The organism is Desulfovibrio sp. An276 (genome assembly GCF_002159665.1).
GTDB classification, from domain to species: Bacteria; Desulfobacterota; Desulfovibrionia; order Desulfovibrionales; family Desulfovibrionaceae; genus Desulfovibrio; species Desulfovibrio faecigallinarum.
This window is the reverse complement of sequence record NZ_NFJC01000010.1, coordinates 1-80,838: the sequence shown is the minus strand read 5'-3', so window position 1 is coordinate 80,838 and position 80,838 is coordinate 1. Positions and strand designations below refer to the sequence as shown.

Annotated in this window: 47 protein-coding genes and 3 pseudogenes; 31 read left to right on the top strand and 19 right to left on the bottom strand. The window is 57.2% G+C overall.

The window, feature by feature from the left end:
• Positions 1 to 136: 136 nt before the first annotated feature.
• Both B5F76_RS06175 and B5F76_RS06170 read left to right on the top strand, forming a co-directional pair.
• Positions 137 to 1,261 (top strand): annotated as a pseudogene (locus B5F76_RS06175) (diaminopimelate decarboxylase family protein); the annotation flags it as partial.
• A 26-nt stretch (positions 1,262 to 1,287) separates the two neighbouring features.
• Positions 1,288 to 1,575, top strand: a complete 288-nt coding sequence (locus B5F76_RS06170) for a type II toxin-antitoxin system HicB family antitoxin (protein WP_144268404.1) — start codon at positions 1,288 to 1,290, stop codon at positions 1,573 to 1,575.
• A gap of 76 nt (positions 1,576 to 1,651) precedes the next feature.
• Here the strand turns inward: B5F76_RS06170 and nrdD are convergent, their stop codons facing one another.
• From nrdD to B5F76_RS06140, 6 genes are all read right to left on the bottom strand, one after another.
• The gene (nrdD, locus tag B5F76_RS06165; protein WP_087352381.1) at positions 1,652 to 1,819 is read right to left on the bottom strand and encodes an anaerobic ribonucleoside-triphosphate reductase; all 168 of its coding nucleotides are present in this window, start codon (positions 1,817 to 1,819) and stop codon (positions 1,652 to 1,654) included.
• A gap of 124 nt (positions 1,820 to 1,943) precedes the next feature.
• On the bottom strand, positions 1,944 to 3,365 hold the full coding sequence (locus tag B5F76_RS06160; protein WP_087352379.1) for a hypothetical protein: 1,422 nt from the start codon (positions 3,363 to 3,365) through the stop codon (positions 1,944 to 1,946).
• Between the two features lie 106 nt (positions 3,366 to 3,471).
• Complete coding sequence (locus B5F76_RS06155; RefSeq protein WP_087352377.1) at positions 3,472 to 4,134, bottom strand: hypothetical protein; 663 nt, start codon at positions 4,132 to 4,134, stop codon at positions 3,472 to 3,474.
• A gap of 474 nt (positions 4,135 to 4,608) precedes the next feature.
• Positions 4,609 to 5,277 (bottom strand): S24 family peptidase, encoded by a 669-nt coding sequence (locus B5F76_RS06150; protein ID WP_087352375.1) that lies wholly within the window; start codon positions 5,275 to 5,277, stop codon positions 4,609 to 4,611.
• Positions 5,278 to 5,539: 262 nt separating this feature from the next.
• A complete protein-coding gene (locus B5F76_RS06145) occupies positions 5,540 to 7,264 on the bottom strand; it encodes a hypothetical protein (protein WP_087352373.1) in 1,725 nt (574 codons plus the stop codon).
• 31 nt (positions 7,265 to 7,295) lie between these two features.
• Positions 7,296 to 7,826, bottom strand: a complete 531-nt coding sequence (locus B5F76_RS06140) for a hypothetical protein (protein WP_144268403.1) — start codon at positions 7,824 to 7,826, stop codon at positions 7,296 to 7,298.
• Positions 7,827 to 8,386: 560 nt separating this feature from the next.
• On the opposite strand from B5F76_RS06140, the gene B5F76_RS06135 reads away from it, so the two are divergent.
• Together B5F76_RS06135 and B5F76_RS06130 are read left to right on the top strand one after the other, a co-directional pair.
• Positions 8,387 to 9,025, top strand: coding sequence for a topoisomerase DNA-binding C4 zinc finger domain-containing protein (locus B5F76_RS06135; protein WP_087352369.1), 639 nt, complete (start codon positions 8,387 to 8,389; stop codon positions 9,023 to 9,025).
• A 12-nt stretch (positions 9,026 to 9,037) separates the two neighbouring features.
• Positions 9,038 to 9,541 (top strand): hypothetical protein, encoded by a 504-nt coding sequence (locus tag B5F76_RS06130; RefSeq protein ID WP_087352367.1) that lies wholly within the window; start codon positions 9,038 to 9,040, stop codon positions 9,539 to 9,541.
• 81 nt (positions 9,542 to 9,622) lie between these two features.
• Here B5F76_RS06130 and B5F76_RS15465 read toward each other — a convergent pair whose 3' ends face one another.
• Positions 9,623 to 10,342, bottom strand: a complete 720-nt coding sequence (locus B5F76_RS15465) for a FadR/GntR family transcriptional regulator (protein WP_162608720.1) — start codon at positions 10,340 to 10,342, stop codon at positions 9,623 to 9,625.
• Positions 10,343 to 10,512: 170 nt separating this feature from the next.
• Between B5F76_RS15465 and B5F76_RS06120 the strand changes: the two genes are divergently transcribed.
• Positions 10,513 to 12,771, top strand: a complete 2,259-nt coding sequence (locus B5F76_RS06120) for a DotA/TraY family protein (protein WP_162608719.1) — start codon at positions 10,513 to 10,515, stop codon at positions 12,769 to 12,771.
• A gap of 124 nt (positions 12,772 to 12,895) precedes the next feature.
• Here B5F76_RS06120 and B5F76_RS06115 read toward each other — a convergent pair whose 3' ends face one another.
• Positions 12,896 to 13,279, bottom strand: a complete 384-nt coding sequence (locus tag B5F76_RS06115) for a hypothetical protein (RefSeq protein WP_087352361.1) — start codon at positions 13,277 to 13,279, stop codon at positions 12,896 to 12,898.
• A 221-nt stretch (positions 13,280 to 13,500) separates the two neighbouring features.
• Here B5F76_RS06115 and B5F76_RS06110 point away from each other — a divergent pair, with 221 nt between their 5' ends.
• From B5F76_RS06110 to B5F76_RS06095, 4 genes and pseudogenes are all read left to right on the top strand, one after another.
• A complete protein-coding gene (locus B5F76_RS06110; protein ID WP_204218340.1) occupies positions 13,501 to 14,061 on the top strand; it encodes a GNAT family N-acetyltransferase in 561 nt (186 codons plus the stop codon).
• Positions 14,062 to 14,095: 34 nt separating this feature from the next.
• Complete coding sequence (locus B5F76_RS06105; protein ID WP_087352359.1) at positions 14,096 to 14,767, top strand: MmcQ/YjbR family DNA-binding protein; 672 nt, start codon at positions 14,096 to 14,098, stop codon at positions 14,765 to 14,767.
• Positions 14,725 to 15,426, top strand: a complete 702-nt coding sequence (locus B5F76_RS06100; RefSeq protein ID WP_162608718.1) for a hypothetical protein — start codon at positions 14,725 to 14,727, stop codon at positions 15,424 to 15,426. The genes B5F76_RS06105 and B5F76_RS06100 overlap by 43 nt, the downstream gene beginning before the upstream one ends.
• Before the next feature lie 15 nt (positions 15,427 to 15,441).
• Positions 15,442 to 16,212 (top strand): annotated as a pseudogene (locus tag B5F76_RS06095) (autotransporter outer membrane beta-barrel domain-containing protein); the annotation flags it as partial.
• 66 nt (positions 16,213 to 16,278) lie between these two features.
• Here the strand turns inward: B5F76_RS06095 and B5F76_RS06090 are convergent.
• The 8 genes and pseudogenes from B5F76_RS06090 to B5F76_RS06050 form a co-directional block, all read right to left on the bottom strand.
• Positions 16,279 to 16,821, bottom strand: coding sequence for an AAA family ATPase (locus tag B5F76_RS06090; protein WP_162608717.1), 543 nt, complete (start codon positions 16,819 to 16,821; stop codon positions 16,279 to 16,281).
• A gap of 408 nt (positions 16,822 to 17,229) precedes the next feature.
• Entirely contained in the window at positions 17,230 to 17,361 is a 132-nt protein-coding gene (locus B5F76_RS15315) for a hypothetical protein (protein ID WP_239406971.1), read from the bottom strand.
• Between the two features lie 197 nt (positions 17,362 to 17,558).
• Positions 17,559 to 17,876: pseudogene (locus B5F76_RS15570) on the bottom strand (Fic/DOC family N-terminal domain-containing protein); the annotation flags it as partial.
• Positions 17,877 to 17,929: 53 nt separating this feature from the next.
• Positions 17,930 to 19,252, bottom strand: coding sequence for a GGDEF domain-containing protein (locus B5F76_RS06080; protein ID WP_087352349.1), 1,323 nt, complete (start codon positions 19,250 to 19,252; stop codon positions 17,930 to 17,932).
• Positions 19,253 to 19,487: 235 nt separating this feature from the next.
• Positions 19,488 to 20,771, bottom strand: a complete 1,284-nt coding sequence (locus tag B5F76_RS06075) for a GGDEF domain-containing protein (protein WP_087352347.1) — start codon at positions 20,769 to 20,771, stop codon at positions 19,488 to 19,490.
• Between the two features lie 220 nt (positions 20,772 to 20,991).
• Positions 20,992 to 23,523, bottom strand: a complete 2,532-nt coding sequence (locus B5F76_RS14455) for a CheR family methyltransferase (protein WP_162608715.1) — start codon at positions 23,521 to 23,523, stop codon at positions 20,992 to 20,994.
• A 10-nt stretch (positions 23,524 to 23,533) separates the two neighbouring features.
• Positions 23,534 to 27,622, bottom strand: a complete 4,089-nt coding sequence (locus B5F76_RS06055) for a bifunctional diguanylate cyclase/phosphodiesterase (RefSeq protein ID WP_162608714.1) — start codon at positions 27,620 to 27,622, stop codon at positions 23,534 to 23,536.
• Positions 27,623 to 27,828: 206 nt separating this feature from the next.
• Positions 27,829 to 28,050 carry a hypothetical protein gene (locus tag B5F76_RS06050; RefSeq protein ID WP_087352343.1) on the bottom strand — a complete coding sequence of 74 codons (222 nt, stop codon included), beginning with the start codon at positions 28,048 to 28,050 and terminating at the stop codon, positions 27,829 to 27,831.
• 458 nt (positions 28,051 to 28,508) lie between these two features.
• Here B5F76_RS06050 and B5F76_RS06045 point away from each other — a divergent pair, with 458 nt between their 5' ends.
• The 3 genes from B5F76_RS06045 (at position 28,509) to B5F76_RS06040 (ending at position 31,964) form a co-directional block, all read left to right on the top strand.
• The gene (locus B5F76_RS06045) at positions 28,509 to 29,876 is read left to right on the top strand and encodes a dihydrolipoyl dehydrogenase family protein (protein ID WP_087352341.1); all 1,368 of its coding nucleotides are present in this window, start codon (positions 28,509 to 28,511) and stop codon (positions 29,874 to 29,876) included.
• 126 nt (positions 29,877 to 30,002) lie between these two features.
• Entirely contained in the window at positions 30,003 to 30,179 is a 177-nt protein-coding gene (locus tag B5F76_RS14795; RefSeq protein ID WP_162608713.1) for a PD-(D/E)XK nuclease family transposase, read from the top strand.
• A gap of 726 nt (positions 30,180 to 30,905) precedes the next feature.
• Entirely contained in the window at positions 30,906 to 31,964 is a 1,059-nt protein-coding gene (locus B5F76_RS06040; protein WP_087352339.1) for a Fic family protein, read from the top strand.
• Between the two features lie 844 nt (positions 31,965 to 32,808).
• Here B5F76_RS06040 and B5F76_RS06035 read toward each other — a convergent pair.
• The 3 genes from B5F76_RS06035 to B5F76_RS06025 all read right to left on the bottom strand — a co-directional run bounded on the left by B5F76_RS06035 (position 32,809) and on the right by B5F76_RS06025 (position 38,542).
• Positions 32,809 to 34,536 (bottom strand): ABC transporter ATP-binding protein, encoded by a 1,728-nt coding sequence (locus B5F76_RS06035; RefSeq protein WP_087352337.1) that lies wholly within the window; start codon positions 34,534 to 34,536, stop codon positions 32,809 to 32,811.
• Positions 34,530 to 36,290: an ABC transporter ATP-binding protein gene (locus B5F76_RS06030; protein WP_087352335.1), complete on the bottom strand. Its 1,761-nt coding sequence runs from the start codon at positions 36,288 to 36,290 to the stop codon at positions 34,530 to 34,532. Before B5F76_RS06030 ends, B5F76_RS06035 begins: the two co-directional genes overlap by 7 nt.
• Positions 36,291 to 36,382: 92 nt before the next feature.
• Positions 36,383 to 38,542, bottom strand: a complete 2,160-nt coding sequence (locus B5F76_RS06025; RefSeq protein WP_162608712.1) for a TonB-dependent receptor — start codon at positions 38,540 to 38,542, stop codon at positions 36,383 to 36,385.
• 828 nt (positions 38,543 to 39,370) lie between these two features.
• On the opposite strand from B5F76_RS06025, the gene B5F76_RS06020 reads away from it, so the two are divergent.
• From B5F76_RS06020 to B5F76_RS05930, 19 genes are all read left to right on the top strand, one after another.
• Positions 39,371 to 39,799: an aspartate 1-decarboxylase gene (locus B5F76_RS06020; RefSeq protein ID WP_087352330.1), complete on the top strand. Its 429-nt coding sequence runs from the start codon at positions 39,371 to 39,373 to the stop codon at positions 39,797 to 39,799.
• Positions 39,799 to 40,665: a 4'-phosphopantetheinyl transferase family protein gene (locus tag B5F76_RS06015; RefSeq protein ID WP_087352329.1), complete on the top strand. Its 867-nt coding sequence runs from the start codon at positions 39,799 to 39,801 to the stop codon at positions 40,663 to 40,665. Before B5F76_RS06020 ends, B5F76_RS06015 begins: the two co-directional genes overlap by 1 nt.
• Positions 40,620 to 42,416: a non-ribosomal peptide synthetase gene (locus B5F76_RS06010; RefSeq protein WP_087352327.1), complete on the top strand. Its 1,797-nt coding sequence runs from the start codon at positions 40,620 to 40,622 to the stop codon at positions 42,414 to 42,416. Before B5F76_RS06015 ends, B5F76_RS06010 begins: the two co-directional genes overlap by 46 nt.
• Positions 42,416 to 49,090, top strand: a complete 6,675-nt coding sequence (locus B5F76_RS06005) for a non-ribosomal peptide synthetase (RefSeq protein ID WP_087352325.1) — start codon at positions 42,416 to 42,418, stop codon at positions 49,088 to 49,090. The genes B5F76_RS06010 and B5F76_RS06005 overlap by 1 nt, the downstream gene beginning before the upstream one ends.
• Before the next feature lie 5 nt (positions 49,091 to 49,095).
• Positions 49,096 to 52,782: a condensation domain-containing protein gene (locus B5F76_RS06000; RefSeq protein WP_162608711.1), complete on the top strand. Its 3,687-nt coding sequence runs from the start codon at positions 49,096 to 49,098 to the stop codon at positions 52,780 to 52,782.
• Positions 52,763 to 55,267 carry a type I polyketide synthase gene (locus tag B5F76_RS05995; RefSeq protein ID WP_087352321.1) on the top strand — a complete coding sequence of 835 codons (2,505 nt, stop codon included), beginning with the start codon at positions 52,763 to 52,765 and terminating at the stop codon, positions 55,265 to 55,267. Before B5F76_RS06000 ends, B5F76_RS05995 begins: the two co-directional genes overlap by 20 nt.
• A gap of 91 nt (positions 55,268 to 55,358) precedes the next feature.
• Positions 55,359 to 58,766, top strand: a complete 3,408-nt coding sequence (locus B5F76_RS05990) for a non-ribosomal peptide synthetase (protein ID WP_087352319.1) — start codon at positions 55,359 to 55,361, stop codon at positions 58,764 to 58,766.
• The gene (locus B5F76_RS05985; RefSeq protein ID WP_087352317.1) at positions 58,763 to 63,580 is read left to right on the top strand and encodes a class I SAM-dependent methyltransferase; all 4,818 of its coding nucleotides are present in this window, start codon (positions 58,763 to 58,765) and stop codon (positions 63,578 to 63,580) included. The genes B5F76_RS05990 and B5F76_RS05985 overlap by 4 nt, the downstream gene beginning before the upstream one ends.
• Before the next feature lie 12 nt (positions 63,581 to 63,592).
• Positions 63,593 to 67,906, top strand: a complete 4,314-nt coding sequence (locus B5F76_RS05980) for a type I polyketide synthase (RefSeq protein WP_087352315.1) — start codon at positions 63,593 to 63,595, stop codon at positions 67,904 to 67,906.
• Positions 67,903 to 69,264, top strand: coding sequence for a condensation domain-containing protein (locus B5F76_RS05975; protein ID WP_087352313.1), 1,362 nt, complete (start codon positions 67,903 to 67,905; stop codon positions 69,262 to 69,264). Before B5F76_RS05980 ends, B5F76_RS05975 begins: the two co-directional genes overlap by 4 nt.
• Positions 69,265 to 69,391: 127 nt before the next feature.
• Complete coding sequence (locus B5F76_RS05970) at positions 69,392 to 70,189, top strand: thioesterase II family protein (protein ID WP_087352311.1); 798 nt, start codon at positions 69,392 to 69,394, stop codon at positions 70,187 to 70,189.
• 28 nt (positions 70,190 to 70,217) lie between these two features.
• Positions 70,218 to 70,955: a thioesterase II family protein gene (locus B5F76_RS05965; protein WP_162608710.1), complete on the top strand. Its 738-nt coding sequence runs from the start codon at positions 70,218 to 70,220 to the stop codon at positions 70,953 to 70,955.
• Positions 70,956 to 71,502: 547 nt separating this feature from the next.
• On the top strand, positions 71,503 to 72,456 hold the full coding sequence (locus tag B5F76_RS05960) for a helix-turn-helix transcriptional regulator (protein ID WP_162608709.1): 954 nt from the start codon (positions 71,503 to 71,505) through the stop codon (positions 72,454 to 72,456).
• Complete coding sequence (locus tag B5F76_RS05955; RefSeq protein WP_275074542.1) at positions 72,453 to 75,344, top strand: MATE family efflux transporter; 2,892 nt, start codon at positions 72,453 to 72,455, stop codon at positions 75,342 to 75,344. Before B5F76_RS05960 ends, B5F76_RS05955 begins: the two co-directional genes overlap by 4 nt.
• Positions 75,341 to 76,027 (top strand): ABC transporter ATP-binding protein, encoded by a 687-nt coding sequence (locus tag B5F76_RS05950; protein ID WP_204218338.1) that lies wholly within the window; start codon positions 75,341 to 75,343, stop codon positions 76,025 to 76,027. Before B5F76_RS05955 ends, B5F76_RS05950 begins: the two co-directional genes overlap by 4 nt.
• 77 nt (positions 76,028 to 76,104) lie before the next feature.
• Positions 76,105 to 77,340, top strand: a complete 1,236-nt coding sequence (locus B5F76_RS05945; RefSeq protein WP_087352302.1) for an ABC transporter permease — start codon at positions 76,105 to 76,107, stop codon at positions 77,338 to 77,340.
• Positions 77,341 to 78,735 (top strand): ABC transporter permease, encoded by a 1,395-nt coding sequence (locus tag B5F76_RS05940; RefSeq protein ID WP_087352300.1) that lies wholly within the window; start codon positions 77,341 to 77,343, stop codon positions 78,733 to 78,735.
• 131 nt (positions 78,736 to 78,866) lie between these two features.
• Positions 78,867 to 80,129 (top strand): hydroxymethylglutaryl-CoA reductase, encoded by a 1,263-nt coding sequence (locus B5F76_RS05935; RefSeq protein ID WP_087352299.1) that lies wholly within the window; start codon positions 78,867 to 78,869, stop codon positions 80,127 to 80,129.
• A 204-nt stretch (positions 80,130 to 80,333) separates the two neighbouring features.
• Positions 80,334 to 80,838, top strand: a 505-nt coding sequence (locus tag B5F76_RS05930; RefSeq protein WP_144268400.1) for an IS5 family transposase, incomplete at its 3' end; no start/stop codon positions are given.

The following is an 80,838-nucleotide window of genomic DNA, read 5'->3' as shown; positions in this document are numbered from 1 at the left end:
AGCCTGTGGAGAGGCTCCTTGCCTCGTTGAAGCGGAACCCGCCCAGGGATCAAGCTAGCTTGTTTCCGCTGGGAATCCTCCGCCTTTAGGCGGGGGAGGATGTCAACTCTACGATCTTCGTTTTCTTGAAGAGCGGGCCCTTGCCCTGCGCAAGGCCCTTGGCGGCATCACCCTGCTCTATTCGATCAAGTGCAATCCCCATCCAGTCATCCTGACCCGTCTGGCAGGCCTTGGTCTTGGCATGGACGCAGCCTCGCAAGGTGAAGTCCTGCTTGCCCACAAGCTGGGACTGGCACAAGAGAAGATTCTCTACTCTGCGCCAGGCAAGAGCGAGGAAGACCTTGCTGCCACACTTGATGTGTGCACCATCGTCGCGGACTCCTACGGGGAGCTCGAGCGCCTCGATGCTTTATGCAGGCGCTTTGGAAAAAAGGTGTGCGTTGGTCTCAGGGTGAGCCCCAGTTTAAGCTTTGGTCCTGGGCCTTTTCCGGAGGTTTTGGAAGGTGCTCCGGACAAGTTTGGGGTGCCGGAAGAAAGCCTTGCTTGTCACATCGATTTTTTGCGCAGCCTGACCCATGCGCAGGTGTGCGGCATACACGCCCATGTGCGCAGCCAGGTGCTCTCGGCTCGTGCCCTCACCGCCGCCTTTGCTCGCGTGGCAGGGATTGCGCGCTATTTGCAAAACGCTGGGATAGAGCTTTCCTTTGTGAACCTTGGCGGTGGCCTTGGCATCCCCCAGGGAGAGGAAGAGAGCGAGCTGGACCTTGCGGATTTGAGCGCTGGCCTTTCCGGACTCGTGAACAGTCTGTCCGGGAATGTTCGCCTCTACCTTGAGAGCGGGCGCTATCTTGTGGGTGAGGCGGGCTTTTTCGTAACCCCCATCTTGGACATCAAGGAGTCCAGGGGGAAGACCTTTGTGTATGCCCCGGGGCTTCTGAACCACTATTTTCGGGCAAGTTTTGCGGCCTTCATGGACTCCCTGCCCCTTGAGGGCTTTCGGGGACCAGCGGAGCCCCTGTGGAGCGGTCCCGGAATCTGCAGGCCCATGGTTTTCGGAAAACCAGCAACTGGCCGCACTGTCACCATCTGCGGCACATTGTGCACGGCAAACGACGTGGCAGCGCGCGACGTGTATCTTGAGAATGTCGCCATCGGCAACCTGCTTGTCTTTCCTGGGGCCGGCGCCTACGCAAGCGCCTTGAGTTTCCACGGATTTGCAAGCCACACACCCTGCAGGGAGGTCTTTTTTCCTGAAGAATGAGGGGCTTCGGTTCCCTTTGGAGGTATATGAAACACTGTCTGATTGCCTTTGTCTCGGACGACGGGGGCTTTTCCCTGTTCAGCCCGGATTTTCCAGAGTTCAGTTCTCAGGGCGATTGTCTCGAAGAAGCAGTCGATATGGCTACCGACTGCTTGCGCCTGCTTGTTGATGTCTACGGGAAAGAGGGAAGACCTTTGCCCGAGCCCTGCGATCTGGCAAGAGCAAAGGCACACACGAAGCGTTGCTGGCAGAGCTGGCAAAAATGGGTTTTGTACCTGACTGCGCGGTCTCGTACCACAGTGTTCCGGCTATAGGGTCCTGAGCGGCAACCCGGGGAGCAAGTGAGGCTCCCTCTTCATCAGGAGCTCTTCCCAAAAGAGGGAGAACAAGTCAGGCTTTGCCTGTGCCCCCGTGCTTGACGCGTTCCCGTACCTCCGCTGCCTTGGCGTTGTTGAACCTGTCCAGAGAGCCGACAAGATAGCCTGTAATCCTGCGGATACGCTCGAACTTGATGCCCTCGCCAATCTTGCCGTCTCTTGCGATCACCTTGGTAGTCATTGCTCGTCCCTGTAGCTTGTCATTGTTGCTTGTCATTGGGTTGCTTGTTTTCGAACGGGGCTCCCCCAAAAGGTATGGGGGAACCCCTGGACCTTCCCTCCTTCTGGCAGGCCAGGTTGAAGGTTTAGTTGAGCGGGATGGGCGTTGTGCCGGGCTCAAGGGCAGGCAGTACTCTGCCGGGCCTTGTGCTCGCCTCTACCGCCAGGGGCTTCTTCTCGCCTTCAATGCGGCTTAAGCGGGCAGTGATTTCCTGAACGCTCTTCTCCAGATACTTCATGCTGGCAACAAGGCTCTCAAGCTGCCTCTGCAAAATGTCAGGCTCGTTGCAGGTATCCTGGGCTGGTCTTTGCGCAGGTCCCTGTGTTGCTCGCTGGACTGTTCCCTGCGGACCACGCGCAGTGTATCCGGCATGCCCCGCGTTGTACGCGCCAGTCTGCCTTGCGTATCTTCCAGACTGTCCACTTGCCTGCCCTCCAGCGTATGCTCCGGCCTGCCCTCTGGTCTGGCCTTGAGGTCTCTGCGCACCCTGCCACTGTCCCCTGTTCTGGACACCTGCCTGACGATAGCCCGCGTTGCCCTGCGCGAACCCTGCGTCCTGCCTTGCGCGGGCCTGTCCATCGGGTTGCAGGGGAAGAGAGCCTGTCTGCTTTTGGCCCTGGTTTTGGGCCTGGTTGCGATTTGGGGCAGAGGTCCAGGCAGCACTGCCGCCCACATGGGCCCCGTTGGCAAGGGCGTTGCCAAGGTACACCGTGCGCTGCCAGCATCTGGCGTTCATGGAGCGCCAGTAGCCTGCAAGCTCAAGCAAAAAGTCCGGGGCAGCTTCCTCCGGTACGTAGAACTGCGGCACCCTGTTTACTCCGGGAACGATCCATTCGCGTGTGTCGTACCTTCTTGATGCACCCTGGGCCATGAAGTGGCGGATTCCTCCATAGGGCAGGCGGTACCAGCGGCAGAGGTAGGCAAGCGGGAGCCAGCGTTCGGTGTCGTGCACAAGCAGGGGGTACATGAGCCTGTCGCGGCAGATGGCCCGCAGGGGCAGCGAAGGAATGTGGCGCTCGTTCGGATCGTAGGGCGAACCTTCAGGGATGATGAAGAGCGTTCCCTCTGGCGTGCTGTCCACAAAGGCAGCGCTGACCTCTTCGACTCTTTCCCTGGCCTCGGGTGTGAGCGGGCAGTCTGCAAGAGCCGAGAGGAAGGAGCGCGCACCTGCAAGGGTCATCGTCTCCTTTAGAAAGTTCCCCTGGGCAAAGCGCATGCCCTCGCGCCAGACCTCCCAGCCGGGCAGGATGCGCAGGCAGAGGTTGCGGTAGAGCTGGGTGTTCTCGCTCATGGTTGCCCTTGCCAGATGCTCGAAGACCAGGTGAAAGTCCCGGTTGTAGGCGCGGCCGAGATAGCGCAGGTCGGGAACCTTGCGGGAAACGACCAGTATGGGATCGCTGTAGGGCGTTCTCTCGCCCCAGATGTCATTGGGGTCTGCGCCTGTCCTGGCTCCCTGCCTTGCTTGTGTTCCCTGGCCCTGCTGTCCGTTTCGTGTTGTGTATGCCATTGTCTTCTCCCTTGTCTCTCTTCCGGGCCCAGTGGCACGCGTGTGCCACTGGATCCAGGGTATGCATGTTTCGTGATATTTGTATTGGGCCTTGAACCCTTTTGTGCTACTGCCACAGCGTCTGGCACTGCCTGTTTTGCAGGCACTGGCCTCCAATACTCCCTCGAATGCGCCGTACGAGGGCCTGCCGCTCGAAGGCGCAGATCCAGCCGTCCCGCTCAAGGTTTTCCATGATCCCCCTGGCTGCGCGCTCGGCGTCGTGGTTGCTGATGGTGAGGGCCGAGCGGATCATGGCGTCCGAGACGTTTGCTTCAAGCGTTGCCACCTCGCGGCAGTCCTCGGAGCCGGGAACAAGGGAGCGCAGAAGGCACGAAAGTTCCCCGAGGAGGGGAATGGCCTCCTCGAAAAGCTCATCGGAGAGATCCCTGCTGTTGTCCTCGTCGAAGAGCAGATCCGCAAGGCCAGCGAGCTTGTGCACGCAGGCACCGCAGGGACTGTCCCCATAGACCCAGCGAAGGCCGGACTTTGTGATGGAGGCTGGCAGGACAACGTAGAGCCTGCAGCTGCCGTCCTCCTCGTCCCTGATGTCGCAGGTATACGGCTGCCAAAAGCCTTCCCCGTCCCAATCGGTCAAAACTTCCACACAGCCCGGACGTATCCTGGTTACTACCGGGATGCCGCAGGGATAGCGGTCGCTTGTGGCAAAGAACGGGCAAAAGCCGCGGGATTGGCTGACTAGAATGTTGATGTCTGTCCAGAGCTTTCCCATCGAAAACTCCTCTTGCGTGCGCAAGCGATGTACGGTTTTAAAATAAATGAACTGCCAGTATTTTGAATGCAGGGCAAGACGGGTAGAACCAGGCCCTGCTCGGGCTCGAAAGCTCGAGCAGGGAAGATTTTGCCTGCAAAATCGGACTTGAACATATGCCTTGGAAAAACAAACTGCGTTGCCTGTTGCGCGCCCTCCCAAAAAGGGTGCAGAAGAAGACCCTGGCAAAGTTGAGGCCTGCCTTCATGGGTGTGACACATGACAGGACATCAGCCGATCCGACGCCCGGTTCGTGCCTGCTTTCCCTGCAAGCCCCGGGCGGGCTTTTGTCTCATCCGCCCCTGGGGCCTTGCGGGTACTCGCGAAGAAGGAAAAAATCTGTTGGGTTTACGGGTTTATGAGGTTAGGGGTTGCAGGTCTTGGGTGCAATTGTATTTTTGATTGCACTCAAGGGGGTATTGGCTAGGTGTTGAATTAGGCGTTGACGGAATACCAGCGAACGCGGCCTATCACCTCGAACTGCGAGGGATCTTCAATGGTAATGGGCGCGTGCAGGGGATTTTCCGAACACAGGGTAATGGATTCGGTTGTCAGTGCAATGCGCTTGACGAGAATGCCGTCCATGTAGCGCACGACATAGATCTTGCCGTCCACCAGGTAGAGCTTGGCGTCCTGGGACATGTCTACCATGATGGTGCTGCCGTTGCTGAACAGGGGTTCCATGGAATCCCCCATGACATCAAGGAAGCAGCAGTCTGCGGGATTGATATGCATGCGCCTGAAGTAGCTGCGGTCAAAGGCACGTACCTTGTCGAATTCCCCGTCTTCCGGAGAGGAGGGAAGGTACACGCCAGCACCTGCGCGGCAGTTCATGACAGGCAGGTATTCCACGCCATCGCACTCGCCTTCGGGATAGATGACTGTGATGCCGAGCTTTTCCAGCCAGTCGAGAACAACGCCTGCCCTGGGGTCGGCGCCCTTCAGAAACTTGTAGAGTATGGTTGCCCGGGTTGGTCCGAGATTCAGGGTCTCGGCCATTTCCCTGGCAGTGTTGAAGGTCTTCCCGCGCCCAATACGACTGCGCAAAAAGTCCCGCAGGCGATCCAGGTTGGTATTGATGTTGGCCAGGTCATCGGTGTGCATGAAAAACCTCCGGGAGGGCTTGGGCCAGCCTTGGGAGCCGGTCCTGGGATAGAGTTAGTCAATTCGCAATTCCTTGGTACGAGCATTTGTTGCTCCTGTCAAGAGTTGCACAAAATAAATTTTGCGCTTTCGCTATAAACAACACGCAATACAACGATATTATTGCAGAAAATATTTCGCAAAGGCCCAGCTTGTCCCCCTTGCAAGACCATGTCGATGGGCCTTTTTTCAAGCGCGTTCTTGCGAAAAAGCCTTTTCCGCCCTAGGGCCTGGGCAAGACCGAAGGCTGGTTTTCCGCCATGCAGGGCGCAGCATACCCCCTTTCGGAAGCCGTATCCTGCGTATCGAAGCGTACCTCTTCCACCCTGGGGCTTGTGGCCGATATTGCGGCCGTCCTTGCGGCGTTTTGGGAAGGCCAGGCAGTCCCTGACGAGGGTCGGGCTGCCCTGTTTTCAGACTGCCGGGCCGACTGCCATTGCTCCTGTCTTTCCCCTGCAGCTTCCCTTTCCCCTGCGCCTGGCCGCAGATTTGGCACAAGGGATATGCTTGCAAGGCATTCCTGTTCGCGCTCAATCTCGTCCGCGTAGGGTGCAGAGGGCCTGAGGCTTCCCATATCCTGTGCAAGCAGGCAGGCGTTTTTGTAGGATGCGCCATCGCGCAGACTGTACCAGCCAAGGGCGTAGTCGCCTGCGCTCCTGGGCATGAAGGCCTGGGCGCAGCCTATGTTCTGTCTTCTTTCGGGAAGGGGGCTAAAGGTGTGAATGAGGGCAAGGTAGACCATGTTCTTCAGCTGGCAGAGTGCAGCCTGCGAGGTCACGCCGCGCGCAGGCTGCGATTTCGGGCAGACAAGGTGCGAGTCTGCGCGAAAGTTTCTGCCAGGCAGGATGTCCACGAACTCGACGCCGTTTGCGCGCACAAAGCCTGGGTCAAGGCCGCGCACCATCTCCTCGAGGATAAAGTCTGCCCTGCCTTCGGGCGTATCCCCATAGCCCCCGTCCTTGCGCCTGCCAAGGGCCGGAAGGGTCGAAAGCTCGTAGGCAGTGACGCGGTATACCCCGCACACCTCGCTGTCCCTGTTCATGAAGCGCAGCACGCACTCCGGGGAGACAGGACTTGGGGCACCGCTTGCGCCCAAGCTTCCCGCAAGGACTCTCGGCGCAAAGTCCGGGTGCGAGAGAAAGTCCGCCAGAGCCTGCCTGCCCTGGCCGCCAGTGTCCGCAAGGTCAAGGCGAAAGCTCTCCTCGGGATGCCAGGTGGTGAAGGAAAGGGCTCCTACCCTGGCCTCCTGATTGCCCTGGGATCGCTCCTGCGCCCAGGCCTGCACGATTTCCCAGGCAGCATCCGAGGCGGCCCTGGCAAAGCTTCCCATGCCAAGCCTGGCAGCCTTTGCAAGGCTTGCGGTGAAGATGCGGTAGTAGTCCGTGCCTGTGCGCCCCCTGGAAAGAGCAAGGTTTACAGTGGAGAGCCTTTGCGCCTCCATATGCTCCTGGGGAAAGACCCTGTTGCCAAGGCGCGTTTCGTAGGAGACGTAGGGGACCATCCAGCTTGTGCGCATGCGGGTGTAGAGGACAGTGTCCTCGCCCTGGGCGTAACGTATGCTGGCAGTGGGCCTGCCCTCCTGGTCGGTGATAAGGCGAGCCCTGTCGCAGCGAAGTACGGGGCGCCTTTCCTCTGGCATCTGCGAAGCGTTTGCCAGTTCCGGGTACATGTCCACAAGGGTTTTGGCGCTCCTGCGCGAGGCGGGAATCGGGCGGTTGTTTTCCGCAAGCTCCTCTTCCTCGCTTGTGAGGCGCACGAAGATGGGCTCGCCAGAGCACATGCTTGTGCACCAAAAGCCCGTGATCTCCTGCCTTCCGTCCCTGTCCGTGCTTGCCAGAACGTCGTCTACGCGCACGCACAGGGTGCCGGAAATGTCGAAGGCCTCTCTTTTCTCGCGCGCGGAAGCGTGCCCGGGGCTTCGGCCGGCGAAGTTGTAGCGTATGGCCATTGTATTGTATCTCCATGAATTTGTTTGTTGTCTATTCCAGATCGCGCAGCGAGGGCAGGTCCGAGTAGGTCGGCAGTCCCTGTCGCAACCTTGTTCTGTGAGTGGCTATGACGTCCGCAAGATCGGGGTTTGCGACATTCACCCTCGCGCCGGCAAGGCTTGAGGCAGTGTCATTTGCCGAGGCGCGTGCAAGGCCAATCTGCGAGCGTGCCCAGTTGGTGGTATTGGCAGCCACATAGCGGCAGGCCTCCTCGATGGTCTCCTGCGCTGCCTCCTCTAAAGAGTCGCGCACGGCATCAAGGACCTCGTCCATGCCTGGTACGGCCACATTGTCGAGACGTATGGAGGAGATGCGGTTGACAAGTTCCGCACACTCCTTCGCAGCCTCCATGGAGCCGGTGGAAAAATCGAAGGCACCGTCCGCAGCCTTGGCAGCCATGCGCGCGGCGTAGACGTCTGCCGGGCTTGTCTCGGCTGTTCCTGTTGCGGCGCAGCTCGCCGCCCTGGCTTTTCCCTGGACGGCGACCAGGGAAAGAACAAGCAAAAAGACAAAAATCAGCATGCCGCAGAAAATGTTTCCGCAGCAGTGCCTTTCTGTGGGGTGAGTATTTGTGGAGGTACGCAAGAATATTCCTCTGTTTCACGTTGCCTGTTGCAGTTTTTTGGGCCAGAACTTCCGGGCAAATGCGTACATGCATATGAACGAGACTGCGAGTGAGACGCCAGGAGAGCCGCTTTTGCGGCCATGCTGGCGCATGCTGTGTGTCCCGGAAGACCACGGGGAAAAATCCGGCTCCCTTGTTCCGGACACCCTGCCCGCGGCAACATATAGTATGGATGAAGCAAGGGTGAGCCATGCCGGAATTTTTCCTGGCACAGGATCTAGCCACTTTTTCAAAAACTGTCAAGCATAAAATTTTTTCGGCATGTCAAAAGATGTTGACAGAATCTGCCAAAGGATCTATTTCTCTTCCTGCCCGGTGGCACTCCCCTTTCGGGATCGGGGAAGACATAGGGCAAATGGCAGATAAAGGCCCGGTTTGGACCAGCCCCTTATAGTGTATGGTGGGGCTCTTGCCGGGAGCGTACGAAAACAGGCAACAGCAAAGAGGACAACCTCCCATGTCAGATGTCATGGACAACGCGGCACGTTCTGCAGCCGCACAGACTCTCCCTGCGGATCCCGGAAAAAACATATCCGACACCAGGACGACAACGGCTGCAACCACACTATCCGCTACGGCCACAACGGCCCGGGATACAGGCTCCCCGGACGATCGTCCGGGCGATCCCATCGTCTGCCCGCGCTGCGGAGCACCCATGCATGTTGTGATGCGCAACGACGAATTCCTCTTCTACGGCTGCACGAATTTTGCACAGACTGGCTGCAGGGGCAGGAGATTTTTCGAGCGCAATGCAGAGGGCAAAAAACTCGGGCTTGTGCGGGAAATCTGCCCGGAGTGCCATCAGGGGCTGCGCAAGGGCATAGGCAAGAACGGCCGCCCCTACTGCGCCTGCTTTGAAAAGACGGACCACAAGAGCGGGGAAGCCATCTTCTTCAACCTCGATGGCACAATCAGAACTCGCCCCATCCCGAAGGAGAAATTCTTCTGCCCTGAATGCAACAGCCCCCTTGCCTACTTCGAGGTGCAAAACGGCAGATTCAGGGGCAGGAAGACCTTTGCCTGCCTTGAGGCTGAGCGGCACAATCCAAAGAAAGCCCATTACTGGGAAGACGATGACGGCCGTCCCGCGTGGTAGAGGAGAACGATTTTGGCAAGAAACAGAAGTTTTTGCGAGCGCGCAACCGCGGCAACTGGCCTTACGTGCGGGCTCGATTTTGCGAAGGGCTTAGGCTGTGCAAATCCCGCTGGTCCCCTGACGCGGGCCAGGGTGAGGCTTGCAAGCAACCTTGGCCTTGAGGACGAGGTGCAAAAGGGCGGCTTTGCAAGGCTGCTTGCTGCCTGGGGAATTGGCGAGGAAGGACTTCGCGACTATGTCCGGGCAAGGGTGCGCGAGGCCATCTTCTTTGCCCTGCTCTGTCTTGTGGGCCTTGTGGCCTGCTACGCGAACCTGCTCTTTCCCGCGCGCGTGCCCCTGGTGCGCTTTTTGGCAGGGCTTGCCTGCACAAGCTTTGTGGCAGCCTCCCTTGTCATGTGCCTGGCCTCTGCCTGGCGGGCGCGCGTGTGCATGAAAAGGCACTTTGTGCCCTTTACTGCGTGGCTTAAGGGCCTTGTTCTTCCCCTGCGCGCCAAGAGTCCTGTCCAACGTGAATAGAAGGCAGGAAAGACATGGGGCTTTTGCCCCGGAATGAGGGATTGGGCCTGCAGTCAGCTCCCGTAGCTCAAGCTTTGCAGCTCAAGCCCTGTAGTCCCCGCATTCCTCGTGTGCGCGCTTGACGTGCTGCACAATGCGCCTCGACACCTCGTTTTTGTCGCGGGCATGGAGCGCCTGGAGCAGGCCCAGGTGCTCCGTGTGCAGCACCTCCTGGCTCTCGGGCACATAGCCGTAGCGCGTCCAGGCCATGATCCAGGTCTGGTGCAACTGGCTTTGCACGCAGTAGAGCAAATCGTTTCCCACAAACTCGCCCACCTTCTCCTCGAAGCTCATGTCGAGACCCATGAGCTCGCTGCCGGGAAGGTCTTCACGCATGTTCTCTTCAAGGAGGCGTACAAGCTCGTCAATCTGGCCTTCCGTGCAGCGCGCGCAGAACTCGAGGAAGATTTTCTCCTCCACGAGCGAGCGCAGATCCACGAGCTTTTCCAGGTAGGCCATATCCACAGTGTTCGGCACTGTGCAGGAGAGCAGGCAGGGGTTGGTCCTGCGTGTCATGTCCGCCACGTAGGTGCCACTGCCCATGCGGCTCACCACCTTGCCCGCTGCCTCAAGCAGCTTCAGGGCCTGGCGTACCAGCGTTCTGCTCACGCCAAGTCGCCCCGCGAGCTCGCGCTCGGGAGGCAGGCGATCGCCAGGCCTGTAGACAGGATCGGTCACAAGCTCGTCCAGGCTTGCCAGCACCTTCTGGAAGACATCCTGGCGTTCGATGGGATGGAGGGTGGAAATCTTGCTGTTGCTCATGTGAACAGTACTTAGACCACTTGGGAAACTGTGACAAGCCCCAAAATCCAGACAAACGACTTTTCTGCAATCCCTCTCCGAGGTCTTTGCCATGCTCAATGGCAGGAAAAGCCCTGGGGGCACATACAATTGGCAACTGCGCAATGCATAGGCACAAAACGGAGCAACGCATGGCAGACACGTTTTCCCTTCCCGGAAACCTCGATCCTGCGGACCTGAGTGTCCAGGTCCTCTCTGCCCTCTTTGGCGAGGGCTGGCACAACCTGGCGTCGCTTGCGGCAAACGGTACGGGAGCCGTACTCGGCGATCTGCTCTTCACCCTCTTCAACGTCCTGAACTGCTGCTGCGCCATAGTCGTGGCCTGGCTCTTCATCCTGACCACCCTTTCCGCCACCCTGGGCGCTGCCCAGGACGGCCGCGGCATTGGCGGAGTGCGCTACTCCAATGCCTGGATTCCCATCCGCTACTCGTTTGCCATGGGCGCCATCACACCGGTCTTCTCGGGGCTATCTGCCATGCAGGCCATAGTCCTTGCCTGCGTCTCCCTCTCTGTGCAGTTCGCAGACACCATGTGGCAGGCAGGACTCGAGCACATAGGCAAGACCGGCTCCATTGCCGCACGCGCAGAACCCGCTGTGGCAGGATCTGCTTCCCAGGTACTACCAGTGCTTATCGAGCACCACGTCCTTCGCAACTACTTCGCAAGCTCCGAAAAGTGCGCCATGGCGCAGGACGGCAGGAAGGAAAGCTCGGACTGGTCCCTCAACCGCTATGTCATCAGCTTCGAGCTCCCCTACCTCATGAACTGCCCGAACCTGCGCGGCGACGACGGCTTCGGCATGACCCTGAACCCGGCACTCGACTTCGGGGACTTCGGCAAGATCACGGTTGCAACGCCCGTGCGGGAGGCCTCGGAAGAGCTTGCGAAAGTCCTTTCCCCCAATGGGCAGCTCTATCGGGACGTTGGAAGTGCCGTGGCAAGGGCCCTTGCCACGGCAAGCGACACGGACAGGTACAAGGCCGCAAACCTGGGCGCCCTTGCCAGGTCCTATCAAAAGGCCGTAGGTCAGGCTCTGAAACAGGCATCCGCCCGCATGGAGGAGCAGCAGAGTGCCATGCTCGCGGATTTTCGGGAGCGGGCTGCAAAGGGAGGCTGGTGGCTTGCGGGCTCCTACTATTGGGTGCTCGCCAAGATGGCAGCGGACAGCGTGGAGGTCATGCAGGACAGGACCACGGCCACGCCCGTGAACCTTGCGGCACTTGCAGAATTCATGAACCCGGAGTTCGAGCGCCACCTGCAGCTTGGGAGAGAGCTTGCGGCACAAGCGCTTGTGTTCGCAACCGAAGGGAGCGGGACAAGCAACCCCATCACTGGCTCGCCCCTTGTGCGTTCGCAGGAACAAAAGGACGAAGGAGCTACGGATTTTGCCAACACCTCGGTGGTTGCCGGACTTGCCGGCTTCTTTTCCGGTGCCTCTCACGCCATTTCCGAGTTTGCCCTGGACGATGCGGCCATAGGCAGCGGCATGGTGAGTATCCTGCAGGGGCACGACCTTGTGTTCAACGTGGTCAAGGCAGCCCGCACCCTCATGAACGTGTGCGAGAATGCGGTTGTCACCTACATGTCCCTGAAGCTTTTCGGGCACAGCTTCTCGCTCTTTGCCAAGAATCCTGTGACCGGCGTGGTTGCCAAGGCGGCAGAGGACACGCTGGACCTTGTGGGCAAGATTGCGCTCGCCATTGCGGCTCCCCTGTGGCTCGTTGCCTGGTTTTATGCGTACATGCTCCCCATGCTACCGTTCATTGCCTGGTTTTCCGCCATCATAGGGTGGCTTGTGCTCTGTCTCGAGGCCATAGCCGCAAGTCCCCTGTGGCTCATCGCCCACTGCATGCCCGACGGGGACGGTTTTGCGGGCGCAAGTGCCAGGGCCGGCTACGCTCTCATCCTGAGCGTTCTTTTGCGGCCGCTGCTTCTTGTGCTCTCCTTTTTCATCTGCATGGCAGTCATGTCCGTTTCCGGAAGCTTCATGGGTGCCTTGCTTGTCCCCTTCTTCGACGCCCAGGGAGGGGCCTTCGATGTGGGCGGCTTTGGCACCAGCGGCTGGGGTGTTACGGCAAGCATCACCACAGTCCTTCTGGTGGGCCTTGTGACTGGAATTGCGACCTGGAAGCTCTTTACGCTCGTCACCATGGTCCCTGACCGCATCATACGCTGGGCAGGGCAGCTGATGGCAAGCCTCGGGGACTTCCACGCTGAGGCTGTCATGCAGCAGGGAAAGGCCAGCATGGACGCGACTGCAGGCCGGGTCCTGCCCTCCATAGCTGCAGGCTCGGCCATAGGAGCCGTGGCAGGCATTGGAGCAGGCAGGGCACGGAGGAAGAACGAGGCCCTCATACGGGAACTCTCCCAGGGAAGTCGCAAGGTATAAGACGTATGCTCCCTTATGCTTTGTCTGAAGCAAACCGAAAAGGCCCCAGAGTCATAGCCCTTGCGCGAAAAATGCAAGGGCTATGACCTGGGGTACAAACGAGTCCGAAGGTTAAAGCTTGCGGCTATTCGGCGGCCAGATCTTCCTTGTCCGACAGCGTGAAAAGGGAGTCAGGGGCGATCTTTCCCTTGGCCTTCAGCGCGGCACAGGCCTCGTCGAGCACTTCCTGGAGAGTGGGAGCGTCTGCATCCTTCGTCCCCTCGGGGAGAGTCAGCTCGCCAAGAGCCATTCTGATCTTGTCTTCGATGAGTTCGCAGACCAGTGCCAGTCCTTCGCATGCCTTTGGGTCCGAGCCGCTTTTGTCGTCCGCCATGTACAGGGCAATAAGCCATGTGAGGCGGTTGAGCTTTATCGCGTCGTCCAAATGCTCACGGGAAGGCGCGTTGCGCAGGCTTCTGGGAAGAGAGTCGAGATTCAGTTTGAGAGTATGGTCGAGTTGATTTGACATGGGCACCCTCTCGATGAACTTTTGCGTTCCTTCAAAACGAAGAAACTTTTGTCCTCATGTATACCATTTTGCACTTTGTGAAAATACTCTATCAGGTGGGTGCGGGCCTAATCCGGGCATTTTTTTTTTGAGCCTGGGCTGTTGGGCCCCTTGCCAGGACAATGCCTGCCGGGCATATTTGGGCAAGGCTTTGGGGCACAACCCCCTTGGGCAGCTCAGGAATGCTGGAGGAAATGGTGGTGGATGAGACAAGAGAAAACGCTGGGCATATCTGCTTTCGAAAATGCACGATAGAGGATCTGGCCGAACTGCGGGCCCTCTCGAGCAGGACCTTTTTCGAGACCTTTGCCGCGCAAAACAAGCCAGAGGACATGGAGGCCTACCTGAAAGACGCCTTCTCAGAGGAGAAGATGCGCGCAGAGCTCCTTGAGTCCGGCTCAACCTTCTATTTTCTCCTGGTCGACTCCGAGCTTGCCGGCTACCTCAAACTGAACGAGTGCGGAGCCCAGACGGACATACACAGCCCGGACTCCCTGGAGATCGAGCGTATCTACCTGGACAAGCGCTTCCAGGGCAAGGGACTTGGCAACTGCCTCATGGACATGGCTGTGGAAGTTGCCAGGCAAAAGGGTATGCGCTCCCTCTGGCTTGGCGTGTGGGAGAAGAACACAAGGGCCCTCGCCTTCTACCAAAAGAACAACTTTCGCAAGACAAGCGAACACTCCTTTGTCATAGGCAGCGACAGGCAGACCGACTACATCATGCGCAGGGAGTTGGAATAGCGTATTCATTTGCACTAAATGGAGACAGAAAAAAATGGACATGGTGCACGATATGTTTGCGCACAGGCGCGTTCTGTGGGAGAGACTCCCGCACCTGGGCTTTGCGCGCAGTGAAAGCGGTTTTTTCCGTACGAGCATTTTGCCTGGCACAGGGCTTGTCCTTGAGGTTGTGGTATCTGCCGAGGGCAAGGTTTCCACCACCGTGACAGACCCTGCCTTCGGGGAACCCTATACCCTGCACCTGACAGACGAGGCCGTGGGGGCCTTTGTGGGCAGGGTACGGGAGGAATACGTGCTTGCCCTGCAAGAGATAGCAGACAAGGCGACAGTCCTCGATGTCTTCAGGACAACCCAGGCGCAGAGCCTCATCGACTACGCCCTGCACTCCTTTGACGAGGCCCTTGAGCATCTGTGGCCGAAGACACCCGAATACGCCATATTGCGACGGGCGGATACGGACAAGTGGTATGCTGTCTTCATGCGCATTCCGGGCACAAAAATCGGCCTTGCAAGCCCAGAACTCATCGAGATCATCGACCTTCGGGTTGGGGACGAGGATCTGGCAGGCCTTGTGAACAGGAGAATATTCTTTCCTGGCTGGCATATGAACAAGAAAACCTGGTACACCATCCTCTTTGACAGTGGCTTGGCCTTTGAGGAACTTTGCGCGAGACTTGCCCGCAGCCGCAGGCTTGCTCTGCGCTGACGGTCTTCTGGAGCAACTGGAACTTTGTGAATGCTTCCGACGCCACGCTGGAAGCAGGCTTTGTCGCAGATGAAACTGTCACGGCTATCCAGGCAAGGTATGCCAAGCTTTCCGGCACCCTGGCTCTGCGGCCCATGGCGGATTTCTACGCGAGCGACCAGAAGATACATCTCAAGAACCCGCTGAGGATAACAGAGTCGGACAGTGGTTTTAGGACTGTTTCCCTGACAAGTGTCTCCTCCCCCACCCTAGCCTTCGACCTTGTGAATGAAGACATCGACTCTCTTCAGGTGAATGTCAGCCGTCTTGAGACAGCCTACAGCCAGTACGCCCAAAATTCGGGCTCATCCGGGCTTGGGCGCTCCCTTGCGAACATAGGCAAAATGGCTAGTGGTGACATGCGTACCCTCTTCACAGCCCTGGACTGGTCCGCTCCCGACGGCCACGAGGTAAGCCGTGCCCTCGACACTCTGGGACCCGAGGCCTACGACGCATCAGCCAGAGCCTCCCTTGCCCAGCAAAGCGAGTTCAACCTCCTGATTTTGAGGCGCATGCTTGGCAACGAGAGCGCACGCCGCTTCCTTTCTGCGACAAGCGAGAAGCAGGCTGAGGCAGACAACTGGCAGTTCTGGGCAAGCCCCTACGGTTCCGGTTCCTAGCAGGGCTCCCATGGCGGCACATCCTCTTGGTCGAGCAACGGCATAGGGCTTCTTGTGGGTGCTGACAGGTACTTTGAAGGTGGTCTTTCCCTGGGCGCCCACGTGGCAGTTGCTGCCAAGCGCACCCATGTGAAGGGCAACCATGACGCACAAACAGATACAAAGTCCGCCTTTGTGGGCCTGCAGGCCCTGCTTGCGCCTGAGTCCTGGGACGGCTTTGGGCTCACTGCCCAGGGGAGGTTGGGCATCGAGAGCGGCGAAATGGACCGCGAAGTTTCCTTCAACGGCTACAATCGTTTGAGCGAGAGCCTCTGGACTGGCTTTGGGAAGCTTCCGACACAAGCGCGCTTTGCGGCAGGCCCCCTTGCCTTTTTCGAGTACAGCTTCTTGCAGCGCCCAGGGATAGACGAGCGCAATGGTCAGGCCAGCCGCCTGAGCGTGGACGATACGGTCTATGAGTCCCTGCTCATGAACCTCGGAGCCCACGCGGGCTGGACAACAAGTCTTGAGAATGGCGCATCCATTGGCCTGGATCTTCTGGCAGTCTGGCGTCACGAGCTTCTGGATGCGACCTTCCGCACCGGCGCTTCCTTCAGGGACTACGGAGAGTACGATTTTAAGTCTGCGACCAATCTGCCTGGCAGGGATTCACTGCTTCTTTGGGGCTCCTTAAGGTTCAGGCACCCCACCTCTCCCTTCTTTGCCCAGATAGATTTTGGCGGAGAATTTTTCCGCGAGGACTACAGCGCCATACGGGCTAGCCTGCAGATTGGCTGGGAATTCTAGCCAGTTCCCAAACCCTGCCCCTTCACTGGTTGCGGGGACATTTTTGCTGTCGAACCCAAAGTGGCCTCAGTCGTGGAGATGATTTACATGCCACATCGGGTCATCCCAATCCTCCGAAACAACCTTCGGCAGCCCCTGAAAGGTTCCCTGCAGGTACTGCTTTCTGAAATTGAGGACATTGCGCATGTCCCTGTAGTCGGAAATCCTGTGTACGATAGTCCCGCCATCCTGGCTCTTGTCGACTATGCCCACTTCCGAGACACGCAGGGTATCAGCGTCGAGGAGATCGGTATTGTGCGCTGTGAAGACAAGCTGGGCATTGTGCCTATTGTATTCCCTGTCCTTGAACAGACGGACCAGTTCCCTGAAGACAAGGGAGTGTATGGATTTGTCCAACCCGTCCACAACGAGCACGCCACCGGTTTTCAGGACAAGGAGAGACATGCCGACAAGCCCTGCGACAACCTTCGTACCCTCGGATTCATCCCTCTCCAGATCAAGGGCTATTTCCCTGCCGTGTCCGTCGCCATGAAAGACATAGACCCTGTCTTGCAAGGGATTGTCCGTATTGCCAGAGTCCTGAGCATGACGCGTGCGATCCAGCTGCATGTGCACAAAGTCGAAACCGAATTTCTGCAGGAACGATAGACAAGGTAATTCCCGCATTCCTGCAAAATGCCCAGTTTGCGAAGGTTTTCCACGCAAGTCCCGATGGCTTCCTGACTTGAGCCAAGTTCCCTGCAGACGGCATCTTGGGTGATGACGGGATGGGTGTGCAACAAATGGAAGAGCCTCAGGGTCTGGTCTTGCATGTTCGCGCATGTAGCGGCAGCTTCCCTGTTTTTTGCGTACAGCTCCTGCAGGCCGCGCAGTGTGGCACAGGACGCGGCAGCTGCGTCGCTTACACAGCCTCAAGGAAAACTCTACCCATTGCTCGTAAAGGATGCGTAGTGCTCATCCTGCCTTGTCAGCAGGGCCTTCGATATGCACTGGACAGGCTCCGAGAGAAGCCCCCATTCAAGAAGGCACAATATGATGAGCAGCCTTTATGGTCTCGAACTGGTAGTGGACAAGGGCTGCCCTGATGAGCGGATCACTGCCATCCCTGTAGTTGATATAGTTTTCGAGATTGGCAAGGCCCTCAAGCATGTCCTGTACGTTCGGGGGGGGGGGACATGGCTTGCCGTGGCAAGGGTGCACCCTGCAGGACCAATCCAGTTTTGCGTCTTGCTAAACTCCCCGGGATTCTTGCCAGTCTCGCACACAGTTCCGAAGAGGACACGATGCGCCTCCCGGACAAGCCTGTTGCACAAGAGGAGCTCCTTTCGCCTTGAAAGAGCGTACTCTGCAGCCTCCCGCAGGCCCTGCACCAGGCAAACCTCCCTTCCCCGCATCTTGCCGGCTTCGGCCTTGAGAACCTCGTCCATACTGCACTCAATATCCTCAATCCTGGACGACAGGATGGCCTCGCGAAGCTGAATCATGGGAATGAAATACTGTGTCTCTGGGCTATCGCGGACAAATGCGACGAGTTCGGCCAGCCTTTTTTGGGCAAAGTCCAGTTTCCGCGCCTGATTCCCGTTCAGCGCAATCCCCGGCACAGGTGGAAACAATGCTGGCCTCAGGGAAAAAGAGGTCTCCTTTCCGAACAGATTGGGCACCATTGTCCCTGCCCTGTTCATCTCGCCTCACTTCTTTTTTGTACAAACGTTGCTCTTCACAACGTTTCTCTATGCCTCTCTTCAGATGTCTCACTACAGGAGGACGCATACCCGTTCTTGCCGGATGCCTTCACAGAGTAGGTGCGGCTGTCGGCCTTTTCCACAAGATCTGCATAGGCAGTCGCCTCGTCGGGATAGAATGCTATGCCTATGCTGCAGGAGACGGAAGAGCAAATCCTGCTGCCCTGGGCAGCAAAATCTTCACAGATGGCCCGTGCCAGCTGGCATGCCTCCTCGCGGTTGTCGAGCTTGCTCAAGAAGACTCCGAACTCGTCACCGCCTATGCGACCGGCAATGGCCTGTCTGTCTGCAGTCTCCTTCCTGAGAATGGACGCGAGAGCAAGGATGACCCTGTCGCCCGTGTTGTGCCCCAATTGATCGTTGACACTCTTGAAGTTGTCGAGATCCACGAAGAGAAAGGCTGCAAGGGACTTGTTCGTCTGCAGTGCATCACCGACCCTTTCCTCGAAGGCCTGCTTGTTGAGAAGACCTGTCATGGAATCCGTCTGAGCCCGTATGAGCGCTTCGCGCAGCTTGGTGTTGCGCTCCATTTCTTCGTGGTAGAACTGCGAGATGTCCGTGCGCCAGAGCAGAATCTTCTTTCGTTCCCTGTTGTAGTACTGGTATTCCAGCTTCTTGCGTGTGTAGCCGCGCACAGGATCAATAACGCCTGTGTACAGGCTGTGGCTGCCCTTGCTCTCAAGCATCTCTATCACGCGCTCCAGCCTCATTTCGCGGATGACCATTTCCCTGTCCTCGGGTGGCACGTAGAGATTTGCGTACTTCACTGTTTCCGTGTTGTAGTCATTGCAGATCTGCGGCGGTAGAGGAGTTCCGTTGCTGCTGCCACTGAACATGACGTAGCTGTTCGTGCCGGCATCAAGATAAATAAAGTAGTCGCAGCGATCGTAGACATAGAGATTCACTATGTCCTTTAGCACCAGGTCATATTCCCTGCACTTTCTGAACAAGAGATAGATATTTTTCGACCTGGGCTCGCAGACGAAGCTTACGGAAACCCATTTTTCCCTGTTGAAGGTTGCGTAGGCAAAGTTGAGTGTGAAATCCGGGGTAAACGCTCTTTTTTTCAGGTTTGCGACACTGAGCGCATACAGGACACTGCTGCGGTACTTGGAATAGACAAACTTGCCCGAAGCCTGCAACAGACGGCTGTAGGCAAAACGCCTGTAGCTGTGTTCCCTGGCAACGCCTTTCAGAAACCAGCAGCTGTCCCTCTCTGGATCCACGCGCACAATGGCGTAGAAGGCTCCCTCGAGAAGAGAAAGCAGTTCATTGTGTTTTCCGGATTCTGTGAACATAACAATACCTTGGGGGATGCCGACAATTCAGCTGCAGGCTGATTCCAGCCTTGCCACGGCACAGACAGCCATTGGGGAAGAAGCGTCTGACTGCCTAGCCGATTGGAATGAAAAACGCAAGCTTCGTCTACTATTGGTTTATGCTCCGTGCCCTCGCCCAGACCGTCGATAGCATGATGACAAGGCCGCGTATGCTGTTCCGAAGTGCAATAGGGGCGTGTAGAAGCACGCCGCTTTACTCGGAGGCAAATCCGTTCTTGCCCGATGCCTTGACTGCATAGGTTCTGCTGTCGGCCTTTTCCGCGAGCTCTGCGTAACTTGTCGCCTCTTCGGGACAGAAGGCAATGCCTATGCTGCAGGAGACGGAGGAGCAGATTATGCTGCCCTGGGCAGCAAAGTCTTCACAGATGGCCCGCGCCAGCTGGCATGCCTCCTCGCGGCTGTCGAGCTCGCTCAAAAAGACTCCGAACTCGTCACCGCCCAAGCGACCGGTAATGGCCTGTCTGTCCGCAGCCTCCTTCCTGAGAATGGCTGCGAGAGCAAGAATGACCTTGTCGCCCGTGTTGTGACCCAATTGATCGTTGACACTCTTGAAGTTGTCAAGGTCGACAAAGAGGAAGGCGGCAAGAGACTCGTTTGTCTGCAGGCAGGCACAGACCTCTTCCTCAAAGGTTTGCTTGTTGAGAAGACCTGTCATGGAATCCGTCTGAGCCCGTATGAGCGCCTCGCGCAGCTTGGCATTACGCTCCATCTCCTCGTGGTAGAGCTGCGATATGTCCGTGCGCCAGAGCAGAATCTTCTTCCTCTCCCTGTTGTAGTATTGGAATTCCACCTTTTTGCGCGTGTATCCCCGTACAGGATCCACAACGCCGGCATAGAAGCTGTGAATATTGTTGTGTTCAAGCTTTGCAATTACGTTGTCCAGGAGCATTTCGCTGATGGCTATGTCCCTGTCTTCGGGTGTAACATACAGATCTGCGTACCTGACAACTTCAGAATTGTAATCATCCCCTGACTGCGGTGGCAGCGGCGTGCCGTTCTTGCTGCCGCTGAACATGACATAGCTGTTGTTTTGCGCGTCAATATAGACAAAATAGTCACAGCGGTCATAGACATACATATTGACGATGTCCTTGAGCACAACGTCATATTCCTTGCATTGCCTGAACAACAGATAAATATTGTCCGAGTTCGGATCGCAGATGAAGCTGACAGAGACCCATTTCTCCTCATTGAAGGTTGCGTAGGCAAAGTTGAGTGTGAAATCCGGAGTAAACGCCCTTTTCTTCAGATTTGCAGCACTGAGCGTATACAGGACGCTGCTGCGGTACTTGGAGTAGACAAACTTGCTCGAAGCCTGCAACAGACGAGTGTAGGCAAAACGCCTGTAGCTGTGTTCCCTGGCAACGCCTTTCAGAAACCAGCAGCTGTCCTTCGCGGGATCCACACGTACAATGGCGTAGAAGGTGTTTTCAAGAAGGGAGAGCAGCTCGTCGTTTTTCTGGGATTCTGTGAACATAAGGACCTGTCCGAGGATTCACTCTCTTTCTCTTCTGTACCGGCTCAAGTTCTGCGTCAGGCGCAGACAAGAAAGTTCAGCAGAGGTCGAGTTGTTTGTGGTCTGAACCCAATCATGCCTCGGGGCGTGAGGACAATCGAAAAATACATTGCGCAGGCAGTCAGGGGAGGAGCCCCTGGCTGCCTGTACGACTGGAATGAAAAACGCAGGCTTCGTTCTGCTACTGGGCGTTTTCCGTGTGTTCGCTCCCTTCGCCAAGGCTGTCAATGACCGTGATGACAAGGCCGCGTATGCTGTTTTCCGTTGTACGGTAGGGAGCTATGCGCATGGTGTAGAAGCGCCCATTCATGCCAATGACTTCCCTGTCCACAGGAACGAGATTTTTCAGCACGTTCTGGGCATCCGAGACAATGTCCTCCTCCGGGAAACTGTGGGCAAAAATCTGTATGGGACGGCCTACGTCCTGGTTGACGAGCTGGAACTCCCTGCCCACGTACTCCGTAAACTTGCGGATATTGAGTTGGCTGTCCACAAAGAGGATGCCAATCATGGTGGAGGACAGGAAGTTCGAGAGGTCGTTGGTCATGGTAGTCAGCTCGTCGAGCTTCTGCTGAAACTCGGAGTTGACGGTGTACAGCTCCTCGTTCACGGACTGCAGCTCCTCGTTGGAGCTTTGCAGCTCCTCGTTGGCAGTGAGCAGTTCCTCGTTGGCAGCCTGCAGCTCCTCGTTTACTGTCTCCAGTTCCTCGATGGTGGTACGCAAGTCGTTTTGCGAGACCTGCAGCTCATGCTCGAGATCCGTAATGCGCTGCGCAGCGGTCTGGTTGATGTCGTACTTTTCCCTGATGCCTGTCTGTTCGGTCTGCTCGCTGTGCTCCTTGAAGAGGATGGCTATGAGCGTTCCCTTGCCGGTGCCGGACACAGGATACACGGACATGTCGATGTTCTTGCTCCCGGAGGGGCAGTCTACGGAAATCTCCGTGTAGGTAACCGGAGTGTTCTCGGAACGACAGCGGTTGATAGCCGTGGAAGAAACAAGGCTCAGGTCCTTGTTGATCAGGGAGAAGAAGTTGAAGGTCGCCTTGCCGGGCGCGATATTCAGGTAGTCCGAATAGTTGCCGAAGAAGTGGATGACATTGTTTTGTTCGTCGACAATCACCGAGGCAGGCAGAAACTGTTCCAGGAACTGTGTGTAGATGCTCTCTATGGCCGGATTTGACTCTTCCCTGTGGGCAAGGCCCGGCAGGCTCGGCACGGTAGTCTGAATGTTGGGGATCTTGAAGGCAGGCGGCACAAGGTCGTCTGTTTTGCCGTCGCTCTTGTGCAGATAGATCTTTTCCGCAATGGAGAGCGGTGTGAACACGCTCGAATACTCGCTTGCGGTCTCGCTCTTGCCGAGAAAGAGGAAGCCGCCGTTTTTGAGTGCCGAGTGGAAGATGGCAAAGAGTCCCTTTTGCAGTACGGGCTGGAAGTAGATGAGCACGTTGCGGCAACAAATGAGGTCCAGCTTGCCAAAGGGCGGATCCGAGAGCATGTTGTGCGGCGCAAAGATGATCATCTTCCTGATTTCCTTGGAAATCTGATAGGTGTCGTTGCGCTTGACAAAATATCTGGTCAGGCGTTCTGTCGAGACGTCGTCCACTATGCTTTCTGGAAAGATGCCTTTGCTGGCTGTTTCTATGGCGCTGGCGTCTACGTCCGTTGCAAAAATCTTGATGTCGCGCTTGAGTCCGGTTTCTTCCAGCACCTCATTGAAGAGGATGGCCAGGGAATAGGCTTCTTCGCCAGTGGAGCAGCCTGCACTCCAGATGCGTATGGGGTCGGATTCACTGCTGCGTTCCACAATGGTGTAGATGGCTGAGCGCTTCAGGGCCTCGAAATAGTCGGCGTCGCGGAAGAATTTGGTAACACCTATAAGAATGTCCTTGACCAGCAGATTTGCCTCCCCCGGGGATTCCTCCAGCATTTTGGAAAACTGGAGCGGAGTTGCACAGTGGGTCACCAGCATGCGGCGTTCAATGCGGCGCAAAACCGTGTTGCGCTTGTAATGGGTGAAATCTATGCCGCTCACCTGCTTCAGTATCATGTATATGTGGGCAAGGGCGTCTTCGTCGGGAAAGCCCTGCAGGTGCTCCTGGCGCATGGCCATGGCGGGATAGTTCGCGTAGGTGAGGATTTCCTCTGCCAGCTGTCCGGGGGGCAGAATGACATCTGCAAGACCCGTATTGATGGCGTTGCGGGGCATGCCGTCGAACTTGGCGCTGGCTGGCTCCTGCACAAGCACAAAGCCGCCGTGCTCCTTGATGGCCTTGATGCCGTTTGTACCGTCCGAGCCTGTGCCGGAGAGGATCACTGCAAGGGAGCGCTCCTTCCTCTCTTCTGCCAGGGAATTGAGGAAAATGTCTATGGGGTGGTTGATGGAGCCATGTACATAGTCTGTCAGAAGAAGCCTGCCATCCCTGATGGTCATGTTCTTTTTCGGAGGGATAAGATAGACCGTGTCCGGCTCGATTTCCATGTCGCTTTCCGCCTGCAGCACCATCATGCTGGTGTGCTTGCCGAGAATCTCGGCCATGAGGCTTTTGTAGTCTGGAGAAAGATGCTGGATGATAATGAAAATGAGGCCAGTATTGCTCGGAATGCAGGAAAAGAACTGCTGCAGGGCCTCAAGGCCTCCTGCAGAGGCGCCTATGCCCACGACCATGGGGCGAAGTTCCTGTTGTCCGTTGTTCACGTTGATTGCTGTAGTCATTGCCTGCCCCCTACACAGATTGTATCTGATATTTTTGCCAGAATTCCTGCATTGGTATTGGTCTGTTATAGAAAAATCCCTGAGCCAGGCTGCAGCCCTCCTCCAGCAGAACATCGACCTGCGCCTGGGTTTCCACTCCCTCGGCAACGCATTGCATGCCCTGATTGGAGCAGATGCGGACTATGTTGCCAACAAGGGAACGACAGACAGGATTGTAGGACATTTCCCTGGTCAGACTCCTGTCGAGCTTGACGGTATCGAACCTGATGTTGGCGAACATGGAGAAGTTTGCGTAGCGCGAACCGAAATCGTCCAGGGCAAAGTGCAGGCCAAGCTGGCGGAAATGGTCCATGGTGCGCTCGAGTGTGCTGCTCTCCACGTCTCCGGCGGTTTCGGTAATTTCAATTTCTATGAGGCCCGGGTCCACATCCGGGTAGCGGCTCAGGATTGCCAGCACGGCTCCAGGCGTCGAAGGATTGAAAAACGTTATCCTCGAGAAGTTCACGGACATAGGCAGGGGCTTGACCTTTTTTTGCCTGCAGGAATCCAGATACTCCAGAACCTCCTTGAGCACAAAGAGATCCAGTTCCCTGATGGATCCCATCTTTTCCATGGCCTCGATGAACTGAAGGGGAGAAATCATCTTGCCATCGCTGTCCAGACCGCGCACAAGAGCCTCGGCGCTGAAGACCCTGCCACTTTGCATGTCAACCTTGGGCTGCAGGTACACAACAAAGTTTTTTTGCCAGTCCTGGGGATTGCCTGCATCCTGCCCGCCAAGCCTGAGGGAAGGCATTTCCTCGGCAGACAGCATGATGGCACGGGCCTCCCGCACAAGCCTTTCGCCAAAGAAAAAACCTTCCGCCCAAGTGTAGCCTATGCGCAGTGTCTTCTGGTAGCGGCGCTGCAGCACGGACTGGGCACGCAATACCCTGCCCAGGAAGACATCCTGGGTCGTATTGGGACAGAACATGATGAACTCGGACATTTTGGTGCGGAAAATATACTTCCTGTCGAAAATGGTCATGAGGATGCCCGAGATGTGCACAAGAGCCTGGGCACTGGTTTTGCAGTGCGTGCCGTCGCTCGTGTCCAGATTTGGTACGTCCAGCGCCAGCACGCCCATGGAGCTGAACTTGTCCGAGGTCAGCTTGTGAACCCTACTCTTGTAGGCATTGATATTGAGTATGCCGGTCAGAGCGTCCAGGGAGGCGTTTTGGCTGTCCATGAAGAGGGTGTATTTCTGGCTGATGCGTACAAGGTAGGGCAAAAGACGCTTCAAATCGCTCACGTCCTTTTCCCCCCGATTCATGTTTTCGAGACAGAGGAAGCCATGGGCAGGCTCCTTGCCCTGCATGTGCAGGGGAAAGATGGCGTAGTTCCACACATGTTCCCCTGTCTCGCTGCTGATGAACCTTTCCGTTGTGCCCTGGGGATCCTGCATGTTGCTCCTGTTGACAAAGAGCGCCTTGTCCTTTTCGAGGCACGTTTTGACCAGGGGAAGGCTGTCAATGCGCATGCCGGAGACAAAGCTCCTGATGCTGCCCTTGTGCTCGCTGCACCACTCGCTGGTGACGACAACATGGCGGCTGTCCACGGGCATGGTCATAAGATAGACCCTGTCCGCGCAAAAGTGGTTGCCTATGCGCGCCAGGATGTCCTCAGTGGCCTTCTCTGGCGAATCCGCCATGATGATGGCGTCCAGGCAGTCATAAATAAAGCTGTCAATGCGCTCCTTGTGTTCCAGTTCGTTTCTGCCCGCAGGGACAGGCACGCGCACAGGGGAAGTCGTCTGGTCCAGATCCGGATCCAGCATCTGATGGCCGGACTCGGCCTGGGCTCTTGTGTAGTAGATGATCTCGTCGTCCGGGGAATCGTGCCAGGCAGAGCAGATTTTCTCGCCATGGGCAAGAAGCGTAGCGTAGTCCGCGCCAATCAGGCTGTCGCAAAGAACAGCGCACACAAAGCGAATCGGATGCTGGGTGTGGGTACGTGCCAGCGTCTTGCGCACAAAGTCAATGACCTTGTCCAGTTGCTGGCGCAGCTGGACGCGGGAAAGAACTCTGGGCAGGAAAAAGGAAAGTCTGCTCTCGCCCAGATCACCCACAATGCACTCTGCCCCGGCAAAGAGCGTACCCACTATGGCGACAAGCCCCTTGTCTCCGCCGCTCAGGGTGTCACAGCAGTCCTCGCAGGCATCAAACTGCAGCACGACAAGAGCCTGGAGATCATAGAAGGCCTGCGAGGCAGAGGAAGAAGTACTCTCCATGGCAATGGCGGCCAGGGCGCCAGCGGTTTTCCTGTCGTAGAGGCCCGCTTCCGGGGATGTGCAACCGCCTGGCAGGGCACGTTCCCATTCGTGGCGCACGTCCGTATTCTGGATGAAGAGAAAGGCGTGCACGTCCTCGGTTTCCGGCAGGGGCGAGAGCAGGATCGTATAGGAGCACCAGCGGATATTGCCGCCGCTGTCCACGCGCCTGAGCTCTCTCGTGATCCAGAATCGGCCGGAGGAGAAAGCCTCAAGCAAAAACTCGCGGCAGAATTCCTGCGCAAAGATACGCGCTTCCTCCGGAAAGAAGAGTAACGACTTGCTGCGTTCTATAAGCTGGCTATAGGAGATGGTGGTATTGCAGAAGTTCTTGCCTTCGCGCCACAGGGAGTTGATATGGTTTGTGGAGAGATTGGCGTGCAGGTAGAGAATGAGCGAGGGGCGCAGATCCTCCCACAGTGTCTCGGTGACTAGAAGTCCTTCCTGACTGTACATGCAGGCCAGAGGCTCGAGAACGCCTATCACGCGAGGGGGCCTGTCCAGTGTTTCCGGAAGCAGGTGGTAGAAGAGCGAAAACCAGCGGTAGCTCTTGCTCATCTTGTTGCGCAGGGCAAGTGCACAGCCACCCGTGGCGTTGCCCTGCAAAAGCTCGCTTGCAAACTTGCGGTACTTGGCAACCGAAGACGGGTGCACCCAGCCTCTTTCCACCAGGCAATCGGGGAAGTTCTTCATGCTGATACCGGAGGTGTGGAAGCGGTGCCTTGTATTGAAAAGTCTGAAGGTGCGCGTGTACAGATCCACTGTCCAGATGAAGCGATCACGCTGACTCAGGACAAGACGCAAGATTTCCTGGCCGTCCGCAACAGAGGCAAGGATATTCTTGGAGGCGGATATGTCTGTCACAAAGAGCAGCATGCTGCTCTTGTCTCGCACCATCTTGATCCTGCACCAGCGCCAGTCGTGACTCCCCTTCGGGGTGACGCGCAACTCGCATTCGAGCACCTTGTCGCCATGCAGGCCTTCATGCAGAAGATGCTCGAAATCCATTTCGTTGTCCGGGTGCACCTGCATGATCGATTGGAGAGGACAGGGAAAGGCGCATGTGCCATCCAGATTGAGGAAACGGGAAAGAGCCGGGCTTGCGTAGAAAACGCGCATCGAATCCGTCATGTCCACCAGGGCAACGCCTTCGTTCATGTTCGAAAGCAGCGTATGGATGGACACGGGCAGATCCGGGACTGCAGCCGCACCCGGTTCGAGTTGCTCGAGTATTGTGCTGTCGTCGCTTATGAAGTAGCGGTTGCGCCCGCCCTTCTTTGCCTCGAAGAGACTTGCGTCCGCCCTGGCGTAGAGTTTTTTGAAACTGATGCCTGCCTTGGCTATGGATACGCCAACACTTGGGGTGATGCGCAGCTCGTTGCTGCTGTCAATGGGAAACTGCAGGCTTTCGCAAATGCTTTTGGCCCGCATCTCCACCATGTCTCTGGTCACATGTCCCGCGAGCAGGGCAAAAAATTCGTCGCCGCCGAGCCTGCCCACGATATCGGTAACACGGAAGCAGCGGGAAAGCAGAGACGCAGCCTGCTGTATGACCCTGTCTCCAGCCTGGTATCCAAGGGAGTCGTTGACCTGCTTGAAGTTGTCGAGATCAATGATGAACAGGGCGCAGGATTCGTCCCGGGGCATGGTTTTCAGGCAGTTTTCGATATACTGCGTGGCAGTGCCCCGGTTCAAGAGCCCGGACAAAAAGTCCCTGGTCGTTCGTTCGCTGAGTATTCTCAGTCTTTGCCAGTACTTCTTGTTCGCTGTGGACGATTCTTCAATATTCATCGTATACAAAAGCATGGGCCGGAAGTGTTCCGACAGCTGCCGCGCCTTTTAGGAAATGTCGAATTGACGGAGACAATCGGGGCTTCTGTTCCGGGAAACTGCGGACAGGTTTGCCACGCGATTGCGGGTAGGCCTGAATGCGAAGGGCGGATCTCAGAATATGGGGAGCAGCTGCTGGTGCATCTGGCACAGCCTTGTAAAAAGCCTTATTCCGAAAAGCGGACTTTGCCGAGCTGACCAAACACCACAGGCAACATGGAAGGATAACCCATTGTTTTTATTGGGGGGGGGAGGTAGCTTGCAACCTGCTTGCGAAAAGACGCATTTTGTTGCTCCTGGCCGGGTGCCTGTAGGTTGGAAAAAAGCCCCTGCTCTGCATGAAGTCGTACGATGCGCCTTGTGCTGGTACAGTGCAGATCATGGGCCATCAAAAAAATCCTGCCCGAACGGCGGATATGGTCGAGATATGGATACTATCAGTGAAGCGTGGAAAGACGTCCCGCATCACTGAAAAAACTTGTTCGAGGATACTTCATCCAGAAACGCTTGTCCAGACAAAATCAAAATTTTTCGACAGGATAACAAACTCTTCTCCACTGGCCGCGGATGTGGCGACAAGGGGCTCCATTGCGGGGAAGCATGGTGAAGCCTCCCCGCGCTTATGCGCGGGGCTTCCTCCCTTGGGACTCGGGAAGACTACCCTGCTTTCGATATGGGATGCGTCAGCACTGATCCGAAGACCAGACGCTCAAGGTGCTCTTTAGGAGCCCAGGGCCGCCCGCAACCTGCATGGGAGATTTTGCACGAGTTGCAATTTCCATGCGTGTGTGAGAAGGGAAAAAGGTGTTTTTGTGCTCTTGTTTCGTGTATTTTCCGGAGGAGAACCATGCGCTACGATGTCGCCATACTTGGAGCCGGCCCGGCCGGCATTGCCGCAGCCTTCAGCCTTGCAAGGGGTGGAAAGAAGGTTGCCGTTGTCGAGAACAGGCAGGCAGGCGGAACCTGCCTCAACCGCGGCTGCATCCCTACCAAGATGCTCCTTGGCGGCATAGCCCCTCTGGAACTGGTCCTGGCACTCAAAAAGCAGAAAGTCCTGAGCGGCGAGGTTGGCGTGGATTTCAAGGCCCTGCGCACCCGCATGGACCGCTTTGTGAAGGGCAGCTCCCAGATGGTGGAAAAGAACCTCGTTGCTTTGGGCGTGGATTTCATCAGGGGCACAGCCTCCCTGGAGAGCCCGGGTGTCGTCGCAGTGTCTTGCGAGGACGGCGCAAAAAGCCTTGAGGCAGAGGACATCATCCTTGCCTGTGGCTCCCGCAATGCGGCCTTTCCCGGCATGGAGCCGGACGGAGACTGCGTCCTCAATTCGACCAGCCTGCTTGCCATCGAGACCATACCCTCAAGCCTGCTGGTCATTGGTGCCGGCGCCATTGGGCTTGAGATGGGACACTTTTTCGCTGCCATGGGCAGCAAGGTGACCATTGTGGAGGGCGCAGCCCACATCGCACCCCTAGAGGATGCGGACATAGCGGACGAGCTGCGCAAGACCCTGAAAAAGCGCGGCATAGCCTGCGTGGAAGGCGTTTTTGCCAAATCCCTTGTTACAAAGGACGGCCAGGCCGAGCTCACCATGGCAGACGGTACTGTCTTCACGGCCTCAAAGGCCCTGGTGGCTGTGGGCAGGAAACCCAACACCGAAAACCTTGGCTGCGAGAAGGCAGGCATCTCTCTTGATCGCCGGGGCTATGTAGAGGTGGACGATCACTTGCGGGCTGCCCCACACATCTACGCTGTGGGCGATGTCAACGGTCAGGTCCTGCTTGCTCATGCGGCAGAGCATCAGGCCCGCTACGTGAGCGGCCTCATTCTGGGTACCATGGACACCCCCTACTCTTCTGGTCCCGTACCCTCCTGCTACTATGGCCTTGAAATCATGCGCGTAGGGAGTACGGCAGCCCAGCTTCTGGCCCAGGGCAGGGACAAGGTGTCAGTATCCAAGGCTCCTCTTACCCTGAACGCCATTGCACAGTCCCACTCCCTGGCACAGGGCTTTGTGAAGGCCGTATGGGATGGCGAAGAACTGGCCGGCATGGCCGCCATAGGCCATGACGTCTCCCACCTTGTCACCCAGGCGCAGATGCTTGTGCGCGAGAAGCGCAACGCCCACAACGTGCACGAAATCATGTTTGCCCACCCAACCTTGGACGAAATATTGGTCAACGCCCTGGTTGCCGAACGCGTGAAGGTGCAGGCATAGTCCCATATCATTGCTGCAATACGGAAGGAGCGCCCTGCTCCTTCCGTATCCATGGACGCATTGTGAGCACTTGGTAGCCTGTATTTTTCCGGAAAGCCTGCAATCCCCATTTCAGGTGAATACATCGTGGGAGGACATAGGATAGAGCGTACCAGTGAGCTCCTCTTCAAGCATATCTTTGGCAAACCGGAGCACAAGCCCTTGCTCATCGATCTTGTCAATTCCATTTTGAGCCCGGATCCGGACAGGGACGTCATCTGCGATCTGATGCTTGCAGACAGGGAAATCTCTCCGGAAATATAGAAGACAAGGAATATCGTCTTGACATACTTGGTGAGACACCGGAATGTATAAAGATCAATATTGAAGGTCAAAATGTAAGCAAGGTAAATATAGACAAGAGAAGGCCCTGTTACTGGACAACAGTATACGGGGGGGGGGCAGCTTAAATCTGGAACGCGCTATCGAGCTCTAAAGCAAACATACATTATCAACATACTCAATTCTTTAGAATAGGATCTATGAAGAGATTGAGGAGTATGCAATGTGCGACTGAATAAGGACTTAATACTGCATTTTGTAGAGATTCCCAAGTAGAGATCATTAACAATATTCACAATCCTCTGGAGGCTGAAGCACTGTTTCTTTCTGAAAAAGCATTGTGTATGCCTGTGAACAACGGGAAAAGGCTCAAAGGGACTGGAAGTCGAAGAGTTTTGTTGCTAGAGATGAAGATATGGTAAAAGGAGAACTCAAGGGAAGAGTTGAAGAAAAAAAATCGAAATAGCAGGCAACCGGCTCAATATGAACATGCCCCTGAAAGATATCCCAAAAGATACAGGTCTTTTCTTGAGCGAAATACAGTCTCTGACATAGCTCTTGCTCCTTGTTCAAGTTTGCACTGCTTTCCGGCGGACACTTGGTGGAGCGTGGTGAAGCGCCGCAACGTATCCAAATCAATTCAATCATTTTTGTTATCAATTATATCATTTTGGTAAAAATGATATAATTGACCTCAGGAAAGGCACTATGCGCTCATTCAATTTTTTTCAAAATTACAAAAAGTTACTCGAGCCAGATGTCGTATTGCTCCTGACGCATATCCATGAGAGCAAAGGAGAGCAAGCCCTGTTCATCGAAAGCTGTGCGGATACCCTGTCACGGCTAGTAGAAATTGCCAGAATCCAGAGTACCGAGGCTTCCAACGCTATCGAGGGCATACACACATCGAATGAGCGCCTCAAGAGGTTGGTGCTGGACAAAACAAAGCCCCATACCCGCAACGAACAGGAGATAGCCGGATACAGGGATGTTCTCACCACCATCCACGAAAGTTTCGACTATATCCAGCCCAAGCCATCTGTAATACTCCAGCTGCATCGGGATCTCTACAAATTTAGTGGCAGCTCCTGCGGCGGACATTACAAAAATTGCGATAACGTCATCGCAGAAACGGACGAGGCAGGAAACAAAATTGTCCGTTTCCAACCCGTTCAGGCTTGGGAGACTCCAGAGTATGTTGAGCAACTTTGTTCGTCATTCGCAGAAGCTCTTGCCTCGAATGACATGGATCCCCTGTTGCTGATCCCAATGTTTATTCTGGATTTTCTCTGCATTCATCCTTTCAATGACGGTAACGGACGCATGAGCCGTCTGCTTACCCTGCTGCTTCTCTACAGGGCTGGCTACATTGTTGGCAAGTATATCAGCATTGAAAAGCTTATCGAAGAAAGCAAGGTGACGTACTATGAGGCACTGCAGCTAAGTTCATGCGGATGGCACGAAGGAACCAATGATTATACTCCTTTTGTGCGCTACACATTGGGAATTGTGTCCGCAGCCTATCGCGAGTTTTCTGGAAGGGTGCAGATACTGGCTACAGAATCTTTGAGCAAGCCTGAGCGTATACGTGAACTTATCAAAAGGACTCCTGGTCAGATCACCAAGAAGGAGATTCTGGAGCACTGCCCGGATATCAGCCTTGTAACAGTACAACGCACATTAACCGAATTGCAAAAAAGTGGTTCCATTCTAAAATTGGGAGGTGGCCGCTATACATCATACATATGGAACAGTCAAAAAAACTGATGGTAGAATATATTGTATGCCAAATCGACAGGGATACTGCTTCCTTTGCGGCATCAGACACTTCCACACTGTCTGTGAGTAACACGGCAGCACGAATCAGTCTTGTACCTCAGTTCGCGAGAACAAGAGAGAACTTGGAAAACTATCTTCAGATATGCAATCGTCGTGTTGCGAAAAAACATAAATGCCTTTCCTTGTACGCCTATACCGAAAGCCGGACTTCCTAAGAAAGGGTAGCTCAATTTCATCATCCAGAAGCTCAATTATATCATTTTTAACAAAATGATATAATTGAATGCTTTTGTGCTTCTCGACTATTTTGTCGCTTATTGCGATTTCGCGGCGTGTGTGGAAAGGGAAATCAGCCCTTCTGCACTCTTGGTTCGTGTCTTTTCGAAGCCCCCATGCGCTATGTCACCGTGGCTACATCGAGGTGGACGATCACCTGCTGCTCCCCATATCTACGCTGTGGGCGACTCAACGGTCAGGTACTTCAGGTCCACGCGGCAGAGCATCAGGCCCGTTATGTGCTCGTCCTGGGCGCCATGGACACCCCCTATTCCTCTGGCCCATGGTTTTGTGAAGGCCGTGTGGGACAACAAGGAATTGGTCGGCCTCCATTGGTCACAAGGTCTCCCATCTTGTCACCCAGGCGCAGAGATGCTTGTGCGCGAGCTCTTGTTCGCCCACCCACCCCTGGACGAAATCCTCGTCAACGCCCTGATTGCCAAGCGCGTAAAGGTACAGGCATAGACCACACATCACGGTTGCAATGCAAAGAGCGCCTGTCTCTTCCGTTTTCATGGAAGAGACAGGACGCATTCTATTATGATGGAGTTTGCCCTTAGCCCAGCTGCCAGGACTTGATGGTGTTTTGCAAAGTCCACAGCCTTGTATACAGGCCCTCCCCTGCAAGCAGGCTTTCATGGGTACCGATTTCTGCTATGCGGCCTTCCTGTAGAACCAGGATGTTGTCTGCGTCGCGTATGGTTTCCAGCCTGTGGGCGATGACAAGCAATGTCTTGCCAGCAAGGAGAGAGTTGAGGCCTTCCTGAATGCTGAGCTCGTTTTCCGGATCCAGGGAGGCCGTAGCTTCATCGAGGATAATGACTGGCGCGTCCTTCAGGATGGCCCTTGCGATGGACAGGCGCTGTTTTTCTCCTCCGGACAGCCTGGCACCGCCCTCGCCCACGCGCGTTTCGTACCCGTGCTCCAGAGAACTTATGAAGTCGTCGCAGCGGGCAAGGCGCGCTGCCCTGTACACTTCCTCTGGGCTGGCATCTGGCCTTGCCATGCGGATATTGTTGAAGACTGTGTCATCAAAAAGATAGACGTCCTGAAAGACCACGCTGAAGTTTCTGTACAGCTCTTCCTGCGCAAGGGAACGGATGTCCGCGCCGCCAAGGGTGATTTTGCCCTTCCCTGCGTCCCAGAAACGCAGCAAAAGGTGGGCAATGGTACTTTTGCCGGAGCCGGAAGGCCCGACCAGGGCCGTGACGCTTCCTTCGGGCATGACAAAGGAGACATTGCGCAGGACATTCTTCCCCTGTTCATAGGCAAAGGACACATTGTCAAAGCGTATTTCGTGCCCGAAACGTTTTTCCTCCGGGAGAACCTGCGGTTCAGGCACTGCCAGGATATCGGAAATCTTTTGTGCGGCAGTCAGGCATCTGCGTACTTCGGGCAAAACCATGCCGAATTCCCGCATGGGCTCCACAAAGCGGCTGCCGACTATGAGAAAGAACATGAGGCTTGCGATGCCAACAGTGAGATTTTCCACCAGGGAAAGGCCAAGCAAGAGCGTTGCAAGAAACCCCATGTCGAGAACGCAGGAATAGGCCAGTGCCAGAAGACCGTACTGCCCTTCCATCCGGATGCTCAGACGTCCGTATTTCTTCCAGCTGGAAACAAGGGGCGTGTAGTCAAGGCCTGTGAGGTTTGCCGCCTTTAGCTCGCGTATGCCCCCCACATAGTCCATGAGCGAGGAATACGAGGCGTCCCTGGCCTCCAGATAGGCTGGCCCCAGGCGTTGCGTGATGCGGCAGGCCCAGAGAATCAATGGAAAGGCCAGGGCCGCCGACAAGACCAGAACGCCGGTAATCTGCCAGCTGAAAAAGAACATGAGCACGCACAAGAGGCAGGGAAAGACAAGGCAGGTCACCAGATCAAAGACATACATGCCGAAAAAGGCTTCCATGCCCTTGATGTCGTCTATGAGGGCCCCGGAGACTACCCCTGAGTCTGTTTTTCTGAAGAAGGCAAGGGAGAGTCTGCGCAAGTGATCGCAAAGACGCAGGCGCAGGCTGGCGCTTATGGCGTAGCTTCCCGTATAGGCGGACACAAGCGAGCGCAGATTGAAAAAGCCATGGGCCAGTGCCAGAACTGCAAGAAGAACGACCCAGGCAATCCAGTCGGACTGCCCTCCTTCCCTGGAGAGATACAATGTCTGAAGCAGAAAGAACGCAGCCACATAGGAAGCCTGCTGTACGCCCATGACGCACAGGTTGAGAAGTATTGCCCTGCGCAGGGAAGCAGAGGCCTTTCCTGCAAGGGCCAGTAGTGTTTTCAGCATGGGCAGGCCTCCCTCTTTGTGCGTATGCTCCAGGCTCTGGCCCTGTGGTGGGCTTCCCACAGGACGGCATAGACGCCCTGTCTGGCGAGAAGGCTTTCATGGGTTCCCCGCTCGACAATCTCGCCCTCCTTCAGGACAAGGATTTGCTGCGCTTTTGCAATGGTATGCAGTCTGTGGGCCACAACAATGACCGTACGCCCCCTGAGAAGACCCGAAAGTGCTTGCTGGATTTCTGCCTCGCTCTGGGCGTCGGCGTAGGATGTGGCTTCGTCAAGAACAACAACGGGAGTTCTCCGATAGGCCATCCTCGCAAGGGCAATGCGCTGTTTCTGGCCTCCGCTCAAGTGAGCTTCACCGCCTTCGCCAATTTTTGTCGCGTATTTGTTGGGAAAGGATTCTATAAACTGCGCGCAGCGGGCAAGATTTGCTGCTGCGACAATGTCCTCCTCGCGCGGATTTTGCACGCCAAGGGCGATGTTCTCGGCTATTGTGCCTGCAAAGATATGCGGCGCCTGGAAGACCGGCGTGACAAGGCTTGCAAGCTCCTTTGGCGGAAAGGCGGACAGAGGGTATCCGTCAATGCTTATTGTTCCGGAATCAATACGCTCAAGGCCGGCAATGGCAGCTGCGAGGGTGCTCTTTCCGGAGCCCGAGGCACCCACGATTGCCGTTGTTGTGCCTGGTTCGGCCACAAAATTGATGTTTTTCAAGACTGTCTTCTCGCCAAAGCGCACATACAGATTGTGCACATGAACCCTAGGCTTGCGAACCATGGACGCGGGAAAGGAGCCTGTCTCCTCTGCAGGAGAAGACAGGATGTCCGAAAGCCTGGCCAGGCTCTGCGTCATTTCGGAGACAATGGCGGCAAGGCGCACAAGCTTTGTGAGAGGGCTCAGGCACACGCAGCCCAGCATGAGAAAAAGCGTCACTTCGGAGAGCGTTGCCAAACCCGCAAGATACAGGGGCGCTCCGGCTACGGCAGCCAACGTGAAGGGCATGACCGTGAGGGTGGAAAAGAGCGCCCAGCGCGGAGCAAAGGTGACATAGCCCTGGGTCTGTATGTCCCTGAACTCGTCCACACAGCTGCGCATCTTCGAGAAGGAGGAGAGCTCCCTGTTGAAGAGTTTTATGACGGGCATGCCGTGGACAAATTCCACCACTGCGGAATTGAGGCCCTCCAGGGCCCTGTTGTAGCGCCCAAGTATGCTGCCTTTGCTCATTTTGGCAAGACTTGTGGTCTGCACGACGATGCAGGCCACAAACAAAAGCACAAGCAGCAGCCCAAGGATCCAGTTGACCCACAAAAGGCATATGAGGGAGAGAATGGGCAGAAGCAGGGCAGAGACAGTGTCCGGGATGTGGTGGGCGAGAAAGCTCTCCACCTGGCCGATGTCGCTGGTAAAAACCTTTTTGAGCCCCCCCCTGGTCTGACAAGCGTGCCAGTGCATGGGAAGCCTGCCGAGATGCTCGAGAAGCCTTGTGCGCAAATCCGTTGTGACCTGCATGGCCGAGAGGTGCGAGAGGGTTGTGGAGAGAAGGCTTGCAAGCCAGCGCGCGCCAATGGCTGCAAAGACCCAGAAAAAAATCTGGTCCATGGGCCAGATCGTGTTTCCTGCCAGATGCTCGAGAATGAGCCAGGCCGCGAGGTAGGGAACAGGAATGAGCACTGTGTCAATAGCTCCGAAGACAAGGGAGCCTGCCAGCATCAGTTTTGCCAGGGGAGAAATCTGGATGACTTTCGCCTTTTGTTCCATAGATACTGCCTGAAAGGAAAAAAGTCCCCACTGCTCTCCCGATTTTTCCGCTCAAGGGGAAAAACCGGGCACAGTGAGGACAGGGACGTTTATCAGAATGTGTACTTGAGCTGTACGCCTATTTCGCGCGGACGGGCCATCATGCCGTAATTGGACGTGGCAGTGTAGTAGTTGAGGTACTTTGCGTCTGTCAGGTTGTTGCCGTAGACATAGACTGCAAAGGGCTCGAACTCGTAGCCTACGCGGGCATTGAGCAGGGTAACGGGATCCCTCTTGTAGTCATTGGCCTCGCTCCAGTAGAGCTGGCCGTAATGCAGCACCTCACCCCTGGCAAAGAAGCCCTTTTCATGGCGATACTGCAGGGCAAAGCTTGCCGTATAGTCCGGGGTGTAGGGAATCTTGTTGCCGGAATAGTCATTGCCCATATGCGTGTAGTCATCGAATCGTGTCCACAGGTAGCCAAAGCTGAATTCTGCGTCGAGGCCGGGCAAAAGTCTAGCCATGGCATCGACTTCCACGCCGTAGATGCGGGCAGACCCTGCGTTGTCACTCAGATAGGACATGGAGCCAATATCATATTTCATGAGCTGCAGATCATTCACCGCGGAATGGAAGAGCGCAAGATTCAGGAGGAAACGCTTGTCGAACCATTCGGTTTTGGCGCCAATTTCGTAGTTCCAGGCTGTCTGGGCGTCATAGGTCATGTCAATGCCGGTTCTGGTAGCATTGTTGAAGCCACCGGGAATGAAACTGCGGTTTACACCGCCATAGAACATGATATCGTCTGTCAGCTGGTAACTGATGTTGAATTTGGGCAAAAGCTCAAACCATGAATCGGATTTTGTACCATGCATGTCTCCTGCAACGCCCAACAGAGGCACGTCCATGCCAGCATATGTCTCACCACCCATATAGTTTACATCGATTTTCTTGTGAGTTTGCTGGGCACGCAACCCCAGGGTGATGTTCAGCTTGTCAAAGAGAGGGATAGTGATCTCGCCAAAGGCTGCGTAGTCCTGCGTATATTCTCTACTCGGCTGGTTCGTCCACATGCGAAAAGGAAAAGTCATCCCTGCCCATGCCTGATCCAAAAGATCTCCCGGCAATGTCCCGGGCATGTCGGAATAGGACTCACGGATATTCATGTCCGTATAGCCACCAAAGACACCGAGAAGCCACTTGATACCGTCCTTCTTGTCGTCCGGAGAGCGCAGGCGAAATTCCTGAGTAAACTCCTTGCGGGTATTGTTGCGACCAGTGTTTGCACAATCGAGATTTAAACCATAGGGAGAATACGCTGCACCATATGTTGCCAGCATATCAATGCCATAATCCAGATTTTCCGTGCGGTAGGTAGTGATGGACTCAAAAGTGACAGGGTCAAAGTCGAAGGACATTTGCAGGGCCATGTTCCAGATGTCGGAATGCAGGTAGTCGTCCTTGTTGGCAATGGAGTCCAGTGTGGGCTCGTCTCCCCAGATAAGGTTGGAATAGCCATCCCTGCGGGCCGTGTAGTTGAGGTGGAAGCTGATGTCTATGTCTTCCGTGGGCGTAAAGCGCAGCATGCCCTTGAAGCGTTCCGTACGTTCCTGGTTTCCGTACCATGTATCGTCATGGTTCATGTAGCCGTCTGTGGAATAATGAGAGCCCGATAGCGCGAGATAGAGCTTGTCCTCGATGAGGGGTCCGCTGATGGCCGCTGCGTAGCGCTGGGTGTTGAAGGAGCCGTAGTCCGCCTGCAATGTGCCATGCCACTCGTTGGTCGGCTTGCGCGAGATGACGTTGATGACGCCGCCCATGGCGTTTTTGCCGTAGATGGCGCTCTGGGGGCCGCGCAAGACTTCAATGCGCTCGATGTCCATGAGGGGAGCGTCGAGATTGAAGAAGGTGTCCACAGGCACGCCGTCAAGATACATGACAAGGGGGCTTGTCGATGTGCCAGCCGACGTAGTGATGCCGCGCATGGACATGAAGTTTGCTCCGCCAGTGAACTGGCTGAAATTCATGTTGGGGATGCGCTGCAGCACCTTTTCGATGGTATCGATATTGGCATCCTCAAGCTTAGTGCGGGACATGACAGTGATGGATGAGGGCGTTTTCTGCACGTCAGTCGCCCTCTTGTCCGCGGTCACTGTCACCGTGGGCAACTGATAGACGTCATCGGAAGCAGCGGGATCTTCTGCGGCAAGAGACGGAGAGGCAAGCAGAAGGGAAAGAAAAAGGGAAAGCGTTCCCTTTCTGAGCAGAGACATTCTCCTTCTTTTGGCTCTACGTACCCTTTTCGATTTGCGAGGCAGCATTGTTTCTCCTTCATGTTTGAACAGGTAAATCGCAGGGAAATCCTGCATGCTCCAAAAAGCAGCCCCTGGTGTCCTTTCAAAGATACTGTTGTACGCTGTGGAACAATTGACATTTCAGTATTGCTTTTCATCAATAGACAATGATGCCTGTTCCACAAGGAATTGTATCAGTGTATGCTCGACCTACTCCCTGATACAGTTTTTTGAACCTGTTTTATCCTCAGAAAAGGATTTTTTATGCTCAATATTGAAATCAGATTTCAATTTCATTTTTTATTAAAATCAATATTTTAAAGTACTTAAATTATTATTTCGTCCTGCTTCCCAAGCAGAACCGTTGCTTCTCCAAAAATGAAGTGTCAGAATACCATATTGCTTCCGCTGTCTGGGGATGGACTCCAGAGCCTGATCAGACCTGAAACCATCTGTCTTTCGGGCGAGGACCAGTCTTGGCGTCGCCGTTCCATTCGCAGCAATGACAATTATCGGCTGTTTGGCAATGACAAGGAGTTATAGCCAAAAAATAAAAATATAATTTTTTCAAGAAATTATCAGGGGCATTTGTAGCCGCAAATTGAAAATGAATTTCAATTTGCGGTATTAAAACTTCCAGTCAGGGCAGAGAATTCAAATAGAAGGGAATAGGTAGGTTATGTAAAAAAATTTTTCTGCCGTGGCTCAGACACAACCAGAGAATCTGGCGCCATCTCGTGCCGTGCAACAGAAATAGTGACAAGTACCGCTAAGGCACCTCAACCATACAAGGAGCTGAACAAGAAAATGATGGAAGTTGTCCGTTCCAAACTCCATGGTATTCATGTGACAGACTGTGAGCTGGAGTACCATGGCTCCATCACGCTTGATCCGATCATCTGCCGTCAGGCTCACATTTATCCTCTTGAATTTGTGTACATCTGGAACAAAAACAACGGCCAGCGCATAGCAACCTATGTCATCTACGGCGAGCCGGGCTCAAAATGCTGCGTCCTCAATGGAGCTGCGGCCCGCTGCTGCCAGCGTGGCGATCCGGTCATCGTCTGCGCTTCGGAATACCTTTCCGACAAAAGCCAGCTTCTCTCCCTCAGGCCCCAGATCCTGACCTTTGACAGGGAGAACAATATTGTCGAACACCTGCAGTATGATGTCTTCTCCTCCCAAGACTTCCCCTATGATTTCAGGATAACCTCCCTTTCGGACAAGCCTTCCTGATGGACACAAAAGCATACATACTGCACGCAAATCTCGAAACTGACCTTGCCACCCGAGCTTCGGCAAATTCCGGTCTTCAGGAGCCGGTGGCCAGCCATTTCTGCGGCTCCAAAAATCATGCGCCAACAGGGTTTGTAAGCCTCCATACACGCTGTTGTGCCCTACTCGACGCAAGCGAGCTTGCTCAGGCAGGGAAATTTCGCTTTGCCAGGGACAGCATCCTCTACGCTGCAGCCCATGCCCTTTTGAGACTCGCACTCAGTCAACACTGCCCGGAGATCAAGCCTTGTGCCTGGCGCTTCACCCGGGGCAAATACGGGAAACCGGGTCTTCTTCTCCCAAAGCCCTCTCCGCAGGGCCTGCGTAGCCTGCGTTTCAGTCTCTCGCATTCCTGGCCCCATATAGCCATCCTTGTGACTTGCTGCGGACACTGTGGCATAGACATCGAGCCTGCCAGAACGCCTGCGGGCTTTGAGGGCATAGCACAGTCGGTCTTTCGGAAGGAAGAATACGTCGAAATGCTTTCCTCTCCTTCGCCCGAAACGCATTTTCTGCGCCTGTGGACCATAAGGGAAGCCCTGTGCAAGGCTCTTGGCTGCGGTTTTCCCCGCGGCTTTCCCCATCTGTACATTCAAAACGGCTTCACTTCCTTTTCCCTGCACAGGCATCCTCTCTCTGCTCAATCACTTGCCCTCTGCAATTCGGACTTTGTCCTGAGTGCCTGTATTCTGACAAAACAGAAGGAGGTTGAGACAACCATACAGGAGTTTGATTTTTCTGTTTTCGATGTTTCCCGCAAATTTTCGGAGGACGATATACAATGCCCAGCAAAGCAACAGCAGATTCACCTCTGCTCAGGCGTCTGAACGCAATCCTTGCAGAACAGGCCAGGGAATACGCAGTGATTGACAGGAATATTTCCCTGACCTACGCCCAGCTTGATGCAATATCCGATGCATTGGCTGGAGGGCTGGCCGATCTTGCTCACCCTGTTGTGGGACTGTACATGGATCGCAGCGCCCTGAGCGTTGTTGCTGCAGTGGCTGCCGCAAAGGCCGGTGTTGCCTATGTGCCCATGGGGCTGGACTGGCCCATGGCACGCTGCGCGGACATTGCGGAACAATGCCGCCTTGCTGGCGTTCTGGGAGAGAAGAAAGCGCTTGCTGCCTGCCCCTGGGCAGCACAATTGCCGCACATTGATCCCGCGGACTTTCTGGAATCGGATACCAGGGTTGCTCAGTCAGCCGCAATTCCTGCTTCTCTGTCGGCTGACACAACGCTCTACATCATGCATACCTCCGGCTCTACCGGCACGCCCAAGGGCGTGTGCGTGCACCATGCCGGAATACATGACATCTTCGGCAATATTGGACACCTTGGCTATGTGACTGGCCAGCGCATGGTGCATGGCGCTTCCATGACGTTTGACATGTCCATAATGGAATTGTGGGGCGGACTTCTCAACGGCTGCACGCTGTATGTAAGTGATCCCGAAACCCTGCTTGACGCTGTTTCCCTGGGAGAATTCCTGAGACACAACTCCATAGGGCTTCTGCTTTTGCCAACCAGTGTCTTCAACGTGGTCTGCTCGCAAAATCCCGCAGTCTTCCGTTCCCTGCAGCATCTGTGCTTTGGCGGGGAGCTGCCAGACAAGGCCGCCATAGAAAGCGCGCTTGAGGCATGCCCGAATCTTTCCCTGCACAATTGCTATGGTCCCACGGAGTGCAGTGTCTTTGTCGCTGCCCACACCTTTGCTCACGATGCAAAACCCGGTGTCCGCATCCCCGCTGGCAAGGCCATTGGTTCCACGCGTTTCCTTGTTGTGGGGGACAAAGGTGAAACGCTTCCCGCGCAAACAGAGGGAGAGCTTGTCATAAGCGGAATCTGCGTAGCCAACGGCTATGTACAGAATAACGAGAAAAGCTCGGCCTTCTTTACCCTTGAGGACGGAAGCAGGGCCTACAAAAGCGGAGACAGGGCCTGCCTTGCCAAAGACGGGACCCTGTACATCCTTGGGCGTACGGACGATCAGATAAAGATCTCGGGCTGCCGCATCGAGCCGGGCGAGGTCTGCACAGCCCTGCTCAAATCGGATTTGGTTCACATGGCCTACATTGGCATACAGCGCGAACCCCAGACGAGCCTTGTGGCTTATGTCGTTCCCGCGTCCGCTGACGCAGGCACAAGCGGACTCAAGGAAAGACTCAGGGATTTCATGCACGCCCAGGTTCCGGACTACATGGTTCCCAGGCATTTTGTCTTTCTGGACAAGCTTCCCCTCAATTCCAGCGGCAAGATAGACAAGACGAGACTGCCCAGGCCCGAAGCAGCAGACATCTCTTCCCAGGATCCTGTGCTGCACATCTTCCGTACAGTTTTGGAAGACCAAAACTTCATGCCGGAAGACTCCTTCCTCGAGGCTGGCGGAAGTTCCATCATGGCTGCCAGGCTTATTACCTCCCTGCGCGAACACTCGGGCGTTGCAGTCCCCTTCTCCCTTATTCTGGAGCCACAAACTGCTGCCAGGGCCAGCCTGTACATTGAAAATGCCCGTCTGGGGCAACATCAGGCCAGGCAGAATACCCAGGATACCAACGAAATCACGGCGAGGATCTGATGGCAGCCACAAATACATATGATGACCTTTCCCTCGTTGTGTCCTTGCGCAGGCAGGGAGTGCGTCTGAGCGCAGAAGGGGATGAGCTGATCTGCCGGGGCAACCCCCGAGCCCTGACGAGGGAAGTCATTGAGCTTCTCAGAACCAGAAAGACCTCTGTCCTTGCCCTGCTCCGCCAGGAACAGCTGGCAGGCGATCTTCCTGTGCTGCGTCCGGATCCTGCCCAGCGCTTTGCCCCCTTCCCGCTCAACGAAAACCAGCAGGCCTACTGGCTTGGCAGGGACACCTCCATGGCCTTTGGCAGTGTTGGCATCCATGTCTTTTTCGAGCTGGAAATATCTGATTTTTCCAGGGAGAGCTTTGAAAGCGCCTGGAACGCCCTTGTCGCCCGTCACGACATGCTCAGGGCCAGGGTCCTGCCGGATGGAACCCAGCAGGTTCAGGAACACGTTCCTCCCTTCGCTCTCGAGATGACCAGCCTGGAAAGTCTTTCCACCCGGGAGCGGACAGAAAGACTCGAGAAGGCCTGCAGAAGGCTTTCCCACACATGCTATGATCTGGAGCACTGGCCCCAGACGACTTTCCACGCCTTTGTCCTGTCCGGGGGGCGTTCCATTCTTATGGGCAGCATTGACTGCTGGTGCCTGGACGGCCACAGCCTGCAGATTCTCATGCGCGAGCTTGCCGCACTGTACAGGGGAAAGAGCCTGCCCCCTGCCCCTGCCTGCTCATTCCGCGACTATGTTCTTGCCTGCGCAGACTTTCGCTCGAGCGCCCGCTACCGTGAAAGCCTTGCCTACTGGCAGCAAAAAATTGCCTCCCTCCCCCCGGCCCCTGTCCTGCCGCTCAGACAGCCGGCAGGCAGGGCAAAGAGCGACTCCGGTCCCGAGTTCAGGCGGCACGAGGCCCGTCTCGGGGCAGAGGAGTTCGCAAGGCTTACGGCGCGCCTGCGCAGACACGATCTCACACTGTCTGCCTTCCTGCTCGCCTGCTATGCCGAAACCCTGGGACACTGGACCTATGAACGCCGTTTCACCATCAATGTCCCCCGCATAAACAGGCCCGCTGTGCACAAGGATATAGATCGCTGCGTGGGCGAATTCGCGAGCTTTTCCCTCACGGCCATGGATCTTTCGGACACAGGTTCGACCTTCCTTGACCGCTGCAGGACAGTACAAAAGCAGGTCTGGCAGGATCTGGAGCACGATCATGTCTCCGGTGTCACGGTCCTGCGGGCCTGGCGCCAGCACACGGGGGCAGGTCCCGAGACAGGCATGCCCTATGTGTTCACAAGCGAGCCCGAGAGCGGAGGCTCGGGCAGAGAATCGTCCTGGATTGGCGCCCTGGAGCAGCTGGGGAGTGTGCGCAGAACCCTGACACAGACGCCTCAGGTGTGGATAGACGCCCAGTACGGCAGAATCCGCAACGAGCTGCATCTGTCCTGGGACGTGCTGGACGAGATCTTTCCGGACAAGCTGCCCATGAACATGTTTGCCACGTATGTGCGCCTGATCAAGGCCATGGCTGGCAGCGACAGCCCCTGGCAGGAGACAGCTCCCCTGCACACGTCGGTGCGGGCACGCTGCACCTACAGCGTGGAGACTGGCGCGGCACTGCCTGTCCCGGAAGAGGACCTTCTGGACATTCTTGCCCAGAGGGCCATGCGACTGGGAAATCTTCCGGCCATAACGGACAGCCGGGGCTCCATGACATGGGAAAACGTGCATGCCGTGACTGCGGAACTGAGCGCAGCCTTGCGCAAGGCAGGCCTTTGTGCCGGTTCCCGCGTGTGCCTGCTACTCAAAAAGGGGCGCTGGCAGGCCCTTGCTCCCTGGGCCGTACGGGCGGCTGGCGGTGTCGTGGTCCCACTGGACTGCAATGCTCCGGAAGCAAGACTGCGGGCTCTTGCTCATGACTGCGGGACAAGCCTTGTCCTTACCGATTCGGCCGAGCCTCGATCGGGCAAGCTTTGGGACATTCCGGCCTTCAGTCTTTCAGGGAAGGACTCCATGCCGCCCCTGTCCGGGGCACAGCCTCTGGCAGAGGCCGATCTCTTTGCCATCATCTATACTTCCGGCAGCACTGGAACACCCAAGGGTGTTCTGGTACCCTACGCGGGAATTGCCAACGCAGTGCTGAACATTGGCAGCATGGCGATTCTCGGACAGGACACCCCTTCCCTGGCCCTTTCCCCTTTCCACCACGACATGGCCATGCCGGACTACATGGGCTGCCTGCTTTGGGGTATGCCACTGGTCTTTCCTGACCATGACCTGCGCAAGGATCCGGAACACTGGCTCGCACTTTTGCACAGACACAAGGTAGGCTTCTGGAACAGTGTGCCAGCCATGATGACCATGCTCATGGACTATATGGATGCCAATTCCCCGGCCCGGAATCTGTCCAGCCTGCGCCTTGTGACCCTTGGTGGAGACTGGCTGCCCATCGCCACGGTTTCCTCCCTCCTTGGCCGTGCTCCGCAGGCAGCCGTCTTCAGCATAGGCGGCCCCACTGAAATCTCCATGGCCAACATTTCCCACGCAGTCAGGAGGATTGATCCGGCCTGGACCTCCATCCCCTACGGAAGGCCCTTTGCCAACACAGGCTACCAGGTTCGCAACGAGGGCGGCAGGCTCTGCCCGTGTGGTGTCGCAGGCGAACTGTGCTGCACGGGCCCCTACATGTCGCTCGGATACCTGCACGACGAGAAGCGTACAAAAGCGTCCTTTTCGCTCACGGAAGAGGGAGAAAGGCTGTATCACACGGGTGACATGGGGCGCATGGGGCCGGATGGAGTAATCGAATTTCTTGGCCGCAGGGACAATCAGGTCAAGATGCACGGCTACCGCATAGAGCTGAGCGAAATAGAAAACGTCCTGCGCGCGCATGCCGGCATTCACGAGGCGGTTGTCCTTGTCGGAACAAGCGATCAGGGCGTCAGAAGACTGTGTGCCTGGATACAGCCCAAGACGGGAATACGTCTTGAGGAAGAGGAGATTCGCTCGTTTGCAGCCAGAAACCTTCCCGCATACATGGTTCCTTCCCTTGTGGGGATTTGCGATGGCTTTCCCCTCACGGCCAACGGAAAACTGGATCGCCGCGCCATAGAGGGCTGGCAATTCGAAAGGAAGGAAACTTCCTACACGCCCAAAAACGGGACTGAAGCCATGGTCTGCGAAGCCTGGAAACAGGTTCTTGGTTCCGCTCCTGCCTCGGGACAGAGCAACTTCTTCGAGGCAGGAGGGGATTCCCTGTCCGCCATCCGCCTTCTGAACGCGCTGCGTGCTGCGTGCGACTGCGGACTTTCGGTCATGGATGTCTTCAGGCATCCTGCTCCTGCCCTTCTGACAGAACTTGTGGAACAGCGCGTCCGCAAAAATGCCGGGAGCGGGGAAATCTTGCCCTGCATACAGCCCACGCCTGGGCGCACCGCATCCTCCGGCAACGAGCTCATCGTGCCGGCCACGCACGCCCAGACCAGATTGTGGATTGAGGAGAAGACCAGGCCCGGCAGCCTCTACATCCTCTCCTTCCGCTTCCGCATTACCGGCTCCATCAGGGAAGATCTTCTGGAACAGGCCCTCAACAGGGTCATTGCGCGGCATGAGGCTCTGCGCACCTCCCTGCATGGGGAGCTGCGCTCCCAGGAGGAAAAGAAGTCAGGCCAGGAGAATTTCCGGGTTGTACAACACGTTCACGCTTCCTGCTCCGTGCGTCTGCAGGTCCTGCACGCTGAAAACCCGGCCGCGGGCAGCGTTGCCGCCTTCTTTCGCAAGCTTGGCGAGGAAGCCTTTGCGCTGGACAGGGCACCGCTTTTGCGGGCTGGCCTTGCGATTCTTTCGGAGAATGAGGCAGAGCTGTGCCTCGCCATCCACCACGCAGTCTTTGACGGCTGGTCCATGCAGATTTTTCTGTACAGTCTGCAGGAAGCGCTCAATGAGGGTACCAATTCGCACATCACCTCCAAGCCTGTACCCGCAATCGACTATGCGGATCTTGCCGACTGGGAGCAGTCCGGACCTGTCCGGGAACTGGTGGCAAGGCGCCTGGACATACTGGCAAGAAAGCTCTTGCGGGTACGCCCACCCAAGCTGCCGGATTTCTCTCTTCTGCAGGCTGGCCCTGTCGATGCCGGGGACAGTGCCGCGGCAACGATTTATCACGAGCAGGCCCTTGAGCCGGAATGCGTTGCAAAGGTTCGCGAGTTTGCGCGAAATCACGCAAGTACGCCATTTATAGTGGGACTTTGCGCTTTCGCCATCCTTGTGAGCCGCATGTCCGGGGAAGAAAACCTCCTGCTCGGGACCTACGCTGCATCGCGGGGGCGGCCGGAACTCGAGGGTATCGTGAGCCTTATGGTCAACCCGGTCCCTCTCATTGTACAAACCGAAAAGGCCGGGACCGTCGGCGAGCTTCTGACCCTGTGCCGTACGGCAGTCATGGAGGCAGCGGACAATGCCATTGTCCCCTTTGACCTTTTGGTCAGAGAGGTACAGCCGCATCGCCAGGCAGGGCAGCACCCTCTTTTCGACTGCGCCTTCAGCCAGGACAATACGGCAGATTCCGTTGTCAGCGGCTCGGGAATGCACATACACCCTGTTTCCGGCGGCCGCCATGCCACTGCCATGCAGCTGGACGTTGCCATGCGCGACGGGACGCATCCTGCCTTCGAGGCAACAGCCCAGGCTCCCCGGTGGACGGAAGAGGCACTGCAGGCCTTTTGTCAGAGGCTTGTCCATGTTGTCCGGCAGATCGTCCAGTCTCCGGACATGCCCCTTGCCAGGGTTTCCATCTGCCCGCCAGACGAGGCAGGACGCATGGAAGAATGGAGTCTTGGACGCAGCCTGGCGAGCCCCTGGCCCTCGTTGTGGGAACGCTTTGAGCATGTTGCAGCAACCTTTCCCGACCGTGTCTGCCTGGGCGGCGCCCATCAGTGCACATTCAGGGAACTGCGCGCCATGGCGGAAAGGATTGCCGCAGCGCTTGAAGGGCACAAAGCCCCGGGCAGCGTTGCCCTGTACCTTGAGCGCGGGCCCTGGCTTGTCGCGGCCATGCTGGCAGTCTGGCGCTGCGGGCGCTGTGTCCTGCCCTTGAGCAGGCTCAAATCCTCGCGCCGTGCAGGCGACATGATTGCGCTTGCCGCATCTTCCCTTCTTGTGGTGCAGGAAGAGGATGAGGCAGGGGAACTTCTGGAAAACAGCCCTGCAAAACCGGCAGTCCTTGCTCTCGCAAGCCTTCCCCAGCTTGCGGAACTGCCAGATTTTGCTCCCGTTGCCGACGATGCCCCTGCCCTTGTTCTCTTCACCTCCGGGTCCAGCGGAATCCCCAAAGGCGTGGTGATGAGCCATGGAACGCTTCTCAACAGGCTGCAATGGGCGGGCGAGGCTGTTCCCTATGGCAGGGACGAACGCGCCTGCGCAAGGGCTGACATAAGCTTCATAGACGCCACAACGGAACTGTTCGGTCCACTTTTGCACGCCATTCCGGTCAGTGTGCTTTCGGACGAGGATGTCCAGCACATGGATCGTCTCGCAGCCTTTATCGAAAAGGAAGGCGTCACAAGGCTTGTGTCCGTGCCAAGCGCCCTGCGGGTACTGGCAGCCTGCGCAAGGCACGCCATGAGACCCCTTGCCGGGATAAGATCGCTCATCTCCAGCGGAGAAGCCCTGCATGGCCCGCTTTTGCAGGAGCTGCGCGAAATGTTCCCCAACGCGCGCATCTTCAATTTCTATGGTAGTACCGAATGCGCTGGCGAGGCCACCTGGTACGCCACGCGCGACGAAGACGAGCGCAGGCTGCACGTCCCCTTGGGAAGACCAATTGCGGGAACGAAGATCCTTGTCAGGGACAGTGCAGGCCATGTTCTGCCCTGGGGAGTGCCGGGAGAAATCGTTGTCCAGGGACAGGCACTGGCGCTGGGCTATCTGGAAGAAAACGGCTCGCCACGAGCCTTTTCGGAAGCGGATACAAGAACGCTTGCCACAGGCGATCTGGGAGTCTGGTCTGCGGACGGGCAGCTCATTGGTCTTGGACGAATGGATCGCCAGCTCAAGATACGCGGCCAGCGCCTTGCTCCGCAGGAAGTGGAACAGGTTCTGCAGGACCTGCCTCATGTCGATGAGGCCTGCGTCTTCGCCATTGGGGATGCGCAGGACATACTCTGCGCCTGCCTGAGCGGCCGGGACTGCCCGGACGAGTTTGCAACGAGACAGGCGCTTGCAGGCCGTCTGCCCCAGGCCTTCATACCTTCCCTGTTCCTGCACTGTGCATCCTTCCCCACCACTGCCAGCGGCAAGAGGGACATGGAAGCCCTGAAAAGGCTCGCACACGCACGCTTGCTTGAGGACAGGGAAAAAGAGGGGCAGGAGTTTGGGACAGCGGAAAACTTCGCAGAAATGATGGCGGACGATCCAGTGGCAGGCAGTGTGGGCCGGGCATGGCTGAAGGTCCTGGGAAGACGCCCTGGACGTCGCAGCCATTTCTTCCTGGATGGGGGACATTCCCTCCTGGCTGTCAGCCTCGCCCTGGAGCTTTCCAAAGAATTGGGCACAGTATGCGAGGCACACGACATTTTTGCCCATCCTGTTCTTGAGGAGCTGGTTCTTTGCCTTGGGGAACGCCTGCATGCCTGCACGCAGGTGCCGGAAGAAGACTGTGCATGGGAGGAGGTGTAGAAGCTATGGGTGAATGCATGGAAAAGTCGATGTTCCCTGACGATACCGAACTTCTCGATTTGTGCGCCAGAAAGGGGGCCGAGCTGGAACTGCGTGACGGCAGGCTGTATGTCAGGGCCAATACCCTGACGCAGGAGGAACGCCTTCACTTGCGCAGGCACAAGTTCTCTCTTGTCCGCACCCTGCGCAGGAAACACTCGGCCCGGGAACTCGCGGCCTCCTGGGCCGAGTGGCAAAGGAACCCAGGGGCCAGCGCAATACATGAAGCCCCCCTCACGCCCTATCAGGAAATCTTTGCCCTGCTGACAAGCCAGGGGGAACACGCCATTGTCAATCAGGTCGGTGTTTTCGAGCTTGCCCTGCCAGTTGCCGATCCAGGGGGCAGGCTTGTGCAGGAGGCCTTGCGCTCTCTCATGACTCGACACCCCATGCTGCGCGCGCGGGTTGTCAGAAAAAACGAAAAGGGAAACGGAATTTTATTTCATAATTTTTCGCAAAGCCTTTCCGTGCTGGAAATCGCTCCCTCATGCCCCCTGCCCGTAACCATCTTCCAGTCAGGAAGGGAGTCGGACAGAGAGGCAGACATCGAGGCCTGCCGAAAAGCCTTTCGCACTTCGGGCTATGATCTCGCCAGGGCCCCACTGTGGCGGGCGGCAATCTTTCCCCATCCGCAACACAGGCGTTCGACCCTGGTTCTGGGGCTGCACCACATCATCATGGACGGCTGGTCCATGGGGCTGCTGGCAAGTGACCTGGCCCATCTTCTGGACTGCCTGTCCGGCAAGGAAACAGAAGATATCCTTCCTCCCGTCACCTATCCCAGCTTTGCCGCATGGCTTGCGCAGAAGGGGCTGTCCCATATCAAAAGCCATCAGTTGGCCTTTTGGACAGACCTTGTGCAGAGTGTCCCCCAGTGTCACCGCATACGCTCGGACTATGTGCGCGGAACCATGCCAAAGGAGACCGGGCACAGACTATGCCGGGTGCGCATTTCGGCACAGGTGAAGGAAAAGGTGCAGCGCTTCGCCGCAGCCAGGGGCTGCAGCCTCTTTGCAGCCCTGCATACGGCCCTGCGCCTCTTGCTGTACAGGGTCTGCGGCCAGACACACGCTCCCATCCTCACAGTGGCCGCAAACAGGCAGCTGCCGGGGCTTGAACGTGTCGTGGGCTGCTTTGTCAATGTGCTGCCCCTGGTCTGCCCCTTCAATCCCCATGCCTCCATGACGGAAAACATGTGCCAGAGCCAGGATTGCCTTGTGCAGGCCCTGGACCACCAGATGCTGCCCTTTCAGGATATTGTGGCTGCCGCACAGGTGAAAAGGCAGAAGGCCCGCCATCCCCTGAGCCAGATTTTTCTGACACTGCAGAATGCCTTTGCGTCCGGCGTCCACAGCGCTGTCACCGCCCGTCTGCCTGAAGATCCCATTTCGGCCTACGATCTGGCCTTTGTGCTGTGGGATTACGGCGAAGAAGGCATAGTTGCCCATCTCGAGTACGATGCATCCCTCTATCGGGAAGAACACGCGCAGGCACTGCTTCATGCCTATGTGGACTGCCTGTGCGATCTTCTCCTTGCGGACAGCCAGGGGAAACCCGAGAATATTGCCAATTGTCGGGATTCTTCTCCCCAAAAGGACGTGCCCCTTGCCCAGAAACTCGGCCAATGTCTGGATCTTGCCCGCTACGCGGCCGTGATTTTGCGTGACGCCGGTCCCTTCACGGATCTTGTGGCAAAAGCCTGCGATTTGTGCGGCTGCCCCTGCCTGACACCGGAGCAGGCACGCGCAACAGCTTTTGCGAATCCTGTCCTGTGGGTGCAGACACGCTGGCCGGAAGAGCCCGGAGAGATGTCCGGGAGCGCCGATGTGCTCCTTGTCAACCATCTGCCCACGGCGCAACAGCTTGCCAGAGTACATGCCGGCGAAGGCGCTTGCCTGAGCATGCTGCTTCAGCTGGGCTCAGAATCCTCCCTTGTTGTTGCCCGCGCACAGGATCTTGTCTCGGACAGGATGACATACATTGCGGCCTCGACAGAACTTTTGCCGACTCCCGTCACGCAAAAAGCCTTCACGCCTGTTCACGACGGGCCGGCCAGGGGACTGACAAGCCTTGGGCAAGGCCTGGTCGCCCTTCCGCTGCCCGGGGGGTCAAGCCCCCTGCTCTGGAGACATGGCCATGCGGTTCATCTGGACCAGGTGATGAGGGATCTGGCCCAAATGCAGGGGCAGGCTCAGCCAGACTGTGCCCTTGGCCTTCTTGTTCCCGCCCACTCCTCCCTGCTCTCCTCGGTTGTCCACGAGGAGGGAGAAATGGTTGCCTGGGTCGGGCGCGGCCTAGTACACACGGATCTTCTGGAAAGTCTTCCCGAGGCTTTGCAACCACGGCACATCATGCACATAGACCATGTGCCAAGACGCAGCGATGGCACCGTGTGCCGCAAATCTTTGCTCGACATCCCCTTCTACAGCCCGGAATTCGTGCATCGCGTTCTCCCGAACGCCAGTCTCGAAACCTTGCAGGACAGGGAAGCCGATACGCTGCTCCATGTGCCAGCGCAAGACCTGCGCGGCATGACGGCCCTCAGACTGCCCAAGCAGGAAACTTCCTGGGAAACCCCAGTCTTTGCCTCGGGAAAAGAGTGCCTTGTTCTGCTTTCCGGCAGCAGTCTGGACAATCGCTGCCTCTCGCTCTTCCTGCGGCATGAGGGCTGCCGCTTCCTTCTCAAGGGGGTAAACGCCATCAGACTTTGCGCGGAGCTTGGCAGTGTCAGGACCTGCCCCTGGACAGAAAACGGCGCTTCCGGGCCCATTGGCAGTGTCGTGCGCATTATTGCCGATGTAGCAGCTTGTCCGCAGGCTCCAGAGCTTCCGGAAGGTGTCCCCTGCCTCAACCTGCTTGTCGCGGACACATGTTCCAAAAAACATCTGGCAGACAGGGCAAGAGTCTTTGCCTCCCTGTGTCAGGCTGCCATGCGGGCCAATCTCCGCTCCCCGCACACCTTCCTTGTCTTTGCGCTTCCGGACTGGAAGACAGGTCCCGGCAGGGAAAAGGCGCAGGATGCCCTGACAGAAACCCGGGCCTTCACTCTTTTGCACAGGGCTCTCGCTTCCGGCAGGGACATGGGGATCATAGGCCTTGAGCCCGAAGACATGGGCTGGCAAAGCCTGCTTTTGCGCACGCCCCATCCACAGTACGAGCTTGTGACTCAGGGACAGATCGAGCCGCATCTTCTGCCCCATCCCCTGCGCAACGCGTTTTGCGAAACAGGTCCCCTGCGCATGGAAACTGGCGGGACATGCGCGCGGAACAGGGACGGCTCCGCAGAGGCAGGCTCGGGTGCTGCCTGCGGAGACATAGCTCCGACCATGGCGCGCATCTGGAACAGCATCCTGCAGACCGAAAACGCCGATCCCAACGCCAACTTCTTTGATCTGGGCGGAACATCCGTCATGGCCCCGCTCATCCAGGAACGCATAGCCAGTTCCTTCCAGGTAGACATAGGGGTGGCCGGGGTCTTTCTCTACCCGAGCCTGCAGGAACTGACCATGGTCGTTAGCTCAAGCCTTGAGTCAAGGACCAATGCCCGCAAGTCCCGGACAGAGGAAAACTTTCAGGCCAGGCAGCACGCTGCGCGGGCCGCACGCAACAACCGCAAACAAGTGAGAAGGTCCCATGAAGCAACCCTGGCTTGAAGAAGAATACTGCAATGCCGTTGCCGTTGTCGGCATGGCCGGTCGTTTCTGCAAGGCTCCCGATCTGGAGACCTTCTGGCACAACCTGTGCGCCGGCTTTGAGGCAGCCAGACGCCTCACCAGCGAGGAACTCGAGGCAAGCGGCTGCAACAGGGCCTACGCCTCGCATCCTGCCTTTGTACCCGTTTGCGCACAGATGGAGGATGTGGACAAGTTCGACGCCCCCTTTTTCGGGCTGAGCACAGGCGAAGCGCTGGACATGGATCCCCAGCTGCGCCTTATGCTGGAAACGTCCTGGCATGCCCTTGAGCAGGCTGGCTACGCCCCGGATCGCCTGGAAAACGGTTCCGTGCGCGTCGGCGTTTTTGCCGGGGCAGCGCCGAGCTCCTACTGGCTGTGCAATGTCGGTCCCAATGCATTCAACAACACGGGCACAGCCTTTCACAAGGCTGCCATAGTCAACGGCCAGGATTTCCTGAGTTCATGGATCTCCTACAAATTCGGTTTTACCGGCCCGAGCCTGAACATACAGACTGCCTGCTCCACCGGACTTGTGCTTGTTGCCTCTGCATGCCAGCACCTTCTGGACTTCAGCTGCGACGTGGCCCTGGCCGCCACAGCCTCGGTCATCAACCCCAGGGGATGGGGCTATGTGGCCGAATCCGGTGGCATCCTCTCGCCGGACGGCCACTGCCGCCCCTTTGACGCTGCGGCTTCCGGAACACTGCCCGGCGAGGGAGCGGGAGCAGTGGTACTCAAGCGGCTTGAAGACGCCCTCATGGCCGGAGATCGGATAGAAGCGATCATCCGCGGCTATGGTGTCAGCAATGACGGCAGCCGCAGGGCCGGCTTTGGCGCCCCCAGTGCCGAGGGCCAGGCCATTGCCCTGCGCCTTGCCCAGACCATGGCAGGTGTGGAAAGCAGGGACATTGGCTATGTGGAAGCACACGGCACTGGTACCTACCTTGGAGATCCCATTGAAATTGCCGGCCTTTCCAAAGTGTTTGACCAAAGGGAATCTGCCTGCCCCATAGGTTCCCTCAAGGGCAACCTGGGACATCTGGGCAATGCGGCAGGCATGGCCTCCCTGCTCAAGGTCATCCTCATGCTCCGGCACGGGCACATCCCCCCGACCATCAATTTCCGTTCCCTGAACCCCGCGCTGCAGATGGATACGACCCGTTTTCGCATTGCCTGCGAAAACGAGCCATGGACAGGCACTGCTCCCCGTCTGGCAGGCGTCAGCGCCTTTGGCTTCGGTGGCACAAACTGCCATCTTGTGGTGGAGGAAACGCCTGTCTGGGCAAGGGACGCGGCTGTTTACAGAGCGTCCGACCTGAGGCCACAATGCATGGACATTGTGACAGAAGAGGAGCGTGAGCCCGACACTGTCCTCATGTTCAGCGCCCCCAATGCCGAAGGCCTTGAGCGCTGCCTTGCCCTGTGGGGCGAATACCTGCTCTCCAATCCCGGTCTGTCTCTCGGGGAGGTAGCCTGGAACCTGCGCCACGGGCGAAGCCTCTTCCCCTGCCGCTGTGCGCTTGCCGGCAACGATCGCATTTCCATGGCAAGGACGCTTCTTGAGCGAAAGGGAAAGGCATCCACGGATGCGGCAGAGGGTCTGTATACCGGACACACCCCCCATGGTGGCGCACTTGTCCTGGTTCTTGAAAAGGGTGTGAGTGCCGGGCAGGCAGAAGAAATCGCCTCGTTTCTTGTCCGAAGCGCAGTGGCACCCCTTCTTGTCCTTGTCGGGGACGAGGAGAACATATCCCTTGTGCGCCCTGTTCGGGATATTTTGCCGGATTCCTGCCAGATTGTTCATGGTTGCGAAAAGGAGGACATCCCGTCCCTGCCCGGGCTTTCCCAGGGAGCAGTGCCTGTCCTGCTCAGGGCCGTGCCTGCCGGGGACACGCGTGTCGAGCTTTTCGCAGAAAGGGAAACTCCCGGGGACCTTGTCACAAGATTCCCGGTTTTGGGAAAGCACGCCTCCCTGCTGCCTGGGGGGCGTGGCAATGAGCTTGTGCTGCGCATGACAGGCGATGAGCCCCTTCCCCTGGCAGCCCTTTGCGCGGCGCTTTTTGCCGCGGGACTGAATCCCGTTCTTGCACGCAACAGTGCCCGCAGGCTGGCCCTTCCCCTCTATCCCTTTGCCCGCATTTCCTACTGGCTGTCCCTCAGACAGGACACGGATACAGGGGACATGACCAGCGCCGGGGAAAAGTCCGAAGGCAGTGCGGATCCGGAAGAGGAATCTTCTCCGGAGGAGCTTGTCCTGAATATCTGGCGTGCGGCTTTCGAGCTTCCGGAGCTGGGACTGGACGACGATTTCTATGCCCTTGGGGGAAGCTCCATGACAGCAGTGGAAATCCTGACCGAGGTGGAAAGCGTTTTTGGTCTGCGCGTTTCCATGAACACTTTCAACAGCATACGCACAGCCCGCCAGTTGCTCGAAGTTCTGAACAGGATGGCGGAAGAAGTCTGACCCCCTTTTTGCAAGCGAGGGACAGGCAGAATAATACATCCTGCCTGTCCCTCGCCCCCCCCCTTATTCCCAAGCCCAGCGAGAGACAAACATGCTTCAGCCTCCTCCCAGACACGGGGCCCTTGCGGCAAGAGCCGCGGCCCGCAAGAACGCCCAGGGCAAAAACCTGCTTGTTCCCCATCCGGGGGACCGTTATCTTCCCTTTCCCCTAAGCGACATGCAGCAGGCCTACTGGATAGGCCGCTCGAACGATTTGCAGGGTGGCGGCGTTGCCATGCAAAGCTGCGTTGAGCTGGACTGCCCGGCCCTTTTTCCGGAACGCTTTGAAAGGGCGCTCAACGCTCTCGTTGAGCGCCACGACATGCTGCATGCGATAGTCACAAAAGACGGCATGCAGCGCGTGCTCCCCTTGCCTGTGCATTTCCCCTTCACCATCAGCGATCTCTCTGCTCTGGACAGCGCAGAACAGGAGCGCAGGCTGCGTGACTATGCGGCAAGGCAGGTCCAAAAGGTAAGCGATCTCGGCTCATGGCCCCAGTCCGAAGTGCATTTTTCCCTGCTTGCCCACAATGAGGACGGCAGCAAGCGCGGTGTGCTGCATTTTCGCTGGGACATGTGGGCCACGGACGGGAGAAGCTTTCAGATACTCTACGAGGATCTGGCTGCGCTCTATCTCAATCCGGACAAGCCTCTGCCGGCTCTGCCCGTTAGCTTCCGCGACTACATGCTGGCCCTGCGGGATTTCGAGGCCTCGGAAGAGTACCAAAAAAGCCTGCTCTACTGGCGCGAAAAGCTTGCAAGCATGCCTGCGGCGCCTGTATTTCCCAATCCTCCATCTGTGGATCGTGCCGGCGCGGACTCCGGGGCTTTGGACATCAAGCGCTACTCGGATGTGCTGACCAGGGAAGAAACGGCCTTTCTGGAAAATGGCTGCAAAAGGCACGGCCTTTCCCTCACTGCGCTTCTGGCTTCCCTGTACAGCGAGGTTATCGGCCTGTGGAGTGCCACCAGAGCCTTTACCCTGAACATGCCTCGCTTCAATCGCAATCTGCGCTGGCACGAGGCCATCAACCATGTCATGGGCGAATTTGCCACCTTTACCCTTGTGCCCGTTGACCTTTCGGCCGGCAACAACCTTCTGGAACGGGCCAGGGCCCTGCAAAAAACGCTGTGGGACAGTCTCGAGCATGCCGAAGTCTCCGGCGTCCGTCTGCTGCGCGAGCTCGCAAGGGGACGGGGAGAGCTTGCCGCCGAGGCCATGCCTGTTGTTTTTACTGCCATGCCTGCCCGCAAGGGCTCGGATCGGGGGGTGGAACAGGTACTTGAAGCCTTCGGAAGCGTGCGCGCTACGCACGGTTCTACGCCGCAGACCAGGCTGGACTGCCAGTACACGCTTTTCAACGACTGCCTCCACATCTACTGGGACGGCAAGACACAGGCCTTTCCTTCGGGAATGGTCGACGCCATGTTTGCGGAATTCATGCGCCTTGTGCGTCTGACAGCCAGGGATGAGGCCGCCTGGACAGCTCCTTCCCTGGCAGCCCTGCCGGCAGATCAGGCTGCCGTCCGCGCAAGACGCAACGCACGCCCCCTTCCCCTGCCAGACAAGATGCCCTGCGAACTCTTTGTCGAAAGGGCACTGGAAGACCCGGACGCGCTGGCCGTGGCGGACGGAGATGTCAGACTGACCTATGGGCAGCTTCTTGCCCATGCCCTTGCCGTGCGCGAGAGTCTGCTTGCCTGCCTCGCCGAACGTGAATTGCCGGACACAAGGCCCGGTTCCGTGGCCCTGGTGCTGAAACGCGGCTGGAGAAGCATTGCCTGCATCATGGGCACGGAGCTTGCCGGTCTTGCCTATCTGCCCCTGGACTGCACAAATCCAGAAGAAAGGCTGCACGCCATGCTGCGAGCAGGCAATGCAGCCATAGTCATTGCGGATACGGCAAACAGAACACGGCTTTGCACACAGACGCTTGCGGCTGACGATATTCGCCTTCTCCTGGCGGAAGACGTGTGCGGCAGCGCAGGCTTGGGGAGCGTCGAGAGGCAGGGCCTTGCCGAGGAGCTCGCACGCACGGCCCCACAGGCAGCAGATGCGGCCTACATTATCCTCACCTCCGGCACTACCGGCACGCCAAAGGCCGTTGTGGTCGGCCAGCGCGGCCTGCTCAATGTCTGCGTTGCCACCAACAGAGTCCTTGCCCTGGGCAAAACGGATCGCGTCATCGGCATCACGGCCCTGCACCACGATCTCAGCGTCTACGATGTCTTCGGAACCCTGACCTCCGGCGCGGCCCTCGTCCTTTTGCCCCATGAGCAGGCCCAGGATCCCGATGTGTGGATAGAGCATATCCTGCGGCACGGGGTAACGCTGTGGAACAGTGTTCCGGCCTTTCTCAAGGCCCTTGCCACACGCTGCGAGGAATGCGGCATCCGCCTGCCCATACGGGTCTTTCTGACAGGCGGAGACTGGGTCGAGGCGACCCTGCCCAAACGCCTGGCCGCCCTTTCGTCAAAGGCGGAATTCTATTCCGTTGGCGGCCCCACGGAGACAACGGTCTGGAACATCATGTACAGGGTGAAAGAGGAACTTCCTTCCGGCTGGACGGTTATCCCCTACGGCGCAGCCACGGAAAACAACAGCTACTACCTGCTGGACAGTCGTCTTGCCGATGTCCCGGACTGGGTAACAGGCGAAATGTACTGCGCGGGCGTCAATGTCTGCCTGGACATCCGGGCGCAGGACAACGTGCAGCGCTTTTATACCCATCCCCTGACAGGCGAACGCCTCTACCGCACCGGCGATGTGGGGCGTTTTCACCCGGACGGACTCATCGAAATCATGGGCCGGGCGGATTTTCAGATAAACATTGGCGGCTACCGCCTGGATCCGGCAGAAATAGAAACAACCCTCATGCGCCATCCTGCAGTGGAGCGGGCCGTTGTGGTTCCCGTAGGCCAAAGCCGGAGACATTCGGGCCGCGTGCTCGGAGCATTCATTCTGCCCAGGGGTGCAAAAATATCCGGCATGTCTGGAACAACAGACACTGGGGCAGCCCTTGAGGAGGATTTGTCCGGCTGGCTCGCAAAACGTCTGCCAGCCCAGATGATTCCCAGGATCTGGAGTTTTGTCGGGACGTTCCCTCTCACAGCCAACGGCAAGGTGGACAGAAAGGCGCTCATTGCAGAGGCAGCAAGCCTGGCCATGAGCGTGAGGGACGACAAGGACCGCGCACCCGTGACGCCACTGGAGGAGCTTTTGTGCGCCTTGTGGCAGGAAGTGCTGGGCTGCCGGATTCCCGGGGTGCGAACCAATTTCTTCCGGCTGGGAGGCGATTCCCTGAAGGCTGTGCAGATACTGACCAGACTCAGGGAAAGACTGCCCCTTTCCCTGCCCCTGCAGGACTTCTTCGCCACCCCGACTGTCGAGGGCCTGGCCAGGACCCTTATTGCCCGCATCAGCGCAGGCATGCAACAAAGCCCACAGGAGAACGCATGAGCACAGTTGCCCCCAACAATGACGTACGGTTTGGCATGGAACACAAACAGGGATTGGACGCCGCGGCAGACATAGCCTCACTGGACATAGCAGCTCTGGCCAGACTCGTCAGGCAAAAGGTTTCCCAAAAAAGCGGGCCGGACATCCGCGATTTTTCCGGGCAGCCACCCTGCCTGTCCCTGGCTCAGGAACGTCTGTGGTTCATGGACAGGCTTGTCCCTGGCAGTGCCTTCTACAATATACCCTTCGCCTTTCGCCTGGAACAGCCTGTGCGGGAAGAGATTCTGTGCCGGGCCTGGCTGGATACGGTCGAACGCCACGAAAGCCTGCGCATTGGCATTGGCTCCACGGACACGGGAAAGCCCCTTGTCTTTTGCCGGCCAAGTACGGATTTCGCCCTGACTGTGCACAGCCATGTCTCCGGGGCGCGGCTTGCCCAGCTCATGCGTCACGAGGCAGAGACAGGCTTCAGCCTCGAACGGGATCCCCTGCTGCGCGGCTTTCTGTGCCTCATGGAAGATGGAAGCCAGGTGTTGCTCTTCACGGCTCACCACATTGTCTTTGATGGCTGGTCCATCGGCATCTTCCTGAAGGATCTGCAATTCGCCCACGCAGCACGCAGTCTTGGCAGGCCTCCGTCCTATGTCCCTCTTGATGTTTCCTATTTCCAGTATGCGGCCTGGCACAGGGCTGTTGTCGAGGACGCGCGCAAGGCGCAGACCACATGGTGGCAGGAACATCTGGCCAATCTCCCCAATTTCGAGCCGGCCACGGATTTTCCCAGGCCTGCGGTACAAACCTTCCGCGGGTCTGTGCACAGCCTGCACCTTGACAGGGATGTTCTTGATGCCGTGAGTGAGCTTGCCCGCGCAGAACAGGCGACTCCCTACGCTGTCTGGCTTGCCCTCTTTGCCCTGTCTGCAGCGCGCTTTGCCGCGCAAGACGACTTTGCCATAGGCTCCTCCTTTGCCGGGCGGTCATTGCCTGCCACGGAAGCTCTGGCCGGCTTTTTCGTGGAAAACCTGAGCCTGCGCATTCGCATCGACCCGCAGGAAAGCCTGCGTGACCTTGTCCGTCGGGTACGCGACGAAAGTCTGACCACCATGGAACATGCCACACTGCCCTTCCAGATGCTGGCCGAAGCCCTCGGGCGCGAGCGGGATCTGAGCCGCAATCCAGTCTATCAGGTGGCCTTTACCTACCAGAACATGCAGTCGCTGCGCGCGAAAAACACCGATTTGCAGGGTGGGGAAACTCTTGTGCTCACCCCTTTGCCCGTGCCGGGCCTGACAACCCACATGGATCTCGAGCTTCTGGCATGGCCAGGGGACGAGGGCATGGACTGCCAGATTCTCTACGCAACGGATCTGTTCCAGCCGGCGACCATTGCGGCCCTTGCCGAACAGTTCCGGGAGCTGGCATGCTTTGTCGCAAAAAATCCGTCCGCAGCAGGCACAAGTGTCCTTTGCCTGGGACTGGACAGCCACAGGAGCTCCCTGGTCAGTGGCAGCAGGCGCAACCACCCTCTCATTGCCCCCTGGCAGGACTATGTTTCCCTGTGCACTGCCCATCCCGACGCCGAGGCCGTGCGTACCATCGTCCCTGACGGGAATGGAAATCGTACCGCATCCCACACCAGGGCCCAGGTACTGGCCCGTGCCGGACAGATTGCCCTGCGCTTGCGCAGACACGGCGTTGGCAGAGGCAGCGTTGTTCTGCTCTGCCTCGAGCAGGGCGTGGATCTTCTGGCAGCAATTCTTGCCGTCTGGCGTGAGGGGGCCGTGTTCACTACCCTTGCCAGCGAGCATCCGGCAAGCTTTGCCCGCTGGCTGTGCCAGGACGCCCATGTGTCCTGCGTGGTGAGCAGCAAAAGGCACTGGCAGGGGGATCCTGCTCTTCTCCTGGATGTCGAAAAAGTGTCTGGAGAAGCCCTGAGTACACGGGAAGAGAGCGAGCTTGGGGATCCGGCCGCACCCATGGCCTGCGAAGATTGCGCCTGCGTGCTCTATACTTCCGGCTCGACGGGCAAACCCAAGGCCGTGCGCCTGAGCCTTGGTGCGATCTCCAACCGTCTGCACTGGATGTGGGAACAGTTTCCCTGGGGCGATGGCGAGGTCTGCTGCCAGAAAACCTCGCCGGTTTTTGTGGATTTTCTCTGGGAAGCCCTCGGCCCCCTGCTCGGAGGCGTGGTCCTGGTCTGCCTGCCGGACAAGAAGGCTGCCGATGTCCCCTGGTTCATACAGACGCTTGAGCGCCACAAGGTCACGCGCCTCGTTCTGGTTCCGTCCCTGCTGGCCCAGATGCATCGTATCACCGGTGGCCTGGAAGGCAGGCTTACCTCCCTGCGCCTTCTTTCCGCAAGCGGGGAGACCCTGCCAAGCGATCTGGCCACGGCCACTCTCGAGGCTCTGCCTTCCGTTCGCCTGCTCAACCTGTACGGCTCTACGGAAGTCATGGGCGATGCGACCTTTTACGAGATTGTCCAGAGACAGAGCGGCAGCGTGCCCATCGGTATCCCCATCCACAATGCCGTGGCTGCAGTTCTGGACGCAGACGGCAGAATCGTACCCCAGGGTGCCACAGGCCTGCTGCATGTGGCGGGCGCCTGCCTTGCCCTGGGCTACGCTGGCGCAGCAAGCGCATCCGGCAAAGATGCCTGGCTCACCTCCGACCATCATGCGCACTGCACGGACGCGGCCTACGCCTCCCTTGTCGAGCAGACGGGACAGTCTGTCTGGTTTTGCACAGGAGATCTTGCCAGGGTGGACGAACAGGGACTTGTCCATCATCTTGGCCGTGCAGACAGACAGATCAAGCGCCGCGGGGTCCGCATAGAGCCCGAACAGATCCAGCATGTCCTTGAGCGACACCCACAGGTGCGCGAGGCCCGTGTCCTCGCCCTCTCTGGCCCCGCGGAGTCCGGAGGGTATGCGCGTCCCGAGCCAAGGCTGGTCGCCTACGTCATCCCCATTCTTGCGCAGGGCTCGCACGAGAAAGACGAAAAGAGCGAGAACAGCCAAGCCGAACTGGAAAAAAGCCGCGCAGCATGCCTTTTCCAGTGGGCAAGCCTCTACGACAGCATGTACGCAAATGTCCGCAGCCAGGGCAACATTCTGGACAATTTCCTCATCTGGGAAAGCAGCTACACGGGAAAACATCTGCCTGTGGAAGAAATGCGCGAATGGCTGGCCGAAAGCCTGGCCTCGATTCATGCCCTGTTCCCCAAAAATGTCCTTGAAATCGGCTGCGGTCAGGGCTTTCTGCTCATGGATCTGGTCCAGACGTGCGACAGGTACACGGGCATTGACATCTCAAGCGAAGCCCTGGCCTGCCTTGAAGACCTGTTCGGTGAAAATGTGGGAGAACACAGGGACAATGCCTGCCATGCCGACATGACGCTGCTTGTGGCCGAGGCCACAGCCCTGTCCTCGCTTGAAGGCATTGGCGAGCAAACCTTTGATACGGCCATATTCAATTCCGTTGTCCAGTATTTTCCCGATTACGCCTACTGCATTGAAGCCGTGCGCCAGGCTGTGGACAGGCTGGACTTCGGAGGGAAAGTCTTTCTCGGCGATCTGCGCAATCTCGCGGGCCTTGACCTTCTGCATATTGCCATTCAGACCCACCGCTGCCCGAACAGTGTCGGGGCACAGGAATTTCTGGACCGTGCCCGCGCAAGAAAGCGCATGGAAAGCGAGCTTTTGCTTGCCCCAGCCTTCTGGCAGGCGATACAGCGCCTCATTCCCCGCATCGCGGCCGTGCAGGTCTCCCCCAAGAAAGGCAGGAGCGCCAACGAGCTCACCGAATTCCGCTATGAGGTGGTGCTGTACTGCGATACCGTGCCCCATGAGCGGTTCAATGGTGTCATGCACACATGGGGGAGCGGGGAATGCTCATCGTACGCACAGGTACGAGACCTGCTGGCAGGCTTTGCCGCAAGCGGAGAACAGGCTCTCGCGCTGGCCTCCATCCCTTCAGCCCGTCTTGCCCTCTACCGCAAGCTCGAGGATCTGGCCGAGGAAAGCGTCCTTTCCGGGAAAGGGGCAACTCTGGAAGAGATGCTCGAAAAGGCTTCCAGAGACGAGAATCCCCGCACAAGAGGACTGAGTCCGGAGGAGCTGCACGAGCTTGCCCAGGCCCGGAATCTGGAGGTTTGTGTCAGTCTGGACGCAGGAGACGGGCTGAGCCTCAACGCCCTCTTTTACCATAAGGGGCAAAAGCCTCCGTGCCTTGGCGTGCCCTGGCCGTCAGCCAGTGTTCCCCTTCCGGATCCTGCCGAGTGCGCCAACGTCCCGGCGACAAGCCGCGATGAAAGCTCCCTGCGCGCTAGGCTGCGTGGCTACCTTGCCGAAGAACTGCCCAAGAGCATGCTGCCGGACGTCCTTGTAACCGTTCCCGAATGGCCCCGCACCCCCTCGGGCAAAATAGACTGGAAGCGCCTGCCCAGCCCCAACGCAAGGCTCTTTGCCAGTGCAAGCGGCATGCAGCTGCCTGGTACGGCAGACGAAACGTGCGTGGCAGATATCTGGAAGCTCGTTATCGGCCTTGATGAAGTGAGCGTGCACGACAATTTCTTCGAGATTGGCGGAACATCGCTTTTGCTCACCCAGGTTCACCAGATGATCCAGACAAAGCTCAAGAAGAACTTTCCCCTGTCCGTTCTCTTCCAGTACCCCACCATCCACGCCCTGTCGGTCTACCTTTCCGGACAGGAACAGACAGCTGCAAAAAACACCGGGACCCCGCCCTCGGGCAACCTGCCGGGTCGCCCCCAAAGGCGCAACAGGCGCACTCTGCGCCAATCCCCTCGCTAAGGAGTACAGACCGTGAGCAAGACCTATCCGTATGACGATAACTGCATTGCTGTCATAGGCATGGCCGCCCGATTGCCCGGAGCGGACACAGTCCAGGAATTCTGGGAGAATCTTGTGGCTGGTCGGCAAAGCATGGAGCCCATACCCGAGGAAATTCTGGCAGCAGGACTTCACTCCCGGTTGCGTCACGAACCCGACTACGTGTCCATGCGCAGCTCTCTCAGGGATTTCGATCTCTTTGACGCCGACTTCTTCGGTTTTTCCCCAAGGGACGCCAGCATCATGGATCCCCAGCACAGGCTTGTCCTGGAATACGCCTGGAGGGCCTTTGAGAACGCTGGCTACGTGCCGGAGGACAGCAAGGGTGTGCGGACCGGCGTCTTTGCCAGTTCGGACATGAGCGGTTATCTCACTGGGTACCTGTATTACCACATTTTGTCCGGTGCCCTGGACGTAACGGAAGCTGTCATTGGCTGCGACAAGGATTACCTTGCCACGCGCATAGCCTACAAGTGCAATTTTCACGGACCGGCCATGGCCGTGCAATCCTCCTGCTCCTCATCGCTGCTCAGCGTGCATGTAGCCTGCCAGTCCCTTTTGGCCGAAGACTGCGACCGCGCCCTGGTAACTGCCTGCACGGTCATGCTGCCGGAAAACCTTGGCTACATCTATCTGCCTGGCGGGATGCGCTCCCCGGACGGACGCTGCCGCCCCTACGACGCAGGCGCCAATGGCACCATCTTTGGCAACGGTGTTTTGGCAGTGCTTTTGAAGCGCCTTGCAGATGCACAGCGAGACAGGGACAACATTCTGGCAGTAGTCCGTGCAAGCGCTGCCACCAACGACGGCTCGGACAAGGTCGGCTACACGGCTCCAAGCATCAGCGGCCAGGCTCTGGCCATATCCTCGGCCATCTCGCTGGCCGGCATCAATGCCGGGGACGTGGATTTTGTGGAAGGGCATGGCACTGCGACCCCCCTGGGTGATCCCATCGAGATTGCCGCGCTCAAGCAGGCCTATGGTCAGGGATCCCCTTCCGGGCCAGATGAAGGGCACATTATCCTTGGCTCGCTCAAGGGTAACATCGGACATCTGGACGCAGCCGCAGGGCTCGCGAGCTTTGCCAAGGCAAGCCTTTGCCTGCACCATCGCCTTGTGCCGGGTACAGCCAACTTCGTGCGTCCAAACCCGGCCTTCGGCGGTCTTGCACCCTTCACCATCAGCAGCACAAACTGCAAGCTGCCTGATGAGGGCACGGTTCTTGGCGGAGTCAGCGCCTTCGGCATAGGCGGCACAAATGTGCACATCATCATGCAAAACGCCCCGGACAGACCCGAACGCATTCCGGTACAGGGGCGAATGCCAGTGGTTTTTTCCGCTCACAACGAGGAGGCATACACCAGGACCCAGGCAGACCTGCGAAACTTTTTCCAGAACCGCTCCGGCGAAGAAAATACCCCTTGCCTTGCGGATGCGGCTGCCACCCTGGCAAAGGGGCGCAAGGCACAGCCGTTTCGCGGCTGCGTTGTCGCAGCCTCCCTTGCCGAGGCAGCCGAAAAACTGCAGCAGGAAATTGTGCCCCAGTATGTGCAGGACAGGGAGCCTGGTCTGGCCTTCCTCTTCCCCGGTCAGGGCAATCTGCACCCATACATGGCGCGTTCCTTTTTTGAAAACGAAAAGGAATTTCGTATTCATTTCAAAAATCTCAGTGCCCTGTGCAAGAACGCACACGGGCCGGACCTAGAGTCCTTGCTGCGCTCCTGCTGGGAAGGAGACGCGCAAGCCGCCGAGGCTCTTTGCGAGACCGGAACTGCCCAGCCCCTGCTGTTTGCCCTGGAGCTTGCGCTCGCGACAACACTCATGGAACGCGGTGTGCGCCCCGACTGCCTGATAGGTCACAGCCTGGGAGAATATACGGCTGCCTGCCTCGCGGGCGTCTTTTCCCCGGAAGACGGCATGCGTCTTGTCACCCTGCGCGGCTCTCTCATGCAAAGGGCTCCCAGGGGCAGGATGCTGGTCGTTTCCCTGCACCACTCGCGTGTGCGCGAAGTCCTTGGCGCGGCCTTTGCCGGTGTGGAAATCTCCCTCATCAACAGCGCGGCCAACTGCGTTCTCACGGGCGACGAACAGGCTCTGGAACGCTGCGCACAGGCCGTGGCAGAACACGGTCAGAGAGCCACCTGGCTCAAGACATCCCATGCCTTTCATTCCGCCAGCATGGAAGGCATCATGGAGGAATTTGGCACACTTGTCTCGTCCTTCGGACTGCGTCCGCCCCAGCTGCCTCTTGTAAGCAATCTGACCGGGACCTGGGCCGGCAGCGAAATGGCCACTGCCGACTATTGGGTCAGGCATCTGCGCAGCACCGTGCAGTTTGCCAGAGGGCTTGCCACGCTGCGTACACGCGCAGCCCTGGGCATAGAGGCAGGTCCCGGCAATGTCCTGCGCTCCCTCGCAACACAGCAACCAGGGGAGAAGCTGCGTGTCATACCCGGCCTGGATCCCCTGAAAACTGCGGGAAAACCTTCAGAGCGCGGTCTTGCCGACATCGCGGCCGAATGCTGGCAGCACGGCGCAGCCATAGATTGGGAATCCTATTTTGCTCCCTTTGTGCCCTATCGCTGCCCCCTGCCGGAGACTGCCTTCACCCCCAAAAGGTACTGGATCGCACCCGGCGCCGTTCAGGCCGTCCAGGTCGCCGGAGGCGGGGGCTCCCTGCTCGCGGATAACCACGAGAGGTCCGGAACGGACAAGGGAATGGAAAAGTACACCCGCTCCTGCCGCACAACCTATGAAGCCCCAAAAGGCGACGTGGAACGCCTGCTAGTCTCCCTCTGGGAAGAATTGCTCTTTGTGGATCACATTGGCGTTTGCGATGATTTTGTGGAACTTGGGGGCAATTCCATTCAGGTCATGCAGATGGTCCGGCAGGCTGCCGGCATGGGGCTGACCTTTACCTCCAAGGACGTCTTTGAGGCAGGAACCATCAGAAATCTGGCCAAACGCTCCCGCCTGGGCACTGCGGAAAGAGCAGTCAGGCCCGGACCTGTTCCAGTTCCGCATTACCTTGTTCGGCGTCTTGGCAAGGGGCTGGACGGACTTGCCCGCTACAGCGTCTTTGCCTGCCCTCAGGACCTGGATCTCGCTGGTGCAGGACGCCTTGCCAGTGCTCTCGCAAGGCGTCACGATGCCCTGCGCATGGCCTGGAGCGGCACGTCCCTGCGCCTCGCGGCAGTGAGCGAGAGCGACTGGAGCCAGAACAATGTGGAAAGCATGGAAGACATTCCCCTTGTTGACGGGCAGCCGGAGCGTACCATCCTTGAGCAGGAATGCCTGAGGCTCGCCAAGCGATTGCAGACCGAGCGCCTGAAGGCCTGGTCTCTGGGCTTTTGCGCAGGCAAAAATTCGAGTCCTCCCCTGCTTGTCCTGCTTGTTCACACAGCCCTTGCGGACCAAAAATCCATGGAAATCCTTGACAGGGATATCACGGCATTTCTGCGTAACGGTGCTCTTCCGGAAGGGGAAGACTCTTCCTGGAAGCTCTGGCTGGAGGATCTTGCACGGCAAGACCAGGGTGAACACGCCGACACGTCCCTGCCTGAGGAAGAGGTCCTTTGCACGGAACAGGATCTTGCAACGCTCGACTGCATGCTTACCAAGGAAGAGACGGAAAGGCTCGGGGCTGCAGCAATTGCCTGCCGCGCCACTCTCGAAGAAATGGTTCTTGCTGCAGTCAGCCTCGCCCTCGGCAAAAGCGAGACAAGGGAGAATCCGACAGGCAAACGGCTCTTCTGCCAAAGCGACGGACGTCATCTGAGGATGCCCTCGGGCAGTTGTGCAGGCACTGTGGGGTCCCTGGCCCTCTACCACGCGTTGCCCCTTTGCGAAGAGGAAGACGCGGCTGCGGTCATTCCCCATGTCAAGCAGCACACACGCTCCTTCCTGCAGCAGGGCTCCTCTCCCTGGATCTCCGGTTCCGGGCAGGAACAGCCAGGCCTTGCCTTCGCCTTTTGGGGTGACAGCGCGACAGACAGCCTTGTGTCCGGAATTGTCAGCCCCGGGGACAGGAAAAGCGACAGCCCTGCAAGCTGCCAGGTTGGGCTTTGCGCAGACTGCCTGCACCTGAGCGTGCGCTTTGCCCCGGGGGCCCGCGACATTGCCATGGCGCTTCACAAGGCCTTCCCTGCCAGCGCCGCGCGCATTGCAGAACTTGGCATGACAAGCCCTGTGGCACAACGCTACCTCGTTGCGGAATTCCCCGACTCTGAACTGACCCAGGCAGACCTTGACACCATCCTCAGCCAACTTTGCGGAGCCCGGAAATGACAGCATCCCAGTCCCTTTCCTACAAGATTGAAGAGATCTTTCCCCTGACGCCGGTGCAAAACTTCATCCTGGACATTTCCAGGCTGACGCCGAGCGGTCTGGCCTTCCAGCAGCAGTATACCTACTACCTGTCAGGCGAAATCAGACCCGAGCTGGTGCAACAATCCTGGGAAATCGTCGTGGCACGCCATCCATCCTTGCGCACATCCTTCCACTGCGAGGGGACAAGCCAGTCCTTTCAGGCTGTGCACGACCATGCCCGGCTCCCCTTCTTCTTTCAGGACTTGCGTTCTCTTTCCGAAGAAGCTCGTACCGCAGCCGTCTTTGCCTGGCTCATGGAGGATTCCCAAAAGCCCTTTGATTTCCTCGTCCCCCCACTCATGCGGCTCGCCCTGACGCAGATGGAGGACAGGCTCTTTGTCATGACGCTGACCCTGAGCCATCTTGTCTTTGACGGCTGGTCCCTTGGCGCATCATTCAACCTCTTTGCCCACATTTACGCCAGCCTGGCAAAGGGGGAAGAACCGGACATTACCCCCTTCCCCTCCATGCACGACTATGTCACGTGGTACCGCAGAAGGGACAACTCCGAGGACATAGCCTGGTGGCAGGAGCGTCTCCACGACGCCGTCACTCCCCGCCTGCCCTTCATGAACACGCAGGAACACCCCGGACCCGTGGAAGCCGATCAAATACACCATCTGGTCTTCACGGCCGAAGAAACAGCCGAGCTGGAAGAGGCCGCAAAAGCCATGGGTGTCACCCTGAATGTCCTCTATCAGGCTGCCTGGGCACTCATCATGTCCCGCCTTTCCCCGGAAAGACGCGCTCTCATGCTCACTGTTGCCGCCTCGCGGCCCGTGGAGCTTGAGCATATCGATCAGGTCTTCGGCGTACTCATAGACGGTGTTCCCTACAATCTGCACTGCCCTGGAGACAAGAAGGTCTGCTTGTGGCTCAAAGAGCTGCGTTCCCTGCAGCTGGAAAGCATGGAACATCAGTACACGCCCATTCAGCAATGGATACAGATGGGCCGTGAACCGGGCAAGATTCCCTTCAATTCGTACCTCATCTTTGAAAACCACGCTACGGGAGAGGGGGAAAAGGAGTCTGCGGCCTTCAGCCTGAATGCTGCCTACATGAACTCGAATCTGAGCTTTCCTCTGTCCATGATGGTTTTTCCGGGCGCATCCCTGCGCGTTGCCATCATCTACAGCAGAGATTTCTTCACCGAGGAAAAAATACAGGCCTTTACCGAACGCCTGCGCGAAGCGCTCAAGGCTTTGGCCAGTCATCCGGAGCAAACTCTTGACGAGGTCAGCGCCCTTGCCCTGCTTGACGAGGAACACCTGACCTAGTCGCGTGTTTTGAGAATGCAGTCTTCCTGATACGTCACACACTGCCGGGCGCAGAAAGGACGACCTCTTCGCGAGGGAGGCGCCCTTTCTGCCTGCCCGGCGCAAACCATACGGGAGCATACAAGCCGTGCCCAACTCAAGCCAAGACAGTTTTTCGGAAAAGGCCGCCTCCACCTGGCTTCCCAACATGCCGCGTCAGGATCCTGCGGGCTCCTGCCCTCTTCCCAGGCTTTTCTGCTTCTCCTATGCCGGAGGCACAAGCGAGCTCTACAGACAGTGGCAGACAGGCCTTGCGGACGTCTGCCTCATCTGCCCGACAGAGTTGCCTGGCAGGGGATCGCGCATGGACGAGCCCTTTGCACCCACCCTGATGCAGGCGGCAAGGGAAGCAGCCTGCGCCATACTCCCGTATACAATGTCCCCCTATTACATTTTTGGCCACAGCCTCGGCAGCGTCCTTGCCCTGGAAACCTCCCGCGTGCTGCAGGAACAGGGAGCTGCTCTTCCCCAGGGGCTCATTGTTTCTGGGCGTTACCCGCCCCATCTGCCCAACAGGAGAAAAGATCTGCACAACATGCCTGACGAGGCGCTGATAGACGAGATGCGTCGTCTTGGCGGCACCCCGGAAGAGGTACTGCAGCAGAGGGAACTGCTCGACATGATGCTTCCCATAGTGCGCGCGGACTTCCGCCTGCTTGAAACGCACAGGGCATTGCGCACACCCTGCCTGCATCTGCCACTCCATGTCTTTTGCGGTCGCGAGGACGAGGACTCCCCCCTGGAGCTTCTGGCACAGTGGCAGGATGTCACGGATTCACCCTGCTCCATTGATTTTTTTGATGGCGGCCACTTCTACATCAATGAAAGCCGCGACCAGCTCCTGCGCCGCCTGCGCCAACTCATTCAAAAAGACTGCCGCATCTGAACGCCCGCCTGGCAAAACGAGGTTTTTCATGAACGAGGATCGGATTTCCAGATGGCTTCCAAGCCCTCCCAGGGAAGGAGCCCTGCCCCTATTCTGCCTTTCCCATGCCGGAGGAGGCGTGTCCCTGTTCAGGGACTGGCAGCGCCTCCTTGCTGCCCCGTTCCAGGTCTGCCCCATAGCCCTGCCCGGACGCGAAAAGCGCCTGGCAGAGCCTCCGGTAACCAGTCTGCAGGAGCTGGTAGAAGTGCTTTCTTCCCTGATCGCTCCCTACGCGCAGCGTGACTTTGTCCTGTACGGACACTGCTTCGGCGCAAGTCTTGCCTTCGAGGTGGCGCTGGCCCTGCAAGGGCAGGGACTGATTCCAAGACTTTTGGCCGTTTCCGGCAGCAGGGCGCCTCATTGCCCTCCCCCTTTCCGTATCTCGTCCCTGCCACAGGAAGAATTTGTTGATGCGCTTCGCCGCTTCAGGCTGACTCCGGAAACAGTGCTCAATATCCCCGACCTGCTTGCGCTCTTTTTGCCGAGCCTGCGCGCGGATTTCGCGCTGGACGAGGAACTTGTCTACGAGGGGCCGAGACCTGCGCTTGCTGCGCCCATTCTGGTTATGCACGGAAGCAGGGACACGATTATTCCGGAAGAAACGGCCCGGAAATGGGCAAAATACAGCACAAGATCCTGCAAGTTTGTCCGCTGTGAAGGAGAGCATGTCTTTTTCTCCTCCGATCCATCTGTCCTGTTGCGACATATAACCACAGAGCTTTCCTGATTCTGTATCACAACAAATTCATAAAATGAATACAGTTTCCCATAAGTTTCAAATATTGAAAAAATTATGTTACATATTTGTACCATGATATTTTTCATATATTTAAAGATAACAAAATTTTAATATAAATTGCATTTTTCCATGTTACAACAATTTTTATCATATTATCAAATATGTTATAAAAAAAATCTGCAAAATTATCTTTTCTTGTTGATATACTTGCCTGTTTTGTATACAAAATTTTATGAGTTGTTTAGTACTCTTTTAAGGAAATTGGCAGATACTTGTTCTCAGAACTACAATATTTATAAATATGTAAAATACTTATTTTTCAAATTAAAAAGTCCGCACACATATTATTTGCTGTATTTTGACAGAAAATTAATGTTATAGAAGTTGAAACATGAACCATATTATTGAGTGCAAAAACACAGTTTCTTCAGAAATTTTTTATACTACTTCTCATCTGGACCTGGTGTCAGCCTGTGAACCACTCTCCGTCTCGTGGTCTTCCCCATACTACAGGTTGGCTGCCAGGGAAACGGATGTGCCAACTGCGGGCGCGGGTGACGAGGCAGCAAGGCTCCACGCATACGAGCTCTTTCAGGGCATCAGCGTTGAAATCATCCGCAACTGCGTTCTTGCCCAAAAAAGCCAGCTCAAGTTTGCGGAGCAGGACATGCCCGTGTGCTTTTCGCTCCGCCTTGCCGGATCAGGCAGCATATGTCTGCATGAGCGTACCCAGGTTCTGCTTCAGACCCCAAGGCAGCTTATTGTTGGCTATTTCCCCGGCTGCAAGGGTACTGTCACCTTTCAGCCGGATATCAATACGCTTGTGAATGTCATGGTCAGGCGATCCGTAATCCGGAAATGCATGCCCAAATACGCTTCTTCCATCTACAAATTTCTCAATATTGATGAGCAGGAAGGCTATGTCCTGCGCTCGATCACTGCTTCCACCGGACTCATGGTTGCCGCAAATCAGCTTCTCTCCCCATCCGCCTCTCCAAGTACCCAGCCTCTTTTCCTGAGTGGCGTTGCCCTGGAATTTCTGGCTCTCGCAATTGACCGCCTCTACAAATATCTTGAGCACGGCCACCTTATCAGACTGGAAAAGAGGGATATATCTGTTCTTGAAAAAGTAAAAAAATATATAGAAAACAGTATAGCAAATCCCCCTCCCATTGAAGAATTATGCAAGAAATTCTATATAAACAGCTTCAAGCTGAAAAAGGGATTCAAACAGATATACGGCATGACAATTTCAGGATATATCCAGTACTACAGGCTTTATTACGCCTATAACTGCTTTCTACAGGGAGATGCAAACGTGAGCGAATGTGCCTGGAAAGTAGGCTATACCAACGTAAGCCATTTTATTGCCGCCTTTCGCAGGCAATTCGGATTTACGCCAGGCGAATGCATACGCAATCACAAGGAAGGCCTGAGTAGCCCTCAGCACATAGATACAAATCCTGTACAGATCGAACAAGGAGGCTGACAAGGAGAACCCCTTTTTCCGTTTTTTCCGGTCGCGCACGCAGTCTGTTCAGCTTCCCGAACGTCCCGGAGTCATCCATGCAATTATCCCAGGCTCTCCGCCGCCATCTCGGTTCTATGCTCCTGCTTGCAGGACCCATACTTGTCTCGCAGTATGCCTATCTCGCCTCCGGAATGGCCGATACTGTCATGTCCGGCATGCTCGGCACTGTCTTTCAGGCTGGCGTTGCCGTAGGTGCAGCTGTCTGGGTTCCTGTCCAGATGTTCATCACCGGTGTCCTGTACAGCGTAATGATAGTTGTCTCCCAGCATTTTGGAGCAGAAAGGCATGGAGACATTGTTGCATCCGCCCGACAGGGACTGTGGCTGGCCCTTTTGCTCGGCGTGGCGGCCAGCGCTCTTTTGTATCTTCTGGCACCCCATCTGACCCTCTTTGGCGTCACGGAAGATGTGGCAGACAAGGCCAGGGAGTATCTGCAGTACCTTGTCTGGGGTCTGCCCTTTTCAAGCATGGCGATAGGTGTGCGCTTTTATTGCGACGGGCAGAAGAATGTTGTTCCCGCAACGGTCATTGCCATCATCGTTGTCCTTGTCAACATTTGCCTCAATTACTGCCTCATGTTTGGCAAGCTGGGGCTGCCGGCCATGGATGTCGCGGGCTGCGGCCTGGCCACAGGCATCAGCATGGCGCTTTCCTTTGTCTTCTTCCTTTTCTATGTCCAGAAAAGTCCCCGCTATCGCTCTCACAGGCTCTTTGCCTCCCTTGCGGCTCCGGCTCGCAAGCAAATGAAGGGACTTGCCGGGGTCGGCCTGCCCATAGGCATAGCCATGGTCTCGGAATTTCTGGTGCTCTCCGTCATTGCCCTGTGCATCAGCACTTCCGGGGCCACATCCATTGCCGCCCATCAGATTGCCTACAATTTCATGATGATCCTCTTTGCCATTCCCACAAGTCTCGCCATGGCAACAAGCATCATGGTCGGCAACGCCCGCGGCAGCGGCAGCAGGACCGCCGAGCGTGGTGTTGTGCTCACCTCCGTTTGCGCAGGCCTTGTGGCAGGCGGCCTTCTCACTGTTCTCATGTGGCTTGGGGCAGAGCCTGTGGCGCAACTCTACTCCCATGACAGGGCGGTCATTGCCCTCGCAAGCCAGCTTCTTGTTGTGGCAGCCTTCTTTCAGCTTGTCGATGCAGTGCAGATATGCCTGAACGGCTCCCTGCGAGGCATTGAAGACACTGTTGTGCCATTCTTCATTACCAGCGGCATCTACTGGCTTCTTGCCCTGCCCCTCGGCTACGTGCTCTCGGGCATGCCCCTCCCCTTTGGGCTGCGAGCATCCTTTCCCGGCTACGGCGTTGTTGGCTGGTGGATAGCCCTTGTCCTCGGCATCTTTCTGGTAGCCCTGGCCCTGGCAGCCCGGGTACGCAGACAGTTCTTCTCCACTCCGATTGAAGAAGAGGAAGAAGCGGACGGGAACAAGGGTTGCGCAGAAAAAGCCGCCTCGTCCATCATGAACACAGACGAGTCTCAACACGAAGTCAATACAGGCGCGCAGGTGGATGAGGCACAGACCGGCAGGCGCAAACGCATATGCGCCCTGCTCGCCGGCCTTCCTGGCACGATACGCAGACATCCCAAAAAGAGCATGGCAGCCTGCTTCCTTCTTGTACTTCTCCTTGCTTCCTCCTCGTCCGAGGAAAACGGAGCAGTCCGCGTGCACAGCATGGAAACTGTCGCCATCTCCACCCTGCGTCAGGAATTTCCCGTTACGGGCATCATCAAGCCCGAGGAAGGCGCAGAAGTCAAAACCGGCAGCCGTTTCACCGGCGTCATAGACAGATTGCACGTGCGCCTTGGAGACTCTGTGAAGAAGGGACAGGTCATAGCCGAGCTCGACAACCGGGAGCAGGAAGCAGAGTGCGTGCGTCTCAACGCGACCATACGCAAGCTCAGGGCCGAACTTGACATGGCACAAAAAACATACCCCTTGCAGATCCGCGAGACACAGGCCCTTCTCGATTCGGCCAGGGCAGAACATGCATACGCGCAAAAAAAGCTGCGCAGGGTAAACAATCTGCACAGGGCAGCTGCCGTCTCGAAAGATGAGGCCGAAAGGGTTCGTCAGGAAGCAGATGTGGCAGCAGCAGCCACAAGGCAGCAAAAAAGCGCCAGGGAACGGCTTGAAGAGGAATTTACCCTGCGCACCATCTACCTTGCGGAGGCCATTGCCGAAGCCGAGGCCGAGCTCGCCACAGCCAACATCCGCCGTTCCTATGCCACCATTGTCAGCCCCATGGACGGCGTTGTGAGCGAAATCACTGCCCAGGAGGGCGAAACCCTTGTCGCTGGCCTGCAGGTGGCCTATCTCATCACTGTTCTCGATCCGAGCAGGCTCGAGCTGCAGATGTTTGTGGACGAAAACGATATTGGAAGGGTACAGCCCGGAACAAGGGTTGCGTTCACTGTGGAATCCTTCAGGGACCGCGTCTTCGAGGGCCATGTGGATCTTATCCATCCGGGACCGGAAATTCGCAACAACATAGTCTACTACCGGGCTCTTGTCCGCCTCTCTCCCGAAACGGCCCTGACCCTGCGTCCGGAAATGACTGCCCGCTGCAACGTGATTGTGGGGGAAAAGGAAAACGTGCTCTGCGTTCCCAACACTGCCTTCAAATGGATTCGGAACAGGAAAGTCGTCTTTGTCGAGGATACTGCCGGTGTCCGTCCGGTTCTTGTGCGCACAGGCATAGAGGGGCTCACCCATACCGAGGTTCTCGAGGGGCTTGAGGAGGGACAAAGGGTTGCCACAAGCCTGGATCTGCCAACACCCCTGCCTGAGGAATGGCTCAAGGTTCTCGAAGAAGCGCCGCAGGAGGCCCGGGATTCATGACAAGCCAGGACACTCCGCTCGTAGACATGCGCCACATTGGCAAGACCTTTGTGCAGGCGGATATGGAAACCCATGTTTTGCACGACATCTGCCTTGAGGTGTGGCCCGGGGACTTTCTGGCCCTTACCGGCAGCTCCGGTTCGGGAAAGTCCACCCTCCTCTACATTATGGGGCTCCTCGATCAGGCAAGCAGCGGGACCTACCGTCTCAAGGGACAGGATGTGTCCACCCTGGACGACACTGCGGCCAGCGCCTTTCGCAATACCATCATAGGCTTTGTGTTCCAGAGCTTTTTTCTCATCCCCTATGCCTCGGCCCTGGACAACGTGCTGTTGCCCGGAGCGTACGGGAATGTCCCGGACAGGGAGCTGCGCGCAAGGGCCGAGGAACTGCTGGTCAGGGTAGGCCTTGGCGATCGCATGCACCACAGGCCAAACCAGCTCTCCGGCGGCCAGCAGCAGCGTGTGGCGCTGGCAAGGGCACTGCTCGGCAACCCGGCCCTGCTTCTGGCGGACGAGCCCACGGGCCAGCTCGACACTGCGACCAGTCACTCCATTCTGGAACTCTTCACCAGGGTCAACGACAGAGGAACAACCATTATCATGGTCACCCACAGCCCGGAGACAGCGGCCTGCGCAAGGCGCCGCATTGTCATGAGAGACGGGTGCATCCATCCCGAATAAGCCACCAGGCAAGACATTGCGGACAGCGACCCCAAGGACACTTCCCCCTACCGGTACCACAAACCCAGGCGGACCCCATGAATCTGCGCCAGTTTTACCGACTCTTTCTGCAGGCCCAAAGGGCCATCAGAGCCTACTGGACCAACAGTGTGTTCATTGTTTGCGCCATCAGTCTGGGGATTGCCGCGCTGACAGTCATTCTGGCCTCCATGGAAGGAGCCAGTCGCAAGGCCGAGGAGCTCGCCGCCAAATTCGGACCCACCTCCATCAACATCATAGGAGGCAATCTGGTGGAACAGGCCATGGCAAGCCGGCCCATGACACTCACCTGGGACGATGTCCACCGCATAGGCGAGCTCATGCCAGGCGCAGAGCGTGTTTCCCCACTGCTGCTCAAGACCTCGGTCCAGGTACAGAGCGCAGCAAGGCGTCACACGACCGATTCCCTGGTTGGGACCGGGGCGGAACACGGGCCATCCTGGGGATGGTATCCAGAAGTGGGGCGCGATTTCACCAATGAGGATATCAGGCTTCGCCGCAGCGTCTGCCTCATAGGCGCTGCAACTGCGGACGCCCTGTTCGGCAGCGCAAATCCCCTGGGCCGCATTGTGGTTGTCGACAAGGTCCCCCTGGTTGTCATTGGTGTCCTGACCCGCCAGGGTCTTTCCTCTGGCGACATGGACTTTGATGACAGAATCACCGTGCCCATCACGACCATGATAAGCCGCTTCAATCTCTCAAGGCACTACCTTTCCCAGGTGCGCGTGACCTTCGCGAAAACAAGCACTCCAAACCTCATGGCTGAGTACAGCCAGGAATTGCGCGTGCTTTTGCGCTCCCTTCACGGCATAAAGAAAGGGGCGCCGGACGACTTTTTGCTGGTCACCATGCAGGACATCATGGACTTCGTGGACGTGGTCAAGGGAAGCATAGTCGTCTTTCTCGGACTTGTGGCAGTGGTAACCATGCTCACCGGCGGCTTTACGCAGGCCAATCTCTTCTATCTGGCCGTTACGGACCGCAGCGTTGAAATAGGGCTCAAAAAGGCTCTTGGCGCCTCATCAAAAGCCATATTCATACAGTTTCTCCTGGAGGCCGTGCTGCTCGCCTGCCTCGGAGCCGTGTGCGGACTTGTGATAGGCGCAGCCTTCGGAGCCATCCTGAGCAGCTTCAATCTGCTCACCATCAGCCTCTCGCCCGCGGTCTTCTGCGTTGCTGTCCTCATGGCCTGTGCCATTGGCTGCGCCTTTGGCGTGCGGCCAGCTCAAAAAGCCGCGGAACTTGCACCAGTCTCCGCTCTCAGGGGAACCTAAATGACGCAAGGGCTTTGCCAGCTTTTCAGACTCCAGTACCTGGCACGGGCAGGCCGAAGCCTGCACATGCTGCTCACGATGCTGCGCCGCAACCGCCTGCGCTCCGTGCTGGCGACACTGGGTGTCTTTCTGGGCGCGCTGCTGCTCACACTCATCCTGCACGTCCTGGAATCGGTCAACATCATGCTCGAGACAGAGGCCCGCAGGCTGGGGTCCCATGTTGTTACCCTCACCACCAGTCCGGTGGACTTTGTGCGCAAAAGCTCCATGCTTGCAGACAATGGCACGGAAACGGACACGAGCCTTTCCGAAACGGCCCGTTCTGCCGAAGAACCAACTGAAGAGGAACGTCTTCTCGCGGAAAGCCTCGGCAGCGAGAACGACGAGGACTGGCGTACGGCCCAGGCTCCGAAGAGCGCATCCCTGACCGTTGCGGACATTCGCGTTCTTGAAGAGGAACTCCTCCAGATAAGCGCCGCCGCTCCCTTTGTTCTTGTCAGCGGCCAGGCTGCCAACGGTACCATCCTCGGCAACTGCCAGCTCCTCGGCACGACTCCGGCCTTTCCTGCGCTGCGCCATTTTTTCCCCGCGCAGGGACGGTTTTTCACGCATGCTGAACTCGAGTCGCGGACCAGGGTCTGCCTCCTTGGGCATTCACTGGCCCAAAGGCTCTTTGGCTCGCGGCAAACGGCTCTTGGCAAAACCGTGACTGTGGACAAGTGTACCCTGACCGTTATCGGTGTGATGGAAGAAAAGGGCATGGATCCGAGCGGGCTGCGCCTGGACGAATTTCTCATACTGCCAGTCACCACCTACTGCCAGCGCATAGCGAAGCAGGACCATGTGTCGGGCGCCTGGCTCGGCATCACAAGTCGCGAGAACCTGCAACAGCTCGAGCGGGACATACTGGCCATTCTCCAGCGACGTCACCATTTGCCGGAAGGCAAGCAGGACTGCACCCTGGCCTTTGCCGAACAGGTAGACGAGATGGTCACCAATGCCCTGAAGCTCATCCGCACGCTGGGTCTCATAGGCTCCGGCCTTTCCTTTGCCATAGGCACCCTCGGCATTCTCTCCATCATGACCCTGCTTGTTCGCTCCCGCAGGCTGGAAATAGGCATGCGCCGCGTTGTGGGAGCCACAAGAAAAAAGATCCTGCTGCAATTCATTGCCGAGGCAGCCTTTCTCTCTGCTGCCGGCGGTCTGATCGGAGTTGCTACCGCACTTCTACTGTGCGCACTCATCGCCCTTTCCGGCATTCTGCCGGGCTACTTCAGCGCAGCCATTACCCTGAGCGTGCTTGTACTCTCCATTCTGTGCGGCATCCTGGCCGGAGCTCACCCCGCATGGAAGGCTGCGCACACGGATGTCCTGCAGGCCCTGCGGGATCTCTGAGTCTTCTTTGCGTGTATCCCTGTCGGATGAAGCAATGGTCGGGGCATTTGTAACAGCCATTGTTTCACAAAAAAATACCACAACCACAAATACAGGAACATTCTGCCTGCCCATCCCAATGGAGGAACCTCATGCCCATTCCGCTCAACAGATACCTGCGTCTGGAAAGTCTTCTGGACGGACTTGCCAGTGCGCCAGACGAACGTGAAGAGCCAGTATGCTCCCCGCGGCCCCTGCGGCACATTTTGCCCCTGGATGACAGAGCCCTGACCCGAAACTGGGAAGTTTTGAGACGACACACATCCCTGGACGAGCAGGACGAGGCATGCCTTGCGGACGAGGAGACGCGTGCCTCCATCAGCGCATACGCCAAGAACATCGAAAACTGCGTGGGAACCCTCAAGTTGCCCGTGGGCGTAGCCGGACCGCTGCGCATAGAGGGGCTTTTCGCCAGGGGAGAGTACTATGTGCCCCTGGCAACGACCGAAGCCGCCCTGGTTGCCTCCTACCATCGTGGCTCACGGCTGATCACGGCAGCTGGCGGCTGCAGGGCCATGCTGTGCGACAATGCCGTCACCAGAGCGCCGGGTTTTGCCTTCCGCAACCTTGCCGATGCCCGTGCCTTTGTTCAGTGGGCAGGAAAGAATTTCGACAATTTTCAGACCCAGGCAGCCACCAGAACACGCCATGGCGAACTTGTGGACATGCGCATCACTGTGGAAGGCAATCATGTCTATCTGAACATGGACTACTACACTGGCGAAGCGGCAGGCCAGAACATGGTTACCCTGGCCACCAAGGCCATTCTCGACTGGATCGAAATCCATACTCCAGTGAGGCCTGTCCACGTTTTTGTGGAGGCCAATTTCTCAGGGGACAAAAAGGCCACCTTTCTTTCCTTCACCTCTGTGCGCGGCAAAAAGGTGACTGCCGAGGTTTCTCTTCCCCGGGAACTTGTCCGGAAATACCTGCATATCGATCCGGAGAAAATGTACAAGATGTGGATGATGATCACCATGGGCGGCCTCATGAGCGGCTGCGTCGGCTCACAGGCTCACTGCGCCAACGGTCTTGCCGCCCTCTATCTTGCCACAGGCCAGGACGCTGCCTGCGTTTCGGAGTCCAGCGCAGGCCTCCTGCGCATGGAGATTGAGAAAAACGGCAACCTGTATACGGCTCTGACCCTGCCCAACATTATCGTGGGTTCTGTTGGTGGCGGAACCAAGCTTCCCTCACAGTCGATAGGCCTCAAGATGCTGCAGCTGCCAAGGCAGGGGGCGGCCTTTGCCCTTGCGGAAATATGCGCAGCCATCTGCCTTGCCGGCGAAATATCCATCATAGGTGCCCTCGCCGCCGATCATTTTGCGGCAGCCCACGAACGTCTTGCACGCTGAGCACCCTGTCATGCAGCACAGGCATCCGGCTGTGCTGCCAGTTCGCAATAAAACCGTCGAAATGATTGGGTGGGCCTCCCCATTTTTTGTCAGGATCTTAGGTCGTGTTGACAAAATCAAAAATCAGCCAATCTGACTTCGACTTTGCCATAAGAGGTTATATTTCATACTGTATCACTCCAGTTTACCAGAGCGGTCCACAGTATGAATACAGTCAAAGCCTATCAACGCCATGACATCACTGACGAACTTTGGTGCAAGATTGCTCCCTTCTTCCCCAATGGAACGGGGAAGCGCGGTCGCCCTGCCGGAGACAACAGACGCTTTTTCAACGCTGTTGCGTGGATCATGCGTTCGGGTGCGCCTTGGCGAGATCTCCCTCCAGATTATGGAAACTGGAACAGTATTTTCGTCAGATTCCGAAGGCTTGCAAAAGCAGGCTTTTGGGAAAAGCTGGCCTCAAACTTCTCGGACTGCCCAGACCTGGAATGGGTCATGCTCGACGCCAGCCACATCAAGGTACACCAGCATGGCATGGGTGCACCTGGGGGAACCGAGGATGCAGGGAGAACCAAGGGAGGTATAAACACCAAGATACATGTAGCTGTAGATTCGCATGGAATGCCCATCAGATTTTTGATAACAGCCGGAAATCAGGCTGATTGTACACAGGGAATTCCGCTGTTGGAGAACCTTGTCCTCCAGTATG

Bases quoted from the DNA above. Each gene is read 5' to 3' on its own strand.
- B5F76_RS06170 (WP_144268404.1), top strand. From the start codon at position 1,288: ATGAAACACTGTCTGATTGCCTTTGTCTCGGACGACGGGGGCTTTTCC.
- nrdD (WP_087352381.1), bottom strand. From the start codon at position 1,819: ATGACTACCAAGGTGATCGCAAGAGACGGCAAGATTGGCGAGGGCATC.
- B5F76_RS06160 (WP_087352379.1), bottom strand. From the start codon at position 3,365: ATGGCATACACAACACGAAACGGACAGCAGGGCCAGGGAACACAAGCA.
- B5F76_RS06155 (WP_087352377.1), bottom strand. From the start codon at position 4,134: ATGGGAAAGCTCTGGACAGACATCAACATTCTAGTCAGCCAATCCCGC.
- B5F76_RS06150 (WP_087352375.1), bottom strand. From the start codon at position 5,277: ATGCACACCGATGACCTGGCCAACATCAATACCAACCTGGATCGCCTG.
- B5F76_RS06145 (WP_087352373.1), bottom strand. From the start codon at position 7,264: ATGGCCATACGCTACAACTTCGCCGGCCGAAGCCCCGGGCACGCTTCC.
- B5F76_RS06140 (WP_144268403.1), bottom strand. From the start codon at position 7,826: ATGCTGATTTTTGTCTTTTTGCTTGTTCTTTCCCTGGTCGCCGTCCAG.
- B5F76_RS06135 (WP_087352369.1), top strand. From the start codon at position 8,387: ATGTCAGATGTCATGGACAACGCGGCACGTTCTGCAGCCGCACAGACT.
- B5F76_RS15465 (WP_162608720.1), bottom strand. From the start codon at position 10,342: ATGAGCAACAGCAAGATTTCCACCCTCCATCCCATCGAACGCCAGGAT.
- B5F76_RS06120 (WP_162608719.1), top strand. From the start codon at position 10,513: ATGGCAGACACGTTTTCCCTTCCCGGAAACCTCGATCCTGCGGACCTG.
- B5F76_RS06115 (WP_087352361.1), bottom strand. From the start codon at position 13,279: ATGTCAAATCAACTCGACCATACTCTCAAACTGAATCTCGACTCTCTT.
- B5F76_RS06110 (WP_204218340.1), top strand. From the start codon at position 13,501: ATGCTGGAGGAAATGGTGGTGGATGAGACAAGAGAAAACGCTGGGCAT.
- B5F76_RS06105 (WP_087352359.1), top strand. From the start codon at position 14,096: ATGGACATGGTGCACGATATGTTTGCGCACAGGCGCGTTCTGTGGGAG.
- B5F76_RS06090 (WP_162608717.1), bottom strand. From the start codon at position 16,821: ATGCAGCTGGATCGCACGCGTCATGCTCAGGACTCTGGCAATACGGAC.
- B5F76_RS15315 (WP_239406971.1), bottom strand. From the start codon at position 17,361: ATGCTTGAGGGCCTTGCCAATCTCGAAAACTATATCAACTACAGGGAT.
- B5F76_RS06080 (WP_087352349.1), bottom strand. From the start codon at position 19,252: ATGTTCACAGAATCCGGAAAACACAATGAACTGCTTTCTCTTCTCGAG.
- B5F76_RS06075 (WP_087352347.1), bottom strand. From the start codon at position 20,771: ATGTTCACAGAATCCCAGAAAAACGACGAGCTGCTCTCCCTTCTTGAA.
- B5F76_RS14455 (WP_162608715.1), bottom strand. From the start codon at position 23,523: ATGACTACAGCAATCAACGTGAACAACGGACAACAGGAACTTCGCCCC.
- B5F76_RS06055 (WP_162608714.1), bottom strand. From the start codon at position 27,622: ATGAATATTGAAGAATCGTCCACAGCGAACAAGAAGTACTGGCAAAGA.
- B5F76_RS06050 (WP_087352343.1), bottom strand. From the start codon at position 28,050: ATGGCCCATGATCTGCACTGTACCAGCACAAGGCGCATCGTACGACTT.
- B5F76_RS06045 (WP_087352341.1), top strand. From the start codon at position 28,509: ATGCGCTACGATGTCGCCATACTTGGAGCCGGCCCGGCCGGCATTGCC.
- B5F76_RS06040 (WP_087352339.1), top strand. From the start codon at position 30,906: ATGCGCTCATTCAATTTTTTTCAAAATTACAAAAAGTTACTCGAGCCA.
- B5F76_RS06035 (WP_087352337.1), bottom strand. From the start codon at position 34,536: ATGCTGAAAACACTACTGGCCCTTGCAGGAAAGGCCTCTGCTTCCCTG.
- B5F76_RS06030 (WP_087352335.1), bottom strand. From the start codon at position 36,290: ATGGAACAAAAGGCGAAAGTCATCCAGATTTCTCCCCTGGCAAAACTG.
- B5F76_RS06025 (WP_162608712.1), bottom strand. From the start codon at position 38,542: ATGTCTCTGCTCAGAAAGGGAACGCTTTCCCTTTTTCTTTCCCTTCTG.
- B5F76_RS06020 (WP_087352330.1), top strand. From the start codon at position 39,371: ATGATGGAAGTTGTCCGTTCCAAACTCCATGGTATTCATGTGACAGAC.
- B5F76_RS06015 (WP_087352329.1), top strand. From the start codon at position 39,799: ATGGACACAAAAGCATACATACTGCACGCAAATCTCGAAACTGACCTT.
- B5F76_RS06010 (WP_087352327.1), top strand. From the start codon at position 40,620: ATGCCCAGCAAAGCAACAGCAGATTCACCTCTGCTCAGGCGTCTGAAC.
- B5F76_RS06005 (WP_087352325.1), top strand. From the start codon at position 42,416: ATGGCAGCCACAAATACATATGATGACCTTTCCCTCGTTGTGTCCTTG.
- B5F76_RS06000 (WP_162608711.1), top strand. From the start codon at position 49,096: ATGGGTGAATGCATGGAAAAGTCGATGTTCCCTGACGATACCGAACTT.
- B5F76_RS05995 (WP_087352321.1), top strand. From the start codon at position 52,763: ATGAAGCAACCCTGGCTTGAAGAAGAATACTGCAATGCCGTTGCCGTT.
- B5F76_RS05990 (WP_087352319.1), top strand. From the start codon at position 55,359: ATGCTTCAGCCTCCTCCCAGACACGGGGCCCTTGCGGCAAGAGCCGCG.
- B5F76_RS05985 (WP_087352317.1), top strand. From the start codon at position 58,763: ATGAGCACAGTTGCCCCCAACAATGACGTACGGTTTGGCATGGAACAC.
- B5F76_RS05975 (WP_087352313.1), top strand. From the start codon at position 67,903: ATGACAGCATCCCAGTCCCTTTCCTACAAGATTGAAGAGATCTTTCCC.
- B5F76_RS05965 (WP_162608710.1), top strand. From the start codon at position 70,218: ATGAACGAGGATCGGATTTCCAGATGGCTTCCAAGCCCTCCCAGGGAA.
- B5F76_RS05950 (WP_204218338.1), top strand. From the start codon at position 75,341: ATGACAAGCCAGGACACTCCGCTCGTAGACATGCGCCACATTGGCAAG.
- B5F76_RS05945 (WP_087352302.1), top strand. From the start codon at position 76,105: ATGAATCTGCGCCAGTTTTACCGACTCTTTCTGCAGGCCCAAAGGGCC.
- B5F76_RS05940 (WP_087352300.1), top strand. From the start codon at position 77,341: ATGACGCAAGGGCTTTGCCAGCTTTTCAGACTCCAGTACCTGGCACGG.
- B5F76_RS05935 (WP_087352299.1), top strand. From the start codon at position 78,867: ATGCCCATTCCGCTCAACAGATACCTGCGTCTGGAAAGTCTTCTGGAC.